112 protein-coding genes and 1 tRNA gene (2 of these 113 running past the window's edge) are annotated in these 109,935 nt (G+C 72.4%); 67 read left to right on the top strand and 46 right to left on the bottom strand.

What is annotated here, in order from left to right; all coding sequences use genetic code 11:
- From NLX94_RS29035 to NLX94_RS29010, 6 genes are all read right to left on the bottom strand, one after another.
- Positions 1-47, bottom strand: the 5' end (the start) of a protein-coding gene (locus NLX94_RS29035) for a hypothetical protein (protein WP_254386057.1). The gene continues 193 nt to the left of window position 1, outside the view; the window shows 47 of its 240 coding nt (coding positions 1-47); it begins with the start codon at positions 45-47; the stop codon falls past the left edge of the window.
- A gap of 99 nt (positions 48-146) precedes the next feature.
- A complete protein-coding gene (locus NLX94_RS29030) occupies positions 147-464 on the bottom strand; it encodes a hypothetical protein (protein WP_254386056.1) in 318 nt (105 codons plus the stop codon).
- Positions 465-1,008: 544 nt separating this feature from the next.
- Entirely contained in the window at positions 1,009-1,236 is a 228-nt protein-coding gene (locus tag NLX94_RS29025) for a hypothetical protein (protein ID WP_254386055.1), read from the bottom strand.
- A 54-nt stretch (positions 1,237-1,290) separates the two neighbouring features.
- Positions 1,291-1,587, bottom strand: coding sequence for a hypothetical protein (locus tag NLX94_RS29020; protein ID WP_254386054.1), 297 nt, complete (start codon positions 1,585-1,587; stop codon positions 1,291-1,293).
- A 96-nt stretch (positions 1,588-1,683) separates the two neighbouring features.
- Positions 1,684-2,625, bottom strand: coding sequence for a ParB/RepB/Spo0J family partition protein (locus NLX94_RS29015; RefSeq protein ID WP_254386053.1), 942 nt, complete (start codon positions 2,623-2,625; stop codon positions 1,684-1,686).
- Positions 2,626-2,816: 191 nt separating this feature from the next.
- Positions 2,817-3,140, bottom strand: a complete 324-nt coding sequence (locus NLX94_RS29010) for a hypothetical protein (protein WP_254386052.1) — start codon at positions 3,138-3,140, stop codon at positions 2,817-2,819.
- A gap of 551 nt (positions 3,141-3,691) precedes the next feature.
- Here NLX94_RS29010 and NLX94_RS29005 point away from each other — a divergent pair.
- From NLX94_RS29005 to NLX94_RS28990, 4 genes are all read left to right on the top strand, one after another.
- Positions 3,692-4,210 carry a helix-turn-helix transcriptional regulator gene (locus NLX94_RS29005; RefSeq protein WP_254386051.1) on the top strand — a complete coding sequence of 173 codons (519 nt, stop codon included), beginning with the start codon at positions 3,692-3,694 and terminating at the stop codon, positions 4,208-4,210.
- A 171-nt stretch (positions 4,211-4,381) separates the two neighbouring features.
- Positions 4,382-5,062 (top strand): hypothetical protein, encoded by a 681-nt coding sequence (locus NLX94_RS29000; RefSeq protein WP_254386050.1) that lies wholly within the window; start codon positions 4,382-4,384, stop codon positions 5,060-5,062.
- 13 nt (positions 5,063-5,075) lie between these two features.
- Positions 5,076-6,230, top strand: a complete 1,155-nt coding sequence (locus NLX94_RS28995) for an MAB_1171c family putative transporter (RefSeq protein WP_308402570.1) — start codon at positions 5,076-5,078, stop codon at positions 6,228-6,230.
- Entirely contained in the window at positions 6,227-6,823 is a 597-nt protein-coding gene (locus NLX94_RS28990; protein ID WP_254386048.1) for a hypothetical protein, read from the top strand. Before NLX94_RS28995 ends, NLX94_RS28990 begins: the two co-directional genes overlap by 4 nt.
- Positions 6,824-6,888: 65 nt before the next feature.
- Here NLX94_RS28990 and NLX94_RS28985 read toward each other — a convergent pair whose 3' ends face one another.
- The gene (locus NLX94_RS28985; protein ID WP_254386047.1) at positions 6,889-7,830 is read right to left on the bottom strand and encodes a recombinase family protein; all 942 of its coding nucleotides are present in this window, start codon (positions 7,828-7,830) and stop codon (positions 6,889-6,891) included.
- 306 nt (positions 7,831-8,136) lie between these two features.
- The gene (locus tag NLX94_RS28980) at positions 8,137-8,331 is read right to left on the bottom strand and encodes a helix-turn-helix domain-containing protein (protein ID WP_254386046.1); all 195 of its coding nucleotides are present in this window, start codon (positions 8,329-8,331) and stop codon (positions 8,137-8,139) included.
- 181 nt (positions 8,332-8,512) lie between these two features.
- On the opposite strand from NLX94_RS28980, the gene NLX94_RS39460 reads away from it, so the two are divergent.
- Positions 8,513-10,165, top strand: a complete 1,653-nt coding sequence (locus NLX94_RS39460) for a tyrosine-type recombinase/integrase (protein ID WP_254386045.1) — start codon at positions 8,513-8,515, stop codon at positions 10,163-10,165.
- A 104-nt stretch (positions 10,166-10,269) separates the two neighbouring features.
- Here NLX94_RS39460 and NLX94_RS28970 read toward each other — a convergent pair.
- The 3 genes from NLX94_RS28970 to NLX94_RS28960 form a co-directional block, all read right to left on the bottom strand.
- Positions 10,270-10,342, bottom strand: a tRNA-Arg gene (locus NLX94_RS28970).
- A 122-nt stretch (positions 10,343-10,464) separates the two neighbouring features.
- Entirely contained in the window at positions 10,465-11,703 is a 1,239-nt protein-coding gene (locus NLX94_RS28965; RefSeq protein WP_302170610.1) for an MFS transporter, read from the bottom strand.
- Entirely contained in the window at positions 11,700-13,055 is a 1,356-nt protein-coding gene (locus tag NLX94_RS28960; protein WP_254386043.1) for an NAD(P)-binding domain-containing protein, read from the bottom strand. The genes NLX94_RS28965 and NLX94_RS28960 overlap by 4 nt, the downstream gene beginning before the upstream one ends.
- Before the next feature lie 115 nt (positions 13,056-13,170).
- Between NLX94_RS28960 and NLX94_RS28955 the strand changes: the two genes are divergently transcribed.
- From NLX94_RS28955 to NLX94_RS28920, 8 genes are all read left to right on the top strand, one after another.
- Positions 13,171-13,530, top strand: coding sequence for a helix-turn-helix transcriptional regulator (locus NLX94_RS28955; RefSeq protein WP_254386042.1), 360 nt, complete (start codon positions 13,171-13,173; stop codon positions 13,528-13,530).
- Between the two features lie 78 nt (positions 13,531-13,608).
- Complete coding sequence (locus NLX94_RS28950; protein WP_254386041.1) at positions 13,609-13,932, top strand: helix-turn-helix transcriptional regulator; 324 nt, start codon at positions 13,609-13,611, stop codon at positions 13,930-13,932.
- An 11-nt stretch (positions 13,933-13,943) separates the two neighbouring features.
- Complete coding sequence (locus tag NLX94_RS28945; RefSeq protein WP_254386040.1) at positions 13,944-14,417, top strand: GNAT family N-acetyltransferase; 474 nt, start codon at positions 13,944-13,946, stop codon at positions 14,415-14,417.
- Positions 14,418-14,741: 324 nt separating this feature from the next.
- On the top strand, positions 14,742-15,863 hold the full coding sequence (gene arsB / locus NLX94_RS28940) for an ACR3 family arsenite efflux transporter (protein WP_302170577.1): 1,122 nt from the start codon (positions 14,742-14,744) through the stop codon (positions 15,861-15,863).
- Positions 15,863-16,063 carry a DUF2180 family protein gene (locus NLX94_RS28935; protein ID WP_254386039.1) on the top strand — a complete coding sequence of 67 codons (201 nt, stop codon included), beginning with the start codon at positions 15,863-15,865 and terminating at the stop codon, positions 16,061-16,063. Before arsB ends, NLX94_RS28935 begins: the two co-directional genes overlap by 1 nt.
- 111 nt (positions 16,064-16,174) lie before the next feature.
- Entirely contained in the window at positions 16,175-16,531 is a 357-nt protein-coding gene (locus NLX94_RS28930) for a helix-turn-helix transcriptional regulator (RefSeq protein WP_254386038.1), read from the top strand.
- Positions 16,532-16,663: 132 nt separating this feature from the next.
- On the top strand, positions 16,664-17,554 hold the full coding sequence (locus tag NLX94_RS28925) for a permease (protein ID WP_254386037.1): 891 nt from the start codon (positions 16,664-16,666) through the stop codon (positions 17,552-17,554).
- A gap of 60 nt (positions 17,555-17,614) precedes the next feature.
- Positions 17,615-17,773: a hypothetical protein gene (locus NLX94_RS28920; protein WP_254386036.1), complete on the top strand. Its 159-nt coding sequence runs from the start codon at positions 17,615-17,617 to the stop codon at positions 17,771-17,773.
- On the opposite strand, the gene NLX94_RS28915 is transcribed toward NLX94_RS28920, so the two are convergent.
- From NLX94_RS28915 to NLX94_RS28905, 3 genes are read right to left on the bottom strand one after another with little or no spacing between them, the layout of a single operon-like run.
- Complete coding sequence (locus NLX94_RS28915) at positions 17,774-18,835, bottom strand: ArsO family NAD(P)H-dependent flavin-containing monooxygenase (RefSeq protein ID WP_254386035.1); 1,062 nt, start codon at positions 18,833-18,835, stop codon at positions 17,774-17,776.
- Positions 18,832-19,626: an aquaporin gene (locus NLX94_RS28910; protein ID WP_254386034.1), complete on the bottom strand. Its 795-nt coding sequence runs from the start codon at positions 19,624-19,626 to the stop codon at positions 18,832-18,834. Before NLX94_RS28910 ends, NLX94_RS28915 begins: the two co-directional genes overlap by 4 nt.
- 38 nt (positions 19,627-19,664) lie before the next feature.
- Complete coding sequence (locus tag NLX94_RS28905; RefSeq protein ID WP_254386033.1) at positions 19,665-19,979, bottom strand: helix-turn-helix transcriptional regulator; 315 nt, start codon at positions 19,977-19,979, stop codon at positions 19,665-19,667.
- Positions 19,980-20,055: 76 nt separating this feature from the next.
- Between NLX94_RS28905 and NLX94_RS28900 the strand changes: the two genes are divergently transcribed.
- Genes NLX94_RS28900 through trxB form a run of 3 tightly spaced genes read left to right on the top strand, consistent with a single transcriptional unit; the run spans position 20,056 to position 21,702 of the window.
- The gene (locus NLX94_RS28900; protein ID WP_254386032.1) at positions 20,056-20,202 is read left to right on the top strand and encodes a hypothetical protein; all 147 of its coding nucleotides are present in this window, start codon (positions 20,056-20,058) and stop codon (positions 20,200-20,202) included.
- 56 nt (positions 20,203-20,258) lie between these two features.
- On the top strand, positions 20,259-20,690 hold the full coding sequence (locus NLX94_RS28895) for an arsenate reductase ArsC (RefSeq protein WP_254386031.1): 432 nt from the start codon (positions 20,259-20,261) through the stop codon (positions 20,688-20,690).
- A 7-nt stretch (positions 20,691-20,697) separates the two neighbouring features.
- Positions 20,698-21,702 carry a thioredoxin-disulfide reductase gene (gene trxB, locus NLX94_RS28890; RefSeq protein WP_254386030.1) on the top strand — a complete coding sequence of 335 codons (1,005 nt, stop codon included), beginning with the start codon at positions 20,698-20,700 and terminating at the stop codon, positions 21,700-21,702.
- 126 nt (positions 21,703-21,828) lie between these two features.
- Here the strand turns inward: trxB and NLX94_RS28885 are convergent, their stop codons facing one another.
- Genes NLX94_RS28885 through NLX94_RS28875 form a run of 3 tightly spaced genes read right to left on the bottom strand, consistent with a single transcriptional unit; the run spans position 21,829 to position 25,270 of the window.
- On the bottom strand, positions 21,829-22,521 hold the full coding sequence (locus tag NLX94_RS28885) for an ATP-binding cassette domain-containing protein (RefSeq protein ID WP_254386029.1): 693 nt from the start codon (positions 22,519-22,521) through the stop codon (positions 21,829-21,831).
- Positions 22,509-24,350, bottom strand: a complete 1,842-nt coding sequence (pstC, locus tag NLX94_RS28880) for a phosphate ABC transporter permease subunit PstC (RefSeq protein ID WP_254386028.1) — start codon at positions 24,348-24,350, stop codon at positions 22,509-22,511. Before pstC ends, NLX94_RS28885 begins: the two co-directional genes overlap by 13 nt.
- A 2-nt stretch (positions 24,351-24,352) precedes the next feature.
- On the bottom strand, positions 24,353-25,270 hold the full coding sequence (locus tag NLX94_RS28875; protein WP_254386027.1) for a phosphate ABC transporter substrate-binding protein: 918 nt from the start codon (positions 25,268-25,270) through the stop codon (positions 24,353-24,355).
- A gap of 251 nt (positions 25,271-25,521) precedes the next feature.
- Here NLX94_RS28875 and NLX94_RS28870 point away from each other — a divergent pair, with 251 nt between their 5' ends.
- Entirely contained in the window at positions 25,522-25,911 is a 390-nt protein-coding gene (locus NLX94_RS28870; protein WP_254386026.1) for a metalloregulator ArsR/SmtB family transcription factor, read from the top strand.
- 20 nt (positions 25,912-25,931) lie between these two features.
- Here NLX94_RS28870 and NLX94_RS28865 read toward each other — a convergent pair whose 3' ends face one another.
- The 5 genes from NLX94_RS28865 to NLX94_RS28845 are packed head-to-tail and all read right to left on the bottom strand — an operon-like array spanning position 25,932 to position 30,391.
- Positions 25,932-26,639 carry a hypothetical protein gene (locus tag NLX94_RS28865; RefSeq protein WP_254386025.1) on the bottom strand — a complete coding sequence of 236 codons (708 nt, stop codon included), beginning with the start codon at positions 26,637-26,639 and terminating at the stop codon, positions 25,932-25,934.
- Positions 26,636-27,013, bottom strand: coding sequence for a hypothetical protein (locus NLX94_RS28860; protein ID WP_254386024.1), 378 nt, complete (start codon positions 27,011-27,013; stop codon positions 26,636-26,638). The genes NLX94_RS28865 and NLX94_RS28860 overlap by 4 nt, the downstream gene beginning before the upstream one ends.
- Positions 27,010-28,539, bottom strand: a complete 1,530-nt coding sequence (gpmI, locus tag NLX94_RS28855) for a 2,3-bisphosphoglycerate-independent phosphoglycerate mutase (protein WP_254386023.1) — start codon at positions 28,537-28,539, stop codon at positions 27,010-27,012. The genes NLX94_RS28860 and gpmI overlap by 4 nt, the downstream gene beginning before the upstream one ends.
- On the bottom strand, positions 28,536-29,846 hold the full coding sequence (aroA, locus tag NLX94_RS28850; protein WP_254386022.1) for a 3-phosphoshikimate 1-carboxyvinyltransferase: 1,311 nt from the start codon (positions 29,844-29,846) through the stop codon (positions 28,536-28,538). The genes gpmI and aroA overlap by 4 nt, the downstream gene beginning before the upstream one ends.
- A 35-nt stretch (positions 29,847-29,881) precedes the next feature.
- Entirely contained in the window at positions 29,882-30,391 is a 510-nt protein-coding gene (locus NLX94_RS28845; protein ID WP_254386021.1) for a hypothetical protein, read from the bottom strand.
- 354 nt (positions 30,392-30,745) lie between these two features.
- On the opposite strand from NLX94_RS28845, the gene NLX94_RS28840 reads away from it, so the two are divergent.
- Positions 30,746-31,717 (top strand): helix-turn-helix transcriptional regulator, encoded by a 972-nt coding sequence (locus tag NLX94_RS28840; protein ID WP_302170576.1) that lies wholly within the window; start codon positions 30,746-30,748, stop codon positions 31,715-31,717.
- Between the two features lie 342 nt (positions 31,718-32,059).
- On the opposite strand, the gene NLX94_RS28835 is transcribed toward NLX94_RS28840, so the two are convergent.
- The 3 genes from NLX94_RS28835 to NLX94_RS28825 form a co-directional block, all read right to left on the bottom strand.
- Complete coding sequence (locus NLX94_RS28835) at positions 32,060-33,592, bottom strand: GNAT family N-acetyltransferase (protein WP_254386019.1); 1,533 nt, start codon at positions 33,590-33,592, stop codon at positions 32,060-32,062.
- Positions 33,593-33,675: 83 nt separating this feature from the next.
- Positions 33,676-33,942: a hypothetical protein gene (locus tag NLX94_RS28830; protein ID WP_254386094.1), complete on the bottom strand. Its 267-nt coding sequence runs from the start codon at positions 33,940-33,942 to the stop codon at positions 33,676-33,678.
- A gap of 242 nt (positions 33,943-34,184) precedes the next feature.
- Complete coding sequence (locus tag NLX94_RS28825; protein ID WP_254386018.1) at positions 34,185-34,556, bottom strand: helix-turn-helix transcriptional regulator; 372 nt, start codon at positions 34,554-34,556, stop codon at positions 34,185-34,187.
- 95 nt (positions 34,557-34,651) lie between these two features.
- Here NLX94_RS28825 and NLX94_RS28820 point away from each other — a divergent pair, with 95 nt between their 5' ends.
- A complete protein-coding gene (locus NLX94_RS28820; protein WP_254386017.1) occupies positions 34,652-35,716 on the top strand; it encodes a permease in 1,065 nt (354 codons plus the stop codon).
- Positions 35,717-35,811: 95 nt separating this feature from the next.
- Here the strand turns inward: NLX94_RS28820 and NLX94_RS28815 are convergent, their stop codons facing one another.
- A complete protein-coding gene (locus NLX94_RS28815; protein ID WP_254386016.1) occupies positions 35,812-36,138 on the bottom strand; it encodes a helix-turn-helix transcriptional regulator in 327 nt (108 codons plus the stop codon).
- Positions 36,139-36,327: 189 nt separating this feature from the next.
- Between NLX94_RS28815 and NLX94_RS28810 the strand changes: the two genes are divergently transcribed.
- The 6 genes from NLX94_RS28810 (at position 36,328) to NLX94_RS28785 (ending at position 42,585) form a co-directional block, all read left to right on the top strand.
- Entirely contained in the window at positions 36,328-36,501 is a 174-nt protein-coding gene (locus NLX94_RS28810; RefSeq protein ID WP_254386015.1) for a hypothetical protein, read from the top strand.
- Positions 36,502-36,542: 41 nt separating this feature from the next.
- On the top strand, positions 36,543-37,832 hold the full coding sequence (locus NLX94_RS28805; protein ID WP_254386014.1) for a pyridoxal phosphate-dependent aminotransferase: 1,290 nt from the start codon (positions 36,543-36,545) through the stop codon (positions 37,830-37,832).
- 115 nt (positions 37,833-37,947) lie between these two features.
- Positions 37,948-38,379: a cupin domain-containing protein gene (locus NLX94_RS28800; RefSeq protein ID WP_254386013.1), complete on the top strand. Its 432-nt coding sequence runs from the start codon at positions 37,948-37,950 to the stop codon at positions 38,377-38,379.
- Between the two features lie 464 nt (positions 38,380-38,843).
- Positions 38,844-40,472 carry a peptidoglycan-binding protein gene (locus NLX94_RS39110; RefSeq protein ID WP_302170574.1) on the top strand — a complete coding sequence of 543 codons (1,629 nt, stop codon included), beginning with the start codon at positions 38,844-38,846 and terminating at the stop codon, positions 40,470-40,472.
- Positions 40,469-41,308: an ABC transporter ATP-binding protein gene (locus NLX94_RS28790; protein ID WP_254386012.1), complete on the top strand. Its 840-nt coding sequence runs from the start codon at positions 40,469-40,471 to the stop codon at positions 41,306-41,308. The genes NLX94_RS39110 and NLX94_RS28790 overlap by 4 nt, the downstream gene beginning before the upstream one ends.
- Positions 41,305-42,585: an ABC transporter permease gene (locus NLX94_RS28785; RefSeq protein ID WP_254386011.1), complete on the top strand. Its 1,281-nt coding sequence runs from the start codon at positions 41,305-41,307 to the stop codon at positions 42,583-42,585. The genes NLX94_RS28790 and NLX94_RS28785 overlap by 4 nt, the downstream gene beginning before the upstream one ends.
- A 21-nt stretch (positions 42,586-42,606) precedes the next feature.
- Here the strand turns inward: NLX94_RS28785 and NLX94_RS28780 are convergent, their stop codons facing one another.
- Positions 42,607-43,569 (bottom strand): ScbA/BarX family gamma-butyrolactone biosynthesis protein, encoded by a 963-nt coding sequence (locus tag NLX94_RS28780; RefSeq protein ID WP_254386010.1) that lies wholly within the window; start codon positions 43,567-43,569, stop codon positions 42,607-42,609.
- A 276-nt stretch (positions 43,570-43,845) separates the two neighbouring features.
- On the opposite strand from NLX94_RS28780, the gene NLX94_RS28775 reads away from it, so the two are divergent.
- The 4 genes from NLX94_RS28775 (at position 43,846) to NLX94_RS28760 (ending at position 47,453) form a co-directional block, all read left to right on the top strand.
- Entirely contained in the window at positions 43,846-44,475 is a 630-nt protein-coding gene (locus tag NLX94_RS28775; protein ID WP_254386009.1) for a ScbR family autoregulator-binding transcription factor, read from the top strand.
- 86 nt (positions 44,476-44,561) lie between these two features.
- The gene (locus NLX94_RS28770) at positions 44,562-45,293 is read left to right on the top strand and encodes an HAD family phosphatase (RefSeq protein WP_254386008.1); all 732 of its coding nucleotides are present in this window, start codon (positions 44,562-44,564) and stop codon (positions 45,291-45,293) included.
- Positions 45,294-45,325: 32 nt separating this feature from the next.
- A complete protein-coding gene (locus NLX94_RS28765; protein WP_254386007.1) occupies positions 45,326-46,096 on the top strand; it encodes an SDR family NAD(P)-dependent oxidoreductase in 771 nt (256 codons plus the stop codon).
- Between the two features lie 133 nt (positions 46,097-46,229).
- Positions 46,230-47,453: an MFS transporter gene (locus NLX94_RS28760; protein WP_302170572.1), complete on the top strand. Its 1,224-nt coding sequence runs from the start codon at positions 46,230-46,232 to the stop codon at positions 47,451-47,453.
- Positions 47,454-47,534: 81 nt separating this feature from the next.
- Here the strand turns inward: NLX94_RS28760 and NLX94_RS28755 are convergent, their stop codons facing one another.
- Genes NLX94_RS28755 through NLX94_RS28745 form a run of 3 tightly spaced genes read right to left on the bottom strand, consistent with a single transcriptional unit; the run spans position 47,535 to position 50,256 of the window.
- A complete protein-coding gene (locus NLX94_RS28755; protein ID WP_254386005.1) occupies positions 47,535-49,223 on the bottom strand; it encodes an AMP-binding protein in 1,689 nt (562 codons plus the stop codon).
- Positions 49,224-49,255: 32 nt separating this feature from the next.
- Positions 49,256-49,720, bottom strand: coding sequence for a nitroreductase/quinone reductase family protein (locus tag NLX94_RS28750; protein WP_254386004.1), 465 nt, complete (start codon positions 49,718-49,720; stop codon positions 49,256-49,258).
- A complete protein-coding gene (locus NLX94_RS28745; protein WP_254386003.1) occupies positions 49,720-50,256 on the bottom strand; it encodes a VOC family protein in 537 nt (178 codons plus the stop codon). The genes NLX94_RS28750 and NLX94_RS28745 overlap by 1 nt, the downstream gene beginning before the upstream one ends.
- A gap of 259 nt (positions 50,257-50,515) precedes the next feature.
- On the opposite strand from NLX94_RS28745, the gene NLX94_RS28740 reads away from it, so the two are divergent.
- From NLX94_RS28740 to NLX94_RS28685, 12 genes are all read left to right on the top strand, one after another.
- Entirely contained in the window at positions 50,516-52,180 is a 1,665-nt protein-coding gene (locus tag NLX94_RS28740; RefSeq protein WP_254386002.1) for an FAD-binding oxidoreductase, read from the top strand.
- Positions 52,181-52,235: 55 nt separating this feature from the next.
- The gene (locus NLX94_RS28735) at positions 52,236-53,186 is read left to right on the top strand and encodes an aldo/keto reductase (protein ID WP_254386001.1); all 951 of its coding nucleotides are present in this window, start codon (positions 52,236-52,238) and stop codon (positions 53,184-53,186) included.
- Positions 53,187-53,297: 111 nt separating this feature from the next.
- A complete protein-coding gene (locus tag NLX94_RS28730) occupies positions 53,298-54,503 on the top strand; it encodes a sedoheptulose 7-phosphate cyclase (protein ID WP_254386000.1) in 1,206 nt (401 codons plus the stop codon).
- Positions 54,500-56,713, top strand: a complete 2,214-nt coding sequence (locus NLX94_RS39455; protein WP_254385999.1) for an ROK family protein — start codon at positions 54,500-54,502, stop codon at positions 56,711-56,713. Before NLX94_RS28730 ends, NLX94_RS39455 begins: the two co-directional genes overlap by 4 nt.
- Positions 56,710-57,594, top strand: a complete 885-nt coding sequence (locus NLX94_RS28720; protein WP_254385998.1) for a sugar phosphate isomerase/epimerase — start codon at positions 56,710-56,712, stop codon at positions 57,592-57,594. The genes NLX94_RS39455 and NLX94_RS28720 overlap by 4 nt, the downstream gene beginning before the upstream one ends.
- Positions 57,579-58,268 carry an HAD-IA family hydrolase gene (locus tag NLX94_RS28715; protein WP_254385997.1) on the top strand — a complete coding sequence of 230 codons (690 nt, stop codon included), beginning with the start codon at positions 57,579-57,581 and terminating at the stop codon, positions 58,266-58,268. The genes NLX94_RS28720 and NLX94_RS28715 overlap by 16 nt, the downstream gene beginning before the upstream one ends.
- Before the next feature lie 57 nt (positions 58,269-58,325).
- Positions 58,326-59,528 (top strand): serine hydrolase domain-containing protein, encoded by a 1,203-nt coding sequence (locus NLX94_RS28710; RefSeq protein WP_254385996.1) that lies wholly within the window; start codon positions 58,326-58,328, stop codon positions 59,526-59,528.
- Positions 59,525-60,616, top strand: coding sequence for a pyruvate dehydrogenase (acetyl-transferring) E1 component subunit alpha (pdhA, locus tag NLX94_RS28705; RefSeq protein ID WP_254385995.1), 1,092 nt, complete (start codon positions 59,525-59,527; stop codon positions 60,614-60,616). The genes NLX94_RS28710 and pdhA overlap by 4 nt, the downstream gene beginning before the upstream one ends.
- 1 nt (position 60,617) lies before the next feature.
- Entirely contained in the window at positions 60,618-61,628 is a 1,011-nt protein-coding gene (locus NLX94_RS28700; RefSeq protein ID WP_254385994.1) for an alpha-ketoacid dehydrogenase subunit beta, read from the top strand.
- A 14-nt stretch (positions 61,629-61,642) separates the two neighbouring features.
- Positions 61,643-62,941, top strand: coding sequence for a dihydrolipoamide acetyltransferase family protein (locus NLX94_RS28695; protein ID WP_254385993.1), 1,299 nt, complete (start codon positions 61,643-61,645; stop codon positions 62,939-62,941).
- Positions 62,942-62,983: 42 nt separating this feature from the next.
- Entirely contained in the window at positions 62,984-63,697 is a 714-nt protein-coding gene (locus NLX94_RS28690) for a hypothetical protein (RefSeq protein ID WP_254385992.1), read from the top strand.
- The gene (locus NLX94_RS28685; RefSeq protein WP_254385991.1) at positions 63,694-65,064 is read left to right on the top strand and encodes an MFS transporter; all 1,371 of its coding nucleotides are present in this window, start codon (positions 63,694-63,696) and stop codon (positions 65,062-65,064) included. The genes NLX94_RS28690 and NLX94_RS28685 overlap by 4 nt, the downstream gene beginning before the upstream one ends.
- Positions 65,065-65,119: 55 nt before the next feature.
- Here NLX94_RS28685 and NLX94_RS28680 read toward each other — a convergent pair whose 3' ends face one another.
- Positions 65,120-65,740, bottom strand: a complete 621-nt coding sequence (locus NLX94_RS28680) for a TetR/AcrR family transcriptional regulator (RefSeq protein ID WP_254385990.1) — start codon at positions 65,738-65,740, stop codon at positions 65,120-65,122.
- Positions 65,741-65,916: 176 nt separating this feature from the next.
- Between NLX94_RS28680 and NLX94_RS28675 the strand changes: the two genes are divergently transcribed.
- Positions 65,917-67,122, top strand: a complete 1,206-nt coding sequence (locus NLX94_RS28675) for a transposase (RefSeq protein ID WP_254385989.1) — start codon at positions 65,917-65,919, stop codon at positions 67,120-67,122.
- 40 nt (positions 67,123-67,162) lie between these two features.
- Here the strand turns inward: NLX94_RS28675 and NLX94_RS28670 are convergent, their stop codons facing one another.
- The 5 genes from NLX94_RS28670 to NLX94_RS28650 all read right to left on the bottom strand — a co-directional run bounded on the left by NLX94_RS28670 (position 67,163) and on the right by NLX94_RS28650 (position 72,893).
- Complete coding sequence (locus NLX94_RS28670; RefSeq protein WP_254385988.1) at positions 67,163-67,891, bottom strand: tyrosine-protein phosphatase; 729 nt, start codon at positions 67,889-67,891, stop codon at positions 67,163-67,165.
- A gap of 104 nt (positions 67,892-67,995) precedes the next feature.
- A complete protein-coding gene (locus tag NLX94_RS28665; protein WP_254385987.1) occupies positions 67,996-69,762 on the bottom strand; it encodes a PucR family transcriptional regulator in 1,767 nt (588 codons plus the stop codon).
- Between the two features lie 171 nt (positions 69,763-69,933).
- Positions 69,934-70,413 carry a RidA family protein gene (locus NLX94_RS28660; protein WP_254385986.1) on the bottom strand — a complete coding sequence of 160 codons (480 nt, stop codon included), beginning with the start codon at positions 70,411-70,413 and terminating at the stop codon, positions 69,934-69,936.
- Positions 70,414-70,441: 28 nt separating this feature from the next.
- Positions 70,442-71,368 (bottom strand): zinc-binding dehydrogenase, encoded by a 927-nt coding sequence (locus tag NLX94_RS28655; RefSeq protein WP_254385985.1) that lies wholly within the window; start codon positions 71,366-71,368, stop codon positions 70,442-70,444.
- Between the two features lie 244 nt (positions 71,369-71,612).
- Positions 71,613-72,893: a M6 family metalloprotease domain-containing protein gene (locus NLX94_RS28650; protein WP_254385984.1), complete on the bottom strand. Its 1,281-nt coding sequence runs from the start codon at positions 72,891-72,893 to the stop codon at positions 71,613-71,615.
- A 459-nt stretch (positions 72,894-73,352) separates the two neighbouring features.
- Here NLX94_RS28650 and NLX94_RS28645 point away from each other — a divergent pair, with 459 nt between their 5' ends.
- From NLX94_RS28645 to NLX94_RS28630, 4 genes are all read left to right on the top strand, one after another.
- Complete coding sequence (locus NLX94_RS28645; protein WP_374684043.1) at positions 73,353-74,069, top strand: TetR/AcrR family transcriptional regulator; 717 nt, start codon at positions 73,353-73,355, stop codon at positions 74,067-74,069.
- 85 nt (positions 74,070-74,154) lie between these two features.
- Positions 74,155-75,684 (top strand): MFS transporter, encoded by a 1,530-nt coding sequence (locus tag NLX94_RS28640; RefSeq protein ID WP_254385983.1) that lies wholly within the window; start codon positions 74,155-74,157, stop codon positions 75,682-75,684.
- Positions 75,685-75,807: 123 nt separating this feature from the next.
- Complete coding sequence (locus NLX94_RS28635) at positions 75,808-76,602, top strand: dioxygenase (protein ID WP_254385982.1); 795 nt, start codon at positions 75,808-75,810, stop codon at positions 76,600-76,602.
- Positions 76,595-76,975: a hypothetical protein gene (locus NLX94_RS28630; protein WP_254385981.1), complete on the top strand. Its 381-nt coding sequence runs from the start codon at positions 76,595-76,597 to the stop codon at positions 76,973-76,975. Before NLX94_RS28635 ends, NLX94_RS28630 begins: the two co-directional genes overlap by 8 nt.
- On the opposite strand, the gene NLX94_RS28625 is transcribed toward NLX94_RS28630, so the two are convergent.
- Positions 76,947-77,594, bottom strand: a complete 648-nt coding sequence (locus NLX94_RS28625) for a Uma2 family endonuclease (protein WP_254385980.1) — start codon at positions 77,592-77,594, stop codon at positions 76,947-76,949. The two genes, NLX94_RS28630 and NLX94_RS28625, sit on opposite strands and share 29 nt — an antisense overlap.
- Before the next feature lie 503 nt (positions 77,595-78,097).
- Here NLX94_RS28625 and NLX94_RS28620 point away from each other — a divergent pair.
- Positions 78,098-79,075 carry an RNA polymerase sigma factor RpoD/SigA gene (locus NLX94_RS28620; RefSeq protein ID WP_254385979.1) on the top strand — a complete coding sequence of 326 codons (978 nt, stop codon included), beginning with the start codon at positions 78,098-78,100 and terminating at the stop codon, positions 79,073-79,075.
- A 323-nt stretch (positions 79,076-79,398) separates the two neighbouring features.
- Here NLX94_RS28620 and NLX94_RS28615 read toward each other — a convergent pair whose 3' ends face one another.
- The gene (locus NLX94_RS28615; protein ID WP_254385978.1) at positions 79,399-80,367 is read right to left on the bottom strand and encodes a YafY family protein; all 969 of its coding nucleotides are present in this window, start codon (positions 80,365-80,367) and stop codon (positions 79,399-79,401) included.
- A gap of 254 nt (positions 80,368-80,621) precedes the next feature.
- On the opposite strand from NLX94_RS28615, the gene NLX94_RS28610 reads away from it, so the two are divergent.
- From NLX94_RS28610 to NLX94_RS28595, 4 genes are all read left to right on the top strand, one after another.
- Positions 80,622-82,025 carry an MFS transporter gene (locus NLX94_RS28610; RefSeq protein ID WP_374684042.1) on the top strand — a complete coding sequence of 468 codons (1,404 nt, stop codon included), beginning with the start codon at positions 80,622-80,624 and terminating at the stop codon, positions 82,023-82,025.
- Positions 82,026-82,161: 136 nt separating this feature from the next.
- Complete coding sequence (locus NLX94_RS28605) at positions 82,162-82,923, top strand: DeoR/GlpR family DNA-binding transcription regulator (RefSeq protein ID WP_254385976.1); 762 nt, start codon at positions 82,162-82,164, stop codon at positions 82,921-82,923.
- Entirely contained in the window at positions 82,920-83,873 is a 954-nt protein-coding gene (gene pfkB / locus NLX94_RS28600; RefSeq protein WP_254385975.1) for a 1-phosphofructokinase, read from the top strand. Before NLX94_RS28605 ends, pfkB begins: the two co-directional genes overlap by 4 nt.
- A complete protein-coding gene (locus NLX94_RS28595) occupies positions 83,870-85,924 on the top strand; it encodes a fructose-specific PTS transporter subunit EIIC (protein ID WP_254385974.1) in 2,055 nt (684 codons plus the stop codon). Before pfkB ends, NLX94_RS28595 begins: the two co-directional genes overlap by 4 nt.
- 12 nt (positions 85,925-85,936) lie before the next feature.
- Here NLX94_RS28595 and NLX94_RS28590 read toward each other — a convergent pair whose 3' ends face one another.
- Positions 85,937-86,707 carry a DUF6227 family protein gene (locus NLX94_RS28590; protein ID WP_254385973.1) on the bottom strand — a complete coding sequence of 257 codons (771 nt, stop codon included), beginning with the start codon at positions 86,705-86,707 and terminating at the stop codon, positions 85,937-85,939.
- 192 nt (positions 86,708-86,899) lie between these two features.
- On the opposite strand from NLX94_RS28590, the gene NLX94_RS28585 reads away from it, so the two are divergent.
- The gene (locus tag NLX94_RS28585) at positions 86,900-87,541 is read left to right on the top strand and encodes a vitamin K epoxide reductase family protein (RefSeq protein ID WP_254385972.1); all 642 of its coding nucleotides are present in this window, start codon (positions 86,900-86,902) and stop codon (positions 87,539-87,541) included.
- A 101-nt stretch (positions 87,542-87,642) separates the two neighbouring features.
- On the opposite strand, the gene NLX94_RS28580 is transcribed toward NLX94_RS28585, so the two are convergent.
- Positions 87,643-88,053: a rodlin gene (locus tag NLX94_RS28580; protein ID WP_254385971.1), complete on the bottom strand. Its 411-nt coding sequence runs from the start codon at positions 88,051-88,053 to the stop codon at positions 87,643-87,645.
- Between the two features lie 283 nt (positions 88,054-88,336).
- Here NLX94_RS28580 and NLX94_RS28575 point away from each other — a divergent pair, with 283 nt between their 5' ends.
- Positions 88,337-88,879: a hypothetical protein gene (locus NLX94_RS28575; RefSeq protein ID WP_254385970.1), complete on the top strand. Its 543-nt coding sequence runs from the start codon at positions 88,337-88,339 to the stop codon at positions 88,877-88,879.
- A 156-nt stretch (positions 88,880-89,035) separates the two neighbouring features.
- Complete coding sequence (locus NLX94_RS28570; protein ID WP_250737633.1) at positions 89,036-89,275, top strand: chaplin; 240 nt, start codon at positions 89,036-89,038, stop codon at positions 89,273-89,275.
- Between the two features lie 86 nt (positions 89,276-89,361).
- Here NLX94_RS28570 and NLX94_RS28565 read toward each other — a convergent pair whose 3' ends face one another.
- The 5 genes from NLX94_RS28565 to NLX94_RS28545 all read right to left on the bottom strand — a co-directional run bounded on the left by NLX94_RS28565 (position 89,362) and on the right by NLX94_RS28545 (position 92,446).
- A complete protein-coding gene (locus tag NLX94_RS28565) occupies positions 89,362-89,706 on the bottom strand; it encodes a hypothetical protein (protein WP_254385969.1) in 345 nt (114 codons plus the stop codon).
- A gap of 176 nt (positions 89,707-89,882) precedes the next feature.
- Entirely contained in the window at positions 89,883-91,067 is a 1,185-nt protein-coding gene (locus NLX94_RS28560; protein ID WP_254385968.1) for a chaplin, read from the bottom strand.
- A gap of 121 nt (positions 91,068-91,188) precedes the next feature.
- Positions 91,189-91,422: a chaplin gene (locus tag NLX94_RS28555; RefSeq protein ID WP_254385967.1), complete on the bottom strand. Its 234-nt coding sequence runs from the start codon at positions 91,420-91,422 to the stop codon at positions 91,189-91,191.
- Positions 91,423-91,663: 241 nt separating this feature from the next.
- Positions 91,664-92,074: a rodlin gene (locus NLX94_RS28550; RefSeq protein WP_254385966.1), complete on the bottom strand. Its 411-nt coding sequence runs from the start codon at positions 92,072-92,074 to the stop codon at positions 91,664-91,666.
- 117 nt (positions 92,075-92,191) lie between these two features.
- Positions 92,192-92,446 carry a chaplin gene (locus NLX94_RS28545; protein WP_254385965.1) on the bottom strand — a complete coding sequence of 85 codons (255 nt, stop codon included), beginning with the start codon at positions 92,444-92,446 and terminating at the stop codon, positions 92,192-92,194.
- Between the two features lie 102 nt (positions 92,447-92,548).
- Here NLX94_RS28545 and NLX94_RS28540 point away from each other — a divergent pair, with 102 nt between their 5' ends.
- From NLX94_RS28540 to NLX94_RS28500, 9 genes are all read left to right on the top strand, one after another.
- Positions 92,549-93,754, top strand: coding sequence for a DUF3344 domain-containing protein (locus tag NLX94_RS28540; RefSeq protein WP_254385964.1), 1,206 nt, complete (start codon positions 92,549-92,551; stop codon positions 93,752-93,754).
- 19 nt (positions 93,755-93,773) lie between these two features.
- Positions 93,774-94,988: a glycosyltransferase gene (locus NLX94_RS28535; protein WP_374684038.1), complete on the top strand. Its 1,215-nt coding sequence runs from the start codon at positions 93,774-93,776 to the stop codon at positions 94,986-94,988.
- 68 nt (positions 94,989-95,056) lie between these two features.
- A complete protein-coding gene (locus tag NLX94_RS28530; protein WP_374684041.1) occupies positions 95,057-96,577 on the top strand; it encodes an exopolysaccharide biosynthesis polyprenyl glycosylphosphotransferase in 1,521 nt (506 codons plus the stop codon).
- A 3-nt stretch (positions 96,578-96,580) separates the two neighbouring features.
- A complete protein-coding gene (locus NLX94_RS28525; RefSeq protein ID WP_254385963.1) occupies positions 96,581-97,984 on the top strand; it encodes an O-antigen ligase in 1,404 nt (467 codons plus the stop codon).
- A 266-nt stretch (positions 97,985-98,250) separates the two neighbouring features.
- A complete protein-coding gene (murJ, locus tag NLX94_RS28520; protein WP_374684040.1) occupies positions 98,251-100,050 on the top strand; it encodes a murein biosynthesis integral membrane protein MurJ in 1,800 nt (599 codons plus the stop codon).
- Positions 100,040-100,819: a polysaccharide deacetylase family protein gene (locus NLX94_RS28515; protein WP_254385961.1), complete on the top strand. Its 780-nt coding sequence runs from the start codon at positions 100,040-100,042 to the stop codon at positions 100,817-100,819. The genes murJ and NLX94_RS28515 overlap by 11 nt, the downstream gene beginning before the upstream one ends.
- Positions 100,816-102,108, top strand: coding sequence for a glycosyltransferase (locus NLX94_RS28510; protein WP_254385960.1), 1,293 nt, complete (start codon positions 100,816-100,818; stop codon positions 102,106-102,108). The genes NLX94_RS28515 and NLX94_RS28510 overlap by 4 nt, the downstream gene beginning before the upstream one ends.
- 54 nt (positions 102,109-102,162) lie before the next feature.
- A complete protein-coding gene (locus tag NLX94_RS28505) occupies positions 102,163-102,876 on the top strand; it encodes a lipopolysaccharide biosynthesis protein (RefSeq protein WP_254385959.1) in 714 nt (237 codons plus the stop codon).
- Positions 102,873-104,015 (top strand): GNAT family N-acetyltransferase, encoded by a 1,143-nt coding sequence (locus tag NLX94_RS28500; RefSeq protein WP_254385958.1) that lies wholly within the window; start codon positions 102,873-102,875, stop codon positions 104,013-104,015. Before NLX94_RS28505 ends, NLX94_RS28500 begins: the two co-directional genes overlap by 4 nt.
- A gap of 14 nt (positions 104,016-104,029) precedes the next feature.
- Here NLX94_RS28500 and NLX94_RS39450 read toward each other — a convergent pair whose 3' ends face one another.
- Positions 104,030-105,694, bottom strand: a complete 1,665-nt coding sequence (locus NLX94_RS39450) for a glycosyl hydrolase (RefSeq protein ID WP_308402564.1) — start codon at positions 105,692-105,694, stop codon at positions 104,030-104,032.
- A gap of 294 nt (positions 105,695-105,988) precedes the next feature.
- On the opposite strand from NLX94_RS39450, the gene NLX94_RS28490 reads away from it, so the two are divergent.
- From NLX94_RS28490 to NLX94_RS28475, 4 genes are all read left to right on the top strand, one after another.
- A complete protein-coding gene (locus NLX94_RS28490; protein ID WP_308402562.1) occupies positions 105,989-107,251 on the top strand; it encodes an ATP-grasp domain-containing protein in 1,263 nt (420 codons plus the stop codon).
- A gap of 155 nt (positions 107,252-107,406) precedes the next feature.
- The gene (locus NLX94_RS28485) at positions 107,407-108,672 is read left to right on the top strand and encodes an NAD(P)-binding domain-containing protein (protein ID WP_254386089.1); all 1,266 of its coding nucleotides are present in this window, start codon (positions 107,407-107,409) and stop codon (positions 108,670-108,672) included.
- Between the two features lie 31 nt (positions 108,673-108,703).
- Positions 108,704-109,045, top strand: a complete 342-nt coding sequence (locus tag NLX94_RS28480; RefSeq protein ID WP_254385956.1) for a hypothetical protein — start codon at positions 108,704-108,706, stop codon at positions 109,043-109,045.
- Positions 109,046-109,050: 5 nt separating this feature from the next.
- Positions 109,051-109,935: the start of a SpoIIE family protein phosphatase gene (locus NLX94_RS28475; protein WP_254385955.1), read on the top strand. The gene runs 1,269 nt beyond the window's last position; only the first 885 of its 2,154 coding nucleotides appear in the window; its start codon is at positions 109,051-109,053; the stop codon falls past the right edge of the window.

Below are 109,935 nucleotides of genomic sequence, written 5' to 3'. Positions count from 1 at the left end.
TCCCTGTCGTAGATGTCGGCGCAGCTGATCGGGGTGTACGTGGGCATGGGAGGCTCCTCTCTGCGGCGAGGCGATTACCGCCTCCCTGATATCTATATTCTACTATCTATCTGGGAGGTGTCCACCTCTGCCACCGCCCAAGCTGCTTACCGGCGCACGTACTTCAGCAGTGCCGAGCCCACGCCGTCGACCCGCTCGCTCGTCCACTGCGATCCGGACAGGCTCAGGCGAACAACCTGCCTGTCCGCCTCCAGCAGCCGTACCGCAGCTGAACCTGCCGCCGAGCAGATCAACCTCCAAGTCCCCTCTGCGACGGGCTGCTGCAGCCGGTCACCATCCACCTGGGCGGGCTGCTCGTCCACCTGTCCCGGTACCTGGTGACTGATCACGTTGAGCAGCTGCGCATCGTGACGGCATCCTCCGGAGTAGACCATCAGGCACGCCCGGGTGCTGCCGGCGAGCATTGCGTGCCGGACTCGGTCCCCACGGCCCGGCTGCGGATCTCCACGTGAGGGGCTGGAACGTAGCTACTGCGCTCCATCCAGAACCCCTCTCCCACCTCATCGCGGTGTCGGCGTCCGAGCTCCCAGCCCTCCAGGCGTGAGAGCTCCGGCCACGTCCATAGCTGTCCGACCTGCCGGTAGTCGGCGGAGTGGGGCCGGTCGGTCATCCACAGCTGTGTAACTGGCCCGGCCCTCAAGGCTGCACCGTCGCTGTATGAGGTCTCGATGCGTACGAGCACTCGGTTCGCAGAGAAGCTGACCGACCGCCTCGGGGGATGGGTGAGGACCGGGCACTCGCCACACAGTCCTTCAGGGCGTGCGCAGGTACCGAAGCCTCCCCCGCGCGCCCGTCTGGTGTCGAGGCTCTCGAACAAGGTGGCGTACGACCGGGGGAGTAGCGCGCACTGGGATTCACCCGGCCACATGTGCGCGTTGAGGCTCAGCCGGTTGAAGCCCTTGCCGTCCGCGGGCCGCACCGGCATGGGCGCGGGCAGAAAGATCGGCATCAGAACAGTTCCTCCTGTCCGTCGGTCTCCCCTGGATTCGGCCGGGTCGGCCGTGCTGCTCTCCTCGGGGGCTCCTCGCCGAACAGGGCCTGTGTCCCGTGCCGGTCCGGCGTCGCGTAGATGCGCCCGGGCCCGGTGCCCACCGGCAACGTGATGGGGGCCCCGGCGTCGAAGTCGCCATGGTTCATGGCGGTCCAGTCCTGGCCTGCGGCCGGCTGCGTGGTCAAGGCGGTCTCTCCTTCACTCCCTCGGCGGCGCCTGCCGCCGAGGCGGACGGTGGGCTACGAGGTCTTCGGGCGGTGGGTGAAGGGCTGGAGGCCCGAAGCGACGGTGAGTACGGCGCACACGTACTCCTCGCGCCGGTGGAACAGGGCGGCGATCGGTGCGGGAGACCAGCCCTCTGCGGCGAGGCTGAGGATCATCCCGGATGCGGCGCGCGAGGACATGACCGGAGGTCGGTGGCAGGCGTTCGTGTCGACCTGTGCGAGGCGGCTGACCAGCTGCGGGCTCCAGCCCCGTCGGGTCAGGTGTTCCAGCATGGCGGCGGCTCCGGCCGGCTGCGGGTGAGGCGGGATCATCGTCTTGTCTCCCAAGGGGGTCGGTGGTGCGAGGTACGGGTGCTGATCCGCTGGGGGAGGCGGGGCGGGGCCCGCAGGCCCCGCCCCTGCTCGCCATCAGGCGGCGGCCGTCTCGGGCTCGCCGGTCTCCGTGGCCTCGGGGTTGATCGCGATCAGCTCAGCGGCCTCGGCGTGCGCCTTGGCCTGCTTGAGCTGCCAGCGGGCCTTCGTCAGGGAGTCGGCCACCCGGTCGAGCTGGTCCAGGCGGGCGCCGACCTGGCCCTCAAGGGCCTGCGCCAGCTTGATCGGGTCGGTCTTGGCGATCTCGTCGAGCATCGCGCGGACCTGCTCGATCTTGTCGAGCGTGCCCTTGGTCTTCTTCTGGGTGGCGGCGCGCTGCTCGCGCTGCTCGTCGGTCAGGTCCTCCGTGATCATCAGGACGGCCTGGTCCTGCTGCTGCTTCATGGCGAAGGCGAAGTGCACGATCTCGTTGTCTGCCTTGAACTCCCCGCGAGTGAACTTGCCGAGGAGTGCTCCCTGGTTGGCGAGGCTGAGCGCGGCGATCTGTACGGCGGCTGCCGTGCCGATCGCGCCGTCCTGTACGAGCTTCTGGAACTCGATGCGCAGGTCCAGCAGTGCGAGGCGGAGCTTGACGTAGGCGGTGGTCTTGCCGAAGTCGGCGGCCACCGTGGCGATGGTGGCGCCGTCTTCCTCGTCCAGGATTCGCTGGTAGCCGTTGGCCTCCTCGAAGGGGGTCATGTCCTCGCGGTTGACGTTCTCCGACATGGACCGCTTGAAGCGGCGCAGCTCGTTCTTCTCCGAGATGATGCTGACCTTGACGGTGGACTTGCCGAGCGAGGTCAGGGCGCGGAAGCGGCGCTCGCCCGAGATGATCTGGTAGCCGCCCTTCTCGTTGTCGGGGGCGACCTCGATCGGGGAGATCTGGCCGTAGGCCTCGATGGAGGTGGCGAGCTCGCGGATGGCCTCCTCGTTGAAGTACTCGCGGGGCTGGTTCGGGTTGGGGCGGACCTGGGTCATCTTCACGGTGCGGTAGGTCATTTCGGGCTCCAAGAGGTGTTTGGCTTTGGGCTTCCCTGCCCTTGCTTATATCTGAATTCTACTATGCTTGAGGGAGGTGTCCAGCCCCCGAGGGTCAGGGTGGAGTGACCTAGGCCACATCAGAGGGGGCTTGTGAGCTGGGAAAACACCGAGGGGCGCCGGATCTCTCCGGCGCCCCTCGGTCCCCCTCCTCATGCCGCGAGCGCGCGACCCCCGTCCACGCGCTCACGCCACTGCCGCACCTCAGGCGGCGCACCCGCCATCAGTGCGGAGGCGCACTGGACGTGCAGGGGGCAGGCGGAGCGCAGGGCCTTCGCGGCCCGGCCGGCTCCCGCCCTGCGCCCCGCGTCACGGCAGGCAGCTTCACTCCAGGCGATCGGCATCGCCAGGAGGTCGTCCTCGTAGTCGAGATGGCCCAGCAGGCGCAGCGCGTCCGAGGCGTTGCCCAGTGGGCCGTCGGCCCCGCCCGGTCGCGGCTGCTGCGACAGCGCGATGATGCGCTGTACGTCGATCACGAGTCCCCCAAAGTCGTTCGAGGCGCGCGAGGTTTCGCCCCGGCCGCCCCGTGCCCCAGCGCGCCATGTCCCCGGCGTGCCGTTGATCGTGTGCTGCCCGCAGTCCGGCGGGATCTGCCGCCGGCCAGCAGGCGAATGCGCGTTCCGGCCCGCCTGTGCGGACTGCTTGTGGCGGCCGCGGTGCACAGGTGTGGGCAGGAGTCGAAGAAGAAGTTGCGTCGCGAGGCCCCGGAGGCACGGGGCCGCGGACGCTGCCTTTGGCCTCAGCCCCGTAAAGCGGCGTCGGGCGTTGGTTCCTGCACGTTCTCTCCGGGGTCGAGTCCAGGACTGAGGCCCGGACGAGTGCGGTGTCACCCCTGGTCAGTGGAGCGGCGCACGGTGGAGCGTACGAAGCGGAAGCCCCTGGGCGAGGTCGTCAGAACATACGCAGCCCACTCCCAGGCGTGTCAAATCAACGAGATATGAGCGGGGGGTGGGCTGGTCGGATGCGTAAAGCGGACGAGATAGGATCTCGGTTTCCGGTAAGCGACAGCCCCGAGGGGCGAGGAGTAGTGATAGAAGCCATGGGCGACCGCGCTCACATTGGCGAAGGCTTCATGGCCCGGAGGCTCGCTCACCTGATCGCGGAGCTGCACCCAGCCGGGCGGGGCCCGTATACGCCCCGGGAGATCGAGGAACTCATCAAGAAGGCGGCCGGGCCGGGCGATCCGACGGTGACGCACGCCACCATCGCGAACATCCGCACCGGCAAGGTCACCAACCCAAGCCTCGACTCGATGAGGGCGCTCGCGAAGTTCTTCGGCGTCTCGACCAGCTACTTCGTGGACGAAGAGGTGGCGGAGGCCACCGACCGCCGGATGCGCGAGATCAAGGAAGGCGTCGAGCTCGCGAAGGCCAGCGACGACCTCGCCGAGGTTCTGGAAGACGGCCACGTCCGGGCCATCGCATTCCGCCTGCGAGGCCTGTCAGCCAAGACCCTCAAGGGAATTCAGGGGATGGTCGAGGGCGCCCGCGATCTTGAAGGACTCCCCGTTGTCGACGAGAAGCCCGGCCGCAGACGCAAAAAGTGATCTTGCCCGAAGGGCTCGCCGTCTCACCATCTATTTCACCCAGTGAAATACGTTCAGTGGTCCAGTCCAATGGCGATACCCTTGCGCACGACGCCGAGGAAATTCCCGGCTCTGTCAGCAGGCGCCCGGGGAGGTCCGGCCAGTGCAGGCCGGAAAGCGGGGACGCGAACCATGTGGTGGAAGCGGCTGGAGAGCACGACGGGTGACCCGCTCAAGAAGCTCGTCGCCCGCCTGAGCATCCCCACCCCTTTCGACCTCGAAGCGTTCTGCGAGGCCGTCGCCGAAGACCGCGGCCGACCCCTGTTCCTCCAGCAACTCGACGACTCGAACCCCGACCTGCCATGCGGCCTGTGGATGAGCCTCGACGCCTTCGACCTGGTCTTCTACCAGCCTGCGGCCAGCGCCATCCTTCGCCGGCAGATCGTCCTCCACGAGATTTCGCACATGCTGCTCGGCCACGTCGGCCCGCACTTCGACACCCTGAGCGGCCCCGAGGGCGACGGCGAGCTGCCCGCAGGATTCCCCGCGAACCCGTTCGCCGCGCACACCGAGAAGTTCGGACGCAGCGAACCCGACCTGCCGGTCTCCGAGTTCATGCGCGCCCACGCTGCCCGCGTACGCGCCCAGCTCGCCAAGACGACCGCAGAGGACGAGGAATTGGGGATTTCCCCCAGCGCAATGGCCGCCCTCCTCGGCCGAACGAAATACTCCGGGCCGCAGGAATCAGATGCGGAGACCTTGGCCACTCTCATTCACGAGAAGGCCAGCCGCACCGAGGCGCGGTCACGGACGACCGAAGGCGCAGACGTTCTCGAACGTCTCAGCGACGCCTTCGGACACCCCACCCAGTAAGAAAGTCTGACCCATCAAAACCGCAGTTGTCCTAGCCCTTTGGCTTGTTGCCGCCTGGCGCCTCGCCGCCATCCGAGTCCAGCGACAGCGGCCCCTGTGGGCCGCGTTCACGTCCGTCGCGGTCGCCTGCACCATCGCCCGCCCCGCGGTGAAGCGGATCGTCATAGAACCCCTCGGGATCACCAACCTGGCCACGCTGCTGCAACACGCAGTCGGCATAGCCGGGTCGACGTTCGTCCTCATCTTCGTCATCGCGATGGCCAGACCAGCCGCTCTGGCCCGAGGCCGGTGGCCCCTGTACGGGATCGCCGCCGCGAGCATCGTGCTGCTCGCCACCCTCTTCACCCTCACCCCGAGGCCGGAAGAGGTCCACAACTTCTTCGAGGCCAACCTCGGACAACCCACCGGAACCGCCTACTGCATGGTCTTCCTCGGCTATCTGGCCGTCGCGATGTCCATCTCCAGCTGGCTCTTCTGGTCCTACAGCCGCCACGCAGCCGGCGCACCCCTGCGCACGGGCCTGCGCCTCCTGGGCGCCGGTACCGCCTTCGGAGCCCTCTACACGCTGTGGCGCATCGCGCACATGGCCACGCGGCTCGCCGGCACCGAGTTCGTCACGGACGACGACACCACGCAAACGATCGCGGATCTCGTCGAGTACCTCGCGATCCTGCTGATCGTCCTCGGCAACTCCGTCCCCGCTGCCGGAGTCCTGTGGAGGACCGTCACCTACCGCCGGGCCCTGCGCCAGGTCGAGCCGCTGTGGACAGCCCTTACCGAGGTCGTCCCCGATGTTGTCCTCAACGACCCCGTCGGCCGAAGCCCTCGCCTGCGCCTTCACCGCCGACTCATCGAGATCTGGGACGTGGTCCTGGTCCTGCGCGCCTACGTACCAGCACAGACCCTCGACGCCGCACAGACGGCGACGGCCGGCGTCCCCACCTCGAAGCGGGATGCCTACGCCGACGGCCTGTGGGTGCGAGCAGCGTGGGAGGCGAAGCTCCGCGGCGCCAGCCCCGTCTGCGAGTCGGTCCCCAAGGTGAACCACATGGACGACGAAGACACCGACTTCGACGCCGAGGTCCGCTCGATGCTCGTCATGGCCGCCGCGTACCGCAGCCCCGCAGCTGCGGAGTTCGCCCGCAACCACCAGGAGATCCCAGCATGACCACCACCACCGCACCCGGCGCGGAGACTTCATTCGCGAAGCAGGTCACCGACGTCCTGGAACCGCGCACCTGGATTCTGGCCGTCACCCTCCTGATGGGCTGGTACGCCGACCGGTTCGCCGGAATCGGCTGGGGCCTGGTCGCGGGCTTCTTCTGCGGAGTTGTCCCCATCCTGTGGATCAAGTGGGGGGAGCGGCGCGGCCACTGGGGCGACCGGCATGTCCGGCGCCGGCAGGACCGCCTCGTCGTCATCCCCGGGATCATCGTCTCGGTGATCGTCTGCATCTCCGGGATGCTCGTCCTGGACGCTCCGGAGGAGATGACCGCCCTCATCTTCGCGATGCTCGCCACGCTCGTGGCCATCCTCGCCATCACGACCGTGTGGAAGATCAGCGTGCACACGGCCGTATCCAGCGGGGCCGTCGTCATGCTGGCACTGGCCTACGGTCCGTGGACGCTGTCCGCGTTCGCCCTGGTGGTTCTCGTCGGCTGGTCGCGCGTCCGCCTCCGCGATCACACCCTCGCCCAAGTGCTCGCCGGCGCGGCCCTGGGCGCCGCTGTCGCCGGGCCGGTCTTCGCGGCTATGAGCTGACGCAGTGCGCGTAGAGGGGCCCCGACCAACCCAGGTCGGGGCCCCTCTACGTGTAGTGGCCGCAGTCAGCTGGTGGACGTCCGCCAGTCGATCCGGATGCGGCTGTGCGGGTCGTGGTTGCGGCCGCCACCGGAAGCCAGCACGTGGACCTTCGTCACCGACAGCATCACCAGACCGCGCTGCGAACCGCGCGGCGCCGAATTCCACCAGGACACGATGTCGTTCACGTCGGAGAGCGGAACCTTGGTGAGCTGCCCAAGGAACCGAACGCGAACCAGGCAGGCCTTGAGGTCGTCCTTCGTAGCCTGCGCCGCGGCCTTGTACGCCTGGGGGACCATGGACTTCCGCATGGACTTGAGGGCGGCAAAGCGATCCTCGGCTCCGTCGATGTGCTCGCGGAGGCGTGACAGTTCCTCGCGGGCATCTTCCTGGAGGCGCAGCAGCTTCGCGTGGACTCCTGGCCGCAGGAGGTCCGCCAAGACCTGCTCAGCCACGGCGGGCTCGAGGCGGTCCGCGTTCATGCGGACCTTGCCGCATGAGTGACGGGTCTCGGTGGGGGGCAGGCAGCGGTATCCCGGTCCTGCGTCGGCGCTGACCCGCGCCCCGGAGATGTCGTAGCCGCATTCACCGCAGTCCGAGAGCCCCTGGGTGAGCAAGTACTCGTAGGAGTCCCGGCGCGGTGCCGGCTGGGCCTGCCGCTCCTTGAAGCGCGCCATGAGGCGGTGGTACTCGCCCTGGGCCAGGACGGTTTCCCCGAAGCCTTCGATGGGGTTACCGTCCGCGTCCAGCCCTGCCATCTTCGGGTTGGACAGCGTGCGGACGAGGGTCTCGCCGCGCCACAGCCCGCCCGTGGCGGTGCGCCCTCCCTGGTCGTTGACCCAGGTGGCGATGGAGTTCTGCGACATCTGCGGGTCGGTCGGGAAGAACCGGGAGACCGCCTGCCGCAGGTACGCCGCTTCGTCGGAGTTGAGCCCCCCGCCGCTGGCGTAGCCGGACAGCCGTCCCATATGTCTCAATCCCTCGCGTGATGATCGCGTGCAGATGAGTAGCCGCTCACCTGTCTAATAGGCCAATGTACGTGTTGCTCAACGTTCGAACAGTCCACTGTCGGGCCTGTTCATGGGCGGTACACGAAAGCCACAGGTAGAAGAGTCGAAAGGTTGCCCCATTGTGGCGCACCTCACAATGTTTCATCAGTGTGAACGTACAGCAGGCGAATTATTCGAACACGCAGGTCAGCGCACGGACACCGCGAAGCCCGCCACCTCGACACGAGGGGCGGGCTTCAAGAGAAATAGGTCAACGCACAGAGGTCAGTGGCGAACGCCAAGCAGCTCCCACAGCGAGGCGGTCGCCACCTTCGAAGTCGACCCCAGCGCGATGACCTGAACAGGGAACTCCCCGGACTTGATCAGCTTGTACGCCGTGTCCTTGCCGATCGACAGGGCGCGGGCCGCAGTGGTCACGTTCACCATCGGCGGCAGCTCCAGCAGCTCCGCCATGGTCATCGCCCCGCGCCGCTCCCGGCCCCCCGGAAGCTCCTGCGCGACAGATGCAGATGAGGACATAGGTGGTCACATCCCTCTTCCCCGCGCCACCTGACCGGAAGCATACGGTGCCCAAGGAGGCGTCCCCTTCGGTACAGAAAGATCAGGACACGTAAGGACAGCCCAGCTCAGAGGGGGACACGTGTTCAAGGGGAGCACCTACAAGCGGTGCAAGTGCACCGAGCCCAAGCTCGACGCCGCCGGCGAGCCGATGTTCAAGGCGAACGGCGAACCCGCCACACGCGAGATGGGATCCGACTGCCCCGACCTCAAGAAGAAGGACCACGGCTCCTGGTACTACTACGTCAACCTCTCCGAGTTCCCCGGCACCGGTAACCGCCGACCGCGCAAGGGCGGCTACCTCACCAGCAAGGCCGCCGCGAAGGACGCCCAGAAGCTGTGGGACGAGGCCAGCGACGGCATCGACATCGAATCCAAGGAGACTGCGCAGCAGTTCCTGCTCCGCTGGCACGAGACCCGGGTCGACCTCAAGGCGAGCACCCGGGACGACCACTACGACTTCATCCACCGCCTCTACATCCCCGCCTTCGGTGACGTGCCCATGCGCGACCTGCGCACCAAACACATCCAGGCGATGTTCAAGGACATCTGGGCCTTCAACGAGGTCAAGGCAGCCAACCGCGTGGCCGTCATCCTGGCGAAGGCCGAGGTCGACGAAGCACACCAGGCCTGGAAACAGGCCCCCAAGCCTCGACCGCCCCACCTGCGTGAGCGGTGGGATGCCGCCCGTACCGCCCTCAAGGAGGCGTACGCGAAGCCCCGTCAGGACACCGGGCCCGGTCGGCAGGAGAAGTTCCTCCAGTGCCTCTCCGGTGCGATGGCGTCCGCCGTCCGCGAGAAGCTGATCACGGAGAACTGGTGTGACGCGGTCATCATCCCCACGTACGAGAAGCCCGACCCGCTCGTGTGGACACCCGAGCGCGTCGCCCGCTGGAAGGAAACCGGCGAAGTCCCCGGCCCCGTCATGGTCTGGACGCCGGAGCTGACCGGCGAATTCCTCGACCTGGCCGTCGACCACTCCATGTACGTCATGTGGCACTGGATGACGTTCCGAGGCCCCCGCCGCGGCGAAGCCACCGGCCTGCCCTGGACGGAGGTGGACCTCGACCAGGGCTACGCCAACCTGGTCGAAACGCTGGCCGTTCGTTCCTCGTACGAGACCTACGCCGAGACCCCCAAGAGCCGAGCCAGCCGCCGTACGGTCACCTTCGACTCCATCACCCTGACGCTCCTCGCCGCCTGGCGGGAAGTACAAAAGGGCCAGCGCGAGCGATGGGAGCTCAAGCGCGCGCAGTGGAAGGCCGACAACCCCGACAAGCCCCAGAAGTACGGCCCGTTCTTCGACTCAGGGAAGGTCTTCACCATGGAGGATGGCCGGCCCTGGAACCCCAAGCACGTGAGCCAGACCTTCGAGCGGTTCCTTGAGCGCCACGACCTGCCCCCCATCCGACTGCACGACCTTCGGCACTGCGCCGCGTCCCTCTCCCTGATCGCAGGCCTGAGTATGAAGGCGATCCAGCTGCTCCTGGGGCACGCCAGCTTCAGCCTCACCGCGGACACGTACACCTCGCTCATGCCGCAATTCGACAAGGCGAACGCCGACGCCACGGTGGCCGTCGTCCCGCGTGCCCAGGCCTCAGCTGCGGCGAACCCCGGCGGGGGACAGCCCCAGCCCGAGACCCCACCCCAGGAAGAGCCGACCGCCGACCCGGCGCCCCACCTGGTGCTCATCAGCAACTCATCGGACGTAGAGGGTCAGGAGATCGCCGCCTAGCGCGCTGTCCCCCATCTGTCCCCCGGGAAGGCCGAAGGGCCCTTGGATTCAAGATCCAAGGGCCCTTCTCGGCACTCAAGCGCCTGTGACCAGGCGTTTCTCTGTGCCCTCGGCAGGATTCGAACCTGCGACACCCGCTTTAGGAGAGCGGTGCTCTATCCCCTGAGCTACGAAGGCGGGCCCCGCGTGAAGCGTGGCTGAATACTCTGCGTGAGAGTCCGGCTCGCCTCGGCAAGGTCCTGGGCTGCCGCGCGGGCAGCCCAGGGACAGGGTAGCGGATCAGAGCGGGGCTCCGCGGCTCAGTTTTCGGGGGATCGGGTGCGGTCCTCCACCGAGGCTCCGACCGCAAGGCAGGCGGCAACGACCGCAAGTGAGGCCAAGGCCGCGAAGAGGTGGGGGTAACCGCCGAGTGGGCCCGCGAGGGCGGCGCCGGCCCACGGCGCCAGTGCTCCCGCGATGTGGGCCGGGGCGCCGAGGAGGGCCGAGAGGCGGCCGTAGTGGGTGGTGCCCCAGCGGTCGGTGACTGCGGTGGCCTGCAGGAGGGTGAGGTTGCCGCGGACGACTCCGGCGAGGATCGCGAGGGCGGTCAGGAGGGGTATCGGGCCCGGGGCGAAGGCCAGTGCTGCCGTCGTTGCGGCGCCGAGGGCGATGAGGGTGGCGGTGCGGGTGGTGACGGATGTGCGGGCCGCGAGGGATGCGTAGAGGGTGCGGCCCAGCGTCTGGCCCGCTCCGCCGAGTCCGAGTGCCCAGGCGGCTTGGGTTGGGGTGGCGCCGCGTTCGGTGAGGAGGGGGATCAGACCCATGACGACGGCGTACATCGCGAAGCCCGAGAGGGTGAAGGCCACGGCCAGCAGGATGAACGGGCGGCTGCGCGGGATGGGCGTGGCGCCGTCCGTGGTGGCCGGCTGCGGTGGGGCGGCCGGCCAGGGGGCGCGCAGGGCCAGGGCGTGAGCCGGAATCGTGATGGCGGCGAGGGCCAGCGCGAGGACGGCGTACGTGGCACGCCAGCTCAGGTGCTCCGCGAGGACCGCGGTGAGCGGTGCGAAGACGGTGGAGGCGAGGCCACCGGCGAGCGTGACGATGGTCAGGGCGCGGATGCGGTCCGGGCCCCACCAGCGGGTGAGGGCGGCGAAGGCGGGCGGGTAGAAGGTGGCAGCCATGGTCAGGCCTGCCAGGACCCATCCCAGGGTGAAGACGGTCAGGTTGGGGGCTGCCGCGATCACGAGGAGCGCGAGGGTGCCGAGGGCGGAGCCCGCGGTCATGACCGCGCGCGGTCCCCGGCGGTCGAGGATGCGGCCGATGGGGATGCCGGCGATCGCCGAGACGAGGAGCGCCAGGGAGAAGGCGGCCGTGGCGGCGTGGGTGGACCAGCCGGTGTCTGCCGTCAGGCGCGGGAGCAGGACGGGGAAGGCGTAGTAGACGATGCCCCAGCTGGTGATCTGTGTGGCGCACAGGGCGGGCAGGGCGGCGCGCGGCCGCGACCGGACCCCCGTCCCGGTCGCGGCCGCGTCGGCCTGGGTGGGTTGCACCGTGGTCAGCAGCCGCCGGAGGAGACGGGGGCACCGATGGTGAGGGTGGCCGGGGCTGCGCAGCAGCCTCCGCCGCTGGTCTCCTCGGCCGCCTGGGGCTGGTCGAAGAGGCCGGCTCCGCCGCAGACTCCCGTTTCGGGGAGGGTGAGTTCGACGCGTTCGGCGGCCTCGTGGTCGCCCGCGAGGTGGGCGGCGATGGAGCGGACCTGCTCGTAGCCGGTCATGGCCAGGAAGGTCGGGGCGCGGCCGTAGGACTTCATGCCGACGAGGTAGACGTCCTTCTCCGGGTGGGAGAGCTCCTTGACGCCGTGGGGGTAGACCGTGCCGCAGGAGTGCTGGTTCGGGTCGATCAGCGGAGCGAGGTCGACGGGGGCCTGGAGGCGCTCGTCGAGGGCGAGACGCAGCTCGTTCACGAACGTGAGGTCGGGGCGCAGGCCGGTGAGGACGATGAGCTCGTCGACAGGGTCGAGGCGGCGGCCGTCCTCGGCCACCAGGACCAGCTGATCGCCGTGGCGCTCGACGGCGTCGGTACGGAAGCCCGTGACCGCGTCGGCGTGGCCGTTGTCGACGGCGGCCTTGGCGGCGAGGCCGAGGGCGCCGCGCGCGGGGAGCTGGTCGGCGCTGCCGCCGCCGAAGGTGGAGCCGCTGATGCCGCGCCGCAGGATCCACACGGAGTGGGTGCCGGACTCCTCCTCGGAGAGCTCGGCAAGGTAGGCGAGGGCGGTGAAGGCGGAGGCTCCGGAGCCGATGACGGCGGTGCGCTTGCCCGCGTACCGGGCGCGGACGGCCGGGTCCTTCAGGTCGGGGACGCGGTACGAGATCCGGTCGGCGGCGGCCTTCTCGCCGAGCGCGGGCAGGCCGTCGCCGCCGATGGGGCTGGGCGTGGACCACGTACCGGAGGCGTCGATGACGGCGCGGGCGGTGAGACGCTCCTCGGTGCCATCGGCGTTCTGGATGCTGATGGTGAAGGGCTGGGCCTCGCGGTCGGCGTCGACGATGCGGTCACGGCCGAGGCGGGAGACGCCGGTGACCCGGGCGCCGTAGCGGACCTTGGTGCCGAGGGCATCGGCGAGGGGCTGGAGGTACTGCTCGGCCCAGTCGGCGCCGGAGGGGTAGGTCGCACGGTCGGGAGCGGTCCAGCCGGTGGGGGCGAGGAGCTTCTCCGCGGCCGGGTCGACGAGCTCGGACCAGGTGGAGAAGAGCCGCACGTGGCCCCACTCGCGGACCGCGCTGCCGGCGGCGGGTCCGGCTTCCAGGACCAGGGGCTCGATATCGCGTTCGACCAGGTGGGAAGCAGCAGCGAGGCCGGCAGGGCCTGCGCCGATGACGACGACGGGCAGGGCTTCGGTGGGTGTGCTCACGGCAGGCTCCCGGTTTGATTCGATGAACGTCGATGTCTTTCTGGGATCAGCATCCCACCGTGTATCGACGTACGTCAACATAGACATCCGTCGAATTTGGGGGGAGGATTGCCTCATGTCCTCCACGAAGCTGCTGCCGATGCTCGAAGACGAAGCCGCGGCACCCTGCTGCCCGCCGCTGACCGAGCGCCCGCTGACGGCCGAAGAGGCCGAGCGGACCGCGCTGATGTTCAAGGCCCTCGGTGACCCGGTGCGCCTGCGGCTCTTCTCCGCGATCGCCTCGCACGAGGGCGGTGAGGCGTGCGTCTGCGACATCTCCGACGTGGGCGTCTCGCAGCCGACCGTGTCCCACCACCTGAAGAAGCTCAAGGAGGCGGGCCTGCTGTCCTCGGAGCGGCGCGGGACGTGGGTCTACTACCGCGTGGAGCCTTCCGTCGTCGCGGCGATGAGCCAGATGCTGGGCCGCTCCGCCTGAAGTGCTCGCCTGCGCCTGCGCCTGCATCTGTGGGCGGGCCTTCCGGTCGTCCCATTCATCGACTATCGTCGATCATCGATGAACGAGACAATGGAACCCGGTCAAGGGCTGAGCCCCGAGGACGCGCAGACGTACTCCGGGTGGTTCAGGGCCCTGGCGGACCCCATGCGCGTACGACTCCTGAACCTGCTGGCGGAGGAGCAGCGCCCCTTGGCGGTCGGGGAGATCACCGAGCGGCTGCCCATCGGCCAGTCGACCGTGTCCCACCACCTCAAGGTGCTGGCCGAGGTGCGCTTCGTGCTGCCCGAGCGGCAGGGCACCTCCGTCCGCTACGAGGTCAACGCCGCGTGCCTGGAGTGCTTCCCGGCGGCAGTGTCGGCGATCCTGGGGCGGCGGCCGTGAACATCGTCCCCATGACGCGCGATCACGCGGACGGGGTCCTGGCGATCTACCGGGCCGGGATCGACGAGGGCAACGCCACCTTCGAGACCGAGGCCCCCACCTGGGAGGTTTTCGACGCGGGGAGACTGCCCGAACACCGCTTCGTCGCGCTCGGCCCGGACGGGAAGGTGCTCGGCTGGGTGGCCGCGTCCAAGGTCTCGGACCGGTGCGCGTACGCGGGTGTGGTCGAGCACTCCGTCTACGTCCACCCCGGCGCCCGGGGTCGCGGCGTCGCCCGCGCCCTGCTCGACGCGCTGATTGCCTCGACCGAGGCGGCGGGCATCTGGACGATCCAGTCGGGGATCTTCCCCGAGAACACCGCGAGCCTGGCCCTGCACCAGCGGGCCGGCTTCCGCGTCATCGGCACCCGTGCGCGCATCGGCCGCCACCACGGCGTGTGGCGCGACGTCGTCCTGCTGGAGCGCCGCAGCCCGCGGATCGACTGAGGGCTGCGGGCCGCATCGACCGGTGGTGACGGCGCGGGTGTGCCGCGCCGGGCGGTGATCGACGTTCGTGAGTGCCGTGGGGCCTGACGTCCTTCTGCTCCATGTGCCCCCTTACTGGGCCATTCGGCCCCAATGTCAGCCAAGAATGGCATCAGGGGCGACTGATGTGAGAGTGTCAGTGCAGGCTGACATCAGCGAATGCTGATGCAACGGGCTCTCGCCCGCCCCGGACGTCTGCGGGGGTGCCCCGTCAGCTGAGGTCGCGTCGACGGCGCATTGCGTGGCGGGGCGCGACGCCTCTCCATCCCGAAAGCGAGTCCCCTCATGACCACGACCGAACCCGGCCCGGCCGCGCGGCCGCCGGGCGCCGCGAGCCCCTCCCTCGCCGCCGAGCTGTCCACCCTGGACCGCTTCCTGGCCGTGTGGATCCTGCTGGCCATGGGCGTCGGCCTCGGGCTCGGCCGGTTGATCCCGGGCCTGAACGACGTGCTGGCGAAGGTGGAGGTGGGCGGGATCTCCCTGCCCATCGGGATCGGCCTGCTGGTCATGATGTACCCGGTGCTGGCCAAGGTCCGCTACGACAGGCTCGACGCGGTCACCGGCGACCGGAAGCTGATGGTCTCCTCGCTGGTCATCAACTGGGTCGTCGGCCCGGCGCTGATGTTCGCGCTGGCCTGGATCTTCCTGCCGGACCTGCCCGAGTACCGCACCGGCCTGATCATCGTCGGCCTGGCCCGCTGCATCGCCATGGTCATCATCTGGAACGACCTCGCCTGTGGCGACCGCGAGGCCGCCGCCGTCCTGGTCGCCCTGAACTCCGTCTTCCAGGTCATCGCCTTCGGCGCGCTGGGCTGGTTCTACCTCGACCTGCTGCCCCGCCGGCTCGGGCTCGGCGACGGCCAGGGCCTGGACGTCCCGGTCTGGCACATCGCGCTCAACGTGCTCGTGTTCCTGGGCGTCCCGCTCCTCGCGGGCTTCCTCACCCGCCGCATCGGCGAGAAGAGGCTCGGACGCGCCGCCTACGAGGCGGAGTTCCTGCCGAAGATCGGCCCCTGGGCCCTGTACGGCCTGCTGTTCACGATCGTCATCCTCTTCGCCCTGCAAGGGAAGACCATCACCTCGCAGCCCCTGGACGTGGCCCGCATCGCGCTCCCGCTCCTCGTCTACTTCGCGGTGATGTGGTTCGGCACCTTCGCCCTCGGCAAGGCGATGGGTCTCGCCTACGACCGCACCGCCACCCTCGCCTTCACGGCCGCGGGCAACAACTTCGAGCTGGCCATCGCCGTCGCCATCGCCACCTTCGGCGTCACCAGCGGCCAGGCCCTCTCCGGTGTCGTCGGGCCGCTGATCGAGGTCCCGGTCCTGATCGGCCTGGTCTACGTATCCCTCGCCTGGCGCAAGAGGTTCGCGGCGGGCCGGGTGGCGACCCCTGGGGAGACGCGCTGATGCACTGCCTCGACTGCCACGCCCGAGGGGCCGCGACTCCGGCCGTCGGCATCTGCCGCGCCTGCGGCGCCGCCGTCTGCGCCGACCACGCGCGCGTCGTCACGCACGAGGTCCACAGGCGCCCCTTCCTCGCACCGCCCGTCGAGACGCCGGCCCGGAGCGTGCGCTGCTTCCCGTGCGCGGGAGCCGGCAGCCGCTGACGGGCCGTAGGGCACGGGCGCACCGGGTCGAACGTCCCCAGTTGTCACCACCCACCCCTATCAACAGCGTTTGTTGTTGATAGGGGTGGGTGGTGGTGTTAGCGTCGAAGCATGACGACGACTCTTCCGGTCGCGGTGACCACCCCGGCGGCCCTGCTCTCCGAAGGCAACCGGGCCCGGCTCCTGGCCCCCAAGCTCCGCGCCCTGGGAGACGAGACGCGCCTGACGCTGATGCTTCTGATCGCCGAGCGCCCCCGCACCGTCAAGGAGCTCCAGGAAGCCACCGGGCTGAGCCAGACCCTGGTCAGCCACCACCTGGCCCCCCTGCGCGAGCAGGAGCTGATCAGCTCCGAGCCGCGCGGTCGCAGCAACGTCTACTCCCTGTGCTGCGCCGAGCTCGGCGGCCCGGTCCAGCTGCTCGCCAGCCTCGCCGCGCAGGCGCCCGAGGGCGCCGCGTCCTGTCAGTGATCTGAGCAGGGCCCGCATCGACCCGTACTCCCAACACCCCCACACATAACTGAGCCCGCCCCCTCACCTACGGCTGTGTCTGCGAGCCGGTGGGTCGGCACAGTGCTGCCGCAAGCTCTGAGGTACACCCAAATGAACCAGGTCCCCGAGGTCGTCAAGACCTTCGCGATGATCGCCGGAGAGCTCACCGTGCTCTTCATCGCGGTCACGTTCCTCGTCACCCTGCTGATGCGCAGGATCGGCCCGGACAAGCTCGCGCAGTGGCTCGGAGGCAGCCACTTCAAGGGGATGACGAAGGGCGCCGCATTCGGCGCGCTGACCCCCTTCTGTTCCTGTTCGACCATCCCCGTGCTGGCCGGGATCCTCCGCGCCGGTGTGCCGTTCTCCACCGCCGTGGCGTTCCTGATCGCCTCTCCGATCATGGATCCGTTCGTGTTCGTGGCCGTCGGCGCCCTCTTCGGCTGGGGCATGGCAACCAGCTTCACCGCGGTCGCCGCCGTCGGTACCTTCCTCATCGCCCACGGCATGCACCGCGCCGGCTTCGCCAACCAGGTCAAGCGCGTCCGCGTACAAGGCGGCAAGGAGGAGGAGTACGTGCCCTGGCGCGGCCTGCGCGCCGAGCTTCCCGGTGCGTGGCGGGCCGCCATCGACGAGCTCAAGCCCATGGTCAAGCCGATGCTGATCGGCGTCACGGTCGGCGCCCTGATCTACGGGGCCGTCCCCACCGACCTGATGGCCGCCGTCGCCGGCGACGGCAAGTGGTACGCCATCCCGATCGCCGCGCTGATCGCCATCCCCCTCTACATGCGGGCCGAGACCGCCCTGCCCATCGGCTTCGCCCTGATGGAACGCGGCATGAACCTCGGCGCCGTCTTCGCCTTCGTCATCGCGGCGGCAGCCATCAGCCCGCCCGAGATCACCCTGCTGACCAAGCTGTTCAAGCCCAAGCTCCTCAGCACCTTCGTGCTCTCGATCTTCGGCCTGGCCATGGCCGGCGGATTCCTCGTCCCGCTGGTCGCCTGACCGGCCCGGCCGAGCCCACAGCCCCCGCCCCGCATTTCAACTCGTCAAGGAGACACACCCATGAGCACCAAGGCCAGCCTCTTCGCCAGGCTCTTCGGCACGTCCGACACCGCGCCCGCCTCCGACTGCTGCGACGTCCAGATCGTCGAGGAGGCGGAGGAGGACGTGGTCAACCCCCAGCCGCAGTCCACCGCACCGCGCTGCGGCTCCGCCAGCTGATCAGCGGCCCAGCAGGTCGGCGATCTCGCGGGCCGCGTCGCGGGCCGGGCGCCCGACGCCGATGAGGGTGGCGGAGGCCGGGCCCGTCCAGTCGCCGTAGCCGAGCAGGTGCAGCCGCGGCTCGTCTGCGGCGCGCGTACCGACGGTGGCGATGTGGCCGTCGGTGCCCCGCAGGCGCATCGACGCGAAGTGGGCGAGTGCGGGGCGGAAGCCGGTGCACCAGATGACCGCGTCCGCTTCGGTGAAGGTTCCGTCGGCCCACTCGGCGCCGCTGGGAGTGAGTCGGGTGAACATCGGCTTCGCCGGGAGCAGCCCGGCGTCGCGGGCCGCGCGTACGGGCGGCACGGCGACGATGTCGCCGAGGGAGGCGACCCCGCCGGTGTCGGTGCTGCCCGCGTCGAGCGCCTTGCGGCGGGCGGTGGCGGCGTCGAAGAGGGCCCGGCCGTCGATGTCGTCGGGCAGGTAGCGGGGCGGGCGCTGGGTGACCCAGGTCAGGTCGGTGCCGGCGTGGGCGAGGTCGGCGGCGATCTGGGCTCCGGAGTTGCCGCCGCCCACCACGATGACCCGCTGTCCGGCGAACTCGGCCGGGCTGCCGTACTGCACGGTGTGGAGCCGGCGGCCCTGGAACTCGCGCCGCCCGGGGGCTGCGGGCAGGAACGGGCGGGTCCAGGTCCCGGTCGCGCTGACGACCGCGCGGGCCCGCCAGTCGCCGGAGTCGGTCTCCACGCGCAGGTGGTCGCCGTCGCGGTGGACGGCCGAGACCCGTACGCCCCGCTGGACGGGAAGCGCGTAGCGCTTCTCGTAGTCGGCGAGGTACGCGACCACGTGCGCGGCATCGGGGTACACCTCGCCCTCCTGGGCGGGCATGAAGCGGCCCGGCAGCGAGGAGTACGCGGCGGGCGAGAAGAGCCGCAGCGAATCCCACGTGTGCTGCCAGGCTCCGCCCGCGCCCGCCTGGGCGTCGAGGATGACGTGCTCGATGCCCAGGCGGCGCAGGTGGTAGCCGGCGGCGAGCCCGGACTGGCCGCCGCCGATCACCAGCACATCCGTGCGCTGCGTCATGCGGCGGGCGTCCCGCTGTCCGTCCTGCCGCGCATGAAGATGACCGCGACCAGGGCCAGGCCCACCACCGCACCGACCAACTGAACGCCGACGAAAGCCGGGACGGAGGCGGGGGCGATGCCCGCGAAGGTGTCGGTGAAGGCGCGGCCGATGGTGACGGCCGGGTTGGCGAAGGAGGTGGAGGAGGTGAACCAGTACGCGGCGCCGATGTACGAGGCCACGGCGACGGGCGCGAACCGCAGGCGGTCCGTCCGCGCCAGGCCGAAGATCAGCAGGATCAGGCCGGCGGTGGCGACGACCTCGCCGAGGAGGAGGTTCCCGTGGGAGCGGTCGTGGGTGGACCACTTCACCAGCGGCTCGCCGAACATCGCATCCGCGAGGATCGCCCCCGCGATGGCGCCGGCGATCTGCGAGGGGACGTAGACGGCCAGCTCGCGGGCGGTGACGCCGCCGCCGGTGCGGCGGGTGCTCCACCACTCGGCGAGGCTGACCACCGGGTTGAAGTGGGCCCCGGAGACCGGGCCGAGGAGGGCGATCAGGACGCCGAGGCCGAAGACCGTGGCGGTGGAGTTGGCCAGGAGCTGGAGCGCCACGTCCTGGGTCAGCTGCGTCGCCTGGATTCCGGACCCGACGACGATCGCGACCAGGGCGGCGGAGCCCACCAGCTCGGCTGCGGCGCGGGCCACCAGCGGAGTGGCGGGCGGGGTCGCGCCGGGTGCGGGCCGGGGCGCGTCGGCGGGTATCGCGGTGACCGCTGCGGGGGCGGTGCCGACGGGCTCGGTGACGGACAACGGTTCTCCTCGGGCAGGTGAGGGGGAAACCAAGCGGGCTATGGGCAGGACCGCTTGATGTTCGCTTCGGAAGTGGCGCGCGCGGTCCGAGCGAGGTCGGCGAACTGACCGGCGATGGCCTCGATGACTTCCGGGCGGAGCTTGTAGTAGATGAAGCGGCCGCACGGTTCGGTCTCCACGACCCCGGCCTCTCTGAGCACCTTCAGGTGGTTGGAGAGGTTGGTCTGCTTGGCACCGGTCTCTTCCACGAGGTGCGTGGTGCACAGCGTCTCGCGGGAGAGCAGGGTCACGATCTGAAGCCTGAGGGGGTCTGCCAGGACTCGGATCAGTTCAGTGTCGACTGACGTCATCATGTGCTGATACTGTCACATCAGTAGGGGCTGACACCAGCCCGAGCTGACCTTACTGGCTCCTCGGAACAGGATCGCCATGCCCACGCCTTCCTCGCCCCTCCTGCCGGACGAACGCCTGGCCGCGGGGGCCGAGCGGCTGGAAGCCCTCGCCCACACCCAGGGGCTGACGGAGGGGCTCGTCGAGGCCGCCGACATCGTGATCACGATGGGCTGCGCCCCCTGAGCGTCCCCGGCCCCGTCCCTCTCCACCGCAGCAGATCCCACCCCAAGGAAGAACAGATGTCCTCCGCTCCTGCCGCCTCTGTCCTGTTCGTCTGCATCCACAACGCGGGCCGCTCCCAGATGGCGGCCGGGTTCCTCCGCCACCTCGCGGGCGACCGCGTCGAGGTCCGCTCCGCGGGATCCGTTCCCGGAGACCGGATCAACCCCTCGGCCGTCGCCGCCATGGCGGAGCTGGGCATCGACATCTCCGACCAGAAGCCGAAGGTCCTCACCCCCGAGGCCGCGCAGGCGTCCGACTACATCATCACCATGGGCTGCGGCGACGCCTGCCCGTACTTCCCCGGCAAGACCTACCTCGACTGGGCGCTGGAAGACCCGGCCGGCCAGGGCGTGGAGGCCGTCCGCCCCATCCGTGACGAGATCAAGGGCCTCATCGAAGGCCTGATCGCCGAGATCGACGCCAAGGCCGCGAAGAAGCAGGAGAACTGACCGCATCATGACGACGAACACCGACGCCGCCGCTGACGCCGCCACCGACGAGGTGCGCGAGGTCATCATCATCGGCTCCGGCCCGGCCGGTTACACCGCGGCCCTGTACACGGCCCGCGCACAGCTGAAGCCCCTGCTGTTCGGCAGCTCCATATTCGTCGGCGGCTCGCTGACCACGACCACCGAGGTCGAGAACTTCCCCGGCTTCCCCAGCGGCATCGACGGCCCCGACCTCATGGACAACATGCGGGCGCAGGCGGAGAAGTTCGGTGCCGAGATGATCGACGACGACATCGTCTCCGTCGACCTGACCGGTGAGATCAAGCTGCTGACGGACTCCGAGGGGACCGTCCACCGCGCGAAGGCCGTGATCATCGCGACCGGCTCCGGCTACCGCAAGCTCGGCCTCCCGAACGAGGACGCGCTCTCCGGCCGCGGGGTCTCCTGGTGCGCCACCTGCGACGGCTTCTTCTTCCGCGACCGCGACATCGTCGTGGTCGGTGGCGGTGACACCGCCATGGAAGAAGCCACCTTCCTCACCCGCTTCGCCCGCTCGGTCACCATCGTCCACCGCCGCTCCACCCTGCGCGCCTCCAAGGCCATGCAGGACCGGGCGTTCGCCGACGACAAGATCTCCTTCGCCTTCGACAGCGAGGTCGCCGAGATCAAGGAGACCGGCGGGATGCTCTCCGGCCTCGTCCTGCGCGACGTCCTCACCGGCAAGACGCGCGACCTGGACGTGACGGGCCTGTTCGTCGCCATCGGCCACGACCCCCGTACGGAACTCTTCGCCGACCAGCTCGAATTGGACGCCGAGGGCTACCTCAAGACCCAGGCCCCCACGACCCGTACGAACATCCCGGGCGTTTTCGGCGCGGGCGACGTGGTGGACCACATATACCGCCAGGCCATCACCGCGGCGGGCTCCGGCTGCTCGGCGGCCTTGGACGCGGAGCGGTACCTGGCCGCGCTGGCCGACGTACGGGTGGAAGCCCTCGTGCCGGTCGCGTAACGGGGCGGGGCGACGGCGTGGCCGTCGCCCCGGTCACGCACTCCGGGCCCGGCCCGTCGTGATGTCGACACGACGGACCGGGCCCGGTTCTCATTGCTTGCATGCGTTGTGCGGTGTGCGCTGTGCTCAGGCGGCTGCCGCCGGCGAGCACGTCAGGGTTTCCGGCAGCTCCAGCCGGACCGTGCGGTCGCAGAGCCGCTCCACCTGCGCCGGATCGTGCGAGACGAGCAGGACCGTGCGGTTGCCGCGCAGGGCGGCCACCGACTCCTCGACCGTGTCCCGGCTCCGCTCGTCGAGCGCGCTGGTGGGCTCGTCGAGCAGGAGGGCCGCCGGTTCCAGGGCCAGGGCGCGGGCCAGGCACAGGCGCTGGCGCTGCCCGTTGGAGAGTGACTGGGCGGGCGAGTCGAGCCGGTTGCAGACCTCGTTCCACAGCCCCGCTTCCTTCAGGGCCTGCTCCACCCGGTCGTGCAGGTCGGAGCGGGAAGCGCGTACCAAGTGCCGTAGCCCGAAGAGGGCGTTGTCCAGGATGCTCCCGCCGAAGACCACGGGCGTCTGCGGCACCAGGACGACCGTGCTCCGCAGGCCGGAGTCGCCCTTGCGGTGGCGGAAGGAGCGTCCCAGAACCTCCAAGTGGCCCTCGCGGGTGAGGCCGTGGGGCAGCAGGTCGACCAGGGCGCGCAGCACCGTCGACTTGCCGGCGCCGGAGGGGCCGCACAGGCCCGTGGTGGAGCCCTGGGTCAGGTCGAAGGTGACGGGGCCGACCAGGGTCTTCTTGCCGTCGAGGACCCGCAGGTCGCGGACGGATATCACGTGGTCCATCGTCGTGCTCCTTCGAAGCGGTTGCGCAGGGCCACCGCCAGGCTGAGAAGTGCTGCGGTGATCAGCACCAGGACCAGGGCGCTGCCCCACGCCTGGGTGATCGCCTCCGGGGCACCCGAGTCCTGGGACAGGGTGAAGATGTGCGTCGGCAGCGCCTGCACCGGGGAGTTGACGATCCCCGCCGGTACGGCGGGCGCTCCGAAGAACACCGTGGCGGTGAAGATCAGCGGTGCCGTCTCGCCGGCCGCGCGGGCCAGGCCGAGCAGCAGACCGGTGAGCGTGGCCGGCCAGGTGTACGGGATGACCACGGAGCGGATGTACTGGGCGCGGGTCAGGCCGAGGGCCAGGGCGCTCTCGGTGATCTCGGGCGGCATGCTCCGGATGCGCCCTGCCGTGGTGAGGGCGACGACCGGTACGACCACGGGCACCAGGACGATGGCTCCTGCCAGCCAGGACCGGCCCCAGCCCATGGCGGAGCAGAACAGGACGTAGCCGGCAAGGCCCAGCAGGATGGTGGGAGTTCCGCCGATGGCGACCGTGAGGGTTTCCAGTACACGTGTGGTCTTCCCGGTCGCCCGGGTGCCGAGCAGGACGCCTGCCGCGTAGCCGAGGGGCAGGGCGATCAGGGCGGTGGTCCCCAGGAGCAGGAGCGTGCCGAGGATCTGGTCGCGCACTCCGCCGCCGGCGGCGCCCGTGGACGGGGAGAACCAGAAGGCCGGGCTGAGTGCGGAGCTGCCCCGGGTCAGGAGGATGGCGAGCATGCCCAGGAGGAGGGCTCCAGGCAGCGCCAGGGCGCCCATCCGCAGCAGGGTCGTGAACCGGTCGCGCGGAATGCGCAGGCGGGTGGCGGCCTTGTGGCCGCGCAGGCCGCGCTTGGCGGGACGGTTCGAGGACTTCCGGGTGCCCCAGACGGTCGCTGCGGCCACCAGGAGGAGCAGGATGACGCCCAGGGCGCACAGCGCCGCGAAGTAGGGGCCGGACGTACCGGCGAGCATCGGTTCCGGGCCGGCCAGCTTGGTGGTCAGGGTCTGGCCGGGGCGGACCAGGGAGTCGAAGAAGTCTCCGGGGGACGCCGGGAGCCTTCCGTCGGCGCGGCCGATGACCATGAAGACCGCGATGGCCTCGCCGAGTCCCCGGGCCAGGCCGAGCAGGACGCCGGCGCGCATGCCCGCCCGGGCCTGCGGCAGTACGGCAGCGCGCACGACCTCGCGGCGGGTCAGGCCGAGGGAGTACGCGGCCTCCCGGTAGCGGGCCGGGACGGCCGACAGGGCGTCCACGCTGACGGCCACGATGGTCGGCATGATCATCACGGCGAGGACGATGCCGGCGGCGAGCAGGCTGTCGCCGCCCGGTACTCCGCCCAGCATCGAGACGAACGGCCGGATCACCATGATGCCGATGAGGCCGTAGACGATGGAGGGGACCGCCGCCAGCAGCTCCACGCTCAGCCGCAGGGGCCGGGCGAAGCGCGGCGGCAGGTACTCCGACAGGGCGATGGCCGCGGACCAGCCGACCGGCACGGCCAGCAGCAGGGCCAGGACGCACACGACGGCCGAGCCGTAGATCATGGACAGGGCGCCGAAGGCCCCGTTGACCGGGCTCCAGGACGGGTCGGAGACCAGGTTGAGCCAGTCGACGTCACCGCTCGCGATGCCGATGGCGAGATACCCGACGAGCACGGCCATGACGAGGACCACCGAGAACATCCCGGTGTACACCCATCCCCACACCCATCTCGCCCGCCGCGGGCGGCCGCCCTGGGCGGGCGGCCGCGACGCTGTGGGTCCGGGCGCCTGGACCTCGGCCGGGCGCTCCAGAGTGACGCTCACGGTCAGAGACCCATCTGCTGACGGGTCAGGTAGCCGTGCACCGGAAGGAGCTTCTGGCCCTCGGCCGAGAGCAGGTAGTCGATGTACTCCTTGACGGCGCCCTTCGGCTGCCCGTCAGTGATCATGAACAGCGGCCGGGTCATCGGGTACTTGGAGGACGCGACGTTTTCGAGGGTGGGGGCGACGCCGTCCAGGGGCACGGCCACCAGACCGTCACGGCCCTCGATGAAGCCGGTCGACAGGGGCGCGATGGCGCCGCGGGTGGACTCCAGCTTGTTGCGGGTCTCCAGGTTGCCGCCGACGACGGCGTAGTTGGCGGACTGCGGCGGCAGCGGGGGCTTCCCCTTGCCGTAGACGAACTTGTCGAGCACCTCGCGGGTACCGCGACCGGGCTCCTTGTCGTAGACGAAGACGTTCAGGTCCGGGCCGCCGACCTCCTTCCAGTTGGTGATCGTCCCCTCGAAGAGGCCCTTCACCTGCTCCTTGGTGAGGCTCTTGACGCCTCCGTCGGAGACCTCCTTGGTGATGATGATGCCGACCGCGTCGGCGCCGATCTGCGTCGTGACGAAGTCGGTGTTGGGGTGGGACTTCTTGTCCTCGTCGGACAGGGGCTTGGAGCTCAGCGCCACCTGGATCTGTTTGGCGCCGAGCTGGGAGATGCCGCCGGCCGAACCACCCTGGGTGGCCACCGTGATCTTCAGGCCGCGGCCCTTGAGGGCCTCGGCGGCGTCAGAGGCGACCGGGGCGACGGTCGTGGATCCGCTGGCCTGCAGCGCGGAGGAATCGGCCTGGGCGGAACCCGCGCAGCCCGTGAGCACGGTGGCGAGGAGCAGGGCCGCGGACGAGGCGAAACCGGCCTGCTTCTGCTTTCTGGTGAGGAGCGACGGAGTGTGGTCGGGCGTGGTGGTGATGGCAGACATGGCGGTGCCTTTGCTGGTGAACGATGGGTGGATTACCGGCGGGTGGAGGTCGGGCCACCCTGGTGATCGGGAGTCTGGTCGGTGGGAGGGTGCCGGAGAAGAGGTTCCGTATGGCATGAACCGCGTGCGGCACCCACCTGCCGGGAGGGGGCCGGAGGGTGGTCGGGATCCGGCTTAATTACCGGCCAACAATGAGTGAACAGAACGATCTTCGACTTGGGCGTTCAGCCCTTGGACGTAGGCTGACCTGTATGTCCGTAGAACAGGTGACCGGGCAGCCCCCTCGGCTCCTGGCCTTCATCGAAGAGGACCCGACCTGCGGGCCGCCCCTCGAAGTGGATCCGCTGCCCCGGGAGCGGGCGGAGGTCCTCGCGCGGACCCTGAAGGGCCTGTCCGATCCGACGCGCCTGCAGATCCTCAGCGTCCTGCTGGCGGCCCCGGACGGCGAGGCGTGCGTCTGTGACCTGACGCCGCTCCTGGGCCTGGCCCAGTCGACGGTCAGTCAGCACATGAAGGTCCTCTCGGACGCCGGCCTGGTCACGCGCCGGAAGCGCGGGACCTGGGCCTGGTACGCGGTCGCGCCCGACCGGCGCGACGTGCTCAACGCCCTCATCTGGGGCGACGCGGAGCAGCAGGCTTAGCGCAGCAGCAGCCCCGGACGTCAGGCCGCGACGACCGCACGGGCGGCCACTTCGGCCGCGAACGCCTTGATCAGCGGGTGGACGTTGCCGGGGCCGGAGACCAGCTCCGGCTGGAACAGCGTGCCGATGAAGAACGGGTGGCCGGGGACCTCGGCTGCCCGCGGTGCGCCTTCGGTGTCCCAGCCGCTGAACAGCACGCCCGCGTCGGCCAGGCGCTCGACGAAGTCGGAGTTCAGGCCGTACTTGCAGTGGTACGTCTCGGTGGTCAGCTCGGCGTCGTCGTAGACGGCGGCGAGCCGGCTGCCGGCCGTGAGCAGGAGCGGGGCCTGCTCGCCCGCCAGGCAGCAGGTGAGCGGCACGATCAGCGGGGTCGGTGCCTCGGGGTCGTACTGCACGTCGTCCGCGTCCGTGAGGCCGACGACGGTACGGGCGTACTCGATCAGCGCGTGCTGGAAGCCCCCGCAGGTTCCCAGGTAGGGGATGCCGTTCTCGCGGGCGTGCCGGACGGCGGACAGCACGCCGTCCTTGTTCTCGTACGGGGACCCGGGCACGACCCAGATCCCGTGGAAGCCCTCCAGGGACTCGGGCCCGGTGATGGTCTCGCTGGGCACCCACTCGGTGTCCACGGCCAGTTCGGCGCGGAAGGTGTCGAGCCGGGCGTGGGCGGGGGACTTGCCGTGGTCGCCGATCAGCGCGATGCGCGGTCGGGAGCCGGTGGCGGTGGTCATGCGGGCTGCTCCTGTGTCGTGTGGTTGGGCTTGCCGTCGTGCGTGATCCGCCCGAGCCGGACGTGCCCGTGGGGGGCGAGGCGGGCGACGAGCCGGCCGTCGTGCTCGTCGGTGGTGGAGGCTCCGCCGAGGAAGAACAGCGGGTCGTCGCCGGCCGGGAGCAGTCCTTCGGGGAACAGCTCCTGGTCCTGGTCGGTGCCGTTGCGGACGGTCAGGACGTGCACCCGGCCCTGAGGGTCGCTCGCGACGTACGCCTCCAGGGCGGGGCTGCCCGCGTCCACGGCGCGTACGGCCGCGTCGGCTGCGAAGGCGGGGGCGAAGACGGACCCGTCCGGGATCGAGGGGGCGAGGGGGCTGATCGCGGTTGTGGTCACAGCAGACTCCGGCCGGTCATGGCGGGGCCGTTCGGGCGGCCCAGCAGGTGGAGGACGGTGGGTGCGATGTCGGCGAGGCTGCCGCCGTCGGCGAGGCGCTCGCCGGTGATGTGTCCGGGCGCGGGGACGACGACCGCCGGTACGGGATTGGTCGTGTGGCCGCCGTACGGGAGCGGGGCGCCGTCGGGGCCGGGCTTGGACATGCGCTCGGCGTTGCCGTGGTCGCCGACGAGCAGCACCCAGCGCCCGGTGGCCGCGGCGGCGGTCAGGATCGTCGCGACCTCGCGGTCGGTGTGCTCGGCGGCCTTGACGGTGGCGTCGTGGTCGCCGGTGTGCCCGACGACGTCGATGTTGGCGAGGTTGGCGATGACCAGGGCCACGTCGTCACGCCGGGCGGCGGCGGTGATGGCCTCGGTGACCCGGGCGAGGTTCATCTCGGGCCGGGAGATGTAGTCGGGGGCGGTGTCCGCGGTGATGCGGACGTGCTCCTCGACCTCGCGGACGCGGTCGTCGCGGCCGTTGACGTAGTAGGTGACGTGCTCGAACTTCTCCTGCTCCGCGATGCGTACGGAGCGCAGCCCGTGCGATTCGAGTACGTCGGCCAGGCCGCCGGAGGCGTCCGCCCGTCCGACGAGGGCGGGGATGTCCGCCCGGGTGTCGTACTGGGTCAGGGACAGCACGGCGACGTCCGCGTCGGTCAGGATCTGGACCAGGTCGTCGGCGAGCTGCTGGATGCGGTCGCTGCGGAAGTTGGTGAACAGGACGGTGTCCCCGTCGCGGACGGTGGCGAGCGGCTCGCCGTCGGCGTCGGTGAGGACGGTGGGAGTGATCCACACGTCCCCGTTCTCGGCGCCGGCCAGCACCTGCCCGTAGTCGCGGGCAGTGGCGCCCTTGCCGTCGGCGACGGCCGCGCTGACCTTGGCGGTCAGCTCCAGGTCACCGCTCTTGTCGAGGCCGTAGCCGCGGCCGGAGACGGTGGCCAGGGCCCCGATGCCCGTCGTGGCGAAGAACTCCTCGACGCGGGCCAGGTAGTGACCGGCGGTGCGGTCGGCGACGTCGCGGCCGTCGGTGATGGCGTGCACCCAGACGCGCTGCACACCGCGGGACGCCGCGATGGTCAGGAGCGCGTGGAGGTGGTCGACGTGGGAGTGGATCATCCCGTCGGAGACCTGGCCGACCAGGTGGAGGGCTCCGCCGGTGGACGCCAGCCGGTCGAGGGCTTCGGTCAGGCGCGGGTTGTCGCCCAGTTCGCCGTTGTCGATCTGCCGCTGGACCAGGACGCTGTCGTAGTCGAGCGGACGGCCGGCGCCGATGACCATGTGGCCGATCTCGGAGTTCCCGACGGTGCCGGGCAGGAGGCCGACGTGCTCGCCGGAGGCTTCCACGACGGTGGAGGGGTGCTTGGCGGCGATGGCGTCGAGGACGGGGGTGTGGGCGTTCGTGAGCGCGTTGCCGGGTCCGGGGGCGGCGTGGCCCCAGCCGTCGAGGACGAGCAGGATCCCGTTGGTGGCAGTGCCGGTGCTCATCGCAGGGTGTCCAGGGTGTTCCAGAAGGCCGGGAAGGACTTGGCGACGCAGCCGGGGTCGTTGATGACGACGCCGGGGGTGCGCAGGCCGATGATCGCGAAGGTCATGGCGATGCGGTGGTCGTCGTAGGTGTCGATGACCGCGCCGTGCGGGGTGCCGCCGTGGATGGTCATGGCGTCGTCGTACTCGTCGACGGTGATGCCCATCTTGCGGAGCTCGGTGGTGACGGCCGCGATCCGGTCGCACTCCTTGACGCGCAGGCTGGCGATGTTGGTGATGTGGGTCTTGCCCTGGGCGAAGGCAGCGACCGCCGCGAGGGACGGGACGACGTCGGGCATGGCGTCCATGTCGACCTCGATGCCGTGCAGTTCGCCGCCCTTGACGGTGATGGAGTTCTCCGTGATCTCCACGTGGGCGCCCATCCGGCCCAGGACCTCGGCGAGACCGACATCGCCCTGGTGGGAGGTGGAGCCGATGCCGGGGATGGTGACCCGGCCGCCGAGGATCGCGGCGGCGGCGATGAAGTACGACAGGCCGGAGGCGTCGGGCTCGACGACGGCGTGGCCGCCCTTGAAGGACTGGCCGGCCGGGACCTTGAAGCTGCGGTAGCCGTCGCGCTCGACGGTGATGCCGTGCTCGGCGAGGGTGGCCAGCGTCATCTCGACGTACGGCTTGGAGACCAGCTCGTCGACGATCTCGATCTCGGTGTCCTGCTGGGCGAGGACCGAGCTGATCAGGATCGAGGAGGTGTACTGCGAGGAAATGGCGCCGGAGATCTTGGTCTTGCCGCCGACGAAGTTGCCGCCGGTGACCTGGATCGGCGGGGAGCCGTTGCCGCGCACCGCGACCGCCTCGACGCCGAGGGCCGGAAGGGCCGCGAGCAGGTCGCCGAAGGGGCGCTCCTGCATACGGGTGTTGCCGGTGACGGTGGTGATGCCCTCGGCGAGGCCCGCCATCGAGATCAGGAAGCGCAGCGGGGTGCCCGCGCCGCCGACGAAGATGTCGTCCTCGGGGGCCACCATCGGCTTGCCGGTGGGCGTGAGGGTGAAGCGGTAGTTGTCGTGGTCGATCTCGACGCTGACGTGCCCGAAGGAGGCGACGGCGTTGGCGAAGTAGATGGTGTCGTCGGAGACGAGGGCGCCGTCGATCACGCCGGTCTTGCCGTCGAGGGCAGCCAGGGCCGCGATGGCGATCTGGCGGTTGGTGTAGCTCTTCGATCCGAGGACCCGTACCTCGTGGTCGATCGAGTCGATGGTCTCGACGGCGAGCTGTTCGGCCTTCAGGCGGGGGTCGTTGAGAGCGCTCATGGGGTGGGACTCCTGATGCTGGGGTGTGATCTGGGTCACGCGAGTACGGCGCCCGAGCCGGGCATGGCGTCGGGAAGTTGGGGGGTGACGGCAATTCGCCATTGCGCCAAGGTGGGGCTGGAATTCAGTGCGCGGCGGCAAATCTCGGCCGCTGCGGACAATGCGCCGTCGAGGGTGCTGGTGCGGTGGAAGAACGTCAGCTCGATGCGTCCGGAAGTCGTCTTCGCGTGGACGTGTTCGAGGTCGTCCGCCGGCACTGCCGCGGCCCAGACGATGTCCGTGACCACGGCCGATTCCAGCTTCGCGGCCTCGTTCTCGCGGGCCGCGACGAGCGTGGCGGTGGCCATGAACATGGGCCCTCCCGGTCGGGCGGTAAGTCCTGGTACGGACCACACGTGCTGGTCGGCCTCGGCCTGGGTGACGGCGCTGTAGAGCTCCGTGTGGCGGCACTTGGGGCCGCAGCCGTGTCCGCCGGCGGGGGAGAAGCCCAGCATGACCGCGGCCGCTCTGTTCATCAGGCGCAGGGCTTTTCGCGCAGCGGGCATGGCTGTCCTCCGTGTGTGGGGGGTGATGGATCGGCTTGGGGCAGGGGGCGTTCTCGACGCGCTGCGGATTCCGTTTCTCGGGACTTCCGCTGCCCTGTGATCACCAGTTTGCTGAGCATTCCGAGGGGGCGGAAGGCTTACCCGCTGGCATGAAGTGCGACCGGCAGGCACCTGCCTGAAAGCGGCCCGGATATCGGCCGTCGGCGCCTCTGGCGGTGCGCGCAAGGGTGCTCATCCTGCGGACGTCTCTTGTCGGCCAGATCCCTGACCTGTCAAGATCGGCCTCCGCCGATGGAGTTGAGGAATTGTCTCGACATATGAGACGTCAAGCGGGGGGTCGCTGTGCTGGCAAGTTTGGGACTGGATACCGAAGCAGAGTCGATCTACCGACTGATGCTGACCCAGCAGGACTGGGGAGTTGCGGAAATCGCAGTCCACTTGAGCTGCCCGGAGGAGGCCGTACGCGGCGCCCTGGACCGGCTGGCCGAACTGAACCTGCTGAGACGCTCCATCCAGGCACCCGGCGGACTCAGACCCGTCAGCCCGGACCTCGGCTTCCAGTTGCTGCTCCAACGCCAGCAGGCCAATCTGCTGGCGCAGCAGCAGCAGTTCGCCGAAAGCCAGGTAGCCATCAGCAAGCTCCTGGGCGAGTACTCGGAGCTGCGAACCGGTGAGCGGCACGGTGTCGAGTACCTCCAGGGCATCGACGCCATCCAGGCCCGCCTCGAAGAACTCGCCCACCGCTCCACGAGCGAGTGCCTGTCCTTCATGCCCGGCGGTGCGCAGTCCGTGGCCAGCCTGGACGCCAGCCGGCCGCTGGACGAGGACCTGATGCGGCGCGGAGTGCGGGTGCTGACCGTCTATCTGGACAGCGTCCGCAACGACACCCCCACGATCGAGTACGCCCAGTGGCTCCACGGCAACGGCGGCGAGGTCCGCACCGTGCCGGCGCTGCCGCTGCGCATGGTCCTCTTCGACCGCGAGGTGGCCCTGCTGCCGGTGGACCCGAGCAACACCAAGAAGGGTGCGGTCCAGCTGACCGGCCCCGGCGTGCTGACTGCGCTGGCCTCGCTCTTCGAGCAGGTCTGGGCCGCCGCCGCCCCCATCGGCAGCACTCGGGACCGCGATGAGGCAGGCCTGACCGCGCAGGAGCGCGAACTGCTGCGCCAGCTCACGCAGGGCGCCACCGACGAGATCGCCGCCAAGAAGCTGGGCATCGGCCTGCGCACCGCCCGCCGCATGATGTCGGAGATGATGGCCCGCCTCGGCGCCCGCAGCCGCTTCGAGGCCGGCGTCCTTGCGTCGAAGGCCGGCTGGACGGACTGAGCCCGCGCCGCCTACGGCCCCAGGTGCGACATCAGCAGGTCCGGGCCGGTCGTGCGGAGCCGCGGGTGGATCAGCCCCAGGTGCTTCGGGATGCGATCCGGCGGTGCAGCCGGGGCCAGTTGCTGCGGGCCGTGCCCTTGGTCATCCACCACTCGAACCCTCTGCTTCGCTCCACCGCGCCCCCCAGAGCTCGCCCCCTCGGACTGTCAGCCCTGGCAGTGCGAAGGTCCCGGCGGGCCGGATTCGGTGAGCTGCGATGCCTCAGGGCCCGCACAGCCGGCAGGCCCGGCGCGCGCATCGCGCACCGGGCCTGCTCAGGGGGTGTGGATATGTGGATGAAGGTCAGCCGCAGCAGCCGCCCTCCGGCTGGAGGGGCTGGATCGGCTCGTAGGCGGAGCCGCCGAGCAGCTTGGCCTTCAGGCGGCCGATCGCCGTGGTCGGCTCGTCCTCCGTGGTCGCGCCGAGCGCCTCGCGGCGGGCCGCACCGAAGACGGCGTGCAGCTTGGCGACCTCGGGACGCAGGGCCGCGTCGGTGACCAGGATCGCCGAGCGGATCTGGCGGGGCTTGAAGCCGCGCAGCCGCTTGGCCTCGTCGGCGCCCGGACCGGCCTCGATGGAGGTGACGCCTTCGGCGTACGCGTCGCGCAGCGGACGGTCCAGGACGATCTCGAAGTAGATACCGCTGCGCTCGCCGAGCGCCTCGTAGTCGAAGCCGGCCCACTTCACGAACAGGCGCTTGCCCTGGCGGACGGTCACCGAGACGGCGGCGACCTCGTCGTCCTTGTAGGCGAGGTACGCGCGGACGTCCGCCTCGCCCTCGACGAGCGCGCTGAGCAGCGCGCCGATGTGCGCCTCGTCCTCGCCGCCGCCGTACTTCTGCCGGTTCTGGGTGATCAGCTCGGAGATCCGGCCGACCAGCGGCCGCAGCTCCTCGCGGTCCTTGCGCTCGATGCGGGTGCCCGAGTTCGCCGCGCGGTCGCGGTCCTCCTTCACGCGGCGCCGCTTGCGGGCCGGGAGGGAGGCGAGGTAGGCGTCGTAGCTGTCGTGCTGGAGGTCGAGGAGGTTGTTCTCGCCGTGGAAGGCGATGTCGCCGCCGTACGCCTGGAGGGCGAGCGCGAGGACCTCGCTGTACGGGCCGTCGTGCAGCCAGGGTGCGACGATCGACCGTACGCCGGCCTCGGCGGCGGCCGGGACGATGCGGTCGACGAGGTCCGCGACCAGCAGCGGGTCCTCGACCGAGGCGGAGGCCTCGGAGCGGTAGCCGAGCGGGGAGCCGAGGAGCAGCGCCGGGAAGAAGGCCTCGGTGCCGAGCGCCTCGACGGTGTCGTTGGTGGTGTCGCAGCAGGACGTGGCCGAGCAGCAGGCGACCGCACCGTTCTTGGGCTGCCAGCCCAGGTAGGTGCGCGGGTCGACGTCCACGATCGGGTCGGCGTCGAAGAGGAAGCCGGGAAGGAAGGCGAGCTCGCCCTCGCCGCGGTCGGCCACGGTGTACCAGGGCTTGGAGCCTTCGAGGCTGGCCTCGGTGGCCCTGAGCCAGTGCGGAAGCACGTACGGCGCGGGGTCGGTGGCCTGCGGAACGCTGCCGCCCAGGGCGGCGACGGCGTCGTCGAGCGTAAGGCCGGTCCGCACGTCGGCCGGGTCCTCCTGCTCGGTGGAGCCGCAGCAGGAGACGGGCTCGGGCTCGGCGGGACCGCAGCAGCCGGTGGCCTCGGCGGGCTCCGGCTCGGGGGCCGGGCCGCAGCAGCCGGAGGGCTCCTCCTGCTTGGGGGCTTCGGTGGCCTCGGGGGCGGAGCAGCAGCCGGTGGCCGGCTCTTCCAGCACCACGAGCGCCGGGACCGGCTCCTCAGTGGTGGCGCTGCAGCAAGTGGTGCTCATCTTTCTTCTCCTCGGGTGGGGGCGGCTCTGGGGTGTGGGCCGGGTCAACGGGGTGGGGTGCGGGTACGGGTGCGGGCCGGGGATCAGTCCCAGCCGGCGCCGTTGGTGGAGGGGTCGATGGGGGCGGAGTCCCAGCCGGCGCCGGTCGCCGTCACCGGGGCGGAGTCCCAGCCGGCACCGGCCAGGGTGACGGGGGCGGAGTCCCAGCCGGCGCCGTTCGGGGCGGTGTCCCAGCCGGCGCCGGCCAGGGAGCCGATCGCCGAAGAGCTGAGTACGGAGGCGGAACCAAGTCCGATCACGGACACCAGGACGGCGGCGGCGAGGCTCATCGAGGTACGCGAAACAGACATGGCTATCCCCTTGGAATGACAGTGGCTTTTTGGTGACCGGCGGCCTGCTGGCCGGTTCCGGTGGTCTCCGGGGGGCTCGTCGCCCTCCCGGTGTCATGAGTCTGTCCGAGGTCACCCAGGGTGTGGAAGGGATCACTGCTGGCAGGAAGCGCGCGCGGCACCCTCATGCCAAATCATGCCGACGGGCCAGTCGCCTGCGCCGTGGCGCGAAGGCAACTGGCCCGTGGCTGGAACGAGTTGGGTCAGGCGGGGAGGACCTCCGGGGAGGGGTCCAGCGCCTGGCACAGCACGGTCATGCTGCCCGGCGCGATCCGGTAGTACGTCTGGCGTCCGCGGCGCTCCCGCTCCAGGAAGCCCGCTTCGAAGAGCACCTTGAGGTGGTGCGTGACCGTCGGCTGGGTCAGCCCCAGCGGCTCGGTGAGGTCGCAGGTGCACGCCTCGCCGCCCGGCTGGGTGCGGATCAGCCCGAGCAGGCGGAGCCGGGTGGAGTCCGCGACGACCTTCAGTGCGGCCGCGAGGTCGTCGGCGGCCTCGGGGGTGAGGGGGCCGGCGAGCACGGGGGAGCAGCAGAGCTCCGAGATGGGCGTAGGCATACCCGATTCAACGACGGCCATCTATGGATTGTTCCCCAAACTCATTGACAGTCATCTATGTATCCGACAGAGTTCAACCCATCGACAGCCGTCTATGAGTTGAGTTGGAGCTCTCCGTGTTCGACACCGTCCTTGACGTCCTGGGCAAGACAGCCTCGGACGTCGGCCACACCCTCGCGGCGAACTGGCCCTTCCTGCTGATCAGCGTGATCGTGGCCTCGGCCATCCCGGTGTACGTCGGCGCGGAGCGGCTCTCCTCCTGGCTGCGCCGCAAGACGCTCTGGGCGGTCATCGGGGCCGTGGTCCTCGCGACGCTCACCCCGTTCTGCTCCTGCGGCACCACCGCGGTCGTCCTGGGCGCCCTCGCCTCCAGCGTCCCCTGGGCCCCGGTCGTCACCTTCATGGTCGCCTCGCCGCTGACCAGCCCGGAGGAACTCGTCTACTCCATAGGTCTGTTCGGCCCGGACTTCGCCGTGACCTTCTTCGTGGCCGCGATCGTCCTCGGCTTCTTCGCCGGCGCCATCACCTGGCTCATCGAAAAGACCGGCTGGCTCGACGGCCAGGCCCGCCTGACCTCCACCGAGGCCGAGAAGAAGGCCGAGGAGAGCTGCTGCACCAGCGATGGCGCCGAGGACGACGTGACCGGTGGCGGCGGCGTGAGCGTCCCGGCCGGATCCGGTGGTGGCGGCGGCCTGGCCCGTACGGCCCTGCTGAACCGGCCCATCGCCCCGGCGCCGGCCCCCGCGCCGGTCGAGACCAGCCTGGTCAAGCGCTGGAAGCTCGACGAGTTCGGCAACGAGCTCATGATCACCAGCAAGCGCCTCGCGCTCTACTTCCTGGGCTTCGCGACGCTCGGCTTCCTGATCATCAACTCGATCCCGACCCGCTACCTGACCGAGTACCTCGGCGGCGGCAACTGGTACTCCGTCCCGCTCGCCGCGCTCATCGGCATCCCGGTCTACCTGAACTCCGACGGCTCGCTGCCGCTCATCGCCTCCCTGATGAAGGGCGGTATGGGCCCCGGCCCGGCGATCGCCTTCCTGATGACCGGTGCGGGCACCAGCGTCGGCGCCATCAGCGGCATGCTCCTCATCGCCCGCTGGCGCGTGGTGGCCCTGGTCGTCGGCATCCTCTTCACCGGTGCGTGCGTCCTCGGCTACACCGCCCCGATGTGGCTCTGATCAACCCGGCCTGAGCGCCAACGCAACAGACGGCAACGGCCCGCCCCCTGCTCCGGGGCGGGCTGCAGCCATGTCCGGGGGGTTTCCCCGTCGGGTCAGGCGGGGAGCGCGCAGGATTCCTGCCCGGCCCCGGCCATCGGCTTCATCGCGGAGAGCTGGCCTATGAGGGCGTCCAGGCGGTCGGAACGCACCTGGTAGTACACCTCGTTCGCCCGCCGCTCGGAGGACAGTACGCCCGCCTCCCGCAGCTTCTTCAGGTGGTGACTGACCGTCGGCCCCGAGACGGAGAACGACGCGGCGATCTCGCCCATGCAGACCTCGCCGGCCGGGCAGCAGGCCACGATGCTGGCGATCCGCAGCCGCACCGGATCGGCCAGCGCCTTGAACGCGGCTGCCAGGTCCACGGCTTCGGCGGCAGTCATGGGCTCAGGGCGGCAGGGCGTGGACATCCCGGCGGGTGCAGGCTCGATCATGCGCCCAATCTGGCCGATGGAAGCCTCCTGCGTCCAGATCTGCCCGGGAGGCGGGACGCGACGCCAAAACCATTGACGAACATCTATGAGTCCTGCCATCCTCAACCCATAGACGCTCATCTATGAATCGAGGATGTCATGTCGTCCATTCGCCGCTCCATCCGCAAGTTCCGCCGGGCCCGCAGCGATGCCTTCGTCGCCACCGTCCGCTTCTGCGACGGCTGCGCCGAAGTCAGCGACTCCGTGCGCCGCTCGGCCGAACTCCGCCGCGCCCAGGACTCCGTGGTCGCCTCCTACGGCGTACGCATCTGAACCCCGTCGCACCCGTACCGAATCCCACCCCGAGGAACCTCGTGAGCACTGAGACGTCCACCCCCGAAGCGACCGGCCCCATCCGCCTGGCCCGGCGAGCCGCGCAGGTACCGCCCTCCGCGACCGCCGCCCTGGACGCCCAGGCGAAGGCGCTGATCGCCCGGGGGGTCGACGTCATCAACCTCACGAGCGGAGAACCGGCCTTCCCGACTGTAGAACCGGCGGCCCACGCCGCCCTCGAGGCCATCGCCACCGACTTCACCCGCTACACCCCGGCCGCAGGCATCCCCGAACTCCGGGCGGCCGCCGCCGACTTCGTCAACCGCCACGGAACGGCGTACGAGCCCGGCCAGGTGGTCATCACGGCCGGCGCCAAGCAAGCCCTCCACTACGCCTTCACCACCCTGATCGAACCGGGCGACGAGATCCTCATCCCGGCCCCCTACTGGGTCAGCTACCCCCACCTCGCAGCCCTGGCAGGAGGCACCCTCGTCCCCGTCCAGCCCGCCCCCGACGCCGGTCTGAAGGTGACCGCCGACCAACTGCGCGCGGCGGTCACCGACCGCACGAGGGTCCTGCTCCTCAACAACCCGGCCAACCCCTCCGGCGTCGTCCACGACAGGACCGAACTGGCCGCACTCGTCCAGGTGGCGATCGACCACGACCTGGCGATCATCAGCGACGAGATCTGCGACCACTGGGTCTTCGGCGAGACCGCACACGTCTCCGTCGCGGCACTCGGCCCGGAAGCCGCCGAACGCACCCTCACCATCGGCGGCGTCTCCAAGACGTTCGCCATGACGGGCTGGCGCATCGGCTGGGTCGCGGCTCCCACTCCCGTGGCGGCGGCCATCACGGCGATCCAGAGCCACACGGCCTCGGCCCCGTCCTCGATCTCCCAGCAGGCGGCACTCGGCGCCCTGACGGCAGACCTCACCACCGAGCTGGAGCGCCGCCGACACGAACTGAACGACCGCCGCCTGACCACCATCAAGGCCCTGGCGGACATCCCGGGCATCAAGGTCGACGGAGACCCCACCGGCACCTTCTTCCTCCTCGCCGACGTCTCCGGCACCTACGGCCGCACCCTGGCCGGCCGCACCATCACCTCAGCGGCAGACTTTGCGGAACTCCTCCTCACGGAGGCCAACGTCGCAGTGGTCCCCGGCGCCGACTTCGCCGCCCCCCACCACGTCCGCATCTCCTACACGGTCCCGCCGGACCGCCTGGAGGAGGCGCTGACCCGCATTGCGGGATGCGTCGAGGACTTTGACCCCGCGGCGGAGCGCGTCCTGGGGCAGGTCCGGGGAGTTTGCGAGACCTCGCCTTGACGGATCGAGTCCATCAAGGCCCACGCGGCGGCCGGCTCGTGCACGGCTGCCAGTCCGTGCCGGACCAGTGGCGGGAACTGCTCTGACGCCGTCGGCTGCCTGGTGTACTGCCCGCATGACAGATCAGAAGCAGTGCACGGTCGTGCGGACCGGCACCTATGACGGCATCCAGGGCGGCACCTTCGGGGCGGGGATCAGTGCCCAGTCCGCGGGCGCGGAGCGGTTGTGTCTGCACCGGCTGGTCATGCCCGCGGGGACGCGGGGGCGCCCTCACCTGCACGAGGGGCACGAGTCGGCCATTTTCATCCAGTCCGGGCAGGTCGAGGTCTGGCACGGGGAGGACCTGGCCGAACACGCCCTGCTGCGCGCCGGCGACTACATCCACATCCCTGCGGACACGCCCCACATGCCTGTCAACACCGGAGCCGAGGACATGGTGTGCCTGGTCGCACGCACCGACCCCGAAGAACAAGAAGGCGTCCGGCTGCTGGATCTTCCGTCCTGGCTGGAGGAGCGGGTCGGCCTGCTCCCGGTCGGGGCCGGCTGAGCCTCGCGGCGTCGCGCGTTCAGTGACTGCTGCGGCGTCGGACGCCGCGCGACGCCTTCCCCGGGGGACGTCAGCCGTACAGGAGCCGGAAGATCTGGTTCACTGCCCGCGGCCGCCGGGCCCCAGCCCGAACCGTTCGTCGAACCCGTCACCGCACCGGCGGCGGCACCGGCAAGACTTACTTCGACTGGCAGTCGGAGGACCCGGGCCGGGCACTCGCAGATGGAATCCGACGCCCTGGAGTCGATAACGGGCCATGCGTCATTGCAACTGGTCCTGAGGCCGGGTCGCTTGCTCTTTCCGCGGTTTAGGGTGGCCGTGATCGCAGGGTGTTCCGGGAGGTCTGCTGTGCCCATTCGACGGGCTTCATCCGTAGTTGCCCCCTTGCCGTGTTCGGCGGTTCTCCCGCCGTCGGGCTGCGCGGATGCGGATTCGTCTACGGCTGCTGCCGGGCAGGGTCCCAGATGACGGACGAGGCGCGGGACCGCCCCGGGGCCGAACTCGTGCTGGCTGCGAAGAAGTCGGAGCAGGTCGAGCAGCGGGAGCTGGTCGAGCAGGTCGAGCAGGTCGAGCGGGCCCCGGAGGTCGAAGGTGCAGACGCCTCAGCCGGGTTGGCCCGGCGGCGCAGGTGGGTGGCGGTCGTGGCGGTGGGGGCCGTGCTGCTCTCCGCCGCCGGTGTCGGTGCCTCGCTGGTGATCAAGTCGCCGGCGCAGGCCGCGGCCGAGGCGGGCCCGCCGCCCCTGGACGTACTCGTGGCGCGGGTCGAGAAGCGCGTGCTGCGCGACACCCTCATCGTGCGCGGCACGGTCACCTCCGCCCAGGCGGTCCCGGTCACCCCGGCGGTCGCGGGCGGGGAGGGGGCCGGCCCCGCGGTGGTCACCAAGGTGGCCGTGCGCCAGGGGGACCCCGTCGAGGCGGGCAAGGTGCTCCTGGAGGTCTCCGGACGCCCTGTCTTCGCGCTGCCCGGCGCGCTGCCGGTGTACCGGGACCTGAAGCCGGGTGCCACCGGCGAGGACGTGAAGCAGCTCCAGAAGGCCCTCGCCGGGCTCGGGCACGGCGCGGGATCCGACAAGGCGGGCACCTTCGGGGCCGGGACCAAGGCCGCGCTGGGCGCGTTCTACAAGTCGATCGGCTACGACCCGCTGCCCGCGGTGGCCGACGGGGGCGAGGCCGTCACGAACGCCGAGGACGCGGTGACTTCGGCCGAACGCTCCCTGGAGGACGTCAAGGCGGCGGCGAGGGAAGGTAGTTCGGGTAGCGCGACTGGTCCTGGTGCGAGCGCCGCGCCCGGCGGCAAGGGCGGCCGCCAGGAGGCCGCCCGGGCCGTGGCCCGCGCCCAGGAGGACCTGGCCAAGGCCCGCGAGCGGCTCGCCGGGGCCCGCGCGGCGGCCGGACCCATGGTCCCGGCGGGCGAGGTCGTCTTCCTGGAGTCCTTCCCCGCCCGCGTCGACTCCGTCGGCGTCCGCCCCGGCTCCCCGGTCAGCGGCGCCGCGATGACGCTGTCCGCGGGTGCGCTCGTCGTACGCGGGCAGCTCGCCGAACACCAGAAGGGCCTGGTCCGTGCGGGCCAGAAGGTCGAGATCCTCTCCGAGGTCAGCGGGGTCACCGTGGCGGCCGAGGTGCTGTCGGTCGCGGACACCGCGTCGGCGGCGCCCGCGCCGAACGGCGGCGGGCCGGGGGAGGGGCCGGGCCAGCAGGCTCCCGCCCCCTCCGGGCCGAGCGGGTACGAGATGCTCGTACGCCCCCTCGCCGCGCTGGACGCCAAACTCGCCGGTCAGGACGTACGGCTGACCGTCGAGGCCGCCGCGACCGACGGCAACGCGCTCGTCGTCCCGGTCACCGCCGTCTCCGCCGGAACCGACGGCCGCACCAGCGTCACGGTCGTGGACGGTACGGGGGCCCAGCGCCGGGTCGAGGTCCGGCCCGGCACGACCGGCGACGGCTACGTGGAGATCCGGCCCGCCGGGGACGGCGTGATCGCGGACGGCGACTCGGTGGTCATCGGAGTCGACCCGGGCGCAGCGGAGAAGCGGAGCGGCGGCAAGGGCGCCGGGGGCAAGGCCGACACCGGCAAGACCGGCGGCGGTTCATGACCGGGAGCACCACCGGGGCCGAGGCCGGGGCCGGTACCGCCGGGGCCGATGCCGCCGGGGCCGGCACCACCGGGGCGGGCAGCGCCGAGGCCGGCACCACCCGGACAGGCACCGCCGGGGCAGGCGCCGCCGAGGCCGACGCCACCGAGCCCGCCGTGCCGCCCGTCATCGAGTTCCGGCAGGTCGGCCTCACTTACCCCGGGCCGCCGCCGGTGGCCGCCTTCAAACCGTGTGATCTCACCATTCGCCGCGGGGAGTTCGTCACCGTCGTCGGCCCCTCGGGCTCCGGCAAGTCGACCTTCCTCAACATCGCGGGCCTGCTCGACGCACCCACCACGGGCCGCTACCTCCTCGACGGCATCGACACCGGCGCGCTCGGCGACAGCGGCAGGACCGCCCTGCGCGGCCGGCGCATCGGGTTCGTCTTCCAGTCCTTCCACCTGCTGCCGCACCGTTCGGCCCTGGAGAACGTCGCCCTCGCCATGCTCTACAACGGCGTGCCCCGCAAGGAGCGTCCCGCCCGCGCCCGCGAGGCACTCACCCGGGTCGGGCTCGCCCACCGTCTCGCCGCCCTGCCCTCCCGGCTGTCGGGCGGGGAGCGCCAGCGGGTGGCCGTCGCGCGGGCCCTGGTCGCCCGGCCCTCGCTGCTGCTGTGCGACGAACCCACCGGCAACCTCGACTCCGCCAACGCCGACACCGTGCTGGCCCTCCTGGACGAGCTGCACGCCGACGGGATGACGGTCCTCGTCATCACCCACGACCAGGAAGTCGCCGCGCACGGCGGCCGGACCGTGGCGATCCGCGACGGCGTACTGCGCGAACGGGCCCCCGCATGAACCTGCCCCGGATCAGCCGCACCGGCCGCCCCGGCAGGCGCCCGCGTACCGCACGCCGCGTGGAGCCCTCCCGCTTCGCGGCCCGCGACAACCTCTCGGAGGCCTTCGCCGGGATCCTGCAGCGCCCGGCCCGCTCCGCGCTGACCGCGCTCGGGACCGTCCTCGGCGTCGGCACCTTCGTCGCCGTGCTCGGGCTGACCGCCACCACCTCGTCCCAGATCGACAGCCGCTTCAACCTGCTCACCGCCACCGAGGTGACCGTCGAGGACGTGGCCCAGCAGGCGAACGCCTTCGCCGGGCCCGGATTCCCGGCGGATGCCGACCAGCGCGTCGAGCGGCTGGGCGGGGTCCAGCACGCGGGCGTCTTCCACCCGGTCCGTCTCGACGCCGCGTCCGGCGGCGTCCGCTCGGCCCCGGTCGGCGGAGCCGCGGGCGGTGGCGCCGCCACCGAAGTGGTCGCCGCCTCACCCGGTGCCCTGCGGGCCGCCGTCCCCGAGCTCGCCCAGGGCCGCCTCTACGACGCCTACCACTCCGGGAGCCGGCAGCGCGTGGCGGTCCTCGGCTCGGCCGTCGCCGCCCGGCTCGGCATCACCACGCTGGAGACCCGGCCGGCTGTCTTCATCGGCTCCGAGCCCTTCGCCGTGATCGGGATCATCAAGGACGTGCAGCGCAAGCCGGACCTCCTCCTCTCGGTCACGGTCCCGCGCACCACAGCGGAGGAGATCTGGGGCCCGCCCCAGTCCACCGGGACCACCATGCTGATCGCCACCGACATCGGTGCCGCCCAGCAGGTCGCCCGGCTCGCCCCCACCGCGCTGCGGCCCGACCATCCCGAGTACCTGAAGGCCGTACCGCCGCCCGACCCGCGGACGCTGCGCAGCGGGGTCACCTCCGACCTGGAACAGCTCTTCCTGATCCTGGCCGGGATCTGCCTGGTGATCGGCGCCGTCGGCATCGCCAACACCACCCTGGTCGCGGTCCTGGAACGCACCGGGGAGATCGGCCTGCGGCGCGCGCTCGGAGCCCGGGGCCGCCACATCACCACGCAGTTCCTCGCCGAATCGGGGGCGTTGGGCGCCCTCGGCGGGCTCGTCGGCACCTCCCTCGGCACCCTCACCGTGGTGGGCGTCGCCGTCCTGCGCGACTGGACGCCCGTCGTCCACCCCGGCACCGTCGCCCTCGCTCCGCTCCTCGGGCTGCTGACCGGAGTCCTGGCCGGCCTCTACCCCGCCTGGCGCGCCGCCCGCATCGAGCCGGCCGAGGCGCTGCGGCGCTGAGGAGTCGGGGCGCCGGGGGCCCTACGCCGCTGCGCGGCAGGCGGAGCGCACCGGACGGGTGGTCACTTCGGCGGTGAAGATGGGGCCGCCGTTCTGCCGCAGTTCGACCAGGGTGTCCCTGGTCCCCTCCGGCGTCCCTGGGGCCGGCAGGACCGGTGTGGCGCTGACCAGGCACGGAGTGTCGAACTCCGCGTAGCGGGTGAAGGCCGTCTTCATCGCGACCACGGTGGCCGGTCGCGGGGACAGGGCCAGGGCGGCCTGGCGGGCCGCCTCCAGGAGGAGCATCCCGGGGGCGTGGTCGACGGGGTGGTCGAAGAGCCCCGGGTGTCCGAGGTCGGACCGCAGGTGCCACTGGCCGGGGGTTCCCGCCGGGGACAGGACGACGTCCTCGGTGTGCTCGCGGCCGACGAGGCGGGGCGGTACCGGGGTACCGGGCGGCAGGGCGCGGGCGTGGGCCGCGGCCATGTCCGCGTAGGGGCCGCGCAGTCGCTGGTAGACCGCCGGGGACTGGTTCGAGAACCGGGTCCGTACGCGGGCGGTGGTGACCCCGCCCAGGGAGGCCCGGACGGTCATGGTCATGCCCGCCAGCCGGGTGCCGCGGCGTACGACGTCGGTGCAGACGACGTCCAGCTCGGTCGAGAACGGGTCGGCCACGGCGCTGAGCGCCGAGGCGTCGCACTGGAAGTACAGGTCCTCCCAGGCCTGCCGGAAGCCGAACGGCACGTCGTAGGCGGCGTGGCAGAGCAGCGGGATCGCCTGGCGCACGCACTCGATGAGCAGCAGCGGGTCGCGGGAGCCGTACGCGCCACCGTAGAAGCGGTGGTGCGAGGGCCACCGGGCGGCGATGGCGAAGCGGTCGGCGCCGAGGGGGCGCCAGCTGGTGAGGAGCCGTTCGTTCGCGTCGGTCTTGTGGACTTCGGCGGCCGAGACCGGCCGGCTCTGCGGATGCGATGCGCCTCTTGTCGGCAGTGTGCTCGTGAGCATGCTGTCCCCCCGGGACGTCAGAAACGAAGTCGATCCGGACAGGGGGGGGTCTGTGGATCCGCTGGCCCCCGCCCGTTCCATGTTCAACATAACGAGTGTTCTCTTTTGTTTAAAGCCAAGCTTTAGTAAAGTCCCAGGTCCATGGGGTGGGCGGGTGGGGCCCTCCCTGCTACAAGGGGGCCCTGCAGTATTTGGGGGGCATATGGGGCTTGCTGGTGACCCGTGCTCGCTGGTTAACATAAGGACCGTTCCGTTTTTTTGAGGAGGGGGGAGACCGTGGCTGGTCCCAGGCAGGAGCGGGCGGTCCAGACGCGGGACGCGATCCTCCGCGCGGCGGCCGAGACCTTCGACGAGCTCGGCTACGCCGGGGCCGGCGTCAACCTGATCCTGAAGCGGGCCGGGCTCACCACGGGCGCCCTGTACTTCCACTTCGACTCCAAGGAGGGCCTGGCGCGCGCGGTGATGAACGCACAGCCCGAGACCATCGTCCCCAGACTCCAGTCCGAAGGCCTCCAGCGCCTGGTGGACATCACCCTGTTCTGGTCGCACCTGCTCCAGGTCGACCCGCTCCTGCGCGCCGGAGTCCGGCTGACCGGGGAGCAGGCCTCCTGGGGAGGCTCCGACGTGACGCCCTACCAGTCCTGGGCCGGGATCATGGCCGACTGCCTGCGCGAGGCGCGGGGCAGGGGGGAGCTGCGGGCGGGCGTATCGCCGGAGGAGCTGGGCGAGTTCGTCACCGAGGCGTGTACGGGCATGCAGATGTTCTCCAGTGTGGCCAGCGGCAGGCAGGACCTGAGCGAGCGCACCATCCGGATGTGGGGCCTGCTGCTGCCCGGCATCGCCGTACCTGCGGTCGCTTCCCGCACCGAGGTCAGCCACGAACGGCTGAAGGTCCTCATCGGCTGACGCACCGCCGAACCACCGCGCACCGCACCGCTGTTCCGTCGTACGACCACGTCCACGCACGCTTCCGCGCGTCCCTGGGAGGACCCATGCCCCACCGCCTCGGCCGACTCCGGCTCGCCGCCCTCAACATCGACGGTGTCCTGCTCAACGACACCTTCAGCCCCGTGATCCACGCCTTCGTCACCGGCCGGGGAGGCGCCTACACCGCCGACACCGAGCGGGCGGTGTTCTCGCAGCCCCAGCACATCGCCGGCCGCAACATGGCCGCCGCCGTACCGCAGGAGCTCAGCGGGGAGGAGGCCCTCGCGGCCTACTTCGAGGAGCGCGAGGCCCGCCTCGCCGAGCACCCGGTCGCCGTCCTGGACGGCGCGATCGACCTCGTGCGCAGGCTGAGGGGCCTCGGTCTGCGGACGGTCTGTTACGGAGGGCTCCCCGCACCGCACTTCGACCGGTTCCTCGGGGAATGGGCCGAGCTGTTCGACGGCCCGCGCTACGTGTGCACCAACGACTTCCGCCCCGGCATCCACGAGATCACCACCGGGATCTTCGGCCTGGAGCACGGGGAGGCGCTGTTCGTCGACGACGTGGCCAAGGTGGCCGAGACCGCCAGGGCCCTGGACGTGCCCTTCATCGGCCACCCGAGCGAGTTCGAGCACAGCTTCCAGCGGCAGTTGATGCACGAGGCCGGTGTGCGGTACGTCGTGGACTCCCTGGAGGCGATCGACGAGCCGCTGGTCCGCGCCATCGACGCCGAGGCCCTGCGCGGCACGGTGTGGAGCGGGGTCCCGGCCGGTACGAGCCTGCGAGCGACGGCGTGAGCGGGGGCGCGGGCGGGGCCGCGGGCGAGAGCATGAGCGACCGGCGTCCGATGTCCGGCCGGGTGGCCATGATCACCGGAGCGTCCAGCGGGATCGGTGCGGCGGCCGCCCGCGCGTTCGCCGCGCAGGGCGCGGCCGTGGTCCTGGTGGCGCGGCGCGGCGAGCGGCTGCGCGCGCTGGCCCGGACGATCGGGGAATCCGGCGGGCGCGCCCTCGCGGTCGAGGGCGACGTCGTCGATTCCGGCCGGATGCGCGAGGCCGTAGAGGCGGCCGTGGAGACGTACGGCCGCCTCGACTACGCCTTGAACAACGCCGGTTACGCCACCGCGGGCGCGCCGCTGCACGAGATCGGCGACGCGGTCTTCCGGCAGACCATGGACGTGAACGTGCTCGGCGTGTGGAACTGCATGCGCCATCAGATCCCCGTGATGCTGGGCCAGGGTTCCGGGGGCTCGGTCGTCAACACGGCCAGCGTGGCCGCCACCCGGGCCACGGGAGCCTCCGCCGCCTACGTGGCCGCCAAGCACGCGGTCCTCGGCATGACCCGGGCCGCGGCGGCCGACTACGGCGCAGCGAACATCCGGGTCAACGCCCTGGTCGTGGGCGCCACGCGCACGGAGATGATGGAAGCGGTGCTGGGGCAGCACGCCGAGCTCGAACAGCGCTTCGCGGATGCCTCCGTGCAGAAGCGCATGGCCTCGCCCTCCGAAGTGGCCGAGGCGGCGCTGTGGCTGTGCAGCGACCGGGCCTCGTTCGTGACGGGCGCGGCGATGCCGGTGGACGGCGGCGCCACCGCGATCTGAGGGCCCCGGGCGGCCTCCGCCAAACCCGTCGCGACTTGCGGCAGTCGGCGACGACAGCCGCCACGGGCGCTGGTGTGCTGACCGGCAGAGACGCCGTGATGGACGGTCGGCACGGGAGCACGGAGGATTCACGATGCACGGAACCGCGACCGGAGCGGGTCCCGGGGCAGGGCCGGTAGAAGGGCCCGCGCAAGGCCCACCGCCCGGCGGCAGGCCCGCTCTCGCCGTTCTCGGGCTGAGCGCGTTCGTCGTGGGGACCGCCGAGTTCGCCGTGATCGGCGTCCTCGACCGGATGGCCGGGAGCCTGCACGTCAGCGCCGCCACGGCCGGGCTGCTGGTCACCGCGTACGCCGTCGGGGTGTGCCTGGGCGGGCCGCTGCTGAGCGCGCTGACGCTCCGGCTGCCCCGCCGGCTCGTGCTGGTCGGCGCGCTCGGCGGCTACGCCCTGGCCAACGCCGTCGCCGCCCTCTGGGCGGACTTCGCCGTGGTCCTCGGCGTACGCGTGCTCGCGGGCGCCGCGCACGGACTGTTCGTCGGCGCCGCCTCCGCGGCGGCCGCCGGCCTGGTCCCGGCGGAGCGCAGGGGCCGGGCCGTGGCCGTGGTGTTCGGCGGGATCGCCGCGGCCAACCTGCTGGGCGTGCCCCTGGCGACCTTCGCCGGGCAGGTCCTGCCGTGGCAGTACGCCTTCGCCGGCATCGCGGTCCTCGCCTGCGCGGCGCTGCTGCTGACCCGGGCGGTAGTGCCGCTCTCCGTCCCCGGCGGACAGCAGGCGCTGCGCGCACAGTTCCGGCACGTCGCGAAGGCGCCGGTGGTGGCGCTGCTGGCGATCGCCGTCCTGGTGTTCTGCGGCCAGTTCACCGCCTTCACCCAGCTGAGCGGGTACCTCCAGGAGGTCGTCGGGGTCCGGGGCGGCGCCGTCGGCCTGTACCTGCTCGTCTTCGGAGCCGCCGGCACCGCCGGCACCGTGCTCGGCGGCCGCCTCGCCGACCGGGCCGCCGGGGCCACCGTGGTCGGGGCGACGGCGGTGCTCGTGGTGGTCCTCGCCGCGCTCTTCCTGTTCGGCGACGGCCGGCCCGTGGCCGTGGCCGTGTGCGTCGCGGTCTGGGGCCTCGCCGGCTTCGGCCTCGCCCCCGCCCTCCAGCTCCGTACGATCCGCCGCGCCGGCCCCGGCGGAGACCTCGCGGCCACGCTCGGCGCCTCGGCGGGGAACGCCGGCATCGCGGTCGGAGCGGCCGTGGCGAGCGGGATCACGGGGGCGTACGGGTTCGCCGTACTGCCGCTCGCGGCGGCGGCGGTCTGCGCCGTGACGCTGCCGCTGACCTGGGCCTGCCGGTCCGGGGACGCGGACGCCCCGTAGCGGCCGCCCCGCAGGGGACCACGCCCCGGGCCCGTGCCGGCGTACGGCACGGGCCCGGGGCGTGTCCCTCTACGGCGGCCGTCAGACGCAGTCCTCCTCGCGGTACGAGGCTGCGCCGTCGCCCCGCTCCGCCGCCGCGCGCAGTTCCACCCGGCGGATCTTCCCGGAGATGGTCTTGGGCAGCGCGGCGAACTCGATGCGCCGCACCCGCTTGTACGGGGGCAGCGCCGTCCGGGAGTGGGCGAAGAGCAGCTTCGCCGTCTCCGCGGTCGGCTCCCAGCCCTCCGCCAGAACCACGTACGCCTTCGGCACCGACAGGCGCAGGGCGTCAGGAGCGGGCACCACCCCGGCCTCCGCGACGGCCTCGTGCGAGAGCAGTGCGCTCTCCAGCTCGAAGGGGGAGATCTTGTAGTCGGAGGACTTGAACACGTCGTCCCCGCGGCCGAGGTAGGTGAGCCGCCCGTCGGGGCCGCGTACGGCGAGGTCGCCCGTGCGGTAGTAGCCGTCCGCCATCGCCTCCGCCGTGCGCTCCGGATCCCCCTCGTAGCCCGCCATCACCCCGGTGGGGGCGGCGGACAGGTCCACGCTGATCTCGCCCTCCTCGGCCGGGCGGCCCGTCGCGGGGTCGAGCAGGGCGATGGCGAAGCCGGGGCTCGGGCGGCCCATCGAGCCGGGAGTGACCTCCGTACCGGGGGTGTTCGCGATCTGGACGGTGGTCTCGGTCTGCCCGAAGCCGTCCCGCACGGTCACCCCCCAGGAGCGCCGTACCGCCTCGATCACCTCGGGGTTGAGGGGCTCACCGGCCGCCACGGCCTCCCGCGGCGGGGTGCGCAGCCGGCCCAGGTCGGCCTGGATCAGCATGCGCCACACGGTGGGCGGCGCGCAGAAGGTGGTCACGCCCGCGCGGTCCATCTCCGCCATCAGCCGGCCCGCGTCGAAGCGCGTGTAGTTCTGCACGAAGACGGTGGCCTCCGCGTTCCACGGGGCGAAGAGGCTGGACCAGGCGTGCTTGGCCCAGCCGGGCGAGGAGATGTTCAGGTGGACGTCGCCGGGGCGGAGCCCGATCCAGTACATGGTGGACAGGTGCCCCACCGGGTACGAGACGTGCGTGTGCTGGACCAGCTTCGGCAGGGAGGTCGTGCCGGAGGTGAAGTAGAGCAGGAGCGGGTCCTCGGCGAGGGTCGGGCCGTCGGGCACGAACTGCGCGGGAGCCGTCAGCGAGTCCGCGTAGTCCAGCCAGCCCGGGAGGGCGGCGCCGGCCGGGCGGCCGACCGCGATGCGGGTGAGGCCGCCGGGCACCGCGTCGAACCGGGCGTGGTCCTGCGCCCGGGCGACGAGGTGGCGGACCGCACCGCGGTCGATGCGGTCCGCCAGCTCCGCCGCGTTCAGGAGCGTGGTCGCGGGCACGACCACGGCGCGCAGCTTCATCGCGGCGAGCGCCGTCTCCCACAGCTCCTTCTGGTTGCCGAGCATGACCAGGACGCGGTCGCCGGCGCGTACGCCGCTCGCGCGGAGCCAGTTGGCGAGCTGGTCCGAGCGGTGGGCGAGCTCCGCGAAGGAGTAACGGCTGTGGGAGCCGTCCTCCTCCGCGATCCACAGGGCGGTGCGGTCGTTGCCGCGGGCGATCGCGTCGAACCAGTCCAGGGCCCAGTTGAACCGCTCCGGACGGGGCCAGCGGAAGCCCGCGTACGCCGTGTCGTAGTCCTCCCGGTGGGCGAGCAGGAAGTCCCGTGCGGCCCGGAACTCCTCGGTGGGGTCGGTGGTGGTCATGCGGTGCTCCTTCGTGGTCGGCGCGGGCGGGATCAGCCGGCGTCGCCGACCGGGACCAGTGCGACGACGGGGATGGTCCGGTCGGTCTTGGAGCGGAAGGTCGCGAAGTTCGGGTCCTGCTCCGTCTGCAGGCGCCACAGCTCCTCGTGCTCCGACTCCGCCACCGGCTCGGGCCGAACGGCGAAGCGCCGCGAGCCGACCTCCACCACGCCCTCGCCGGCCGCCACGAGGTTGCGGTACCAGCCGGGTGCCACGGCGGCTCCGCCGTTCGCGGCGAAGACGATCCAGCGGCCGTCGCGGGCCAGATGGACCAGGGGAGTGGTCCGGGTCAGACCGCTGACCCGGCCCGTGGTGCTGAGCAGCAGGAGCGGGACGGAGCCGAAGTCCTTCACCCACCCGCCGTTGGCCCGGAATTCCTCGATGACGCCCCGGTTGAAGGAATTGCTGTTGACGGTCTCGTCGACGGCCGGGCCTGCCGTCCCCTGCGGGTTCTCCATCAGTTCCACTCGCCTTCCGGGAGGAAGAGACGGGTGTTCGTGGTCTCCTCGAACGGCATTCCGGCCGGCATGTTGATGAGTTCCATGGAAAGGCCCCACGGAGTGGTGAAGTACACCCAGCGGTCCCCGGCGATGGGCCCGTCCACGATGGTCTCCGGCTCCCCGAGGACGGTCACCCCGGGCTGCTCGCGCAGGTAGGCGGTGGCCTTGTCCACGTCGTCCACGTGGATCGCGAAGTGGTGCCCGCCCCAGTCGCTGTTGCGCGGCCGGCTGCGGTCCTGGTCGGGCGAGGTGTACTCGAAGAGTTCGAGGTTGGTCACCGGGCCGAGGCGGAGCATGGCGATGTTCGCCGAGGCGCGGGGGTGCACGGCGAGCTTCTCGGTCATCCAGGTGCCCTCGGGGTCCTCCACCGGGCCCAGGCGGTAGGCCAGTTCGGCGCCGATGACCTCGGTGAAGAACTCCACGGCCTGGTCGAGGTCGGGCACGGTGTAGGCGATGTGGTGCACCGCGCGCGCTCCGGGGATCTTGCTCAACATCACTCCGTCCGCCGGGGGTCCCGCCTCCGGCGGTGGCCCCGTGCCGCTGCCCGGACGGACGCCCGGGCAGGCCCGACGATGCGGCCGCGCGGCCCGCCGATCAAGGCGTAGTTCCCAAAGTGCGCCGACATGCCGAAGTTGATTCCAGAGGTTGGCCGGGGGGCGCTCCTTCCTGCTGGGATGGCATTCATCGCCCCCGCTTCTGCATTCACGGGATGGATTTCCTTCCGATGAACTCGAAGACCAGGAAACGACGAAGATGACGAATGAAATAAAGCGCCGACGGTTCATGGGTGCGGGTTCGGGAATAGCCCTGGCCGCCGCCGCCGCCGGCGGACTGGCGCAGGCCCCGGCCGCCCGTGCCGAGGGCGCGGCCGGCCCGGCCGCCGCCCAGGCGACCGGTGTCACGGTGGCCCCGGCCGATTCCCGGTACCCCGATCTCACCTCGGGCATGAACCAGCGCTGGCAGGCCCGCCCCGACAAGATCGTGCTGCCGAGGACGACGGCCGAGGTCGTCGCCGCGGTCCGCGAGGCGGTCTCCACCTCCAAGCGGCTGTCGGTGTGCAGCGGCGGGCACTGTTTCGAGGACTTCGTCTTCAACGCCGACATCAAGATCAACATCAAGCTGTCGCTGATGAACCAGGTCACCTTCGACACGGCGATGAACGCATTCTGCGTCGGCGGCGGCGCCACCCTGATGGACGTGTACGAGGCCCTCTACGAGGGCTGGGGCGTGACCATACCCGGCGGCATCTGCCACAGCGTCGGCGTCGGCGGCCACATCACCGGAGGCGGCTTCGGCAACCTCTCCCGCCAGCACGGTCTGACCGTCGACCACCTGCACGCCGTGGAGGTGGTGGTGGTCGCCGCGGACGGTTCGGTCCGCAGCGTGATCGCCGCACGGGACTCCGCCGACGCCCGCCTGCGCGACCTGTTCTGGGCGCACACCGGCGGTGGCGGCGGCAGCTTCGGCATCGTCACCCGGTTCTGGTTCCGCACCCCGGGCGCCACCGGGGGACCGGAGTCGCTGCTGCCCAAGGCGCCGTCGGAGATCTACCTGACCCTGGCCAACTGGCCCTGGGAGAAGGTCACGCAGGACGGCTTCAGCCGCCTGGTCACGTACTGGGGCACCTGGCTGGAGCGCAACAACACGGCGGGCACCACGGCCGGTTCGCTCTACTCCTGGCTGCTGCTCAACCACCGCGACAGCGGTTCCCTGGGCGCCGTCGTCCAGCTGGACGCCTCGCTCCCCGACGCCGCCGCCGTGCTCTCGGACTTCCTCGCCGGCATGGACCTCGCGCTGGGCCTCAGCTCCGCGACCCGGCGCTCGTCGGGCGTGCTCGACTCGGCGTACACCACGACGAGGCTGCACCCCTGGCTGCGCGGCACCCGCTACATCGGATCCATCTCCGCCACCCAGCTCGACCCGACCACCCGCGGCATCCACAAGTCCTCCCACCTGCGCACGGCCACGCCCCAGCGGCAGATCGACGCCATGTACCGCAGCCTCACGGCCACCACGAGCCCGAGCGCCTTCGCCGGGATCGTGCTCTCCGCCTCGGGCGGCAGGATCGCGTCCGTGTCGCCGACCGCCACGGCGGTGGCCCAGCGCGACGCGATCATGAAGACCAACTTCGAGAGCCTCTGGTACGACACCAAGGACGACGCCAAGAACATCGCCTGGGTCCGCGAGGCCTTCAGCGAGGTCTACGCCGACACCGGCGGCGTCCCGGTCCCCAACGGGGTCACCGACGGCTGCTACATCAACTACCCCGACGCCGACCTCTCGGACCCGGCCTTCAACCGGTCCGCCGTGCCGTGGCACGACCTGTACTGGAAGGGCAACTACGCCCGGCTCCAGCAGGTCAAGCGCGCCTGGGACCCGGGGAACGTCTTCCAGCACCGGCAGTCGGTCCGGCTCTGATCGCCCTCTGATCCCCCCACACCCCTTCCACCCCCTTCAAGGAGAGAGAACCTCCATGCGAACCACCACCCTCGGCACCGGCGGTCCCGTAGTAGGCCGCATCGGCCTCGGCACCATGGGCATGTCCTTCGGCTACGACCCGCACGGCTGGGACGACGACTCCTCCGTCGCCGTGATCCACCGCGCCCTCGACCTCGGCGTCAACCTGATCGACACGGCCGACGTCTACGGCCCGTTCACCAACGAGGACCTGGTCGGGCGGGCCATCAAGGGCCGCCGCGACGAGGTGGTCCTGTCCACCAAGGGCGGCCTCGTCGTCGACGAGAACGGCATCGGCCTCAACGGCCGCCCCGAGCACCTCGCCGCGGCCGTCGAGGCCAGCCTCGGCCGCCTCGGCACCGACCACATCGACCTCTACTTCCTGCACCGCGCGGACCCGCAGGTCCCGCTGGAGGAGAGCTGGGGCGCCCTCGCCGAGCTCGTCCGCCAGGGCAAGATCCGCTCGCTCGGCCTCTCCGCCGTGAGCCTGGAGCAGGTGCGCGCCGCGCAGGCCGTGCACGCGGTGGCCGCCGTCGAGTCCGAGGCCTCCCTCTTCACCCGGGACGCCTTCGCCGACGTCCTCCCGTACACCGTCGAGCACGGCATCGCCTTCCTGCCGTTCTCGCCGCTGGGCCGCGGTCTGCTCACCGGCGCCTTCACGAACCCGGCCGACCTGCCCAAGGACGACTGGCGCAGCACCCAGCCGCGCTTCACCGAGGAGGCGTTCGCGCACAACAAGGCGATCGTCGACGCGGTGCGCGCCGTGGCCGACCGGCACGAGGCCGCTCCGGCGCAGGTGGCGCTGGCCTGGCTGCTGGCCAAGGGCGAGCACGTGGTCCCGATCCCCGGCACCAAGACCGAGCGCTACCTCGTCCAGAACGCCGGCGCCGCCGCACTGGACCTCACCGACCGGGACGTCGCCGAACTGGACGCCTTGCCCGCACCCATGGGCGCCCCCGAGGCGTGATCGCGCCCCCTCCTCCGGCCGGGTGACCCCCGCCGGAACCCGCCGCGTCCCCGCCGGTCCCGGAGATCCCCGGACCGGCGGGGCCCGACCTCCAGACGGAGTACTTCCACGATGTCCGAGATCACCACGGCCCGTCCGGGCAGCAGCCTCACCTCAGCCTTCGACATCCCCCGCCCGCCGGGCCTGACGTGGTTCGTCCAGTCCCAGATGCCGGTGGGCTACGAGGTCTCCCTCACCCGCGGGCTCCTCAACCCCGCCAACCCCGTCCTCGCCCGCTCGGTCGGCGCCGACGGCCGCACCGCCGTCCGCGCGCTGATCGTCGTGGACCAGGCCGTCGACGAGCTCTACGGTCCGGGCCTGCGCGGCTACTTCGACGCCTGGCAGGTCGAGGCGTTCTGGAAGGTCATGCCCGGAGACGAGGAGACCAAGAACCTCGACCAGGTCGTCGAGGTGACCCGGGCCATGACCGAGATGGGCATCCTGCGCCGCACCGAGCGCGTGGTCGTGGTCGGCGGCGGCGTCCTGATGGACGTCGTCGGCATGGCCGCGAGCCTCTACCGCCGCGGAGCCCCCTACGTACGGGTCCCCACGACCCTCGTCGGACAGGTCGACGCGGGCGTCGGCGTGAAGACCGGGGTCAACCACGGCACCCACAAGAACCGCCTCGGTACGTACTTCGCCCCCGAAGTCACCCTCATCGACCCCGAGTTCCTGCGCACGGTGGAGCCACGGCACATCGCCAACGGGCTCGCCGAGATCATCAAGATGGCCCTCATCAAGGACGGCGCGCTCTTCGACCTGCTGGAGGAGAACGTCAGCCGGATCACCAGCGACTCCCTCGCCGACTGCGGCGCGGCGATGAGCGAGGTCGTCTCCCGGGCGATCGCCGGCATGCTGGACGAGCTGGAGCCGAACCTCTGGGAAGGCGTCCTGGAGCGCTCGGTCGACTACGGGCACACCTTCAGCCCCTCCCTGGAACTGCGGGCCGACCCGCCGCTGCTGCACGGCGAGGCCGTCGGCGTCGACATGGCCGTCTGCCTCGCGCTGGCCGCCGGGCGCGGACACCTGTCCGAGGGCGACGCCCACCGCGCGCTCGCCCTCATCGCCGGCTGCGGACTCCCCCTGACCCACCCGGTGTTCACCCCCGAGCTGCTGGAGGTCGGCCTCGCCGACGCCGTCAAGCACCGGGACGGCGCGCAGCGCCTGCCGCTGACCGACGGAATCGGCTCCTGCGTCTTCGTCAACGACATCACGGCCGGTGAGCTCGCCCGCGCCCTGGAGTTCGTACGGGCCTACGCGGACGGTCCGGCCCAGTGAGCGCGCCGGGCCCGATCACCGTCCTCGACGTGGGCGGCACCCATGTGCGCAGCGCCGCCTGGTCGCCCGGCGACGGACTCGGCGACACCCTGAACCAGCCCTCGCCGAGCCGCCTGCGGCATCCCGGCACCCCGGTGGAGGAGCTGCGCGAACGCCTCCTCGCCACCCTCTGCGCGGCGGTGCCCCGCACCCCCGGCGGCTCCGTGGCCGGCGTCTCCTTCGGCGCGGCCCTCGACCACCGCAGCGGCACCGTGTACGGCTCCGCACCGCTGTTCGGCGACGAGACCACCCCGCTCGACCTGCGGGGCGAGCTGCGCACCCGGCGCCCCGACGTCCGGTGGCACATCGTCAACGACGTCACCGCCGCCCTGCTCCACTTCGTCTCCGCACCGCACCGCAGCGGCCACCGCAAGGTGCTGCTGATGACCGTCAGCTCCGGCATCGCCTGCCGCACCGTGGACCTGCGCAGCGGCACCATCGCCACCGACGGCTGCGGACTGCAGGGCGAGGTCGGGCACCTGCCGGCCCGGGCCCGGCTGGCCGGCGCACCCGTGGAGCTGCTCTGCGACTGCGGCCGGCCCGGGCACGTGTCCTCGTACGCCTCCGGACCCGGCCTGCGCCGGATGGCCGACGTGCTGCGGGAGCGGGCACCCGGCCGCTGGGAGCGTTCGCACCTGGGGCGCGCGACGGCCGGGGGCACCGCCTTCGAACCGGCGCTCCGGGCCGCCCTGGACGCGGGCGACGAGCTCGCCTCCGAACTGCTCGACGCGTCCACCGCGCCCGTCGCCGACGTGCTGCGCACCGCGCTCTGCCTCGATCCGGAACTGGACGAACTCGCCCTCAGCGGCGGGGTCGCCACCGGTCTGGGCGCGCACTACCGGGCCTCGGTCCTCGGCCACCTCCGCCGGGAGGGGCTGTACCTCACCGGGGAACGCGCACCGCAGTGGACGGCGGACCGCATCACCGTGTGCGCCCCCGGCGAGGCCAACGGCCTCATCGGCGCCGGCATCGCGGCCCTGGACGCGGAACGGCGTACGAGCCCCGGCCCGGAAGCGGCCGGAACCGGTACCGGCGCCGAGCACCCCGCCGTCGTACGGGAGGGCGACGCGACGCGGCTGCGCCCGCGGCCCACGCCCGCGCCCGGCCCCGGCGAGCTCAGCGTCGCCCCCCTCGTCGCCGGTGTGTGCGGCACCGACCTGCAGATCCTGCGGGGGCTGCGCGAGGACGGCGCCCCCGTGCTGGGCCACGAAGGGGTGGCCCGGATCGTCGCGGCGGGACCGGGGGTGGCCGATCCGCGGCTGGTGCCGGGCGCCCGGGTCGTGGTCAACCCCACGCATCCGGACGACCCGTCGTTCCTCCTCGGGCACAACGTGGACGGGATGCTCCAGGCGCGGATGCTGGTACCGGAGAGCGCCGTCCGGGGCGGGCTCGTCGTCCCCCTGGAGCAGGTGCCCGAGGGCAACCTGCCCGCGCTGATCGAGCCGCTGGCGGTCGTACGGTACGCCCTGCTCGCGCTGCGCCGGCACGCACCCGACACCCTGCTCGTGATCGGCGACGGCACGGTCGGCCACCTCGCCGTGCGCGCCGCCCGGCGGTGGCTCGGCCGCCCGGTCCGGACCGTCCACGTGCACCACACCCAGGCCGGCCTGGAGTGGAGCGGGCGGGCGCCGCACCGGGCCGACCACCGGGTCCTGCCGGACGGCCTGCGGGACGGCCTCCCGGCGGGCACGCCCGCCGGGACCCTGGACCGGGGACGGGTTGCGGTCCTGATCGCCACCCCGGCCCCGGCCACCCTCCCCAGCCTCGACCTGGCCCTGGCGGCGACGCGGGGCGCCGAGGTGGCCGTGGACCTGGTCGGCGGACTGCGCAGGCCCGCCTTCAGCGACTGGTTCCCGGGCACCGACCTGTCCGCGGTCCGGGCCGCCAACTGCGGCGGCACGCCCGAACCGCCCGCCGTCGCACGGCTCACCACGGCCGACGGCCGCACGGTGTCGGTCCTGGGCCACCGGGGCGTGGCCAACGCGCACCTGGAGTACGCGGCGGCCGAACTGTGCCGCGACCCGGAGCACTACCGCGACCTGGTCACGCACGAGACGGACCTCGCCGGCGCGGCCGCGATCCTGACCGCGCTCGCCCGCGACGAGGGCCGGACCGTGGACGGGCGACGGCTGGTGAAGCTCGCCGTGCGCGCGCAGGAGGCCCCGTCATGAGCTTCCCGCTGACCGGCCTCGTCGACTGGCGGCTTCCCGTACGCGGCGAAGCCGCCGTGGACCTGGCCTTCCAACACCGCGTCGACGGGCTCCAGTTCGACCTCGGAGGGCCCGGGCGCGGTCCCTGGCTGGACAAGCCGGGCACGGCCGGGGGAGCGGTCGGGCGGCTGCGCCGCACCGCCGCGTCCGCCGGCGTGGTCCCGCTCGGCGTGGCGGCCAACGTGCTCAACGACATCGGCCTCACCGCCCCGGCGGGCACCCTGGCCGCCGCACGGGTCCGTGCCGTGATCGACCGGCTGCTCGACGTGGGGTGGGAGCTCGGCGTCCCGCTGGTGTTCCTGCCGAGCTTCCGGCGCAGCGCCATCGACAGCGAGGCGGCGCTGATGCGCACCGCCGAGGTGCTGCGCTGGGCGGCCGCCCAGGCGCGGGCCCACGGCCTCCTCCTGGCCAACGAGAACGTACTGCCCGCGCACCTGGCCCTGCGGCTGGTCGAGGAGGTCGGCTCGCCGGCCTTCCGGCTGCTGCTGGACAGCTACAACCCGGTCGGCGCCGGCCTCGACGTACCCGGCCTGGTGGAGGCGACGGCCCCGCACCTCGCCGACCAGATCCACCTGAAGGACGGCCGCTCCGGCACCGCCGTCGGCGCTGCTTGCGGCACCACCGCCGCCACCCCGCTCCTGGGCGACGGCGACGGCCGCGTCGGGGCGACCGTGGACGCCGTGGCACGCCACCGGCCGGACGTGCACGCGGTCGTGCTGGAGAACGACCACCGCGACGGGGACGGGAACCGGCTCCGCGCGGACCTCGAACGGGCCCGGGCGTTCGCCCGCAGGCTGGACCGACGAAGAATGGAGGCGGCACAGCCATGCCCCTCGTACTGACCGCTCACGCCCTGCTGTTCGACATGGACGGCACGCTCGTGGACTCCACCGCCGCCGTGGAACGCACCTGGCACCGCTTCGCCGACCGGCACGGCCTCGACGCCGCCGCGATCCTGGCCTCCGCACACGGACAGCGCACGGCGGAGACCGTCGCCGCGCACGCCCCGCCCGGCACCGACGTGGAGGCGGAGACGGCCTGGCTCGTCGCCCAGGACATGGCCGACACCAGCGGCACCGTCGCCGTCCCGGGCGCCGCCGCACTGCTCGCGGCGCTGCCGCCGCACCGCTGGGCGCTCGTCACGTCGGCCGGCCGGGAACTGGCCGTACGGCGCATGGCCGCCGCCGGACTTCCGCTCCCGGAGGTCCTGGTCAGCGCCGACGACGTCCGCGAGGGCAAGCCCTCGCCCGAGGGCTTCGCGGCCGCCGCCGGCCTGCTCGGCGTCGGCCCCACGGCCGCCATCGCCTTCGAGGACGCCGAACTGGGCCTGCTGGCCGCCCGCGCCGCCGGATGCTTCCCCGTGGTCGTCGGCCCGCACGGCGGCGCCGCCGCCGAGGGCCGACCCCGCATCGCCGACTTCACCGGGGTCACCTGCGCCGCCTCCGACGAGGACGGCCTGCGCCTGGTCCTGCCGACGACCGCACCGGCGCGCGTACGGGTCCCCGCGCGGAGCTGACCCGCCCGCCCCCTTTCCCTCCTTCCCCACCTCCCCTCCGATCGGAGCGCCTTCGCCATGCCCATCGACCAGAAAACGCTGATCCACGGCCACGTGGCCCCCGGATTCGAGGCCGTCCGCGAGGAGTTCGCCCGCAACTTCGCCGAGCGGGACGAGCAGGGAGCGGCCGTCGCCGTGACCCTCGACGGCAAGCTCGTCGTCGACCTCTGGGGCGGCGCCGCCGACCCGACCCGCGGCATCGAGTGGGGCGGCGACACCCGCCAGCTGATCTTCTCCGGCAGCAAGGGCGTCCTCGCCACCGCGCTGCTCCTCCTCGTCGACCGAGGTGTCGTCGACCTGGACCTGCCGGTCGCCCACTACTGGCCCGAGTTCGCCGCCCGGGGCAAGGGGGAGGTGACCCTGCGCGAGGTGGTGACCTTCACGGCGCGGATGCCGGCCGTCGCGGCCGGGCTGACCCAGGACGACCTGGCGGACGCCGAGGCGATGGCGAAGCTGCTGGCCGACCAGCCGCAGGAGAGCGACCCGCGCGCGGAGGGCATCCTGTACGGCCCGTACGCGACGGGCTGGATCGTCGCCGAGGTGATCCGCCGCGCCGACGGGCGCCGGCTGGACCGGTTCTTCGCGGAGGAGATCGCCGGCCCGCTCCGGCTCGACATCTCCTTCGGGATCCCGCCGGAGCTGGAGCACACGGTGGCGCGCACCGAGTACGGGACGGGCTTCCGCGAGCAGTTCAGCGGCTACTTCACCAGCGAGGACCCGCTCACCCAGAAGATCTGGCAGAACCCGATCCCGTTCCCGGAGGACGAGGAGATCTGGAACCGCCCGGACCGCCGCCTCGGCCTGATCCCCGCCGCCAACGCCATCGGCTCCGCACGCGCCTTCGCGACGCTCTACAGCATCCTCGCCGCCGACGCGGCCCGCCCGTACGAGGAGCCGCCGGTGCTGCTCTCCCGCCGGCTCCTGGACGAGGCCAGGGCCCCGCGCGTCAGCAAGGTGGACCAGCTCATCAACGTCCCCATGGTCTACGGCGGGGGCGGCTACCGGCTGCGGACCAACCCGCGCCCGGGCGTCGACGGCGACTCCTTCGGCCACGACGGCGCCGGCGGATCGGCCAACCAGGCCTGGCCGCGCGCCCGCGCGGGCGTCTCGTACGTCATGAACCGGCTGATCGCCCTCGGCCCCGACGACAAGCGGGCCTCCTCCCTCGTCAAGGCCGTCGCGGAGTCCATGGCCGGCCTGGGCATCGGGAGCGGGGCGTGACCGGCGACGCCGGCGCCGGCACCACCGCCGACGGCGTACGGCTCCTCGCGCCGGACGGCACCCGGGTCGCCCACCCCGAGTACGCGATCGACCCGTCCCCGGCCGAACTGCGCTCCCTCTACCGCGACATGGTGCTGGCGCGCCGGTTCGACACGGAGGGGGTGACCCTCCAGCGGCAGGGCGAGCTGGGCCTGTGGCCCTCGCTGCTCGGGCAGGAGGCCGCCCAGGTCGGTTCGGTACGGGCCCTCGCCGAGGACGACCACGTCTTCCCCAGCTACCGGGAGCACGCCGTGGCGCTGGGCCGGGGCATGGACCCGCTCGCGATCCCGCGGCTCTTCCGCGGAGTCGACCACGGCGACTGGGACCCGCAGGAGCACCACTTCCACCTGTACACCCTGGTCATCGGCTCGCAGACGCTGCACGCGACCGGGTACGCCCTGGGCCTGGCCAAGGACGGTTCCGCCTCGGCCGTCGTCGCCTACTTCGGGGACGGGGCCACCGCCCAGGGCGATGTGTCCGAGGCCTTCAACTTCGCGGCCGTGTACGGCGCTCCGGTGGTGTTCTTCTGCCAGAACAACCAGTGGGCGATCTCGGAGTCCAACGAGAAGCAGACCCGGGTGCCGCTGCACCAGCGCGCCCAGGGCTTCGGCTTCCCCGGGGTCCGCGTCGACGGCAACGACGTCCTCGCGTGCCTCGCCGTGACCCGGTGGGCGCTGGAACGGGCCCGCCGCGGCGAGGGGCCGACGCTGATCGAGGCGTACACCTACCGCATGGGAGCCCACACCACCTCCGACGACCCGACCCGCTACCGGGACGCGGCCGAGGTGGACGGCTGGCGGGCGAAGGACCCGCTGCTGCGGCTCGAACGGCTGCTGCGGGCCGAGGGCGCCGCGGACGAGGCCTTCTTCGCCGAGACCGAGGCGGCCGGAGAGGCGCTGGCGGCCGAGGTCCGCGAGGGCGTCCGGTCCATGACCACGCCCGACGAGCGCCACCTCTTCGATCACGTCTACGCCGAACCGCACGCGCTGGTGGACGAGGAACGCGAAGCGTTCGAGGCCTACCGGGCGGCCTTCGCCCAGGAGGGATGAGATGACGACGACCACCACCACGCCGGCCGGCGCCGGCGAGCGGATGACCCTGGTGGCGGCGCTCAACGCCTCCCTGCGCGCCGTCCTCGCCGAGGACCCCAAGACCCTCCTCATGGGGGAGGACATCGGCCGGCTCGGCGGGGTGTTCCGGGTGACCGACGGCCTGCAGAAGGACTTCGGCGAGCACCGGGTCATGGACACCCCGCTGGCCGAGTCGGGCATCGTCGGCACCGCCATCGGGCTGGCGCTGAGCGGGTACCGGCCGGTCGTGGAGATCCAGTTCGACGGGTTCGTCTTCCCGGCGTACGACCAGATCGTCACGCAGCTCGCCAAGATGCACGCCCGCTCGCGCGGGAAGGTCCGGCTGCCGGTCGTGATCCGCATCCCGTACGGCGGCGGGATCGGCGCCGTGGAGCACCACTCGGAGTCGCCGGAGGCGCTGTTCGCCCACGTCCCCGGCCTGCGCGTGATGTCACCGGCCACCCCGTCCGACGCCTACTGGATGCTCCAGGAGGCCGTGCGCAGCGAGGACCCGGTCGTCTTCCTCGAACCCAAGCGCCGCTACTACGAGAAGGGCGAGGTCGACACCCGGCCCGCCGCCCGGCCCGGACCCGCCACCGCGCGCGTGGTGCGCGAGGGCACGGACCTCACGCTCGTGGCCTACGGGCCGATGGTCGCGACCTGCCTGAACGCGGCGGCGGTGGCGGCCGGGGAGGGCCACGAGCTGGAAGTGGTCGACCTCCGGTCCATCTCTCCGATCGACTTCGACACCGTCGCCCGCTCGGTCCGCCGGACCGGCCGGCTGGTGGTGGCGCACGAGGCACCGGTCTTCTTCGGCGCCGGCGCGGAGATCGCCGCCCGGATCCAGGAGCGCTGCTTCTACCACCTGGAAGCCCCCGTCCTGCGGGTCGGCGGCTACCACACTCCCTATCCGCCGTCCCGGCTGGAGGACGAGTACCTCCCGGGACTGGACCGCGTACTGGACGCGGTCGACCGCGCACTAGCCGCCTGAAGGGGCTGTTCACGATGACGGACACCACGGTCCGCAACCAGGAGTTCCGCCTGCCCGACGTGGGCGAGGGGCTCCTGGACGCGGAGATAGCCAGCTGGCACGTCGCCGTGGGTGACACGGTGACGGACGGCCAGGTGGTCTGCGAGATCGAAACGGCCAAGGCCATGGTCGAACTGCCCGTCCCCTTCGCGGGAGTGGTGCACGAACTCCACTTCCCGGAGGGAACGACGGTGAACGTCGGCGAGGTCATCATCACCGTGACCCCGCACGGGGCCGCGGGGGCCACCGGGGCGCCGCCCGCGCGGCAGCCCGTCCTGGTCGGCTACGGGGCGGCCGCCGCCCCGACCTCCCGCCGCCCCCGCCGCCCGGCCGGGGCCCTGTCCGCCCCCGGTTCTGCCCCGACCGCTCCCGGCTCCGCCCCGACCGCTCCGGGCCCCGCCCCGGCGGCCCCCGTCGACCGGCCGCGGGCGAAGCCCCCCGTACGCAAGCTCGCCCGCGAGCTGGGGGTGGACCTCGGCCGGGTGCGCCCCAGCGGCCCGCACGGGGACATCACCCGTGAGGACGTGCGTACGGCCGCCGCCACGGAGACACCGGCGGCGGCGGTCGCCCGCGGCGACGAGACGCGGATCCCCGCCGATTCCGTGCGCAGGGCGACGGCCCGGGCCATGACCGAGAGCGCCTTCGGAGCCCCGCACGTCACGGAGTTCGTCACGGTCGACGTCACCCGCACCATGAAGCTCGTCGAACGCCTGAGGAAGGATCCGGAGTTCGCCGGAGTCCGGGTGAGCCCGCTCCTCCTCGCCGTACGCGCCCTGCTCTTCGCCGTCCGCCGACACCCGGAGATCAACGCCTCGTGGGACGGGGAACGCCAGGAGATCGTCCTCAAGCACCGCGTCAACCTCGGCATCGCCGCGGCGACCCCGCGCGGGCTGCTCGTGCCCAACATCAAGGACGCGCACACCCTCCCCCTGCCACGGCTCGCGGCCGCCCTGGACGGCCTGGTGACCACCGCACGCGCGGGCCGCACCACTCCGGCCGACCTCGGCGGCGGCACCCTCACCGTGACCAACATCGGCGTCTTCGGCATCGATACGGGAACCCCGATCCTCAACCCCGGCGAGGCGGCGATCCTCGCCCTCGGCGCGATCGGCCCCCGCCCCTGGGTCCACCGGGGCAAGGTCGTGCCCCGCCAGGTCACCACGCTGGCCCTGTCCTTCGACCACCGGCTCGTCGACGGGGAGCTCGGCTCCCGGGTCCTCGCGGACGTGGCCGCCGTACTCCACGACCCGCGGCGGCTGGCCACCCATGGCTGAGGGCGCCGCACACCATCCACACGACACCCCCTGGGAGGGACCGTGAACGTGAGCACCGTCCGGGGGCGACCCGCCGCCGGGACCGCCGTGGCCGCAGCACGCCGGGTGTACGACGCCCACCAGGCCGTAGCCCTGCCGGCGAACGCCGCCGGCGTCGCCGCGATGGAGGGCCCGCTCGGCAGGGGCCTCCCCGTCCACCTGGCCACCTGCTTCTCCGCCCGGCGCTACGAACAGGCCGCGGCCGCCTACCTGGAGGCGCTGACCCGGGCCCGCGCCGACGGCCGCGACCTGGCCCCCCTGGCCTCCACGGTGGCGTTCGGGCTGCGCCCCCTGGACATCCGGATCGACGCGCTCCTGGACCGGGCCGGCGGCGAGGAGGCGAAGGCACTGCGGGGAACCGCGGCCCTGCTCGCGGCCCGGCTGGCCCGGCGGGCGAGCGCCCGGATCTTCGACCCCGCCGCCTCACCGGCCTGGCAGGCCCTCGCGGCCGCCGGAGCCCGCCCGCTGCGCCTGGTCTGGACGCAGCTGGGCGATCGCGCGCCCGCCGACGGCACCCGGCCCGACTACGCCGCCGAACTGGCCCGCACGGACACCGGACCGGCGCGCTCCGACCGGGGACTGGCCGCGCAGGCCCAGCACCTGGAGGCGTGCCTGCGCTGGTTCGGCATCCGTCCGGAGGAGGTCGTACGGGACCTGGAGGACGGGCCGTACGGCGGGCCGTACGGCGGACCGCAGTCCGCCGGGGGCGTGTCATGAAGCTGCAGGACTACGCCCGGGCCATCGGCCCGTCCCTCGCACCCCGCTCACCGACTCCCGCCGTACGCCCGCCGTCGCAGACTTCGCACCCACCCCGCCGGCCAGAGGCTCCGCGGCCCCCGCGACTGGGCGCGGCCACCGCCGTCGTCGCCCTCGGCGGGCTGCTGTTCGGCTTCGACACCGGGGTGATCTCCGGTGCGCTGCTCTTCCTGAAGGAGGACTTCGCCCTCACCTCCTTCCAGGAGGGGACGGTCATCTCGGCGCTGCTGCTCGGCGCGGCCGTCGGAGCCCTGCTCAGCGGGCGGCCCGCCGACCGGTTCGGCCGCAAGCGCGTCCTGATCGCCGTGGCGGCGACCTTCACGCTGGGGCTGGCCGCCGCCGTCACGGCCCGCGACTTCGCGAGCATGGTCGCGGCCCGCACGATCCTCGGCCTGGCCGTGGGCAGCGCCTCCACCGTGGTCCCGCTCTACCTCGCCGAGATCGCCCCGCCCCGCCTGCGGGGCCGCCTGGTGACCGCCAATCAGGTCCTGCTCACCGTGGGCATCCTGGTGTCGTACCTGGTGAACCTGGCCTTCGCCGGGAGTGCCGACTGGCGTGCGATGTTCGCGGTGGGGCTGATCCCCTCCGTGGCCATGCTGCTGGGCACCCTCTTCATCCCGGAGAGCCCGGAGTGGCTGCGCCGGCCCCCGGCCGCGGTCCCCGGAACGGCCACCGCCGCCGCGGGGACGAAGGCCCCGGCCCACCCCGCGGTGCGCCGCGCGCTGCTGATCGGGCTCACCCTGGCGGCAGTTCAGCAGTTCGGCGGGATCAACAGCGTCATCTACTACGCGCCGAGCATCATGGCCCGGGCCGGCCTGCCGGCGACCCACTCCATCCAGTACGCGGTCTTCATCGGTGTGGTCAACGTCGTGATGACGGTGGCCGCCGTCCCGCTGATCGACCGCGCCGGCCGACGGCCCCTGCTGCTGTGGTCGCTCGCGGGCATGGCCGTCTCGCTCGTCACCCTGGGCGCGGCGATGGGCGTCCCGCCCGGCCCGGTGGCCCATGTGATCGCCCTGATCTGCATGATCACGTACGTCGGCAGCTTCGCGATCGGGCTCGGACCGGTGTTCTGGATCCTGGCCGCCGAGCTGTTCCCGCCCGGTGCGCGGGCGCGCGGCGGAGCCCTGTGCGCGCTGGTCAACTGGGCCGCCAACCTCGTCGTCGGTCAGCTCTTCCTGCCGGTCGCCGACGCCGTGGGCGTGTCCTGGGTCTTCTGGGCCTTCGCCGCGGTGTCGGCGGGCGGGCTCGTCTTCGTACTGCGCCAGGTGCCCGAGACGAAGAACCGGTCCTTCGCCGAAGTCCAGGGGGCCTTGACCGCACGCTGACGCACGGCGGCGGCGCCGCGGAGGGGGCTTCCCTCCGCGGCGCCGCCTTCCGCCGTCAGGCCCCCGCTCCCGCTCCCGCCCCCGGCGGGGCGATCGCGGTCAGCAGCAGGTCCCACACCTGCTCGGCCGACGCCGCGTGCGGGCAGCAGTCCGTACGCGTCCCCGCGGGGCGGCGGCAGGTGGAGAGCTCGGTGCCCTCGACGAGCCGGACGATGAGCGCCTCGGCCACTCCGGGCGCCACGTCCGCCCGCAGGCTGCCCGTCGCGTGGGCGCGGGCGAGCAGCACCTTCAGGGCCGGCGCCCAGGTGTGCGCCTCGCTCCGGCCGCCGCCCCCGGAAGCGAGCCGCTCGCGCCGCAGCCGGGCCGCGGCGCGGGCCTCCACGCTGGTCTCCAGGCGCCGCATCAGTGTCGTGACGAGGGATCCCAGGGCCACCATCGGCGGATCGGGGCTGGTCAGCGCCTCGGTCACATGGCGGGCCGTGCTCGCCCGGCAGGCCGAGCCGACGGAGTCGGCCAGGGCCCTCTTCGTACGGAAGTGGAAGGTCAGCCCGCCGATCGAGGTGAGGGCGGTCTCGCTGATCCGCGAGAGCGACGCCCCTTCGTACCCCCGGTGCTCGAACTCCAGGGCCGCGGCCTGGATCAATGCGCTGCGTGTGCGGGCGGCGCGCTCCTGCATCTTCTGGATCTTTCTCTGCGGGCATGCGGGGACACCCCCCGGAGCATCCTGGCGGCGCGGGGCGCCCGCCGGGGGGCCGACTCCAGGAAGTAGGACCGGTACCGAGAAATAAAAGAGAACGTTCTCTATGCTTTTGCTGCCGGGAGTCGGCGTGGAGGACGAAGGGGGTATCGGCAATGGCCGTGACAGGAGCGACCGGTCGTGGACCGGCGGGCGACCGCACATCGGTCTCGGCGTTCAGCCAGGAGTTGTTCGCGCAGCTGCCGCGCACGGACCAGATGAAGTGGGCCGAGGTCTACCTGCGGGGACTGCTCGCGACGCGCGGGCGGAAATCGGTGCGCCGGATGGCCGAGACGGTCACCACGTCCGCCACCGCCTCGCAGTCCCTCCAGCAGTTCGTGAACACCAGCCCCTGGGACTGGAACGCGACCCGGCAGGAGCTCGCCCGCTGGATCGACGGCCGCTTCACCCCGCAGGCGTGGACGGTCGTACCGGCCGTGCTGCCCAAGCGGGGGAGCCACTCGGTCGGCGTGCACCGGCGGTTCGTCCCCGAACTCGACCGCACCATCAACTGCCAGCTCAGCGTAGGCCTGTTCCTGTCCGGAGGCCGTGAGCACCTGCCCGTCGGGTGGCGGCTGCACCTGCCGGAGCGGTGGACGAAGGACCCGGAGGCGCGGCGGAGGGCGCGGGTGCCGGACTCGGTCCCCTTCCGGCCGCACTGGGCCCACACGGTGGGCCTGGTGGACGCGCTGTCGGCGCATTCCTCGGTCGTGCCCGCCCCGGTCGTCGCCGACGTGGGCTCCACCCCCGACGCCCGCCCGGTCGTGGAACGGCTGAACGGCAGCGGGCACGGCTTCGTCCTCGCCGTCGCCGACGACCTGCAGCTGCTGCCCGACCCCTCACCCGTCCGCCCTGCCGGCACGGGCACGGGCGGCGGGCGGCCGGCCGCGGAGAGCGCCCGGCAGAAGCTGCTGCACAGCGGAGTCCGGCATCCCCACATCACGACCGTCGTCGGCCAGGACGGCCGCCCGCGGCGCGCCCAGGTGGTGTCGGTCCCGGTCCGGACCCCCGTCCTGCGACCCGACGGGACCCGCACGGTCGCCGCGGGCCTGCTCTTCGCGGAATGGGAGCCCGCCCGCCGCCGCCCCGGCCGCATCTGGCTCACCAACCTGGTCCACCGCCGCATGGAAGAGCTGCTGGCCCTGACGCAACTCCTCCAGGGCGCCGTCGACACGGTCGCCGCCATGGGCGAACACCACGGCATCCAGGACTTCGAGGGCCGCTCCTTCCCCGGCTGGCACCGCCACATGACCCTGGTCTCGGCCGCCTACGCCTACCAACGCCTGTCCGGCCCCCTGCCCGTGCCCGCCAGGGCCGCCTGAGGCGGGCGGTCGGTGGCCCGCGGCCGACCGCCGCCTTCCGTCACACCGTCAGGAACCGGGCCCGCAGGCGCGCCGTCGTGTCCGGGGTGATGCCGACCTCGTTCGTCAGGTAGGCGTCGACCGAGCCGTAGCGGGTGGTGAGGTCGGTCAGGGTCAGGCGCAGGATCTCGGCGGGCGCACGGCCGTACGAGGGCCAGCGCATGGTGCGGCCCGGGTGGGCGGCGTGCCAGTCGGCCGTCAGCCGGGCGGTGGCCAGCTCGGTCAGGGCGAAGTCCTCGAGGATCTGCTCCTCGTCCACGCCGAGGAGGGTCAGGAGGAGCGCGGCGATCAGCCCGGTGCGGTCCTTGCCCGAGGTGCAGTGGAAGACGGCCGGGCCCGGCCCCTCGGCCAGCAGCTCGATCGCGGCGCGGATCTCCGCGACCCCGTCCTCGGCGACCTCGGCGAACCGGTCCGCGAGGAACCGCCACGGGTCGGTGTCCGGGTCGATCTCGGCCTGGTCGTACGGCCGGTGCTCGATGCTGAGGTTGGCGTAGGTGAACCGACCGGGCTCCGGGATCCGGCCCTTCGCCTCGGCCTCCCAGGGGTAGCGCAGGTCGACGACCGTGCGCACGCCGAGCTCCAGGAACCGGTCCCAGTCGGCCCCCGCGAGCTTGCCGAGCGAGTCCGCCCGGTAGAGGGCGCCCCACACGACGGTGGAGCCGTCCCGCGTGCGGTAGCCCCCCAGATCGCGGAAGTTGTGCAGCCGTTCGAACTCGATGTGCCGGGTCATGCGCGGATCCCCCTGGATGCCGGTCGGACTGGGCCGTCTCTTCCGGATCCTGCCCGACCCGCGCCGCCCGGCACCACACCCCGGCGCGCCGAGACGGCCAGGGCTCAGCCCATCCGCAGGGCCGCGGCGAAGTCCATCTTGTCCTCCAGCCGGCTCAGGTTGCGTCCCGTCAGCGCCTCGATGCGGCTGATCCGGTAGCGCAGCGAGTTCACGTGCAGGTGCAGTGCCTCTCCGCAGCGCGCCCAGGAGCCGTCGTGCTCCAGGAAGGACCGCAGGGTCGGCACCAGGTCGGAGCGGTAGCGCCGGTCGTAGTCGGTCAGCGGGGCCAGCAGCCGGCGGCTGAACTCCCGCCGAACCTCGGCCGGGATCAGCGGCAGCAGCGCCATGACGTGCGCGGCGAGGTCGTCCGGCCCGCAGGCGGCGACCGGTTCCGAAGGGGCCGCGACCCGACGGGCGTTACGGGCCTGCGCGAGCGCGTGCCGCAGCTCCGCGGCCCCGCCCACCGGATCGCTGATGCCGAAGGCCAGCCGCTCCCCGGCCCGCAGCGCGCGCGGCAGCGGGCCGCCGGCGACCCGCGCGACCGCGTCGGGGGTCAGGGGCGCGTCCGCCGGGACCAGCACGAAGGCGACGGCCTCGGCCCCGCCCCCGCCCCCTTCCCCGGCCGTCGCGGCCATCCGCGCTCCGGCGTCCGGCCCCAGACAGCGCGGATGCAGCAGGATCTCCTCCAGCAGATCGCGTACGCCCGCCGCCCCGGGCAGCCCGTGCCCGCCCCGCGCCTCCAGCCCGGCCGACACGGCCTGCCAGAGCAGCCGGCCCTCCGAGGCCCCCGCCCCCGAGCCGCCGGCCCCCGCGCCGCCCGCCCCCGCCGTGAGCCGGGCCGCCGCCTCCTCTTCCTCGAGGAGCGCCCGCCCGTCCTCCCCGGCGGCGGCCGAACCGACCAGCGCCAGCAGCCGTTCGGCGGCCCGCCTGCGCACCGTGCGGTCGGTGTCGCGGCCCCCGCGCTCCACCGCGACCAGCCGCGCGAGCTGGTCCAGCAGGCCGAGGCGCTCGGAGCTCCAGTCGGCGCTGTCGGCCTCGACGGCGATCACCCAGTCGGTCAGTGCCGCACGGGGAGCGGACTCCTCTTCCTCCGCCCCGGAGCGGACCGGGAACAGCGAGAAGGCCGTCCCGCGCGCGACCGTACGGTGCGGAGCCGACTCGCCCGCCCGCCCGGCGGCCAGGAATCGCCCGGCCAGCGCCGAGGCCGTCTTCTCCGGCAGCGGCCGCGCGCCCGCGATCTGACGGCCGGTCGGGGAGAGGATGTGCGCGCGCAGGTCCAGCTCGGCCAGCAGCAGTTCGAGGAGGGCTTCGGAGCCCGCCCCCGCCTGCCGGTCGGTGCTGAAGCGCCGGTGCCGGTCCACGAGCGCGGCGAGGCCGCCGATCCGCTCCCCGGCCCGGCCGCGCGCCACGTGCTCGGTGACCGAGGTGAAGGCCACCTCCACGCCCACCGCGAGCAGCGGCAGCCCGTGCCGGGCGCAGGCCTCCACCAGATCGTCGGGAACGTGCCCGAACCGGGCCTCGCCCGCCCCCAGCGCCACGGCGCCCGCCTCCACGAGGACCCGGACGAACGCGTCGGACGGGTCGGACGCGTCGGACGCCTCGGACCCGTCGGACGGATCGGCCCCCGCGTCCCGGCGGTGCCAGGCCAGCCCCGACAGCACCAGGTCCCCGGGGGACACGAAGCGCCCGGGGTCGGGCAGGTCGATGGTCACGGTCCCGAGGACGGTCCGGTCGAGGTCCCGCTCGCCGCCGGGGAGGCGCAGCAGGCGCAGCAGACGGAGGTCCTCAGGCGCCTGGGCCTCATCGGACGACAGCAGATCACGCAGCCTCATGACCCCCACCCTGCCATGTGCCGCCGCGTTCCCGATCGCGACGTCTCCCCACTGAACCGCAGGTCAGGCCTTTACGTTGGGCTAATTCAACGGAAATCGGGGTGAGTTCGCGGGCCCTGTTTCATGGGATCGGTGGGTTCGCCGGGTACCGGGGCCGGAGTACGGCCGCCCCTAGAGCCCCATCGGGACGTGCAGTTCGACGACGAGCTCGACCTCGACGGGGGCGTCCAGCGGCAGCACGCTCACGCCGACCGCGCTGCGGGCGTGGATGCCCGCGTCGCCGAAGGCGGTGCCCAGCAGCTCGCTCGCGCCGTTGAGGACCCCGGGCTGTCCCGTGAAGTGCGGGTCGCTGGCCACGAAGCCGACCACCTTGACCACGCGCTTCACGGCGGACAGGTCCCCGGCGACGGAGGTGACGGCGGCCAGCGCGTTCAGCGCGCACTGCTGCGCCAGCTCCTTGGCCTGCTCCGCGGTCACCTCGGCGCCGACCTTCCCGGTGAGGGGGAGGGCCCCGTCGACCATCGGGAGCTGGCCCGAGGTGTACACGTAGTGCCCGCTCTGCACGGCCGGGACGTAGACGGCGACCGGCTCTGGGGTCGGCGGGAGCTTCAGCCCGGCGGCGGCGAGGCGCTCTTCGGGGGTGCTGGTCATGATCGGATCTCCTGGGGGGCGGGGAGGGCTACTGAGCAGCGGAGGCGTCGGATACGGAGGCGGCCGCGTCGGGGGACCCCGGCCGCGGGAAGAGGATGACCGGCTTGATCATGCCCGGCTCCTTGGCCGCGAGCCGCCCGAAGGCCTCCCCGACACGGTGGAACGGAAACTCGTGCGTGGTGATCACCGTCGGGTCCACCAGCCCGTCCCCGATCAGGTGCAGCGCCCGCGCGAGCCGCGCCCCGCTGCTCTGCGGCGGCCGGCACCGGGCGTACGTGAGCCTCCCGCCCCGGGAGAGCCCCCCGCGGGCGGCCCGCGCGGCGGCCGGCTCGGCCGTCGCCATGATCGCGCGGTCGGCGCCGGCGCCGCCGGTCAGTTCGAGGATCCGCTCGGCGGTGTCCTCGTAGGCCGGGTCGATCACCACGTCGGCCCCGAACCGCAGGGCGAGGCGCTGGCGCTTCATCTCCGGCTCCACGGCGATGACGCGGGCCCCGCGCAGCCGGCCGGCCGCGATGGTGGCGCTGAGTCCGACCGCGCCCTGGCCGAAGACGACGACGCTCCCGCCCGGGGGCGGCCCCGACTCCTCGGCGGCGGCGAAGCCGGTGGGGAGCGCGCCCGCCGCGTAGAGGGCCTGGTGGTCGGTGATGGCATCGGGGAGCGCGACCAGTCCGGCCCCGGCGGCCGGGGCGCGGAAGAACTCGGCGAGCCGCCCGTGGCCCTCGACGCCGACGCGCCGGCCGACGTAGGACGGGCAGACCCCGGGGCCGACCTCCTCCACGACGCCGACGGCCTCGTGGCCGAGCCCGCCGGGCGCGGGGCCGGCGGTGTGCCCGTCCCAGGCGCAGATGAGCGCGGCCGTGGTGCGTACGAGGACCTCGCCCGGCCCCGGTTCGGGGACGGGCCGGTCCAGTACGGCGGGCGGCTCGCCGGTACGGCGCAGCGCGAAGGCCTTCACGCGTCTCCTTACTACGTCGTCACACGGTCAGGTTTCCAACCATGCGGGTACGGATCCGGCCCGGCGGGGGGCCGTAGGTCGGGACCTGGCGGGCCGACGGTCGGCACTTCCTTCTGCCGCTGGGCCCGTCCCGGGCGTCCAGTCCGGGTCCGTGCCGGTCCCGGCGCGGGCGGGCGCGGGTCGAGGGCAGGACCCGGGCCGGCCCGGCCCGTATGCCGTCCCCGTCCCGTTCCACCTGCGGAGCTCAGGGCCGGGTGACCCGGACCTGGTAGCTGCCGTTGCGCAGTTCGCCCACGACCGAGACCGAGATGCCCGACTTCTCGTCGGTGAAGGTCTCGCCCGGCCGGAACGGCGCGTCGGAGAGCTCGGCGTGCACGTTGGAGCGCCGGGTGCATCCGCCGCTGGCGTCGGAGCTGTCGGAGACGGTGACGGGCCCGCGGCCGGTGTCCACCTCGGAGTCCACCTTGTAGATGAGCACGCCGGGTTTGCAGACGGCCTCGTCGTTCCCGGCGCGGGTGCGCACCTCCACCGCGTACCCGGCGCTCTCCGAGATGGGGATGAAGGCCAGTTTGGTGCCGCCCTCCACGGCCAGCGGGCTCAGCACGTGGTCGCTGACCCCGGACTTCCCGGCGCAGCTGATCTGGTTGCTGTCGAGCCAGCCCAGCTTCCACTTGTGCCAGCCCAGCAGGTCGTTGTTGGCGCCCCAGTCCTCGCTCATGATGTCCCAGTGCCCCACCGTGCCGCCGCCGTCGGCGGTGTAGAGGTCGGGCAGGCCGAAGACGTGCCCGTTCTCGTGGGGGAGCACGCGGTAGCCGGTCTCCCGGTAGGAGCCGGAGCCGTCGTCCTGGCGGCTGTAGACGAAGGACGTGTTGGAGAGCGGGACTCCGTCGGCCATCGGGGCCTCGCCGTTGCCGGAGAAGGTGACGGAGAGGACGGTGTCGAGGGCGGAGGGCCCGGCGTTCGGGGTGACCAGGATGTTGATCAGGTCGTACCGGGAGAAATCGACCTCGGCGTCGGAGGCCTTGATGATGTGCTCGACCAGCTGGCGGTAGCCGGGCTCGTACGCGGAACCCCGCTCTATCCCGTACGCGGCGAACGGCATCGGCATCCGCAGCCAGTTCTTCAGCGGCGCCTCGGCCCGGTAGGTCAGCCGCCCGTAGGAGCTGATCCGGAACCAGTCGGAGGTCTGGGGGAAGAACTCCGCCATCCGGTCGGAGGCCGTCCCCTCGCCCTTGGCGTCGGGGAAGTCGATCATCAGGTTCAGTGCCCGGACCTCGCCGGTCGAGCGCGAGTACCCCGGTGCGGTCGGCAGCCCCTCGGACATCTGCACGCCCATCGCGCCGGCGATCCGGCAGGGGGCGAGCATCGATTCGGCGCTGGTCGCGCCCACCGGCCCGGCCGCCGAATGGCTGCGGCTGGATATGCCGGCGCTCGCCGTGGCCGTGATGCCGAGGGCCAGCGCGGTCATGCCGATGTAGACGCTGGTGCGGCTTGGCTTGCGTATCCGGTGGCGCGTCTGCGGCATGGAGATCGGCCTTCGGGTCCGCGGCAGCCGGCCGGGTCCGGACTGCGCTCTGTGGGCTCACCCTCCGACGGCTGGGGCGGGCTCGCGCGCCGGAAGAGGCCATACGGGAACAAACCGGACCAAAAGACACTCTCTGGTGTGACCCAGGTCACACGGAAGAGTGAAATAAGCGGGGACCCTCTCCCCGTTTGAACCAGAGTCCCCGTGAACCGGGGAGCTGCTCCCCGTTTCGAGAGGAACGCACGAGCGGCCCACCCGCATCGCGCGCCACGTGCCAGGGAGCCGTCCATGAAGAGCCCCACCACCACCGATCCGGCGGCCCTGCCCGTACCGGACCCGGAGGCCGGCCTCGACCTCGCGGCTCCGGCCGCGGGCACGGGCGCGGGCACCGAGGGTGCCGCGGGGACGTGCGTGGGGTCGGCCGTGGCCGCGGCCATGGGTACGGCCGTGGCGGCAGCGGTGGGCGCCGCCGCGGGCAAGGTCAAGGCGGCGGGCAAGCGCGCCAAGCGCGCCGGGACCGGCTCCGGGACCGGCTCTGCCACCGGCTCCGACGCGGTCCCGCGTCCGCGCGCCGACGCCGTCCGCAACCGGGAGCGCATCCTGGCCGCCGCCCGCGACGTGCTCGTGGAGTTCGGCCCCGCCGCCCCCCTCGACGAGATCGCCCGCCGGGCCGGGGTCGGCAACGCCACCCTCTACCGGCACTTCCCCGACCGCCCGGCCCTGATCCACCACGTCGTGCTCTTCGGCATGGACCGGGTCACCGCCCTGGCCGTCGACTCGCTCGCCGAGGAGCCGGACGCCTTCGCCGCCCTGCGCCGTTTCACGCACGCGGCGGCGGACGAGCGGATCGGAGCCCTGTGCCCCGTGCTCTCCAGCGACTTCGACCACGACCACCCCGAACTGGTGGCCTCCCGCGAGGCCCTGGAGGAGGCGATCGAGGCCCTGCTGGCCGCCGGCCGCGCCTCCGGACTGCTGCGCACGGACATCGGCGTCGGCGACCTGATGATCGCGCTGTCGCAGCTCAGCCGCCCCCTCCCGGGCACCGGCTGCTTCGACGCGGACCTGTTCGTCCACCGTCATCTGCAGCTGTTCCTCGACGGGTTGGCGGCCCCGGCCCGCTCCGAGCTGCCGGGCTCGGCGACCACGCTGGCGGACCTGAGGCGGAAAACCATGTGACGACCCCGGGTCGCGCCCTCTAGCGTCGTAAAACCGCCCTAATTATCCGTTTTCAGTCATCTCGCACCATGAAGTGGGTACCCCCATGTCAAAAACAGCCGCGAACCCGCAGCTGGCCGGCCCTGACCCCAGTCGCTGGAAGGCCCTGGTCTTCATCGCGCTGGCGCAGCTGATGGTCGTCCTCGACGCCACCATCGTGAACATCGCCCTGCCGTCCGCCCAGACCGACCTCGGCATATCCGACGGCAACCGCCAGTGGGTCATCACCGCGTACGCGCTGGCCTTCGGCGGACTGCTGCTCTTCGGTGGCCGCATCGCCGACAAGTGGGGCCGCAAGAACGCCTTCATCGTCGGCCTGATCGGCTTCGCCCTGGCCTCCGCGCTGGGCGGCGCCGCCCAGGGCGAGGCCATGATGCTGGGCGCCCGCGCCCTCCAGGGCGCCTTCGGCGCACTGCTCGCACCGGCGGCCCTGTCGCTGCTCGCCGTCATGTTCACCGACGCCAAGGAGCGCGCCAAGGCCTTCGGCATCTACGGTGCGATCGCCGGTGGCGGTGGCGCCGTGGGCCTGATCCTCGGCGGAGTCCTCACCGAATACCTGAACTGGCGCTGGACGTTCTTCGTCAACATCCCGTTCGCGGTCGTCGCCGCCGTCGGCGCCTGGATGATCATCCGCGAGCCGGCCGGCGGCCGTAACCGCGCCCCGCTCGACATCCCCGGCGTCGTGCTGTCCACGACCGGTCTCGTCGCCCTCGTCTACGGATTCACCCGCGCCGAGTCGGCCGGCTGGTCGGACGGCCTCACCGTGGGCATGTTCATCGCCTCCGTCGTGCTGCTCTCCGCGTTCGTCTTCGTCGAGGCCCGTACGAAGCACCCGCTGCTGCCGCTGCGCGTCCTGCTGGAGCGCAACCGCGGCGGTGTCTACCTCTCGCTGGGCCTGGCCGTCATCTCGATGTTCGGCCTGTTCCTCTTCCTCACCTACTACCTGCAGGTCGTCAAGGGCTTCTCGCCCGTCACGACCGGCTTCGCCTTCCTCCCGATGATCGTGGGCATGATCACCGGCTCCACGCAGATCGGCGCCCGCCTCATGACGCGGGTCCCGCCGCGCCTGCTGATGGGCCCCGGCTTCATGGTCGCCGCCACCGGCATGCTGCTGCTGACGCAGCTGGAGGTCGGCTCCTCCTACCCGGCGCTGATCCTCCCGGCGCAGCTGCTGCTGGGCCTCGGCATGGGTACGGCGTTCATGCCCGCCATGTCCCTGGCCACGTACGGGGTGAACCCGGCCGACGCCGGTGTCGCCTCCGCGATGGTCAACACCTCGCAGCAGGTGGGCGGCGCGATCGGCACCGCCCTGCTGAACACGATCGCCGCCTCCGCGACGACCGCGTACCTGACCGACCACGCGGCCGAGGCCGCGGCGGGCGGCCCGGCGGCGCAGCTGATCCAGGCCCAGGCCATGGTGGAGGGCTACTCCTCCGCGATCTGGTGGGCGGTCGGCATCCTGGTCGCCAGCTCGGTCATCGCCCTGACCCTCATCACCACGGGCAAGCCGGGCGCGGGCGGCCCGGTCGCCGAGGGCGCGGACGCCGATGTGAAGGTCCCGGTGATCGCCCACTGACCCGCTCGGGCCCCGCTCCGGGGTGGGTACGGGAATGACTGATGACCCCGCATCGTTCAAATTTGAACGATGCGGGGTTAGTCTTTCTGTGGCGGCCCGCCGTGACGATTCCTGGAGCTCCTGATGCCGACGCCCGAAGCCCTCGCCCCCGTCCGGATGCCGGCCCTGTACCTGAGCCACGGAGCCCCGCCCCTCGCGGACGACCCGGTCTGGCCCGGCGAACTGGCCGCTTGGTCGGCGGACCTGCCCCGACCCCGCGCGATCCTGATGGTCTCCGCCCACTGGGAAGAGGCCCCGCTCGCCCTCGGCGCCACCGAACCGGCCCCGCTCGTCTACGACTTCTGGGGCTTCCCCGAGCACTACTACCAGGTCCGCTACGAGGCCCCGGGCGCCCCCGAGCTGGCCGCGGCGGTCCGCAAACTCCTCAAGGCCCCCGGCACCCCCGTCCAGGACATCCCCGACCGCGGCCTGGACCACGGCGCGTACGTCCCGCTCGTGGAGATGTTCCCCGCCGCCGACATACCGGTGCTCCAGATATCCATGCCGACCCTCGATCCGCGCCGCCTGATGGAGATCGGCCGCAAGCTGGCCCCCCTGCGCGACGAAGGCGTCCTCATCGTGGGCAGTGGCTTCTTCACCCACAACCTGGCCGCCCTGCGCCACACCGGCCCCGGCGTCCCCGCGTGGTCCGCCGAATTCGACGCCTGGGGCCACGAGGCCCTGGCCGCTGCCGACATCGACGCCCTGCTCGACTTCGAAGCCAAGTCCCCGGCGGGCCGCCTGGCCCACCCCCGTACGGAACACTTCGCCCCGCTCTTCGTCACCCTGGGCGCCGCGGAGTCCGACCTCGCCACCCCCACCACCCCGGTCTCGGGCTTCTGGATGGGCCTCTCGAAGCGCTCCCTGCAATTTGGCTAGCCGGCAGCTCTGGTGCCCCAGCGGCTCGGCGTACGCGCCGGAGTCGCTGGTCCTCGCCGTCCGCGAAGGCCTCGATGGCCCCCCGGCCTACCTCCCCGCCCCGCGCCCGGCGGCCGAAGCCCTGGCCGAGCTCGCCGACGGGGTGGAACCGCGCCGCCTGCTGCGCCTGGCCTCCCACTGCGTCCCGCACTGCCTCAACCGCACCGCCGACACCTGCACCCTGGCCACCCGCCTGACCTCGCCCCCGGCCGCCCCGGCCCCGCTCCCGCCCTGCCACCTCCGCCCGGCCTGCAAGTGGTGGACCCAGTCGGGCCCACCGGCCTGCCACGCCTGCCCGGACGTCGCTACGCGCCACCCCGGGCCGGACCGGTGATGTCCTCCCCGATGGTGAACCCCTTGGCTGGGCCGGTCGGGATCGCGACCGGGGTCCCGTATGCCGTCCGCGACTCGTCCTCGTAGACGGCCTTCCCGGGGTTGGGGGAGGTCAGCACGGTGACGGTGCCGCCGTCGTCGAAGTCGTCGATCAGGACGTACATGGGAACGGCCGCCCGGGCGTAGTCGCGCCGCTTGCGCGTCCGGTCGCGCGTGATGTTGTCGCTTCCGGGGGAGACGACTTCGACGATCAACGCTACGGCGGAGGCGTCGACCCCGAGACCGTCTTCGGTGACGTGCCCCTCGGTGTCGTCCAGCGCGACGAACAGATCGGGGATCCACACCTTGCGTCGGTGGATGACGTTCATGTCCTGGCGAGCGGCGAACTCGCTGCCGGCGAGGAACACGACGAGCTGATCCCTCAGGCGATTGACGATCCGGCCGTGTGAGTAGCGACCCGTGGGTGACACCTCGATGAACCCCTCGACGATCTCGGCGTGGTAGCCCTCGGGGAGTTCCATGGCCTTCCATGCCCGCCACAGGACGTCGTCAAGGTCCGACGGGGGAGTCGCGACCTTCGGCATAACGGCCTCCAGCGTCTCGTGGGCGAGAGCGGTCATGTGCAGCACCTCCTCTGAGTGTGGGCGCCGCCGGCCGGACGGCACAAGCGACTCTCCGATGCTCGGGGACCCGCCGCCCATGCCGCAGGAATATGCCGCTCCTTCACTCGGACGGTGAGCTCCTCACCGGCCGAGGCAACCAGAAGCCGCCGGGGATCGTCTCCTGGGGTGAGAGTGCAGCCTGGGACGGCGCTGTCCCAGGGGCGAAAGCGGCCGTGTCAAGTGTGACGGTGGTCTCACGGAGCGCCGATCGCACCGGCCCGCCAGTCCATCGCGGCGGCCGTCGATCCCCGCCCTGACCTGCACCTCTTCGAGCCCGAAGGCCTCGCGGATCCGACCGGATCGGGGGACGGCGGGGCAGGATACTGCAAGATCTCGAAAAAGAGGGAGCGACGTGGGAATTCTGTCCCGATTCCAGTCGTTGTTTCCTTCGGAAGCGGGCACTCGGGAGAGTGTCCAGGCAGCCGCACCACCGCGACCGAACTCATCGCAAGGGAGCACGCATGGCAACCCGCGCCGTCGCCCGTCGTCAGTCCACGAGCAGCGCTCGCGCTGTGGGCGGGGAGATCGCAGACCGCGACCTGGTCGGCATGTACCTGGACGAGATCGCGCGCACCCCGCTGCTCGACGCGGCCAAGGAAGTGGAGCTCTCGCAGATCATCGAGGCGGGCGTGTACGCCCAGCAGATCCTCGACGGTGCGATAGAGCGCAAGGGCAAGGAGCCCTCCCAGGAGGAGCTCGAAGCCCTGGCGGCCGAGGGTGAGCGCGCCAAGGAAGTCTTCATCCGCTCCAACCTCCGCCTGGTCGTCGCCGTGGCCCGCCGCTACCCGCGCAGCGGACTGCCGCTCCTCGACCTCATCCAGGAGGGCAACGCCGGCCTGGTCCGCGCCGTGGAGAAGTTCGACTACGCCAAGGGCTTCAAGTTCTCCACGTACGCCACGTGGTGGATCCGCCAGGCCATCACCCGCTCCATCGCCGACCAGTCCCGCACCATCCGCCTGCCCGTCCACCTGGTGGAGGAGCTCGGCCGGATCCGCCGGGTCCAGCGCGAGTTCAACCGCGAGAACGGCCGCGACCCGGAGCACGCGGAGATCGCCGCCGAGCTGGACACGACGGAGAAGCGCGTCGGCGACGTCCTGGACTGGGCGCGCGACCCGGTCAGCCTGAACATGGGTGTGGACGAGGACGGCGACACCCAGTTCGGCGACCTCCTCGAGGACACCTCGGCCATCTCCCCGGAGCAGTCCGTCCTCTCCCTCCTCCGCAGCGAGGAGCTGGAGGACCTGCTCGGCAAGCTGGACCAGCGCACCGCGTCGATCATCAAGATGCGCTACGGCATCGAGGACGGCCGGGAGCGTACGCTGACAGAGGTGGGCAAGCAGCACGGCCTGACCCGCGAGCGAATCCGCCAGATCGAGAAGCACGCCCTCCTCGAACTGAAGAAGATGGCCCGCGACACCGGCTTCGACGCGGTGGCCTGACCGGCCCCAGCCGAAGCCCCACAGACGAGCCCCCGGCGCCTATCCCCCCCAGGCGCCGGGGGCTCCCTTGCACCCCGAGGGCCGTTTTGGTCCGAGGCCCGAGGCTTTGCAGCCGTCCGGGGTTTGTCTTTTCAGCCGTCCGGCGTTTGAGGACCGGGGTCTGGGGCGGAGCCCCAGGATCCTTCAGCCCGTCCGGCGTTTGAGGACCGGGTCCGGGCAGCACCCGGGGCCCTTTCAGCCCGTCCGGCGCTTGAGGACCGGGTCCGGGCGGAGCCCGGGGAACGGTGGAAGGGCGGGTAGGGGACAGCCCCGCAGGGCCCCGGCTACGGCTGGGCCGCCATCAGCCGCGCCCCCAGCACCCGCGCCGCCTCCACCAGCGCCTCCGGCCCGTGCACGGTGAACGGCACCCCCACCAGCCCCAACCGCGCCACCAGCCAATCCGGCGAGTCGGCAGACTCGAACCGCACCCGCACCGCGCCCGACTCCGCCACCCCGGAACCCGGCTCCGCCACCACCCGCTCCCGCAGCCACCCCGGTAGCACATCCCCACCACCCGCCCCCGCGAAGGTGACATCCACCAGGTAGGTCCCCCCGCCCCGCAACCCCCTCCGCACGAACTCCTCCGCATCCATCGGCAGCTCCCGCTTCGCGAACCGCACCCCCGTCGCGAACGGCTCGCTCACCCGGTCGACCCGGAAGGTCCGCCAGTCCTCGCGCTCCATGTCGTAGGCCACGAGGTACCACCGGCTCCCGGTGCTGACCAGCCGGTACGGCTCCACCAGCCGCCGCGAGGCCACCCCGTCCCGCGCCCGGTAGGCGAACCGCAGCCGCTCCGGCCCCGCCACCGCCGAGGCGATCGCGGTCAGAGTCCGCGGATCCACGCTCGCCCCGTCCCCCCGGGCCACCGCGACCGTCGCGGACTGCAGCGCGCCCACCCGCCGCCGCAGCCGCCCCGGCAGGACCTGTTCCAGCTTCGCGAGGGCCCGTACGGAGGCCTCCTCCACGCCCTCGATCGCATGCCCGGCCCCCGCCCGCAGTCCCACCGCGATCGCGACGGCCTCCTCGTCGTCCAGGACGAGCGGGGGCATCGCCGCCCCCGCCACCAGCCGGTAGCCGCCCTCCGCGCCGAGCGTGGCCTCCACCGGATACCCCAGCTCCCGCAGCCGGTCGATGTCGCGCCGGATCGTACGGGCGCTCACCCGCAGCCGCTCGGCGAGCTCGCTGCCGGGCCACTCGCGCGGGGTCTGGAGCAGGGAGAGGAGGGAGAGGAGGCGGGCCGGGGTATCGGTCATGCTTCAAAGGTGCCAGCCAAATAGGACACCAACTGACCTACATGCCGTCTAGGTTTCTCTTCATGAGCACCGAGACGACCCAGTCATCGCCCGAAGGAAAGAACGGGCCCGTACAAGAAGAGCGGACCGACCCTCCCGCAGAGACCACCCCGATCACCAAGGCCGGCGACGCCGGCGAGAGCGTCATTCCCGGCGAGGGAGGCGAGCCCGAGGCCCCCGCCGACCGCCGCCGCTGGATCGCGCTCGCCATCGTGATGACCGCCGCCTTCATGGACCTGGTCGACGTCACGATCGTCAACATCGCGATACCCCGGATGCGCGAGGACCTCGGCGCCTCCACCAGCGCCATCCAGTGGATCACCGCGGGTTACGCACTCGCCTTCGCCGCAGGCCTGATCACGGGCGGCCGTCTCGGTGACATCTACGGCCGCAAGCGCCTCTTCCTCATCGGCATCTCGGGCTTCACCGCGGCCTCGCTGCTCTGCGGTCTGGCCCCCAGCCCCGACGTGCTCGTCGCCGCCCGCATCCTCCAGGGCGGCATGGCGGCGATGATGGTCCCGCAGGTGCTCGCGATCATCCACGTCACCTTCCCGCCGCACGAGCGCGGCAAGGTCTTCGGCCTGTTCGGCGCGATCATCGGCCTCGGTGCCGTCTCCGGCCCGATGCTCGGCGCCCTGCTCACCGAGTGGAACATCGCCGGTCTCGAATGGCGTCCGATCTTCCTGATCAACCTGCCCGTCGGCATCGCCGGCGTGATCCTGGGCCGCAAGTTCATCTCCGAGTCCAAGGCCCCCAAGGCGCTCCGCCTGGACCTGGTGGGCGTGGTGCTCGCCACCCTGGCCCTGGTCATGCTGATCTTCCCGCTGACCCACGGCCGTGAGAACGACTGGCCGGTGTGGGGCTTCGTCTGCATGATCGCCTCGCCGGCGGTCTTCGGCGTCTTCATCGCCTACGAGAAGTACAAGATCCAGAAGGACGGCTCCCCGCTCGTCGAGCTCTCCCTCTTCAAGGTCAAGAGCTTCGCGGGCGGCATCGCCGTCCAGCTGACCTTCGGCATCGCGACCGGCATCTTCTTCCTGGTCTGGACGCTCTACATGCAGATGGGCCTCGGCTGGGGCGCCCTGAAGGCCGGTTCCACCGGCATCCCGTTCTCGATCGCCGTCTCGGCCGCCGCGGGCATGTCCGTACAGAAGCTCGTCCCGCGCTTCGGCCGCAAGGTGCTCCAGGCCGGCGCGCTGGTCATGGCCGCGGGCGTGCTCCTCTACATCTGGGAGTCGGACCGCTACGGCATGGCCATCACCTCCTGGCAGATGGCCGCCCCGCTGATCGTCATGGGCGCCGGCATGGGCCTGATCATCGCCCCGCTGACCGACACCGTGCTCTCGGAGGTGCCGCGCGAGCACGCCGGCTCGGCGTCCGGGCTGATCAACACCACCGGCCAGATGGGCAACGCGCTGGGCCTCGGCCTGACCTCCGTCGTCTACTTCGGGTTCATCGAGGACGACCGGGTCTTCGGCCCGCCCTACGTGGACGCGTTCCACAACGCCATGTGGTGGGTCGTGGCCGTCCTGGTCGTGATCTTCTCCGTGATGTTCATGCTGCCGCGCAAGGCCGTCCCCATGGCCGAGCGCGAGGGCGGCACGGAGTACGCCGGCTAGCACCGACGCCTCACCCCACTTACGGGCATGTCCGCTTCTGTTGGCGGACATGCCCGTTTGTTTTGTTTTCAGACGCAAACGGGCGTACTCTACGAAGGAATCCACAGAGTCGGGCATCGAACGGATCTGAAACCACATGTACGCACCGGAGCGCCAGCAGGAGATCCTCCGCCTCGCCCGCGAGGCGGGCCGGGTGGACGTCCTCTCCCTGGCCGAGCAGTTCCAGGTCACGGCGGAGACCGTGCGCCGCGACCTCAAGGCCCTGGACCGGGCCGGGCTCGTGCGCCGGGTGCACGGCGGTGCCATACCGGCCGGCCGCCTCGACTTCGAGCCGGACCTCACCGAGCGCGAGGCCACCGCCGCCGACGAGAAGGACCGCATCGCGGCCGCCGCCCTCGCCGAACTCCCCGAGACCGGCAGCGTCATCCTCGACGCGGGAAGCACGGTGGCCCGCCTCGCCGCAGCCATCCCCGTCGACACCGCGCTCACCGTGGTCACCCACGCGCTGCCCGTCGCCGCCCGGCTCGCCGACCACACCGGCATCGACCTCCACCTCGTCGGAGGCCGGGTCCGCCACCGTACCCGCGCCGCGGTCGACGCCTGGGCGCTGCGCGCCTACGCCGAGATCCGCGCGGACGTCCTCTTCCTCGCGACGAACGGCTTCACCGCCGAGGGCGGCCTGACCACCCCCGATCTCGCCGAGGCCGCCGTCAAGCGGGCAGCGATGGCGGCCGCCCGCCGCGTCGTCCTCCTCGCCGACTCCGCGAAGGCGGGCCAGGAGCACTTCGCGTGCTTCGGCACCTTCGCCGACGTCGACCTCCTCATCACGGACCAGGGGCTCAGCCCCGCCCACAAGGCGGCGATCGAGGCCGCCGGTACGGAAGTTGTGCTCGTATGATCCTCACCGTCACCCCGAACCCCTCCCTCGACCGGACCTACGAAGTCCCCGCGCTGGACCGCGGCGAGGTGCTCCGCGCGAGCGGCGACCGGGTCGACCCCGGGGGCAAGGGGGTCAACGTCTCCCGCGCGGTGGCCGCCGCGGGCGTCCGTACGACGGCGGTCATGCCGCTCGGCGGTGCGCCGGGCACGATGATCGCCGAACTCCTCGGCGCCCAGGGCGTGGACGTCACGGCGGTCTCCATCACCGGGCAGACCCGCTCCAACATCTCCCTCGCCGAACCGGACGGCACCCTCACCAAGATCAACGCGGCCGGCCCGGCGCTGACCGCCGAGGAATCCGCGCTCCTCCTGGAAACCGTCCGGACCTGCTCGGGCGGCGCCGCCTGGATCGCCTGCTGCGGCAGCCTCCCGCGCGGCCTCGGCCCCGAGTGGTACGCCGAGATCGTGACCCGGGCCCACGCCGCGGGCGCCCGCATCGCCCTGGACACCTCCGGCCCGGCGCTGCTCGCGGCGCTGCCGGCCCGCCCGGACGTGATCAAGCCGAACGCCTCGGAGCTCGCGGCCGCGGTGGGGCGGCCCCTGGCCACCCTCGGCGACGTGCTCAAGGCCGCGGAGGAACTGCGCGCACGCGGCGCCGCCGCGGTCCTGGCCTCCCTCGGCGCGGACGGCCAGCTCCTGGTCTCCGAGGAGGGCGCCTACTACGGCACGGCGGCCGTCTCCTCGGTCCGCAGCAACGTCGGCGCGGGCGACGCGTCCCTCGCCGGCTTCCTGATCGCGGGCGGTACGGGCCCTGCGGCCCTGGCCTCCGCCCTGGCCCACGGCGCGGCCGCGGTCCAGCTCCCCGGCAGCGCCATGCCGGCCCCATCCGACCTGCGCCCCGACGCGGTCCACATCACCCAGGACCTGCCCCTGGACCTCCCTCTGTCCGAAATGAGCGACGAGCGATGAGCGAGATGATCACCTTCGAACTGGTCGACCTCGACCTGTCCGCCGAGTCCAAGGAGGGGGCGGCACGTGCCCTCGCCGAACGGATGGTGGCGCTGGGCCGGGTCACCGACCTGGACGGCTTCCTGGCCGACGTGGCGGCGCGCGAGGCCCAGATGCCGACCGGCCTGGAGGGCGGCATAGGCATCCCCCACTGCCGGTCCGCCCACGTCACGACCCCCACCCTGGCCTTCGGCCGCTCCCCCTCCGGCATCGACTTCGGCGCCCCGGACGGCCCGGCGGACCTGATCTTCCTGATAGCCGCCCCGGCAGGTGCCGACGACGCCCACCTCTCCATCCTCTCCACCCTGGCCCGCCGCCTGATGCGCCCGGACTTCGTCGCAGCCCTCCGCGCGGCGGCCACCCCGGAGGAAGCCGCGGCCCTCGTGGCGGGCGAGCCGAATCCAGCCCCTCCGGCCACCAACCCAGCCCCTCCGGCGCCCAATCCAGCCCCTCCGGCGTTTGAGGAGCGGGGGTCCGGGGGCGGAGCCCCGGTTTCGGGAAGGGGCGGGGTGGGGGAGAGCCCCGCAGGGCAGCCGTTCCGCATCGTGGCCGTCACGTCCTGTCCCACCGGGATCGCGCACACCTACATGGCCGCCGAGGCCCTCACCCAGGCCGCGCAAGCGGCGGGCATCGAGCTCACGGTCGAAACCCAGGGCTCGGCCGGCTTCACCAAGCTCACCCCGGAGACCATCGCCGCCGCCGACGCGGCAGTCTTCGCCCACGACGTCCCGGTCAGGGAAAGGGCCCGCTTCGCCGGCAAGCCCACCGTCGACGTCGGCGTCAAGGCCGGCATCAACCGCCCGGCCGAACTCCTCCAGGAGGCCCGCGCCAAGGCGGAACGCGGCGAGACCGCCCCCACCACCCCGACCCCGGTCGAAGAGGCCGGCGACCCCCAGGACGGCTACGGCGCGAAGCTCCGCACCTGGCTGATGTCCGGCGTCAGCTACATGGTCCCCTTCGTCGCCGCCGGCGGCCTCCTCATCGCCCTCGCCTTCGCCATCGGCGGGTACGAGATCAACAACGCCCCCTCCGTGGCCGAGCACTTCGTCTGGACCGAGGCCGCCAGCTGGGCCGCGCTGCTCTTCCAGACCGGCGGCCTCGCCTTCGGCTTCCTGGTCCCCGTACTCGCCGGCTACATCGCCTACGGCATGGCCGACCGGCCCGGTCTCGTCCCCGGCTTCGTCGGCGGCGCCGTGGCCCTGACCATCGACGCCGGCTTCCTCGGCGGCCTGATCGCCGGCCTCATCGCGGGCGGCACCGTCCTCGCCGTCCAGCGGCTGAGGATCCCCACCGCCCTGCGCGGGATCATGCCGGTGGTGGTCCTGCCGCTCATCGGCTCCGCCGTCACCGCGTTCCTGATGTTCCTGGTCGTCGGCAAGCCCGTCGCCTCGCTCCAGCGGGCCCTCACCGACTGGCTGTCGGGCCTCTCCGGCGCCAACGCGATCATCCTCGGCGTCATCCTCGGCCTGATGATGTGCTTCGACCTCGGCGGCCCGCTCAACAAGGTGGCCTACGCCTTCGCCATCGGCGGCCTCGCCACCCCCAACGAGGGCAGCCTCAAGGTCATGGCGGCCGTGATGGCCGCCGGCATGGTGCCGCCGCTGGCGATGGCCCTGGCCACCACGGTCCGCGGCCGGCTCTTCTCCCAGTCCGAGCGGGAGAACGGCAAGGCCGCCTGGTTCCTCGGCGCCTCCTTCATCAGCGAGGGCGCCATCCCGTTCGCCGCGGCCGACCCGCTGCGCGTGATCCCGGCCTCCATGATGGGCGGAGCCGTCACCGGAGCGCTCTCGATGGCCTTCGAGTGCACCCTGCGGGCCCCGCACGGCGGCATCTTCGTGATCCCGCTGATCGGCAACCCGCTGCTCTACCTGATCGCGATCGCCGCCGGTACGGCCACCACCGCCGGCCTGGTCATCCTCCTGAAGGGGATGCGCAAGCAGGCCGGGGCCGCCGCAGCGGCGCCCCTGCCGGCTCCCGCCCCGGAACCGGCGAAGGTCACCATCGCAGCCTGACGGCCGCCCCCGTCACCGCACCCGCGCGCGGAGCTCCATGGCTCCGCGCGCGGCCGTTTCGGTCTCGTAGACCTCGCACATGTGCCGCCCGTCCGGGGTCACCGTGTGCTCGACCTCCCACAGGCTGAACTCCGTCCCGTCCAGGAGGACGAAGGAGTGCTCGTAGAGGCTGAAGCCGGCGTCCCGCCCGTCCGCGAGGCACTGCCGGGTGCCGAAGACCTGCGTGATCTGGTGCGCGTAGGCCGACCGCAGCAGCAGGGCCACCCGGTCGCCCGGCCGGTCCGGGTTCTCCGCGCGGCGCAGCACCCGCCGGGCGTGGTCCGCGGACTCCTCCACCGCGTACTCGCGGTGCCGCTGGGCGGGGGTCGGGTTGGTGAACAGCGCGCTCAGCACGGCGATGTCGCTCTCCGGCTCCTCCTCGACCGTCACCTCCACGAGCTCCCGCGCCACCTGCGAGGGGACCTCGCCGAAGAGCCGGGCCGCCGCGAGGCAGGTCTCCGCCTTGCTCGCGAAGACCTCGTACCGTATCGAGAGGTCGGCATCCTGACGGTGGGCCAGCTCCCACAGGACCACGGAGTCGCCGTCGGACAGCAGGTAGGCGTGCCGGTGTATCTCCCGCCACGGTCCCGCCGCGGCACTGCGGCGGGTGGTGTGCAGGGTGGACCTGTGGGCGAGCGCGGTGCCCAGTTGCTCGACCAATTCGTCAGGCAGGTCGAAGGAGTTGAGGGCGCGGCCCAGGAGTCGCTCGAGGTGCGCCTCGGTTGTCTCGTGCGGATCGCTCAAGGTGGGTCTCCAGGCCGTCGCAGCTCGTCACTTCGCGGAAGCTCAACGTAGCCCCTGGGTCTGACATCACGTCCGGGGTTCGGTAAAACGTCCGGGAAGCGCCAGGGGTTCCAGCCACCCCTTCAGGTCAACCTCCATGCCGATGAGCATGGTTGGGCCGGATAACGGGCACAAGGGCGGGAGCATGACCGTATGGCAACAAATACCGTGGGCGTCCCCCGCCAGCAGGGCAGGCCCCACACCCCCAAGGATGCGGAACCGATCGCAGCCCCCCGCGCGCTGGCCTGGCTGCTCCTGATCACCGGGGCCGCCGGAGTGCTGGCCGCCTGGGTCATCACCCTGGACAAGTTCCTGCTGCTGGAGAACCCGGACTTCAAGCCCGCCTGCAGCCTCAACCCGGTGGTCTCCTGCGGCAGCGTGATGAAGAGCGAGCAGGCGGCGGCCTTCGGCTTCCCCAACCCGATGCTGGGGCTGGTCGCCTACGGGGCGGTCGTGTGCGTCGGCGCCGGCCTGCTGGCCGGGGCCCGCCACCGCGGCTGGTTCTGGCTCGGACTGAACGCCGGAATGCTCTTCGGCGTCGGATTCTGCTCCTGGCTCATGGTCCAGTCGCTCTACGAGATCAACGCGCTCTGCCTGTGGTGCTGCCTGACCTGGGTGTCCACCCTGGTGATGTTCTGGGCGGTCACCGCGCACACCGTCCGCACGGGCATCCTCCCCGCGCCCGCCCCGGTGCGGTCCTTCTTCGCCGACTTCGGCTGGGCCCCGCCCGTTCTGCACACCGGCGTGATCGGGATGCTGATCCTGACCCGGTGGTGGGAGTTCTGGACCGGCTGATCCCGCGGACCGGCAGACGGCATGCGAGGGCCCCGGCAGCTGGACGCTGCCGGGGCCCTCGTCACTTCAGCACTGCGCGGACCGCGGGCCGGGAGCGGAGATCAGCTGCCGGCGGAGGCGTTGCCCGAGAGGACCGGGATGTTGCTGAGGATGTGCGAGAGCGGCTCGTCGCCCTTGGCCTGGGTGGAGTTCTCGGTGCACTGCTGGTTCTGCGGGTTGGACAGGACGTTGATGTCCTGGACACCGATGTTGAGCAGCGCCACCAGGGACTGGGCGTTGACCTTGGCCGGCAGGCCGATGCAGGGCTTGTTCAGGGTGCCCTGGACGACGCCGAGCTGCGGGCTCATGTCACCGTGGGTCTTCTGGTTGCCGTAGGCCTGCACGGCACCGTTCCCGTTGACGGTGTTGATCCCGTTGTCGTTGCCGATCGCCATGGCGGGGGCGGCAGCAGCAGCGCCCGCGCCGACGGCGGCGGCGGTGACCGCGGCAGCAGTCATGATCTTCTTGAGCATCTTGATCCTTTTGTCGCACGAGTGCCCGCTAGTGGAGCGCCCTGATCAACTGCCCAGTCAGAGGGTTGGTTCCGCTGCTTCACTCAAACGGCCTGTGGAGGGGCAGGTTTTCCCCGGGTGGGGTGAGCCGCCCCCGGACGCGTGCGCGAAGCCCGTACGCACCCCGCAGCGGGGTACGGGGCCCCGCGCTCGTGTTGCGCTCCGTAGAACGCGTTCGCACGGTGGGTAAGGAAGCGGATCGCTCGGGTCCGCTTCTGAGCGACGACCACCAGAAGGAACACCCATGCACCGCACCAAGGCCTCCCGCATCCGCATCCTCGTCCCCTCGGCCCTGGCGGTCGTCATACTCACCGGTGCGGCAGCCCCCGCGGGCGCCGCGGAGGGTGCCGGTGCCGCCGCGAACAGGGTGGCGGCCGCCCAGGAGGAGATCAACGAGAGGGTGGCGGCGGCGGGTCCCGTCGAGGACGCCCTCGCCGCGGTCTCCAAGATCCTGGCGGACCTGACCAAGAGCCTGGGCACCCTGCTCTCGGGGATCCAGATCCCCGAGATCAAACTGCCCACGCTCCCGTCCCTGCCGCAGATCCCCGCGATCCCGGCGCTGCCCGCCATCCCCGGGATTCCCGAACTGCCGGTCCCGGCGCTGCCGGAGATCCCCGACGTCCCGGTCCCGGACGTCCCGATCCCGGAGGTCCCCGGCGTCCCGGCGCTCCCGGTCTCCAACCCCGCGGCCCCGCCCGCGGCTGCGGTGCCGGCGGTACCCGGGACACCCGCGGGTCTCGTCCCGGCGATGCCGTCGATCCCGTCGTGGGCCGAGTTCCTTCCGTAGGGACCCGGATCCGTACGCGGTCCCGCACGCGGTTACGACTATTGGGCTGAACAGGTCTGATCGCGTGCGGAACCGTGTCGTCGGGGAAGGTGGACCGTTTCGCTCGATGTGAGCCCCGGAATCGGGGCAGAACGTCGAAGAGAAGGTGCACTTCCCATGAACACTGCCAAGAAGGCCGCCCTGGTCCTGGCCACCGCTGGTCTCGCTGCGGCCGGTGCCGCCGGCTCCGCAATGGCCGACTCCAAGGCCGAGGGCGCGGCCGTGGGTTCCCCCGGTGTCCTCTCGGGCAACCTGGGACAGGTCCCGGTCCACGTTCCGGTCAACGTCTGCGGCAACTCCGTGAACGTCATCGGCGCGCTGAACCCGGCGTTCGGCAACGTCTGCGTCAACGACTGACGTTCGACGCGAAACCTGACTGTGGGCGCCACCGGCGAGGCCGGGGGCGCCCACAGTCGTGTCGGCGGCAGAACGGGGCGGGCCCGTCAGTGCTTGGCGCCGCCGTTGAGCTTCACTCCGCCGAGCAGCGGGGAGGCCTGGGTGGCCCCGTTGGCCAGGTTCATCACCTCGGCCGGAGCGTCGTTGCGGACCTTGTTGACCTCCTGGACGGTGGTCACGACCTTCTGGACGCTCTCGCCCTGCTCGGCCAGTCCGTTGCCCACGGTCTGGGGCAGCGCCGCCGACACCGGGTTCACCGAGTCGGTGACCGCCGTCAGCCCGCTCGTCAGGCTCATCGGGACGGGCTGCGCCTCGGCGGCGAAGGCGGGGGAGGTGGCGCCGAGGGCGGCGACGGAGCCGGCGACGACTGCAGCGACCTTCGAGAGCTTCATTATCAGAATCCTTTTCTAGGGGTGCCCAGGGGTGACCAGTGGCGACCGTCGCGCCACTTTCGACCTGGTTAACGATTCCCCGCCGCCACGGAAACGCGGAACCGAACACGGCAACGGCCGGAGAATCCGACAAGGGATTCTCCGGCCGATATTTCTTCCGATTACCGGTATTGCCGTCAGGCGGCGCTACGGGACCTGCGGTACAGAATGGCGCCGCCCAGGATCAGGGCGGAGGCCAGGGCCGCCGCGGCGGCGGGCTGTCCGGCACCGGTCGCGGCCAGCTCCTGCCGCGCGGGGGCGACGGGGGGCGTCACGACGGGACCGGCCTCCGGCGCGGGCGCGGGGGCGGGAGCCGGGGCCGGGGCCGGGGCGGGTACCGGGGCGGGCAGTGGTGCCGGGGGGAGCGGGGCGGGCAGGTCACCGGCGGGGGCCGCCGGCGGCTGGTCGGCCGGGGGCACTACGGGCGCCGGGTGCTCCACGACCTGGCTGCCGTGCGGGGGCGCGGGCGCCGGAGCCTGCTCCGCCGCGGGGGGCGCGGGCGCCGGAGCGGGGAGCGTGTGCGGAGCCTCCTCCACTACGGGCGCGGGCGCGGGGGCCGGCGCCGGAAGCGGCTGCGGGGCCTCCTCGACCGGTGCCGGTACGGGCTCGGGGGCCGGTGCGGGAGCCGGTACGGGCTCGGGCTGCGGCGCGGGCGCCTGCTCCACCGGTGCGGGGGCAGGAGCGGGGGCGGGAGCCGGTGCCGGCTGCTCGGCCTCAGGGGCGGGCGCGGGCTGCGGCTGCGGCGCGGGGGGCGCGTGCTGCGGGGCCGGTGCCGGGGGCTGCTCGGCCTGCGGGGGCGGCTGGTGCTGCGGCCGGGGCTCGGGCTTCTCCGGGGCGGGGTGGTCGTCGCACTCCTCCTCGGGGGAGTCCCCGTAGCCACCCTGGTGCTCGGGCCCGTGGTCCCCGTAGCCGCCCTGGTGCTCCGGTCCGCGGTCTCCGTAGCCGCCCTGGTCGTGCCGGTCCCGGTGCTCGTCGCGCCGGGCCTCCTGGGCGACGTACTGCCGGACCTGCCGCGCCTGCTCGGGGCTGAGGTAGCGCTCGTAGTCGTGGCCGGCGTCGGAGCCGGTGGTGGTGGCGCAGTTGTTGCCCATGGAGGGGTTGAGGCCCGCTCCGGCGTCCGCGGTGTTGCCGCACACGTTCGGCGAGAAGGTGATCGGTACCGAGACGCTGTTGCCGGCCAGCACGCCCGGTGAGTGGGAGGCCTCGGCCATCGCTCCGGGTTGTGCGTAGGCCGCGCCGGTCGCGATCGACAGCAGACTCGACGCAGCGGCCGCGGTGAGCACCCCCTTGCCCAGTACCTGTCGGCTCAGTACCTGTCGCATGGGTCCTTCCCTGTCTACCGGCCCTGCGGCCGGTGCTGAATCGAAGGTGGCCCCGGAGTGCACCGCCGTGCACTCCGAGGCCACCCCGAGGAGGTCTGCCCTTGCGGGCACAGGCGCTTCGTCAGGCGTTGACGCAGGTGTTGCCGAACGACGGGTTCAGCAGCGCGATCACGTTGACGGTGTTGCCGCAGACGTTCACCGGGACGTGGACCGGGACCTGGAGCACGTTGCCGGACAGGACGCCGGGGGAGCCGACGGCCGCGCCGTCCGCTGCCGCGTCGGCCATGGCGGGGGAGGCGGCACCGGCTGCCATGAGAACGCCGGCGGCCAGCACCACTGCCTTCTTGTACGTCATTTGTTTTCGTTTCCTTCCCGCAGAGGTCTATCCGCTGCAGAATTAACAACGAGTGGATCCCGGAAAAGAAACCGGGGATTTTCGTGTGTCTCGGACCAATTCACTCAGATGCCTGTGCGGCCTGAATTGTGGCCGGATTTTTCCCGCGCCCCTATTCGGTTCCCGACATGCGGCGGGGCCGCCGCGACCCGAAGGTGCGACGGCCCCACTGGCGCGGTGCTGTGTCAGCCTGCGCGGTCCGTCAGCTGCCGTTGGAGACGTTGCCGGACAGGACCGGGATGTTGCTGAGGATGTGCGAGAGGGCCTCGTCGCCCTTGGCCTGGGTGGAGTTCTCGGTGCACTGCTGGTTCTGCGGGCTGGACAGGACCGGGATGTCCTGGACGCCGACGTTGACCAGGGCCAGGACGGACTGGACGTTGGCCTTGGCGGGCAGGGCGATGCAGGGCTTGTTGAACGAGCCCTGGATGAGCGCCATCTGCGGGCTCATGTTGCCGTACGTGGCCTGGTTGCCGTAGATCTGCGAGGCGCCGTTGCCGTTCACGGTGTTGATGCCGTGGTCGTTGCCGATCGCCATGGCGGGGGCGGCCATGGCGGTGCCCAGTCCGACGAACGAGGCGGCAACCGCTGCGCCGGCCGCAAACTTCTTGATCATGATGGTCCCTTTTTTGCAGGATTGCCCGGTACTCAAGCACCCCGATCAACGGGCCAACCGCGTTTCGGGTTGCGTCTCTTCACTCGGATGCCGAAGTTTCGGGCGGCACGGTTGACGTCAGGCGTTGACGCAGGTGTTGCCGAACGAGGGGTTCAGCAGGGCGATCAGGTTCGCCGTGTTGCCGCAGACGTTCACCGGGACGTCGACGGGGACCTGGAGCAGGTTCCCGCTCAGGACGCCGGGGGACTCACCGGTGAAGCCGTTCGCCGTCGCGCCGTCGCCGCCGTGCGCGGAGGCGAGGCCCGCGCCGCCCATCAGCAGCGCGGTGCTCGCGACCGCCAGGGTGGTGCCGCGCACCAGCCTCTTCTTCATCTCGGTTTTTCCTTTCTGTTCGAACAATGGTGCAAGCCATAACGACCCGCCCGTCCCCAGGGTGCGTGTTATCGCCCAAAAGGCCGTATGCGCGAGTCCGGCGTGATTTCCCTCCTGACTTCTGACAAAGTTCACTCCTGTTTTGTCCCCTTGATCGAAAATGGAGACAGGGTCATGGGTTCCTCCCGCAGAATCCTCGGCACGCTCGGTCTGCTGTCCTGCCTCGCACTTTCGGTGAACGTCCCCGCCGCCGGTGCCGTCGCCGGCGCCCCCGCCGCCCCGCCGGGTGCGCGGAGTCCGCTGGTCAAGGAGGCGCCCCGGGTGCCCTTCACCCAGCGTTACCAGGCGGTGCAGCACGGGGGGCTGGTCCGGGCCTCGAACTCGTCCATCGGCTGCCGCGCGGTGGAGGCCGAGCAGGCCGAGCCGTGCGCCGAGGTCAACAAGGGCGCGGCCGGGACCAACGGCGACTACGAGATGTTCTACGACGAGGTCGACAAGGACCCGGACACCTACAACTCCACCCGGGCCGAGCTCAAGGTCCCGGCGGGCGCGAAGGTCTCGTACGCCCGGCTGTACTGGGGCGGGAACCTGCGGGTGGGCGAGCAGAAGCCGCCGGAGGACAACGGCCGGGTGCTCGTCGCCGAGCCGGGCGGCGCGTACAAGGAGGTGCTGGCCGACACGGTGATCGGGCACCGCACCGACGCGGCCGGGGATGCCTACCAGGCCTCCGCCGATGTGACCCCGCTGGTCCGCAAGGGCGGCGCCGGGATGTGGACGGTGGCCCAGCTGAACATCGCCATGGGGCACTCGGATGCGGGTGCCTGGGGCGGCTGGACCCTGGTGGTGGCCTACGAGCACCCGCAGGAGCCGGTGCGCAGGGTCTCGGTCTGGGACGGCTTCGAGGGGCTGGCTGCGGGGGCCGGCGAGGCGGCGGGCGGGACGGTGGAGCTCACCGGTCTGGACGCGGCGCCTGGGGCGCGGGGGCGGGTCGGGGTGGTCGCGTACGACGGGGACCGCGGAACGCTCGGGGACTCACTCACGGTGACCGCCGACAGCGGGCGCCGGGTCAGCCTCAGTGATGAAGAAAATCCTTTTAATGATGTTATGAATTCCACGATCACGGAATTCGGAGATCACTCGTTCGTGCGACAGCCCGAACATATGAATAACCTCGGATATGACGCGGACGTGTTCGACCTGAGTCCCGCCCTGTCCGGTGGCGCCCGCAGCCTGACCTTCGGATTCACGGGCGAAAAGCAGGGTCATTTCCTCGGTGTGCTCTTCGTTCAGACAGACGCGCGCCGCTGAACGCAGGAGACCACTCCACGTGCCGACACAGCCTTCCTCCCCCTCGCCCTCCCCTTCCCCTTCCCCCTCGCGGCCTCCGGTCGTCCTCCACCTCGTGCAGCCGGTCGAGGGCGGGGTCGCCCGCGTCGTCGTCGACCTCGTGCGCGCCCAGTCCGCCGCCGGCCTGCGGACCTACGTCGGCTGCCCGCGCGGCGGACAGCTCGCCGACGCCGCCCGCGAGGCCGGGGCCGAGGTGCTCACCTGGCGCGCCGGGCGGGCCCCCGGACCGGGGCTGGCCGCCGAGGTGCTCGGCGCGCGCCGCCTGATCCGACAGGTCCGGCCCGACGTCCTGCACGCCCACAGCGCCAAGGCCGGGCTGGCCGGGCGGCTCGCCGTGCGCGGGGCCGTCCCGACCGTGTTCCAGCCGCACGCCTGGTCCTTCGACGCCGTGGGCGGGGCCACCGCCGCGCTCGCGCTGCGCTGGGAGCGGTTCGGGGCCCGCTGGGCCGACCGGGTGCTCTGCGTCAGCGAGGCCGAACGCCGCACCGGCGAGTCCGAGGGGATCGCCGCCCACTGGTCGGTGATCCGCAACGGCGTCGACCTCGGCCACTTCCGCCCCGGCGGCCCGGACCCGGTCCAGGACAAGGCCCGGGCCCGCGCCGAACTCCCGCTGCCCGCCGCCTTCCAGGGCGACGGGCCGCTCGCCGTCTGCGTCGGCCGACTCTGCCAGCAGAAGGGCCAGGACGTCCTGCTCCGCGCCTGGCCGGAGCTGCTCGGAGCCGTTCCCGGGGCCCGGCTCGTGCTCGTCGGGGACGGCCCCGACATGGAACGGCTGCGCCGCGGGGCGCCTCCCTCGGTCCACTTCGCGGGGGCCGCCTTCGACATCCGGCCGTGGCTTCGGGCCGCCGATCTCGTTGTACTGCCGTCGCGGTGGGAAGGCATGGCGCTCGCCCCGCTCGAAGCCATGGCCTGTGGCCGACCGGTCCTGGTCTCCGACGTCAGCGGTGCCAGGGAGAGCCTCCCGCCCGGCCAGGGCCGGCTGTGCCTGGTGGAACCGGAGGACCCGACGGCGCTGGCCAAGGCCCTGGGCGGGCTGCTCGCCGAGCCGCGGCTGCTCGCCGTACTCGGGGAGCAGGCCGAGCGGCACGCGCGGATGGAATTCGACGTGCGGCGCACCACGGACGCGGTCACCGGTCTGTATCACGAACTGCTGGGCAGGCCCCGGCCCTTGAACCAGGAGCGCATCACCCGATGACGATGGACAGCGCACCCGCCCGGCACACCGGGCAGGGCGGTACGGGGCCCGGCGGAGGCATCACCGGAATGACCGGCATCACCAGCGGGGCCGGCGCGACCAGCACGAGCAGCACGAGCATCACCACCGGCGGCGCCGGTACGGCCTCCGGCGCCGCCGTGCGCCGTTCCGTGACCGCCATCCACCCCCCGCGCGGCCCCAGGGCCGACCGCGCCCGGGCCGCCGTCCGGCCGAGCCGGGTGCGCCGCCGGGACGGGGTCGCACCGCTGCTGGCCGCCGACGCGGTCGCCGCCGCGGCGGCCGTGGCGGCGCTGCCCGGTGCCGAGCTGCCCCTCGTGGCGGCCGCTCCCCTCGGGCTGGCCCTGGTCGCGCTGCACGCGCAGGCCGGGCTGTACCGGCCGCGGCTCGCCCCCTCCGCGCTCCGCGAACTGCCCGCGCTCGCCGGGCGGGCCGCCGCGCTGTGGTGCGGGGCCGCCGCCGTGCTGGCCGCCACCGCCCCGGGCGATGTCCTCGGCTGGAGCGCGCTGCTCGGCGCGGTCTGCGCCCAGGTCGTACTGGCCTGCGCGGGGCGCGGACTCGTCAACCAGCTCCGCCGCCGCAACCGGACCCGCCGCCCCGCCTCCGCGCTGGTCGTCGGCCCCGGCGCCGGGGCGAGCGCGGTCGCCGCCGCCCTGCACGGGCGCCCCGAGTACGGACTGCGCCCCGTGGGGCTCGCGGACACCGGGCCCGCCGGCGAGGGGGCCGCGGGAGTACCCGTACTCGCCACGCACGAGGACATCCGGCGGGCCGTCATCCAGAACTCCGTCCGGCACGCCGTCTTCACCCGCCCGCCCGAGGCGGACGAGCGCACCGCCTCCCTGGTCCGGCTCTTCCACGACCACGGGTGCCGGCTCTGGCTCGCCGACCCGGCGGGCACCGCCAAGATGACCGGGATGCGCGTCGCCGAGCCCGCCGACCAGCTCTGGGGGTACGCCGTCCAGCCGCTGCTGCCGCGTCCGGCCCGGCCCGTCGAGCGGTACGCGAAGCGGCTCATCGACTCCTCGCTCGCCGCGATCGCGCTGCTCGCCGCCGCCCCCGTGATGGGGGCCTGCGCGCTGGCCGTACGGATCTCCGACGGGCCCGGGGTGATCTTCCGGCAGGAGCGGGTCGGCCTGTACGGACGCCCCTTCACCCTGCTGAAGTTCCGCACCCTGCGCGCCGACGCGCACGAGTCCGCCACCCGCTGGACGGTGGCCGGCGACTGCCGGATGAGCCCGATCGGCTCCTTCCTGCGCAAGTCGTCGCTGGACGAGCTGCCGCAGCTGTGGAACGTGGTCCGGGGTGACATGAGCCTGGTCGGTCCGCGCCCCGAACGGCCCTTCTTCGTAGCCAAGTTCAGCAGTGTGCACCCCGGCTACGAGGCCCGGCACCGGATGCCGGTCGGCATCACCGGCCTCGCCCAGATCAACGGGCTGCGCGGGGACACCTCCATCGAGGACCGGGCCCGCTTCGACAACCACTACATCGACACCTGGTCGCTGTGGCAGGACCTGTGGATCCTGGCCCGCACCGCGGCCTCCTTCTTCCGCTTCCGGCTGGGGGGCAGCTAAAGCATGAGCCTTGCCGCACCGACGTCACCGAGGTCATGGTCCTGCCCGGACCCAGCCGATCTGCTGCGCCGGCACTGGCCGCTGCTGCCGCTCGCCGCGACCGTACTGGCCCTGCTGATCCCCGTACCGGCGGGTGACGCCACCACCTCGGGGAAGGTCGGTCCGGCCGACGCCGCCTCGCTGCTGCTCGTGTTCGTCTGCGGGATCCAGGCCCTGCGGGGCCGGGTCCGGACGCTGAGCCCGCTGGGGGTGCTCGTCCTCGGCCTGCCGGCCGTCGGGCTCGCCGTAGCGACGGTGACCGCGGGGGACCCGTACGCGGCCCTGCCCGGCTTCGTGCGCTACCTCCAGGTGTTCGTGCTGGTCCCGGCGGCGATCGTGCTGCTGGTGCGCAGCGCCTCGGAGTTCCGGCTGGCCGCGGGGTGCTTCGTGGTGCTGGCGCTGGTCCAGGGAGCGGTGGGCGTGGTGCAGTTCGCCACCCGCACCGGGGCCTCGTACCAGGGCGAGGACATCCGGGCCGTGGGCACCTTCGGACCCGGTGACGTCATGGGCATGGCCACGGTGGTGGCCTACGGCCTGGTCGTCGCGACGGCCGGGGCGCTCGCGCCGGGGCTGCCCGCGCGGGTCCGGCGGGCCTCGGGTGCGGCGGCCCTGGTCCTGGTGCTCCCGCTGGTGCTTTCCTTCAGCCGGGGCGCCTGGATCGCGACCTTCGCGGCGGCCGGGCTGGTGATGGCCCTGGCCGGGATCCGGCGGGCCCTGAAGGTGCTCCTCGCGCTGGCCGCCGCCGGGGTGGTGCTCGTGGGCGGCTTCGGCGTCGGCTCCGCGATGGTCGCGGAACGGCTCACCTCGATCACGCAGGTCTCCGACGCCCCCGACCAGTCGGTGACCGACCGCTACACGATGTGGGCCGCGGCCGGGTCGATGTGGAGCGAGCGGCCCGCGGTGGGGGTGGGGCTGAAGGGGTTCCCGGCCAACCGGGACTCGCACTCCGGTCTGGCCCTGTCCTCCGGCAGCGACACCGCCGGCGCGGGCCAGGGGTACATCCGCCAGCCGCTGCTGTCCCCGCACAACATGTACCTGCTGGTGCTGAGCGAGCAGGGGCTGATCGGGCTGATCGTCCTCGCGGGCGGCTGGCTGGCCCTCCTGGTGGCGGGCCTGCGGCGGTGCCTGGCAGGGCCCTCCAAGGTCCGGGACTGCGGACTGGTCGCGATCGGCCTGCTCGTCTGGCAGCTCACCGACTTCCTCTACGCGGACATCGGGGGCCCGTCGACCGTCCTGACCGGAGTGATCATCGGCCTGGCGGCCTGGTGGGCGCTCCCCTCCGGGGGCGCCGCGGGCGAACCCGCCTCCGGGCGCGGTCCGGGTGCGCCTGCCCGGGCCGCGGTCCCTGAGGGTGCGGCCGGCCGGTGACCGATACGACGCCCTGGCGGCGGCCCGCAGCCGCGGCGACCGAGGTCGCCGCGGCTGCGGGCCGTCCGCCGCACCCGCCCGTCCCGCCCCCGGCCCCCGGCTCCGCCGGTGCGCCGGCGGGCCCTGCCGAAGCCACGGCCGTCCGCCGCGGGCCGCGGCGCGGGCCGCGCCGCGCCGGGCTCGCCGCCGCGCAGGGGCCGGGGCCCGCCGGGCCCGGGTCCGTGGGCACCGTGCCGCCGGGCGGGGAGCCGGACGCCGCCGAGCCCGTGCGCGGGGCCGTACTGGGCGCCGCCGCCGCCGGGTCCGTACGGACCGGGACGGGCCGGAGCCCGGGTGGCGCCGCCGTGCGGGAGGCCGTACGGGACGGCGGCCCCGCATCGGCCGTGCGCGGGCGCGGAGGCGCCGAACCGGCGGCCCCCGCCGACGGGATCCGCTCGTCGGGTGGTGGCGCGCTCGCCAAGGCCGCCGCCGTGACCGCCGGGCTCACCGCCGCGGGCGCGGTCTTCGGGCTGTTCCGCGACCAGACCATCGCGCACCTCTTCGGAGCCGGGCACGACAGCGACGCCTTCCTCATCGCCTGGACCGTCCCCGAGATGGCCTCGACGCTGCTCATCGAGGACGCCATGGCCCTGCTGATGGTGCCCGCCTTCAGCCACGCCCTGGCCCGCCGGGCCGCCAGCAGGGCCGGGCTCACCCGGCAGGAGGCCCGCGCCCAGGACCCCGTACGGCTCCTCGTGGGAGCCACGCTGCCGCGGCTGCTGGTGCTCCTCGCCGCCGTGGCCTCCGTGCTCATCGTCGCCGCGCCGCTCGTCGTGGGCGTGCTCGCACCCGGGCTGCCCGACCCCGGGCTCGCCGTCGAATGCACCCGGCTGACCGCCCTGACCGTCCTGTCCTTCGGGGTCGCCGGCTACTTCAGCGCCGCCCTCAGGGCGCACCGCTCCTTCGTGCCGCCCGCCGCCATCTACGTCTCGTACAACGTCGGCATCATCGGGACCATGGTCACCCTGCACGCCCTGTGGGGGGTGCGCGCCGCCGCCGCCGGGGTCGCCGCCGGCGGAGTCCTGATGGTCCTGGTCCAGCTCCCCGCCTTCATCCGCAACGTGGGCTTCGGGCCGCCCCGCGCCAAGGGCGCGCCGCGCAGTCAGCGTGACCGGGACCGGCCCACCCTGATCGCCTTCGGGGTGATCGCCCCCGTCATCTTCTTCGCCGTCTTCCGCCAGTCCCAGGTCCTCGTCGAGCGGTTCCTCGCCGCCTCGCTGCCGCCCGGCGCCATCTCGCACCTCAACTACGCCCAAAAAGTCGCGCAGATGCCGATGGTGCTCTCCCTCATGATCTGCACCGTCACCTTCCCCGTGGTCGCGCAGGCCATGGCCGGAGGGGAGCGGGAGAAGGCCCGCAGGCGGGTCGAGCAGGACCTCGCCCTCGCCTCGCTCGCCGTCCTGATGGGCACCGCGCTCGTCATCGGCTACGCCCCCCAGATCATCGAAGTGCTCTTCGAACGAGGGGCGTTCACCCCCGCCGACACCGAGGCGACCTCCTCCGTCATGCGGGTCTACGGCCTCGGCCTGCTCGGCCACTGCCTCGTCGGGGCGCTCTCGCGGCCCTTCTTCTCCACCGCCCGGCCCATCTGGTTCCCGGCCCTCGCCATGGGCGCCGGACTCCTCGTCAACATCGTCGCCGGAGCCTTCGCCGCCGGCTGGTGGGGCGTCTACGGGATCGCCGCCGCCAACGCCGCCGGCATCACCACCACCGCCGTCCTGCTGCTCACAGGTCTCGGCTCGCGGATCATCGCCATCCAGGTCCGCCGGGTCGCCATCAGCATCGGCCGGCTGTCCGTCGCGGCCCTCGCCGCCTGCGCCACCGGCTGGATCGCAGGTCCGATGATTCCCGACCCCCTGGTCAGCGCGGCCCTCGGCTGCCTGCTGGTCCCGGCCATGTTCGGGGCCACCGGCATGGCCATACGGGCCCTGGAGGTCACCGCCCTGCCGGGCCAGCTCGCCCAGCTCACCGCTCACCTCACCGACCGGCTCACCCAGCTCACGCAGAGGTTCCGCAATGTCCGCTGACACCGAAACGGCGCCCCCCGGCGCGGCGGCACCCGCCCGCCGCACCGGCGCGCCGTGGGTCCTGATGTACCACTCCGTCGCCGAGTTCACCGATCCCGCCGAGGACCCGTACGGCATCACCGTCACCCCGCACGCGCTGGAGGCCCAGCTGCTGTGGCTGCGCTCCCGGGGGCTGCGCGGGGTCTCCGTCGGCGAACTGCTGCGGGCCCGCGCCGCCGGGCGGGGTGCCGGGCTGGTGGGGCTGACCTTCGACGACGGCTACACCGACTTCCTGACCCGCGCACTGCCGCTGCTGCTCCGCCACGACTGCACCGCCACCCTCTTCGTGCTGCCCGGACGGCTCGGCGTGGACAACGTCTGGGACCCGCTGGGCCCCCGCAAGCCCCTCCTCACCGCCGAGGGCATCCGCGAAGTCGCCGCCGCCGGACAGGAGATCGGCTCCCACGGGCTGCTCCACCAGGACCTCACCGCGGCCCCCGACGACGTACTGCAGCAGGAGCTGCGCGGCAGCCGCGAGCTGATCCGGGAGCTGACCGGGACCCTGCCCGCCGGATTCTGCTACCCCTACGGACACCTCGACGCCCGGGTCGTCGCCGCGACCCGGGCCGTCGGCTACGGGTACGCCTGCGCCATCGACCCCGGCCGCCTCGCCGGACCCCACGCGATGCCCCGTACGCACATCAGCCAGGCCGACGGCGGCCCCCGGCTGCGCGTTAAGCAGGCCCGCCACCAGGTGCGCGAGCTGCGCCGCCGGGCGGTGCACCGGTGAACCCCGGGAAGGTGCTGCACATCATCACCGGACTCGGCGTCGGCGGCGCCGAGCAGCAACTGCGGCTGCTGCTGCGGCACATGCCGATGCGCTGCGACGTCCTGACGCTGACCAACCCCGGGCCGGTCGCGGAGGGCCTGCGGGCCGACGGGGTCCGGGTCGTCCACCTCGGGATGCGCGGAAACCGGGACCTGGGGGCGATGCCGAAGCTGGTGAAGTTCATCCGGCGGGGCCGCTACGACCTGGTCCACACGCACCTGTACCGGGCCTGCGTGTACGGGCGCCTCGCGGCCCGGCTCGCGGGCGTACGGGTGAGCGTGGCGACCGAACACTCCCTGGGCGCCGGCGAGATCGAGGGCCGGCCGCTGTCGGGCGGGGTACGGGCCCTGTACCTGGCGAGCGAGCGGCTGGGAGCCGCGACCGTGGCCGTGTCCGACACGGTCGCGGCCCGCCTGGAGGCCTGGGGGGTGCCGGCCGGGCGGGTGCACGTGGTCCCGAACGGGATCGAAGCCGTGCGGTTCCGCTTCGAGGAGGGCGTACGGCGGGCCACCCGGGCCCGGACCGGCCTGCCCGAGCGGGCCTTCGTGGTCGGCGGCGTCGGCCGGCTGGTGCCGGGGAAGCGGTTCGACGTCCTGGTGCGGGCGGTGGCGGCGCTGCCCGGCGCGCACCTGCTGCTCGCCGGGGACGGGCCGGAGCGGGCCGCGCTGCGCCGGCTCGCCGCCGAGCTGGGGGCGCAGAGCCGGATCCACCTGCTGGGGGAGCGGGATCCGCTGGGCGACAGCACGGACGGGCGGACCCCGGGGATCCCGGCGCTGCTCGCCGCGATGGACGTGTTCGTGTCCCCGTCGCGGGAGGAGGCCTTCGGGCTGGCGGTGATCGAGGCGCTGGCGGCGGGGCTGCCCGTGCTGCACGTCACCTGCCCGGCCATCGACGACCTGCCCGCGGCGCAGGCGCCGGGGGCGCGGCGGATCGGCACCGGCACGGAGGAGCTCGTCGCGGCGCTGCGGGGGCACATGGAGGCCGGTGCGCAGCGGCTGCCGCCGCCGGGGGTGGTGCGGCGCTACGACATCGCGCGGAGCGCGGAGCAGCTGCGGCACGTGTACGACCTCGCGATGGCCGGCTCGCCGGCCGGGTCCCGGGGGGTGGTCGCGCTGCCCGGTCCCGGCCGGGGCCCTCGGGGCGCCGACCGGGCGGGTCCGGGTGCCGCGCCGTTGCCGGGGACCAGTCCCCGGACCCCTGCTCCTCAAACGCCGGAGGGGCTGAGTTTGCCCGCTGAGCCGGGCCCGTAGGGCCCGTACCGGGGCCCGAAGCAAGCATCCGTCCACCAGGAAAGAGGTACGCACATGGCGGACACCGCCGACCAGAAGAAGTCCACCCACCGGCGCCGGGTACGGCTGCTGGCGCCGCCCGCGTGGTGGCCGCTGCCCGCCGCCGCGCTGCTGGGGCTCGCCGCGGGCGGGGCGTACGGGGTGCTCAAGGCGCCCGAGTACGCCGCCACCAGCTATGTCGTGGCGGTCCCCGACGACACCACCGAGCCGGCCACCGCCCTCGGCTTCGCCCAGGCCTACGCCCGCATCGCCACCAGCAGTTCGACCCTCGCGTACGCCCAGCCCCGCGCGGGCATCGGCGTGCAGAAGCTGCGGACCCAGGTCCGTGCCGAGACCTCCCCCGAGTCCCCGATGATCGCCATCACCGGGACCTCGAAGAACGCCGGCGAGGCCGCCGACATCGCCAACGCCGTGGCCGACGCCCTCTCGCTGAGCAGCAACCAGGCCGCCAAGAACACCGGTGTGCAGCTGCTCCTCTTCAACCAGGCCGTCGCGCCCAGCGACCCCGCCTCGGCCTCCGCCGCCCTCAGCGGGGCGGTCGGGCTGTGCGCCGGCGGGCTGCTGGGCGGGCTGTGGCTGCTGGCCCGGCCCACCGCCTCCCGGCGGCGTGCTGACGAGACCGGGCCGGAGGCCCCCGTGGAGACGGCTGGGGAGAGCGCCGCCGAGTACGCCTCGCTGCCCGCGCAGGGTGAGCCGGCCGCCGCCAAGGAGAAGGAGTCCGTGCGATGACGTCCGGCTCCGCCGGGGCGCTGTCGGTGACGCTGTGCCGCGATCCCCGGCAGTTCGCCGCGCTGGAGGAGCCGTGGAACCGGCTCGTCCGCGGCTGTCCCACCGCCACCCCCTTCCAGAGCCACGCCTGGCTGCACTCCTGGTGGCTGTCCTACGGCAAGGACGGCCGGCTCCGGGTCGTGCTCGTGCGGCGCGGGGAGGAACTGGTCGGCGCGGCCGCGCTGATGCTCGTACACCGGCCGCTGCCGCTGCTCGTACCGCTCGGCGGGGGCATCACCGACTACTTCGACGTGCTCGTGGCAGCGGACCACGCCGACCAGGTGGTCCCGGCCCTGGCCAACGGTCTGCACCGGGCCGCCCGGGGCGCGGTCGTCGACCTGCGCGAGGTGCGGCCCGGGGCCGCCGCCGAGGCCGTGTACGCGGCCTGGCCCGGGGTCGCCAGCAAGCTCACCGACTCCACCTGCATGGAGCTGCCGGCCATGCCCTTCGACGAGCTGGTCAAGCGGATGCCGGCCTCCGGCGCCCAGCGGGTGCGGGCCAAGCTCCGCAAGACCGACGCGGCGGGGATCGAGGAGCACGAGGTCACCGAGCAGGAAGTGCCGCGCGCCGTACGGACCTTGCTGCGGCTGCACGAGAAGCAGTGGCGCGGCCGCGGGGTGACCCCCGAACACCTCAAGCCCCGCTTCGCCGAGCACCTGACCCGGGCCACCCGGCGGATGGTGCGCGCCGGGGAGGGGCGGCTGGCCGAGTTCCGGCTCGACGGAAAGGTGGTCGCCGCCAACCTCACCCTGCTCTCGGGCGCGCTCAGCGGCGGCTACCTCTACGGCGCCGATCCCGGTCTGCGGGACCGGAAGGTGGACGTGGCCACGCTGCTGCTGCGCTACGAGGCCACCCGCGCGCTGGCCGAAGGCCGGCCGGTGGTCAGCTTCCTGCGCGGCAACGAGCCGTACAAGAACCACTGGCGGCCGCAGACGGTGGTCAACCAGCGCTTCCTGCTGGCCACGGCGGCGCTCGCGCCCCTACTGCGACTGCACGAGTCGCAGGTGACGGGGCGCGAGCGGGCGGTGGACGTACTGCGGGAGGCGTTGCCGGCCGCCAGGGACTGGCGGGCGCGGCTCAACGAACTGCGGGTCCGATGATCCGAACGCCCCTTCTAGAAGGGCCAGAAGCCGCTGTCGCGGCCCCAGTCGACCTTGACGCAGACCGACTGCTTGCCGACCAGCTTGGAGAGCCACTCGCCGAAGTTGATCGGCACGCACCACTCCGTGCTGTTGACGGGCGGCGTGGGCGGTACGGGCGGGGTCGGCGGCTTGGGCGACGGGGACGGGAAGGGGGACGGGGACGGCACCACGGGATCGGGCTTCGGCACGACCGGGCTGGGGCTCGGGCTCGGGACCTCCGGGACGACCGGGCTGACCTCGGGGTCCGGGACCAGCGGGCTGGGCTCGACCGGGCTGGGGACCGCGGGGCTGGGCACGGCCGGGCTCGGCTCGACCGGGACCTCCGGGCTCGGAACCACGGGCGGGGGCGTCGGCAGGACCGGGCTCGGCTCGACCGGGCTGGGCTCGACGGGGCTCGGGGCGACCGGGCTGGGCTCGACGGGGAGCGGGCTGGGCTCGGCCGGGGTGGGTGCGACCGGGCTCGGGACCTCCGGGCTCGGGACCTCCGGGCTGGGGAGCACGACCGGCGGGGTGACCACCGGCGGGGTGACCACCGGCGTCGGGATCTCCGGCGTGGGGATCTGCGGGGTCGGGACGACCGGCGTGGGCACCACGGGGGTCGGGACGACCGGGGTCGGCACCACGGGCGTCGGGACGACCGGGGTCGGGATCACCGGGTCCGGCCGCTGCGGGGTGAGTGCCTCGCGGAAGACCTTCGTCGAGGCCGGGTTCTGCTTGCACTGCCAGACGCCGTGCGGGCAGTAGTCGGTGATGGTGTGGTAGAGCGGCTTCTGCTTCTCGATCCACTGCAGCATGCGCCGCATGTACTCCGGGTTGTCCCCGTTGCGGAACAGCCCCCACTCCGGGTACGAGATCTCTTTGCCGTGTGCGCGCGCGAAGTCCACGTGCTGCTGGAGCCCGTACGGCTGGCTGATCTGCTCGTCGAAGTTCCGGCCGGGACCCTGGTCGTACGAATCCATCCCGACGATGTCGACCACGTCGTCGCCCGGGTAGCACTTGGTCCAGCCGATCGCGTCCGTGCCGCGGTTCGGGGTGAAATCGAACTTGAACTTCTGGCCGGGCACGGAGCGCATCGTGTTGACGATCCGCTTCCAGTACGCCTTCCAGTTCACCGGGTCGGGTCCGCAGCGGTGGGTGTAGGTGAGCCCGTTCATCTCCCAGCCGAGCACGATCACCGTGTCCGGGACGCCGAGCGCCACCAGCCGCTCGGCGAGCTTCTTGAAGTGCCGGTCGTACTGGCCGTCCGCGCCCGCCCGGATCAGCTGGGCCACCTGGTAGTCGGGGACCCGCTCCTCGTTCCGTTCCTGCATGGGCACGTTGAGGACGAACATCCGGTCGTCGCGCTGGAGCCGCCACCGCGCCCAGTCGTCCAGGAAGCTGACGTTGCCCTCGATGCCGGCCCACTGGTCGCCGGGCAGATACGTGTGCCCGACCCGGATCTCCTTGCCGCCCAGCCAGTTCGACAGGAACGGGATGCGGGCCACTCCGGGCGGCCCGTAGTCGAGGTAGGCACCCATGGCGATGTCGGAACCCGTGCTCTGCTCCTCGGGGGCCGCGAGGGCGGCCCCGGTGGCGAGCAGTCCGGCCGTCACCGTTCCGATGCAGGTGCTCGCCAGTCGGCGGCGTGGTCTGGGCATGGCGTCTCCCGAGCTTTCCTGAATCGGTGTGCTTACCAAAGACGTTAGGCATCACATCTGACGAATGGCCTGTCCGGTGACCTCTTCCTAGGCCATTCGCACGTGCGCACCCTCCCCGCTTGGTCCGACTAGGTGAAAGACACCGTTCCCATGCACGCGCATCCCAGCCAAGTGCCCGCAGTTCTGCTCAGACTCGATCGGAATCCGTTCCACCACGGAACCCTCGGCGCCGTCAGATCCCTCGGGCGCACGGGTGTGGAGGTCCATGCCGTCGTCGAGGCCGGGGGAGGTCCCGTGGGGCGTTCGCGCTACCTGCGCGCCGTGCATCCCGGACCCGTCGGCGGGCTCGACCCCGAGGCGCCCGAGGCGTTGCTGGAGTGCCTGACCGGGGTCTCCGAACAGATCGGCCGCCCGGCGGTGCTCATCGCCATGGACGACCTCAGCGCGATCGCGGTGTCACGGGTCGCGCCGATGCTGGGGAGCCGCTTCCGGATCCCCCATCAGCCCGACGACCTGCCCGCGCGGGTGGCGGACAAGGCCGAGCTGTCGCGGCTCTGCGCCCGGTGGGACGTACCGCACCCGGAGACCGTGATCCCGCAGGGCGGGGCCGAGGCGGCGGAGGCCGCGTGGCGGCTGGGGCTCCCGGTGATCGCCAAGTGGAGCCGGCCGTGGCTGCTGCCCCCGGGCACGGGCCTGCGCAGCACCACCCTGCTCCGCACGGCCGCCGAGGCGCGCCGGCTGTACGAGCGCTCGGCGGAGGCGGGCAGCCCGCTGCTGCTCCAGCGGTTCCTGCCGGCCGGGCCGGACACCGACTGGTTCTTCCACGGCGCGTTCGCCCGGGGCGGCCGTCCGCTGATCGCCGGGTCGGGGCGCAAGGAGATGTCCTGGCCGGTGCGGACGGGGCTGACGGCGGTCGGACGGTGGCTGCCGGATCCGGCGGTGGAGGAGGCGGGGCTGCGGCTCGCCGAACGGCTCGGCTACCAGGGGATCCTGGACCTGGACTTCCGCCGGGACGAGCGGGGCGTCTTCCGCCTGGTGGACTTCAACCCGCGTCCGGGGGCGCAGTTCCGGCTCTTCACGGACACGGGCGGCCTGGACGTGGTCCAGGCGATGTACCTGGACCTGACGGGCCAGCGGGTTCCGGAGCCGTCCGGCGGGCCGGGCCGGGTCTTCGTGGCGGAGAACTACGCCCTGCTCGCGGCGGTGCGCGGCCGCTCCCTCCCGCGCCGCCCGCCCGCTCCGCCCGCCGGGGCGGCCCCCGCGCGCCGGGGCCGGGAGCGGGGGCAGGTGGAGGCGGCGTGGTTCGCGGCCGACGACCCGATGCCCTTCCTGGCGATGCTCGCCGCCCTCCTGGGGCGGGGCGCGGTCAAGGGCATGCGGGTGCTGCGCGGAGTCCCCGCGCAGGGTCGCCGGACGGCCCGGGCGGTGGTCCGGGCCCCGCGGCAGCGGGGCCGGGAGCTGACCCCGCCCGACGCGGCCGGCGGCTCCGGCGGGCCCGGCCCCCGGTCCGCCCCGCCGGAGGCGCCGGCGGAACCGGACGAACTGGTGACACGGTGACCTCGTAGGGGCATAAGGGACGTACGGGCGTTGGGCGGCTGGGCGTTGGGTGCCGGGGCGGCCGGCGCCCGGGTGGCGCTCGCCGGGGCGGCGAGCGGTCGGGGCGCAGGAGGCAGGGGGCTGACCATGAGGCTGGAGGGACTGCGGTGACACGGATGGACGACCTCGTGGTGGTCGGAGCGGGGCCCTACGGGCTGTCGATCGCGGCCCACGCGGCCGGTGCGGGGCTCGGGGTGCGGATCCTCGGGCGGCCCATGGCCTCCTGGCGGGACCACATGCCCGAGGGCATGTACCTCAAGTCGGAGCCGTGGTCCTCCAACCTCTCGGCGCCGGGCGGGCGTTACACGCTGGCCGAGTACTGCGCGGGGCAGGGGATCGCCGTCGAGCACGGAACTCCGCTGCCCATCGGGACGTTCAGCGCGTACGGGCTCTGGTTCGCCCGGCACGCCGCACCCCCGGTGGAGGAGGCGACCGTCACCGAAGTCACCCCGCAGGGCGGGGGGTTCCTGATCCGCACCGCCGAGGGGCCGCCGCTGCTCGCCCGGACCGTCGCGCTGGCCGTGGGCGTGATGCCCTTCGTCCGGTACCCCGAGGCGCTGCGGGAGCTGCCCGCGGCGCACTACTCGCACAGCAGCGGCCACCGCGACCTGACCCGCTTCGCCGGCCGCGAGGTCGCCGTGCTCGGCGCCGGGCAGGCGGCCCTGGAGACCGCGGCCCTGCTCGCGGAGAACGGGGCCCGGCCCTGCCTCGTGGCCCGGCGCTCCCGGCTCAACTGGAACGCCGTCCCGCAGCCGCTGCGGCGGCCCGCGCTGCGCGCCCTGCGCGACCCGCACAGCGGGCTGGGCACCGGCTGGCGCAGCTGGGCCTGGTCGGAGCTGCCCTGGGCGGTGCGCAGGCTGCCCGCGCCCACCCGGGAGCGGATCGCGGCCACCGCGCTGGGCCCGGCCGGGGCCTGGTGGCTGCGCGAGCGGTTCGAGCGGCGGGTCCCGGTGCTGCTCGGACACCGGTTGCTGCGGGCCGTCCCCGCGGGCGGGCGGACCCGGCTCGGGCTGGCCGGCGCCGCCGGGGAGTCCGTGGTCCTGGACACCGCGCACGTGATCGCGGCGACCGGCTTCACCCCGGCCCTGGACCGGCTGGAGCTGCTCGACGCGGGGCTGCGGGCCGCGCTGGTCACCGTAGGGGGGAGCGGGACGCCGGAGCTGAGTCCGCGGTTCGAGTCCTCGTGGCCGGGGCTGTTCTTCGCAGGGCTGCTGACCGCTCCCTCATTCGGCCCTTCCATGCGATTCGTGCACGGCGCCGGCTTCACGGCGGGGAGACTGGTGTCGGGAGTCCGCAGGCGTCTGGGAGCCCGGGGCCCGCTGACGGGTTCCACCGGTGCGCCCCGGACCGACCGGACCCCCGCTGCCGGGCACAGAGCGTGAGAGCCAGTCACACGACGTGAGAGGTGTCGCGATGAGCGATGAGCGCGCACAGGGCCGGGGCTGGGTGAGGATTCCGGCCAGCCGTGCGGAGCAGCCCGGAACGAGGAGGGCGGCGCCCCCGCAGCCGTACGCGCAGTCGCCCGCCGTGCAGTCTCCCGCCGTCCAGTCGCCGTACGCACAGTCGCCGTACGCGCAGGACCCGTATCCGCATGCTCCGTATCCGGCGGCCCAGTATCCGCAGGCCGCGTACGACCCCTCGATGATCTACCTCTCCCTCGTCAAGCGCTGGCAGGAGGCCGGACGCACCCTTCCGGGGCATCCTGACGAGGAGTGGGAGCGGCTCATTTCCCAGCCGTGCTGGCCCGGCCGTTAGGTGGTGTGAGTCTCGTGGCAGCGGCGGAGCGACGCGACAAGAGGCCGGAGGGCCCCGGGACCGCCGGGGACTCCGGGAGTGCCGGGAACTCCGGGGATGCCGGGCGCCCCCGCCCCCTCGTCGGACCGGGCGAGCGGCTCGCGCTCAACGGCATGGGCAGCTTCGAGTGGGACCTCGGCGCGGGGACCCTCGACATGGACGAGGCCGGGATGGCGGTCTTCGACCTGGAGGGGGAGGAGTTCGACCGCACCCCCGAGAGCCTGGGGCTGCGGATCCCGGTCGACGATGCCGCGCGGCTCCGGGACACCGTCCAGGGCGTCCTGGACGGCGGGGAGGAGACGTACGGCCAGTACTTCACGGTGCAGCGGCGCGACGGCCGCGACCAGTGGACGCACACCCAGGGCAGGGTCCTGCGGGACGCGGAGGGGCGCCCGGCGCGGATCGTCGGCATCGTCCGGGACGCGACGGCCGAGCTGGCCCACCTCACGGTGCTGCGCAAGCTGGAGTCGGCGCGCGCCCAGCAGGCGGCCATCGTGCAGCGGACCACCGAGGCCCTGTCGCGGGCGGTGACGGTCGATGACGTGACGGCCACGCTGACGGGAGCGGGGGCGCTGGAACGGCTCGGCGCCGAGGGGCTGGCGCTGGGACTGGTCGAGGGCGGCCACATCAAGATCATCGCGCTCAGCGGGGAGTCCCTGGAGATCCTCAGCGAGCGCAAGTTCACCCGGCTGGACGGCTCGCTGCCGCTGTCGCAGGCGGTGCTCAGCAGGAAGGCACGTTTCGTCACCTCGCTGACGGAGCTGGCGCAGGAGTTCCCGCTGCTCTCCGACTACCTGAACCGCATCCAGTACGACGCGGCCGCCTACCTCCCGCTCATCGCGCAGGCCGAG

It is taken from the genome of Streptomyces sp. TBY4, from assembly GCF_024213195.1.
GTDB lineage: Bacteria > Actinomycetota > Actinomycetes > Streptomycetales > Streptomycetaceae > Streptomyces.
This window is presented reverse-complemented; position numbering and strand designations above follow the sequence as displayed.

Excerpts from the sequence above, each read along its gene's own strand:
- NLX94_RS28900 (WP_254386032.1), top strand. The coding sequence starts at position 20,056 with ATGCCCACGCCTTCCTCGCCCCTCCTGCCGGACGAACGCCTGGCCGCG.
- NLX94_RS28745 (WP_254386003.1), bottom strand. The coding sequence starts at position 50,256 with ATGTTGAGCAAGATCCCCGGAGCGCGCGCGGTGCACCACATCGCCTAC.
- NLX94_RS28585 (WP_254385972.1), top strand. The coding sequence starts at position 86,900 with ATGGCAACAAATACCGTGGGCGTCCCCCGCCAGCAGGGCAGGCCCCAC.
- NLX94_RS28550 (WP_254385966.1), bottom strand. The coding sequence starts at position 92,074 with ATGATCAAGAAGTTTGCGGCCGGCGCAGCGGTTGCCGCCTCGTTCGTC.
- NLX94_RS28915 (WP_254386035.1), bottom strand. The coding sequence starts at position 18,835 with ATGACGCAGCGCACGGATGTGCTGGTGATCGGCGGCGGCCAGTCCGGG.
- NLX94_RS29000 (WP_254386050.1), top strand. The coding sequence starts at position 4,382 with ATGTGGTGGAAGCGGCTGGAGAGCACGACGGGTGACCCGCTCAAGAAG.
- NLX94_RS28750 (WP_254386004.1), bottom strand. The coding sequence starts at position 49,720 with ATGGAGAACCCGCAGGGGACGGCAGGCCCGGCCGTCGACGAGACCGTC.
- NLX94_RS28660 (WP_254385986.1), bottom strand. The coding sequence starts at position 70,413 with ATGACCAGCACCCCCGAAGAGCGCCTCGCCGCCGCCGGGCTGAAGCTC.
- NLX94_RS29030 (WP_254386056.1), bottom strand. The coding sequence starts at position 464 with ATGCTCGCCGGCAGCACCCGGGCGTGCCTGATGGTCTACTCCGGAGGA.
- NLX94_RS28925 (WP_254386037.1), top strand. The coding sequence starts at position 16,664 with ATGAACCAGGTCCCCGAGGTCGTCAAGACCTTCGCGATGATCGCCGGA.
- NLX94_RS28835 (WP_254386019.1), bottom strand. The coding sequence starts at position 33,592 with ATGAGCACCACTTGCTGCAGCGCCACCACTGAGGAGCCGGTCCCGGCG.
- aroA (WP_254386022.1), bottom strand. The coding sequence starts at position 29,846 with ATGAGCGCTCTCAACGACCCCCGCCTGAAGGCCGAACAGCTCGCCGTC.
- NLX94_RS39110 (WP_302170574.1), top strand. The coding sequence starts at position 38,844 with ATGACGGACGAGGCGCGGGACCGCCCCGGGGCCGAACTCGTGCTGGCT.
- NLX94_RS28740 (WP_254386002.1), top strand. The coding sequence starts at position 50,516 with ATGACGAATGAAATAAAGCGCCGACGGTTCATGGGTGCGGGTTCGGGA.
- NLX94_RS28830 (WP_254386094.1), bottom strand. The coding sequence starts at position 33,942 with ATGTCTGTTTCGCGTACCTCGATGAGCCTCGCCGCCGCCGTCCTGGTG.
- NLX94_RS28950 (WP_254386041.1), top strand. The coding sequence starts at position 13,609 with ATGAACGAGACAATGGAACCCGGTCAAGGGCTGAGCCCCGAGGACGCG.
- NLX94_RS28610 (WP_374684042.1), top strand. The coding sequence starts at position 80,622 with ATGACCGCCGCCTTCATGGACCTGGTCGACGTCACGATCGTCAACATC.
- NLX94_RS28500 (WP_254385958.1), top strand. The coding sequence starts at position 102,873 with ATGACGTCCGGCTCCGCCGGGGCGCTGTCGGTGACGCTGTGCCGCGAT.
- NLX94_RS28485 (WP_254386089.1), top strand. The coding sequence starts at position 107,407 with ATGGACGACCTCGTGGTGGTCGGAGCGGGGCCCTACGGGCTGTCGATC.
- NLX94_RS28530 (WP_374684041.1), top strand. The coding sequence starts at position 95,057 with ATGACCGGCATCACCAGCGGGGCCGGCGCGACCAGCACGAGCAGCACG.
- NLX94_RS28480 (WP_254385956.1), top strand. The coding sequence starts at position 108,704 with ATGAGCGATGAGCGCGCACAGGGCCGGGGCTGGGTGAGGATTCCGGCC.
- NLX94_RS28615 (WP_254385978.1), bottom strand. The coding sequence starts at position 80,367 with ATGACCGATACCCCGGCCCGCCTCCTCTCCCTCCTCTCCCTGCTCCAG.
- NLX94_RS28765 (WP_254386007.1), top strand. The coding sequence starts at position 45,326 with ATGAGCGACCGGCGTCCGATGTCCGGCCGGGTGGCCATGATCACCGGA.
- NLX94_RS28650 (WP_254385984.1), bottom strand. The coding sequence starts at position 72,893 with ATGCCGCAGACGCGCCACCGGATACGCAAGCCAAGCCGCACCAGCGTC.
- NLX94_RS28620 (WP_254385979.1), top strand. The coding sequence starts at position 78,098 with ATGGCAACCCGCGCCGTCGCCCGTCGTCAGTCCACGAGCAGCGCTCGC.
- NLX94_RS28955 (WP_254386042.1), top strand. The coding sequence starts at position 13,171 with ATGTCCTCCACGAAGCTGCTGCCGATGCTCGAAGACGAAGCCGCGGCA.
- NLX94_RS28780 (WP_254386010.1), bottom strand. The coding sequence starts at position 43,569 with ATGCTCACGAGCACACTGCCGACAAGAGGCGCATCGCATCCGCAGAGC.
- NLX94_RS28865 (WP_254386025.1), bottom strand. The coding sequence starts at position 26,639 with ATGACCACCGCCACCGGCTCCCGACCGCGCATCGCGCTGATCGGCGAC.
- NLX94_RS29020 (WP_254386054.1), bottom strand. The coding sequence starts at position 1,587 with ATGATCCCGCCTCACCCGCAGCCGGCCGGAGCCGCCGCCATGCTGGAA.
- NLX94_RS28700 (WP_254385994.1), top strand. The coding sequence starts at position 60,618 with ATGACGACGACCACCACCACGCCGGCCGGCGCCGGCGAGCGGATGACC.
- NLX94_RS28875 (WP_254386027.1), bottom strand. The coding sequence starts at position 25,270 with ATGTCTGCCATCACCACCACGCCCGACCACACTCCGTCGCTCCTCACC.
- NLX94_RS28790 (WP_254386012.1), top strand. The coding sequence starts at position 40,469 with ATGACCGGGAGCACCACCGGGGCCGAGGCCGGGGCCGGTACCGCCGGG.
- NLX94_RS28570 (WP_250737633.1), top strand. The coding sequence starts at position 89,036 with ATGAACACTGCCAAGAAGGCCGCCCTGGTCCTGGCCACCGCTGGTCTC.
- NLX94_RS28735 (WP_254386001.1), top strand. The coding sequence starts at position 52,236 with ATGCGAACCACCACCCTCGGCACCGGCGGTCCCGTAGTAGGCCGCATC.
- NLX94_RS28845 (WP_254386021.1), bottom strand. The coding sequence starts at position 30,391 with ATGCCCGCTGCGCGAAAAGCCCTGCGCCTGATGAACAGAGCGGCCGCG.
- NLX94_RS28720 (WP_254385998.1), top strand. The coding sequence starts at position 56,710 with ATGAGCTTCCCGCTGACCGGCCTCGTCGACTGGCGGCTTCCCGTACGC.
- NLX94_RS28945 (WP_254386040.1), top strand. The coding sequence starts at position 13,944 with ATGACGCGCGATCACGCGGACGGGGTCCTGGCGATCTACCGGGCCGGG.
- NLX94_RS28665 (WP_254385987.1), bottom strand. The coding sequence starts at position 69,762 with ATGAGGCTGCGTGATCTGCTGTCGTCCGATGAGGCCCAGGCGCCTGAG.
- NLX94_RS28935 (WP_254386039.1), top strand. The coding sequence starts at position 15,863 with ATGCACTGCCTCGACTGCCACGCCCGAGGGGCCGCGACTCCGGCCGTC.
- NLX94_RS28685 (WP_254385991.1), top strand. The coding sequence starts at position 63,694 with ATGAAGCTGCAGGACTACGCCCGGGCCATCGGCCCGTCCCTCGCACCC.
- NLX94_RS28680 (WP_254385990.1), bottom strand. The coding sequence starts at position 65,740 with ATGCAGGAGCGCGCCGCCCGCACACGCAGCGCATTGATCCAGGCCGCG.
- NLX94_RS29015 (WP_254386053.1), bottom strand. The coding sequence starts at position 2,625 with ATGACCTACCGCACCGTGAAGATGACCCAGGTCCGCCCCAACCCGAAC.
- NLX94_RS28505 (WP_254385959.1), top strand. The coding sequence starts at position 102,163 with ATGGCGGACACCGCCGACCAGAAGAAGTCCACCCACCGGCGCCGGGTA.
- NLX94_RS28640 (WP_254385983.1), top strand. The coding sequence starts at position 74,155 with ATGTCAAAAACAGCCGCGAACCCGCAGCTGGCCGGCCCTGACCCCAGT.
- NLX94_RS28785 (WP_254386011.1), top strand. The coding sequence starts at position 41,305 with ATGAACCTGCCCCGGATCAGCCGCACCGGCCGCCCCGGCAGGCGCCCG.
- NLX94_RS28525 (WP_254385963.1), top strand. The coding sequence starts at position 96,581 with ATGAGCCTTGCCGCACCGACGTCACCGAGGTCATGGTCCTGCCCGGAC.
- NLX94_RS28575 (WP_254385970.1), top strand. The coding sequence starts at position 88,337 with ATGCACCGCACCAAGGCCTCCCGCATCCGCATCCTCGTCCCCTCGGCC.
- NLX94_RS28770 (WP_254386008.1), top strand. The coding sequence starts at position 44,562 with ATGCCCCACCGCCTCGGCCGACTCCGGCTCGCCGCCCTCAACATCGAC.
- NLX94_RS28580 (WP_254385971.1), bottom strand. The coding sequence starts at position 88,053 with ATGCTCAAGAAGATCATGACTGCTGCCGCGGTCACCGCCGCCGCCGTC.
- NLX94_RS28990 (WP_254386048.1), top strand. The coding sequence starts at position 6,227 with ATGACCACCACCACCGCACCCGGCGCGGAGACTTCATTCGCGAAGCAG.
- NLX94_RS28895 (WP_254386031.1), top strand. The coding sequence starts at position 20,259 with ATGTCCTCCGCTCCTGCCGCCTCTGTCCTGTTCGTCTGCATCCACAAC.
- NLX94_RS28560 (WP_254385968.1), bottom strand. The coding sequence starts at position 91,067 with ATGCGACAGGTACTGAGCCGACAGGTACTGGGCAAGGGGGTGCTCACC.
- NLX94_RS28635 (WP_254385982.1), top strand. The coding sequence starts at position 75,808 with ATGCCGACGCCCGAAGCCCTCGCCCCCGTCCGGATGCCGGCCCTGTAC.
- NLX94_RS28710 (WP_254385996.1), top strand. The coding sequence starts at position 58,326 with ATGCCCATCGACCAGAAAACGCTGATCCACGGCCACGTGGCCCCCGGA.
- NLX94_RS28760 (WP_302170572.1), top strand. The coding sequence starts at position 46,230 with ATGCACGGAACCGCGACCGGAGCGGGTCCCGGGGCAGGGCCGGTAGAA.
- NLX94_RS28905 (WP_254386033.1), bottom strand. The coding sequence starts at position 19,979 with ATGATGACGTCAGTCGACACTGAACTGATCCGAGTCCTGGCAGACCCC.
- NLX94_RS28825 (WP_254386018.1), bottom strand. The coding sequence starts at position 34,556 with ATGGCCGTCGTTGAATCGGGTATGCCTACGCCCATCTCGGAGCTCTGC.
- NLX94_RS28730 (WP_254386000.1), top strand. The coding sequence starts at position 53,298 with ATGTCCGAGATCACCACGGCCCGTCCGGGCAGCAGCCTCACCTCAGCC.
- NLX94_RS28675 (WP_254385989.1), top strand. The coding sequence starts at position 65,917 with ATGGCCGTGACAGGAGCGACCGGTCGTGGACCGGCGGGCGACCGCACA.
- pfkB (WP_254385975.1), top strand. The coding sequence starts at position 82,920 with ATGATCCTCACCGTCACCCCGAACCCCTCCCTCGACCGGACCTACGAA.
- NLX94_RS28625 (WP_254385980.1), bottom strand. The coding sequence starts at position 77,594 with ATGACCGCTCTCGCCCACGAGACGCTGGAGGCCGTTATGCCGAAGGTC.
- NLX94_RS28515 (WP_254385961.1), top strand. The coding sequence starts at position 100,040 with ATGTCCGCTGACACCGAAACGGCGCCCCCCGGCGCGGCGGCACCCGCC.
- trxB (WP_254386030.1), top strand. The coding sequence starts at position 20,698 with ATGACGACGAACACCGACGCCGCCGCTGACGCCGCCACCGACGAGGTG.
- NLX94_RS28920 (WP_254386036.1), top strand. The coding sequence starts at position 17,615 with ATGAGCACCAAGGCCAGCCTCTTCGCCAGGCTCTTCGGCACGTCCGAC.
- NLX94_RS28595 (WP_254385974.1), top strand. The coding sequence starts at position 83,870 with ATGAGCGAGATGATCACCTTCGAACTGGTCGACCTCGACCTGTCCGCC.
- NLX94_RS28810 (WP_254386015.1), top strand. The coding sequence starts at position 36,328 with ATGTCGTCCATTCGCCGCTCCATCCGCAAGTTCCGCCGGGCCCGCAGC.
- NLX94_RS28555 (WP_254385967.1), bottom strand. The coding sequence starts at position 91,422 with ATGACGTACAAGAAGGCAGTGGTGCTGGCCGCCGGCGTTCTCATGGCA.
- NLX94_RS28695 (WP_254385993.1), top strand. The coding sequence starts at position 61,643 with ATGACGGACACCACGGTCCGCAACCAGGAGTTCCGCCTGCCCGACGTG.
- NLX94_RS28545 (WP_254385965.1), bottom strand. The coding sequence starts at position 92,446 with ATGAAGAAGAGGCTGGTGCGCGGCACCACCCTGGCGGTCGCGAGCACC.
- NLX94_RS28870 (WP_254386026.1), top strand. The coding sequence starts at position 25,522 with ATGTCCGTAGAACAGGTGACCGGGCAGCCCCCTCGGCTCCTGGCCTTC.
- NLX94_RS28930 (WP_254386038.1), top strand. The coding sequence starts at position 16,175 with ATGACGACGACTCTTCCGGTCGCGGTGACCACCCCGGCGGCCCTGCTC.
- NLX94_RS28980 (WP_254386046.1), bottom strand. The coding sequence starts at position 8,331 with ATGACCATGGCGGAGCTGCTGGAGCTGCCGCCGATGGTGAACGTGACC.
- NLX94_RS28755 (WP_254386005.1), bottom strand. The coding sequence starts at position 49,223 with ATGACCACCACCGACCCCACCGAGGAGTTCCGGGCCGCACGGGACTTC.
- NLX94_RS28605 (WP_254385976.1), top strand. The coding sequence starts at position 82,162 with ATGTACGCACCGGAGCGCCAGCAGGAGATCCTCCGCCTCGCCCGCGAG.
- NLX94_RS28565 (WP_254385969.1), bottom strand. The coding sequence starts at position 89,706 with ATGAAGCTCTCGAAGGTCGCTGCAGTCGTCGCCGGCTCCGTCGCCGCC.
- NLX94_RS39450 (WP_308402564.1), bottom strand. The coding sequence starts at position 105,694 with ATGCCCAGACCACGCCGCCGACTGGCGAGCACCTGCATCGGAACGGTG.
- NLX94_RS28670 (WP_254385988.1), bottom strand. The coding sequence starts at position 67,891 with ATGACCCGGCACATCGAGTTCGAACGGCTGCACAACTTCCGCGATCTG.
- NLX94_RS28800 (WP_254386013.1), top strand. The coding sequence starts at position 37,948 with ATGACAGATCAGAAGCAGTGCACGGTCGTGCGGACCGGCACCTATGAC.
- NLX94_RS28815 (WP_254386016.1), bottom strand. The coding sequence starts at position 36,138 with ATGACTGCCGCCGAAGCCGTGGACCTGGCAGCCGCGTTCAAGGCGCTG.
- NLX94_RS28985 (WP_254386047.1), bottom strand. The coding sequence starts at position 7,830 with ATGGGACGGCTGTCCGGCTACGCCAGCGGCGGGGGGCTCAACTCCGAC.
- arsB (WP_302170577.1), top strand. The coding sequence starts at position 14,742 with ATGACCACGACCGAACCCGGCCCGGCCGCGCGGCCGCCGGGCGCCGCG.
- NLX94_RS28715 (WP_254385997.1), top strand. The coding sequence starts at position 57,579 with ATGCCCCTCGTACTGACCGCTCACGCCCTGCTGTTCGACATGGACGGC.
- NLX94_RS28885 (WP_254386029.1), bottom strand. The coding sequence starts at position 22,521 with ATGGACCACGTGATATCCGTCCGCGACCTGCGGGTCCTCGACGGCAAG.
- gpmI (WP_254386023.1), bottom strand. The coding sequence starts at position 28,539 with ATGAGCACCGGCACTGCCACCAACGGGATCCTGCTCGTCCTCGACGGC.